The following is a 94,705-nucleotide window of genomic DNA, read 5'->3' as shown; positions in this document are numbered from 1 at the left end:
TGAGGGGTGGAGGTGACCGGTACTAATAGGCCGAGGGCTTGTCCATAGCTGCTTGCGTCCACTGTGCGGGTTCTGAAACAACAACCCGCCCACACGATCTGTACCGGTCTGGTACGGGGTGTGGGGGATAGTTTCATAGTGTTTCGGTGGTCATAGCGTTGGGGAAACGCCCGGTCTCATTCCGAACCCGGAAGCTAAGCCCGACCGCGCCGATGGTACTGCATGGGGGACCGTGTGGGAGAGTAGGTCACCGCCGAACAATTCTTGGATTCAACCCCTGGGCTGCCGCCCAGGGGTTGAGTCATTTCGGGGGTCCTTGCAGACTGGGACAATGGCCGAGGAGATAGCCGCGCTTCGTTGGGAAGAGCCGTCGGACGGCAGGGACGGCCCCGCCGTCGTCCTGCTGGATCAGACGCGACTGCCCGCCGACGAGGTGGAGTTGGTCTGTGCCGACGTGCCGGCGTTGGTGCGGGCGATTCAGACGCTTGCCGTGCGGGGTGCCCCCCTGCTGGGTATTGCCGGCGCGTACGGCGTTGCGTTGGCGGCTGCGCGGGGCGATGACGTCGACCAGGCCGCCGCGCTGCTGGCCGGGGCGCGGCCTACCGCCGTGAACCTGGCGTACGGCGTACGGAAGGCGCAGGACGCCCTTCGCGCCGCCCTGGAGGCCGGGGACGGTGGTGCCGGGGCGGCCGGGGCCGCGCTTGACGAGGCGCGGCGGCTGCATGCCGATGATGCGCGGGCCAGTGCGCGGATGGCCGAGCACGGGCTGCGGCTGCTCGGCGAGCTGGTGCCCCAGGGCGGTTATCGCGTGCTCACGCACTGCAACACCGGTGCGCTGGTGTCCGGTGGCGGGGGTACGGCCCTGGCGGTGGTGCTCGCGGCGCACCGGTCCGGGGAGCTGCGGCGGCTGTGGGTGGACGAGACCCGGCCCCTGCTCCAGGGGGCGCGGCTGACCGCGTACGAGGCGGAACGGGCAGGGATGCCGTACACGCTGCTGACGGACAACGCCGCCGGCTCGCTCTTCGCGGACGGGCAGGTGGACGCGGTGATCCTGGGCGCGGACCGGATCGCGGCGGACGGGTCGGTGGCCAACAAGGTCGGGACGTATCCGCTGGCGGTGCTCGCCCGCTACCATCGGGTTCCGTTCCTCGTCGTCGCGCCGACGACGACGGTGGACTTCAGTACGCCGGAAGGCTCGGCCATCGAGGTGGAGCAGCGGGCCGGGGGCGAGGTCACGGAGTTCTCCGTGCCGTACGCCGCCGGGCCGGGTCCGGGGCAGGCCGCGGTGACCTACGCGGTCGCACCTGCGGGTACGCAGGCGTACAACCCGGCGTTCGACGTCACCCCGCCGGAGCTGGTGACCGCTGTGGTCACGGAGCGTGGGGTGGCCGCGCCGGTGACGGGGGATTCGCTCGCGGAGCTGGTTGTGCGTTGACCGTGGGTGATTTTCAGGGGAAGAGGTGCGGTCCGGCGGTAGCCGGGGCGTGACCTGGGACACGGGATTCTCTGTATGGGATGTGTAAATGGGATGATGTCGTCATGAAGGGACGCGTTCTCGTCGTCGACGACGACACCGCACTGGCCGAGATGCTCGGCATCGTGCTGCGCGGGGAAGGCTTCGAGCCGTCATTTGTCTCGGACGGTGACAGGGCTCTTGCCGCGTTTCGCGAGTCGAAGCCCGACCTGGTGCTTCTTGACCTCATGCTGCCCGGCCGGGACGGTATCGAGGTCTGCCGCCTGATCAGGGCGGAGTCTGGTGTGCCGATCGTCATGCTGACGGCGAAGAGCGACACCGTGGACGTTGTCGTGGGCCTGGAATCCGGGGCCGACGACTACATCGTCAAGCCGTTCAAGCCCAAGGAGCTGGTGGCCCGTATCCGGGCCCGGCTGCGCCGGTCGGAGGAGCCGGTGCCGGAGCAGTTGGCGATCGGCGATCTCGTGATCGACGTCGCCGGGCATTCGGTGAAGCGCGGCGGGGAGCCGATCGCGCTGACGCCGCTGGAATTCGACCTGCTGGTGGCGCTGGCACGCAAGCCGTGGCAGGTCTTCACACGCGAGGTGCTGCTGGAGCAGGTCTGGGGCTATCGGCACGCCGCCGACACGCGCCTCGTGAACGTCCACGTGCAGCGGCTGCGCTCGAAGGTGGAGAAGGACCCGGAGAAGCCGGAGATCGTGGTGACCGTCCGCGGCGTCGGCTACAAGGCGGGACCGAGCTGACGTGTTCCGCGTGCTGCCGCGGGAAGGCGTGCCCGGTGGGCCGGTGCAGCCGTTCGTCCGGTTGTGCGTGCGCTGGGTGCGCCGCCCGTTGCACATCGCGACGAAGCTGTACCGGCGGAACATCCAGTTGCGGGTGGTCGCGACCACCCTGCTGATGTCGCTGGGCGTCGTCGTGCTGCTCGGCATCGTCGTCATCGGGCAGGTCCGCAACGGCCTGCTGGAGGCGAAGCTCGGTGCCGCGCACGGGCAGGCGCAGAGCGGCTTCGCGCAGGCGGAGATACGGGGCGCGTCGGAGGAGCCCGGCAGCGGCAGCGAGGCCACGGCGCCCGTGAACTCCGCGGAGTGGCGGGCCGCCCTGGTGGAGCAGCTCATGGGCAGCGGGCAGGGCGTGGTGTCCGTCCTCGTGATGAGTTCCAGTGTGAACAACGAGGCCACCGGTTCGTCCGACAATCCGCGCGGCTCGCTCGTCTCGGACGACACGTCGGTGGACAGCATCCCGGCCGATCTGCGCGAGAAGGTCGACCGTGGCGGCGGGTCCGGGATCTACGAGCAGTACGCGCGCGTCTGGAAGCGCGGCTCGGCCGAGAGCGAGCCCTCGCTGATCATCGGCAAGCGGCTGAACGACCCGAACAACAACCCGTACCAGCTCTACTTCGTCTTCCCCTTCACCCAGGAGGAGAAGACGCTGAGCCTGGTGAAGGGGACGCTCGCGACGGCCGGTGTGTTCGTCGTGGTGCTGCTCGGGGCCATCGCCTGGCTCGTCGTACGGCAGGTGGTCACGCCCGTGCGGATGGCCGCCGGCATCGCCGAGCGGCTGGCGGCGGGGCGGCTCCAGGAGCGGATGAAGGTCAGCGGCGAGGACGACATCGCGCGGCTCGGCCAGTCGTTCAACAAGATGGCGCAGAACCTCCAGGTGAAGATCCAGCAGCTCGAAGAGCTGTCGCGGATGCAGCGCCGCTTCGTCTCCGACGTCTCGCACGAGCTGCGCACCCCGCTCACGACGGTGCGAATGGCCGCGGACGTCATCCATGAGGCGCGCGAGGACTTCGATCCGGTGACCTCGCGCTCCGCGGAGCTGCTGCTTGATCAGTTGGACAGGTTCGAGTCGCTCCTCTCCGATCTGCTGGAGATCAGCCGCTTCGACGCGGGCGCCGCAGCGCTGGACGCCGAGCCCGTCGACCTGCGGGAGATCGTGCGGCGCGTCGTGGGCGGGGCGCAGATGCTGGCGGACGCCAAGGGCGGGCGGCTGCTCGTCAAGGGCGACGAGCGGCCGGTGATCGCGGAGGTCGACGCGCGGCGCGTGGAGCGGGTGCTGCGCAATCTGGTCGTCAACGCCGTGGAGCACGGCGAGGGCCGCGATGTCGTCGTACGTCTTGGGGCCTCGGAGAGCGCGGTCGCGGTGGCGGTGCGCGACTACGGCGTGGGGCTGAAGCCCGGCGAGGCGACGCGGGTGTTCAACCGCTTCTGGCGCGCCGATCCGGCCCGTGCCCGCACCACGGGCGGGACCGGGCTCGGGCTGTCGATCTCGCTGGAGGACGCCCGGCTGCACGGCGGCTGGCTGCAGGCGTGGGGTGAGCCGGGCGGCGGGTCGCAGTTCCGGCTCACGCTGCCGCGGACGGGCGGGGAGCCGCTGCACGGCTCGCCGGTGTCCCTGGAGCCGGAGGACTCGCGGGCGCGGCGGGCGGCGCGGAAGGCGCAGGAGCCGGGCGCGGTGAGCGTGACGAAGGTCGGCGGGTCCGCGGGCGGTGAGCTGCTGGGGACCGTACCGGCGCAGGGCGGGCGGGGGACGGCCGCCGCCGCGCGGGCAGCGGCGCCGCGGCCCGCGGCGCGGGCGGAGGCGGACCCGACGGCGCTGCCGGGCAGCGGGCGGCGGGTGAGCGGCTACGCGGGGGCGGCCGACGAGGCACCGGCCGCCCGGGGCGAGGATGGGTCCGAGAACAGCTCTGAGGGCGCCCCTGAGGGGGGCGCAGACGGTGGTGAGGTCCCTAGTGAGGTCGGCGGCGAGGGGGAGCGCGGTGGTCGCGTCTAGGCGTACGGGAGGGGCCTTGGCGGTGCGCGGCCGGGGGCGCCGGACGGCGGCCCGTGCCGCGGGCGCGTACCGGCGCCGGCTGCCGGCCCGTACGCGCCGCTACGCCACCGTCGCGCTGCTCGGCGGCTCCCTGCTCCTCGCCGGCTGCGCGTCGATGCCGGACAGCGGGGGCGTGCACCAGGTGCCGCTGTCGGAGCAGCGCGAGGATCCACGCGCGCGTACGTACGCGGAGCGGCCGGAGCCCGGTGCCAGCCCCCAGCGCATCGTGTCCGACTTCCTGGAGGCCCTGCGCAGCGACGACTACGCCACCGTCGCCAAGGCGTATCTGACGAAGAAGGCGCGGACCTGGACTCCGGGCGAGACGACGGTGCTGGCCGAGGCGCCCAGGGTGTCGGAGCAGCCGACGCCCGGGCCGAAGCCCGTGAACGGCGACAGGATGACCACGGCGGTCGTCCAACTGAGCGGCGACAAGGTCGCGTGGCTCAACGACGCGGGCACGTACACGCCGGATGAGCGGGTGTACAACCTGAACATCGAGCTGTCGAAGGAGGGCGAGTCCGGGCAGTGGCGGATCGTGGATCCGCCACGGGGGCTGGTGATCAGCCGGGCGGACTTCGAGCGCACCTTCCAGTCGGCGTCGACGTACCACTTCACGGCACGCAGCAGGGACACGCTGGTGGCCGACCCCGTCTACGTACGGCGGCGGATCGACCCCGTGACGGACGCGGTGCGCACGCTGCTCGACGGGCCGGGCGGGCTGATCGGCTCGGTGACGGAGACGACGTTCCCGGAGCGCACCACGCTGGCGAGGAACCAGCGGCTGGCGGTCGACGAGGAGGGCACGCTGCGGGTGCGGCTCGCGCTGGAGACGAAGCCGGGGCTGCACACGTGCGAGCGGATGGCGGCGCAGGTGCTGCACACCGCGGAGAGCCAGGAGGGCGTGCGCGTCGACAATGTGGAGCTGCTGACGGCCAGGGACACCAAGCTGTGCGACCTGAGCGCGACGGCGGGCGAGCGGTATGCGCCGGACCGGCTGGCGCGGCATCCGTCCTCGCTGTACTTCATCGACGCCAAGAACCGGCTGGTGCGGACCTCGTCGGGGCCGGACGCGGGTGAGGCCGGGCCGGCGACGGTGATCAGCCCGCTCGGCGACGGCAAGCCGGCGATCGGTTCGGCGGCGGTGGCGCGTTCGGAGAAGAAGGCGGCCGGTGTGACGGCCACGGGGCGCGCGCTGTACGTGTCGTCGCTGGACGAGTCCTCGGCGCTGGGGGAGCCGCTGCTGACCAGCGGTGCCACCGAGGCGCAGGCCGAGCGGGGCGACGGGCTGACGGCGGCGAGCTGGGACGGGCTGGGCGACCTGTGGGTGGCCGACCGGGTCGGCGGGGAGTCGCGGCTGTACTGGATGGCGGGCGGGGCCGCGGATCCGGTGCGTATCGACGTCACGGGTCTCGAAGGGCGGATCGAGGCGCTGCGGATGTCGGCGGAGGGGGCGCGGATCGCGCTGGTCGTCAGCGAGGGGTCGGAGAGCCGGCTGGTGCTGGGGGCGGTGTCGGTGAAGGACGGCGTGCCGGTGGTGGCGCAGTTGCGCGACACGGGGGCGCTGGAGGAGGTGCGGGCCGTGTCCTGGGCGGGCGAGAGCCGGCTGCTCGTCGTGGGGCGGGAGAGCGAGGGCGTGCAGCAGATGCGGCTGGTGTCGACGGACGGGTCGGTGCCGCCGGCGGCGGAGCTGGGGCAGGGGCTGACCGGGGTGACGTCGGTGGCCGCGGCGGAGGACGGTACGAAGCCGCTGGTGGCGGCGGTGGAGGACGGGATCGTGCGGCTGCCGCAGAACGCGTACTGGAAGGCGGTGCCGGGCGGCGAGGGGGGCACGGCGCCGGTCTATCCGGGGTAGGCGGGCGCGGGTTCCGCCGCCGGGTTGTCCACAGTCGGGGCGGTTGTCCACAGGGGTCGCGGGGTGTCGGCGGCGGCGGGCAGTGTGGACGCATGCGGGGGACAGGGCGGGAACTGGCGGGGTTGATGCTGCCGGCCGGCTGCGCGGGATGCGGGGCGGGCCGGGGCGCGGGGTTGCTGTGCGCGGGGTGCGCGGCGGAGCTCACGGCGGGGGCGGTGCGGCGCGTGGTGCCGCGGCCCCGGCCGCGGGGCCTGCCTGCGGTGTATGCGGCGGTGGCGTATGCGGGCGCGGCGAGGTCCGCGCTGCTGGCCCACAAGGAGCGGGGCGCGCTGCGCCTGGCCCGCCCGCTGGGCACGGCCCTGGCGGCGGGGGTGCGGGTGTGCGGGGACGGCGGTGAGCGGGTGGTGCTCGTGCCGGTGCCGTCGGCGCGGGGAGCCGTGGTGCGGCGGGGGCACGATCCGGTGCGGCGGCTCGCGCTCGTGGCGGCGGAGCGGCTGCGGCGGGGCGGGATACGGGCGGAGCTGCTGCCGGTGCTGCGGCAGCGGCGGGCGGTGGCCGATCAGGCGGGGCTGAGCGCGGTGGCGCGGCAGCGGAACGTCTCGGGGGCGCTGGAGGTGGTGCGCTGTGGTGCGCTGCGGTTGCGCGCGCCCGGGTGCCGGGTGGTGCTCGTCGACGACGTGCTGACGACGGGAGCGTCCCTCGCGGAGGCGGCGCGGGCCGTGCGCGCGGCAGGCTGCCGTGGCGGGCTGGCGGCGGCCGTCGTGGCCGCGCCGCGCGACGCGTTCGAAGCCGGTCGCGCGTGTCCGCTCCCTTGACTGCAATCTTACGTTTCCGCAGGTAGAAAGGAGGTATAAGCACCTGATCGGACTACAGTCGTCTCAGGGGGTGCCGCAGCATCTCAGGCGAGCTATGTTCGATTGTGAGGAGGCTGTGAGAACAGTGGATGGGCCGAATCCGCTGGATCCGGTGGGGTGTCGATCTTGTCAGTGGGGGAGGAGGAGGTGAAAGCCGGCCCTCCGTGACCAGGGGGACCGGCGGCAGAGAACCCCGAGGCTCCGGCACGAACCGGGGCCCGAGCGCACCAAGGGACCGGCTTCGCCCGTCAGCTCAGCGGTACGCGGAGCCGTTCCAGAACGGAGTTCTGCGTGGACATCGTCGTCAAGGGCCGCAAGACCGAGGTTCCCGAGCGGTTTCGTCGGCATGTGGCCGAGAAGCTGAAGCTGGACAAGATCCAGAAGTTCGACGGCAAGGTGATCAGCCTTGATGTCGAGGTGTCCAAGGAGCACAACCCGCGGCTGGCCGACCGCTGCGACCGGGTGGAGATCACAGTTCATTCCCGGGGGCCCGTGGTGCGCGCCGAGGCGGCCGCGGCCGACCCGTACGCAGCCCTGGACCTGGCGACCGCCAAGCTGGAGGCGAGGCTGCGCAAGCAGCACGACAAGCGCAAGACCAGGCGGCCCGGGAAGGACCGCCGGACGGCCGCGGAGGTGGGCGAGGTCGTCGCGCACGCGGCGCAGCTCACCGACGACGGGGAGCTGATGACCCCGTCGATGGAGACGATCGCGGAGGGCGAGCCGCTGGAGAGCGGCTCCCGGCGCCACCGCCGCGGCCCGCTGGAGGTGGACGGCGACGGCCCGCTCGTGGTGCGGGAGAAGACCCACGCCGCCCCGCCGATGACGCTGGACCAGGCGCTCTACGAGATGGAACTCGTGGGGCACGACTTCTATCTCTTCGTCGACTCCGACAAGAAACTGCCCAGCGTTGTCTACCGCAGGCACGCATATGACTATGGCGTGATCCACCTCGACCCGTATCTGATCGAGGAGTCGCTGCCCGACGGTGCAGGGGGCGCTCTGGGCGGCTGAAAGGCGACGGTAGGCGGGCGGCGGGGGCGTCACCCCGCCGCCCGGTCGTGAAATCATGTGCGCGCACGGCAATGTCGGTGCCTGGGGGCAAGCGTGGCGGAGTTCGAGCTGAGCGGAGCTGGTGAGCCGAAGGCGACGGTCGGTCCCCGGGAGGAGCCGATCCGCGTCCTCGTCGTGGACGACCATGAGCTCTTCCGCCGCGGCTTGGAGATCGTCCTCGCGCAGGAGGAGGACATTCAGGTCGTCGGCGAGGCGGGTGACGGCGCCGAGGCCGTGGACAAGGCCGCCGATCTCCTTCCCGACATCGTGCTGATGGACATCCGGATGCCGCGGCGCAGCGGCATCGAGGCGTGCACGGCCATCAAGGAAGTCGCCCCCAGTGCGAAGATCATCATGCTGACGATCAGCGACGAGGAAGCCGACCTCTACGACGCGATCAAGGCGGGCGCGACCGGCTATCTGCTCAAGGAGATCTCCACCGACGAGGTCTCCACCGCGATCCGCGCCGTGGCGGACGGGCAGTCGCAGATCAGCCCGTCGATGGCGTCGAAGCTGCTGACCGAGTTCAAGTCGATGATCCAGCGCACCGACGAGCGGCGGCTCGTGCCGGCACCGCGGCTGACCGACCGCGAGCTGGAAGTGCTCAAGCTCGTGGCCACCGGGATGAACAACCGCGACATCGCCAAAGAGCTGTTCATCAGCGAGAACACGGTGAAGAACCACGTGCGCAACATCCTGGAGAAGCTGCAGTTGCACTCCCGGATGGAAGCCGTCGTCTACGCGATGCGCGAGAAGATCCTCGAAATCCGCTGACGCCCCACCGGCACCGAGGCGGCGCCCGGACCCCCGCACGCATGATGCCGCGGGGCCCGGCGGCCGGGGCTTCAGCCCGCGGCCACGGCCTTCTCCGCCGCCCGCGCGAGCGGTGTGTGCAGCTCAGGCGGGCTGACCCGCTCCACCCGCACCGACTGCGCGCCGACCCAGGTCGCCGCCTCCGCGAGCGCCGCCGCCGTGGGCTCCACGGCCTTCGCCGGCGTGACGCCGTTCGGCCGGTCCGCGCCGAGCGTCACCTGGCGCGCGACGAGCGTGTTCCCCTCGCGCCCCGGGTCGACCCGGCCGACGAGCCTGCCGCCGGCGAGCACCGGCATGGCGAAATACCCGTGTATCCGCTGGGGCTTCGGCACGTACGCCTCCAGCCGGTGCGTCAGTCCGAAGATCCGCTCCGTCCGCGGCCGGTCCCAGATCAGGGAGTCGAACGGGGAGAGCAGCGTCGTCCTGTGCCGCCCCCGCGGGGCGTCTGCCAGCGCCTCCGGGTCGGCCCACGCCGGCTTGCCCCACCCCTCGACCTCCACCTCGACCAGCTCCGTGTCCCCCAGGACGGCGGCGACCTGCTCGCCCTTGAGACGGTGATAATCAGCCAGGTCCGCGCGCGTGGCCACGCCGAGGGCCCGGCCCGCCTGGGCGACGAGCCGGCGCATGCACTCCTCGTCCGGCACATCGTCGTGGAACAGGGCGTCCGGGACGGCGCGTTCCGCCAGGTCGTACACCCGCTTCCAGCCCCGCCGGGCCGTGACGACGACCTCGCCGGCGTCGAGCAGCGTCTCCACCGCGATCTTCGTCTCCGACCAGTCCCACCACGGGCCGCCCTTCTTCGCCCCGCCCAGATCCGTGGAGGTCAGCGGCCCTTCGGCGCGCAGCCGGTCCACGACGGCGGCGCGGGAGCCCTCCGGGTCCTGCAGCCGGTGCCAGCGATAGCCGCGGGCGCGGCGGTCCCGGCGGCGGAAGGCGAACAGCGGCCACTCCTCGATGGGCAGGATGCAGGCCGCATGCGACCAGTACTCGAACGCGGTCGTCCCCGACCAGTACGCCGACTCCACGGCCTCGCGGCCGATGGCGCCCAGGCGTGCGTACGGCACCAGCTCGTGGGACCGGGCGAGCACCGAGATCGTGTCCAACTGCACCGCGCCCAGCCGCCGCAGGACCCCGCGGGCACCTGCGCGGCGGTCGGGCGCGCCGAGCAGCCCCTGGGCGCGCAGGGCGATACGGCGGGCGTCGTCGGCGGAGAGAGACACTTTCGTGGTCATGCCGGCGAGCCTAGAGGCTGCCACTGACAACCCCGTCCGGGAGCCCTGTCCGGCACCCCGGCCTGCGCCTCCTGCTGCCCCGGAGCCCGGCCCGCCCGCCTGCGGGTCAGTCCGCCGTCCGCGCCGGATAGGTCGCAGGTGCCCCGTACGGCACCTGCGGGGCCAGGCCCAGGTCCGACGGCAGCAGCGACGCCACCCAGGCGTCCCGCCGCACGCCCTGGTGGATGATCCGCGAGCGCAGCACGCCCTCCATCGTGAAGCCGGCCTTGCGCGCCACCGACCGCGACCCCTCGTTCCCCACCTGCGCCAGCCACTCCAGCCGGTCCGCGCCCAGCTCCGTGAACGCCCAGCGGGCCAGGGCCGCCACCGCCTCGCCCGCATACCCGTGCCCGCGGTGCCCGGGGGCGGTCCAGAAGCCGACCGAGCGGACCCGCTCCTCCGGCCCGGCCGTCCGCCCGACGCCCGCCGAGCCCACCAGCGCGCCGCTCTCCAGGTCGGTGAGAACCAGGTCGTACTGCCGGTCCTCGCGCCAGCCGGCGGGGATGATCTTCAGTACATACTCCTCCGCGTGCTCCCGCTCGTACGGCGACGGGACCGGCAGCCAGCGCTGGATGCCGGGGTCCTGGCAGGCGGCCAGGACGGCGTCGACGTCACCGGGCTCCGCGGGGCGGAGCAGCAGGCGCTCGGTGACCAGCGTGATCGGGTCCATGGGGAAGATTGTCCGCTTCCCGGGCGGGCCGCGCCAGCAGCACAGTTGGACACCCCGTGCGCTTTCGGGCACTCATGGCTACGGCTGCGGCCGCTACTGCGGCGACTGTTGCGGCTGTGCCGGCAGATACGGCAGCCGCGACTCCAGCCCCAGGTCCGAGGGGAGCAGCGACCCCACCCAGGCGTCGCGCCGCGTGCCGTGGTTGACGAACCACGAGCGCAGCGTGCCCTCCATCGTGAACCCCGCCCGGAGCGCCACCGCCCGCGACGGCTCGTTGCCCACCTCGGCGAACCACTCCACCCGGTCGATGCCGACCTCCGTGAACGCCCACCGCACCACGGCCGCCACCGCCTCCGCCGTGTACCCCCGCCGCCGCTGCTCCGGCGCCGTCCAGTACCCGAGCTCCGCGACCCGCTCCGCGTGCCGCGACGGCGTGAATCCGACGAGCCCCATCGAGCCCACCAGTGCCCCGCCGTCGCGGGTGAAGACGCCGAAGTTGTACATGGTGTCCTCGCGCCAGCCCGCCGGGCCGATCTTGAGGACGAAGTCCTCCGCGTGCCCGCGCCCGTACGGCGACGGTACGCGCGTCCAGCGCTGCACGTCCGGGTCCTGGCAGGCGGCCAGGACGGCGTCGACGTCGCCGGCTTCCATGGGCCGCAGCAGCAGCCGGTCGGTGTCCAGTGTGACGGGTTCCATTCACGGATTCTCCGCCCGTGCCCCCCGCCCCGCCACGGCTTTTCCGCCCCGCCACCCCCGCGTGCACCCGCCCGTCACTGCGGCCTCTCGCGGCCTTTGCGGCACTTTCCGCGGGGTTCGGGCGTTGACACGTACGGTGACGGCACCTAACGTCCCTGGGCTGGACCTCCCGGGGCGCCCGCGTCCTCGCATACGATGGCCGGTGCGGCCGTGGGCTCCGCGAGGCCCGAGAGGAGCCCCAGAGGACAGGGGCCGCACCAGCGCACCCGACCGTGCCAGGCCCGACCGGCAAGGAGCCAGCCCAAAGTGTCCGTCTTCGGAAAGATCATGCGCGCAGGCGAAGGAAAGATCCTGCGCAAGCTCAACCGCATCGCGGACCAGGTCAACTCCATCGAAGAGGACTTCACCAACCTCTCCGATGCCGAGCTGCGCGCACTGACCGAGGAATACAAGCAGCGCTACGAGGACGGCGAGTCCCTCGACGATCTCCTGCCCGAGGCGTTCGCCACCGTGCGCGAGGCGGCCCACCGCATCCTCGGCGAGCGGCACTACGACGTCCAGATCATGGGCGGCGCGGCGCTGCACGAGGGCTATGTGGCCGAGATGAAGACGGGCGAGGGCAAGACCCTGGTCGGCACCCTGCCCGCGTATCTGAACGCGATCTCGGGCAAGGGCGTGCACATCGTCACGGTCAACGACTACCTCGCCCAGCGTGACTCCGAGTGGATGGGCCGCGTCCACCGCTTCCTGGGTCTGTCGGTCGGCTGCATCCTCGCGAACATGCCGCCGGCGCAGCGCCGCGAGCAGTACAAGTGCGACATCACCTACGGGACGAACAACGAGTTCGGCTTCGACTACCTCCGCGACAACATGGCGTGGTCGAAGGACGAGCTGGTGCAGCGCGGCCACAACTTCGCGATCGTCGACGAGGTCGACTCCATCCTCATCGACGAGGCCCGTACGCCACTGATCATCTCCGGCCCCGCCGACCAGGCCACCAAGTGGTACGCCGACTTCGCCAAGCTCGTCACCCGGCTCTCCAAGGGCGAGCCGGGCGACCCGCGCCTGGGCAAGCAGGAGACCGGCGACTACGACGTGGACGAGAAGAAGCGGACCGTCGCCATCCATGAGGCGGGCGTCGCCAAGGTGGAGAACTACCTGGGCATCGACAACCTCTACGAGTCCGTGAACACGCCCCTGGTCGGCTATCTCAACAACGCCATCAAGGCCAAGGAGCTCTTCAAGAAAGACAAGGACTACGTCGTCATGAACGGCGAAGTCATGATCGTCGACGAGCACACGGGCCGTATCCTCGCCGGACGCCGCTACAACGAGGGCATGCACCAGGCGATCGAGGCCAAAGAGGGCGTCGACATCAAGGACGAGAACCAGACGCTCGCCACGATCACCCTGCAGAACTTCTTCCGCCTCTACAAGCGCCACGACCGCGACGGCAAGGAGCTGCCGGGCCTGGCCGGCATGACCGGTACGGCCATGACCGAGGCCGCCGAGTTCCAGCAGATCTACAAGCTCGGTGTGGTGCCCATCCCCACCAACCGGCCGCTGGCGCGCATGGACCAGTCCGACCTGATCTACCGGACCGAAGAGGCGAAGTTCAACGCCGTCGTCGACGACATCGAGGAGAAGTACAAGAAGGGCCAGCCGGTGCTGGTCGGCACGACCTCGGTGGAGAAGTCCGAGTACCTCTCACAGCAGCTCAGCAAGCGCGGCGTGCAGCACGAGGTGCTCAACGCCAAGCAGCACGACCGCGAGGCCATCATCGTCGCCCAGGCCGGCCGCCGGGGCGCGATCACCGTCGCCACGAACATGGCCGGCCGCGGCACCGACATCAAGCTCGGCGGCAACCCCGACGACCTCGCCGAGGCCGACCTGCGCCAGCAGGGCCTGGACCCGGTCGAGCACGCCGAGCAGTGGGCGGCGGCGCTGCCGGCCGCGCTGGAGAAGGCGGAGGCGGCGGTCAAGGCCGAGTACGAGGAGGTCAAGGATCTCGGCGGGCTGTACGTGCTGGGCACCGAGCGGCACGAGTCGCGGCGCATCGACAATCAGTTGCGCGGCCGCTCCGGCCGCCAGGGCGACCCCGGCGAGTCCCGCTTCTATCTCTCCCTCGGCGACGACCTGATGCGCCTCTTCAAGGCGCAGTTGGTGGAGCGCGTCATGTCGATGGCCAACGTGCCGGACGACGTGCCGATCGAGAACAAGATGGTCACCCGCGCCATCGCCTCCGCCCAGTCGCAGGTCGAGCAGCAGAACTTCGAGACGCGCAAGAACGTCCTGAAGTACGACGAGGTCATGAACCGCCAGCGCGAGGTCATCTACGGCGAGCGCAAGCGGGTGCTGGAGGGCGAGGACCTGCACGAGCAAGTGCGTCACTTCATGGACGACACCATCGACGCCTACATCCAGGCCGAGACCGTCGAGGGCTTCGCCGAGGAGTGGGACCTCGACCGGCTGTGGCGGGCCTTCAAGCAGCTCTACCCCGTCTCCGTGACGGTCGAGGAGCTGGAGGAGGCCGCGGGCGACCGGGCGGGCATCACGCCCGAGTTCATCGAGGACATGGTCAAGGAGGACGTCCGCGCGCAGTACGAGAAGCGCGAGGAGCAGCTCGGCTCGGAGATCATGCGCGAGCTGGAGCGCCGGGTCGTGCTGTCGGTGCTGGACCGCAAGTGGCGTGAGCACCTCTACGAGATGGACTACCTCCAGGAGGGCATCCAGCTCCGCGCGATGGCGCAGAAGGACCCGCTGGTGGAGTTCCAGCGCGAGGGCTTCGACATGTTCAACGCCATGATGGACGGCATCAAGGAGGAGTCCGTCGGCTACCTGTTCAACCTGGAGGTCCAGGTCGAGCAGCAGGTCGAGGAGGTCCCGGTGCAGGACGCGGCGCCCGCCGACGCCGCGCCGCAGGACGCGGCCCCGGCCCCGGCGATCCTCGCCAAGGGCCTCGACCAGCCGCAGCGCCCCGACCGGCTGCACTTCTCCGCCCCCACGGCGGAGGGCGGCGTCGAGGAGGGCGAGCTGGCCACCGACGGCGCCCAGTCCGCCACCTCCGGCGGCTCGGGCGACGGCCGCACCCGCGCGGAGCGCCGCCGGGCCCAGAAGGGCGGCTCGAAGGGCAAGCGGCGTAAGAAGTGATGCGGTAGTACGTCACCGCGCGGCGGGGCCGGTCCGCAAGGACCGGCCCCGCCGTCGTCATGCGCGGTCCCGCTCCGGGCTCGGGGCCATCTCGACCGCGGCGCAGCGCCAGCGGTGGTCGGGGCCCAGTTCCAGGCGGAAGGCCAGGGCGCGGAGCCGGTCGCCCACGGCGATGCGGGCGAAGCCCTCGATGGCGTCGGGTGCGGGGCGGCAGTAGCCGCAGGCCCGCAGCTCCGGGCGGGGGCCGTCGCGCAGGGGCAGGTCGTCGGCGAACGCGGCGAGTTGGTCGTAGGCGCGGCCGGTGGTGTGGCCGAGGAGCCAGTGCATCGGCCGCTGGCCGCTGAGCGCGAGCATCAGCCGTTCGGCGAACCACTCGTGCGGGCGCAGCTCCCCCGCCCGGTGGCGCGCGGGCGGGCGCCCGGGGCGGCGGGTGTCGCGCCGGCTCGGCGGTGCGGTACGGCCGCGGGGCCGCCGGGGTTTCGCCCGCGGCGGCCGGCGGGCGGGGCTCCGGCCGCGTGCCGCGTCGCATGCCGCGTCGTACGGCGACCCGGGCGCCGGTTCGTGTGATGGGCCGGCCGCGGTGCCCCCGCTTCGTTCGTCCCCGGTCGCCGTGCCGGCGGCCGGCTCGTTCCGCTCCGGCCCGCCTTCGGGCCGGGTGCGTGTGGTCGTCACGCTGTCACCCCCGTGATGCGTGTGGTTCGCGATGCCCGAAGGTCTACCGGCGCCGCTCGCCACTCCGCAACGTCCGCCGCCCCTCGCCGGGCTGCCGGAGGATTCACCGATCCAGGTGACCCGCCCGCTCCGGCGCCCGGCCGTGGCCCGTCCCGCCTGCGACGGGCGTCGCACACGGTGCCGTCGCCACGGGCCCGGGCAACCCACTCGGACGGGGGACCGCCGCCGTATAGTTCGCCCATGCGCGTGTACGTCCCCCTGACCCTGCCCGGCCTGGCGCGGGCGCACGAGGCCGGTGAGCTGGGCCCGGCGCCGCTGGTGGCCTACGCCGTGACCCCGGCGCTGCGCGAGTGGTACGTCTCGGACAACCTCGAAGAACTGGAGTACGCGGCCCTCACCCGCGCCGCCCAGGCGTCGCTGCGGCTGCTGGCGATCGCCCCCGCCCCCGGTGCCCCGCCGCGCCGGGTCGTGGTCGCGGTGGAGCTGCCCGAGAGCGCCGCGGCGGCCGACCCCGATCGGGGGATGGACCCGGCGGCGATCGGGGAGGTGCGGGTCGCGGCGGCCGTACCGCTGAAGCTGGCGGCGGCGGTGCACGTGGACGCGGACGACGCGGCGGCGGACGTCGCGGCGGCGGTGGCCGCGCTGGGCGCCGCGGACGCCGGGGACGACGACGCGCGGTTCACGGTCGACGGCGCGGAGGACCACGAGCTGCTCTGGTACGGCGTACAGGAGATCGGGAACCTCGTCGGCTGAGCCGCCGGACCGACCGGACCGACCGAACCGACCGGACGGCAGAGTCGGCCGGGACGGCAGGGGCCGCCAGCGCGGCTCTCCGGCCCGGTTGTCAGACCGGCCGGTTACCGTTCTGGGGTGCGAACACACCTCGTCTGGGACTGGAACGGCACTCTCTTCCACGACATCCACGCGGTGATAGAGGCGACGAACGCCTCCTTCACCGAGCTGGGCCTGCCGCCGATCACGCTCGAGCGCTATCGCGAGCTGTACTGCGTTCCGGTGCCGCGGTTCTACGAGCGGCTGATGGGCCGGCTGCCGACGGCCGAGGAGTGGGAGATCATGGACGAGACCTTCCACCGGCACTACTGGGTGCGCGCCGAGGAGGCCGCCCTCGCCGACGGCGCGGCGGAGCTGCTGGCGCAGCGGCGGGCCGCGGGGCAGACGCAGTCGCTGTGCTCCCTCGCGCCGCACGAGCAACTGCTGCCGATAGTGCGTTCGCACGGCATCGCGGACCACTTCGTCCGGATCGACGGCCGCACCGGCCCGTCCGACAGCGGGAAGGCGACGCACATGGTGCGCCACCTCGGCGCGCTCCAGGGCATAGACCCGGCCCGTACGGTCGTGATCGGGGACGCGGTGGACGACGCCGTGGCAGCGCGGCACGCGGGGGTACGGGCCGTGCTCTACACCGGCGGTTCGCACAGCCGCGCGAGCCTGGAGGCCGCGGGCGTCCCGGTGGTGGACAGCCTGGCGGAGGCGGTCGCGGCGGCGGACGAACTGGCGGCGTAACACGCCCCGGGCGGCCCGTCCGGCCCCTGGTTCCACCGCTCGTTCGTACGCTCCGGTGGTGACGTTCGCCACCTCCCGGCTCACCGGACCCCGCGGGGCGATACGGAAGGTTTTAGTCCAGGTGAAGGACGCTCCGCAGGCTGGAGAAGCTGTGCGGATCGTCAAAGAACGGGGGCTGCGTTTGTACACATTCGGCCGTGGACGGCGCCTGGCCCCCAGGGGATAGCCTGGTGGGCGTGATCAGCCCGATATCTCATGGGGGCGACGGAGGCGGGGCCCGCGGGGCCACCACCGCGCCCCTCCCGGCGTCGGTCGGCGCCGGGGACCCCGACCGGGGGACGGCTGATCGGCGAAACCGGTGCCGCCGCCCGATGATGGCCGGAAGCGGACCGGTGCGTTTCCCGTTCCGGCACGATGCCGCGCAGGGCCCGGAGGCATCCGGGCCGCGGTGCCGTGCCCGCTCGTCAGCAAGGGCCGGGGAACACTCCCGGCCCACAAGAACCGTCACGCAACGGCGCGCGACAGGAGCCTGAGGACCATGCAGATCAAGCTGGCTGAAGCCAAGAACGAGCTGCTCGCGCGCGCCGCGCGGGTGGACGGGACGGGTGAGGGGGGATTGCCTCCCGAGACCCTCGACGCGTACCTCCAGCGCTATTACCTGCATACCGCGCCCGAGGATCTGCTCGGCCGTGACCCCGTCGACGTTTTCGGCGCCGCCCTCTCCCACTACCGCCTGGCCCAGAACCGTCCGCAGGGCACCGCCAACGTGCGCGTGCACACGCCCACGGTCGAGGAGAACGGCTGGACGTCCAGTCACAGCGTCGTTGAGGTAGTAACGGACGATATGCCGTTTTTGGTGGACTCTGTCACCAATGAGCTGTCTCGCCAGGGACGCGGCATTCATCTGGTGATCCACCCGCAGATCGTCGTCCGCCGGAATGTCACCGGCAAGCTGCTGGAGGTCCTGGACGCCGGCCGCGACCCGAACGCCTCGCCGCCGTACGCCCGCGGCCTCGAAGACCTGCCGCACGACGCCGTCATCGAGTCCTGGATCCACGTCGAGATCGACCGCGAGTCCGACCGCGCGGACCTCAAGCAGATCACCGCCGATCTGATGCGCGTGCTCTCCGACGCCCGCGAGGCCGTCGAGGACTGGCAGAAGATGCGCGACTCCGCCCTGCGCATCGCCGACGACCTCGACGAGGAGCCGCTGCCGGACGACATGCCCACGCAGGAGGTAGAGGAGGCCAGGGAGCTGCTGCGCTGGCTCGCCGCCGACCACTTCACCTTCCTGGGCTACCGGGAGTACCGCCTGACGGTCAACAGCGACGGCGAGGAGCTGACCGCCGTCCCCGGTACCGGCCTCGGCATCCTCCGCGCCGACCCGTCGCACGCCGCGTTCGCCAAGGACGACGGCAAGCCGCAGCCCGCCTCCGAGTCCTTCCACCGGCTGCCCGCCGACGTCCGCGCCAAGGCCCGCGAGCACCGCATGCTGGTCCTCACCAAGGCCAACAGCCGCGCCACCGTGCACCGCCCGGCCTACCTCGACTACGTCGGCGTGAAGAAGTTCGACGCCGAAGGCAACGTCGTCGGCGAGCGGCGCTTCCTCGGCCTCTTCTCCTCCGCCGCGTACACCGAGTCCGTACGCCGCGTGCCCGTCGTCCGCCGCAAGGTCGCCGAGGTCCTCAGCCGGGCCGGCTTCACGCCCAACAGCCACGACGGCCGCGACCTGCTGCAGATCCTGGAGACGTACCCGCGCGACGAGCTGTTCCAGATCCCCGTCGCGGAGCTGCAGTCCATCGTCATCAGCGTGCTGTACCTCCAGGAGCGCCGCCGGCTGCGGCTGTTCCTCCGGCAGGAGGAGTACGGGCGCTACTATTCGGCGCTCGTCTACCTGCCGCGCGACCGCTACACCACCTCCGTGCGGCTGCGGCTCGTCGACATCCTCAAGGAGGAGCTGGGCGGCACCTCCGTCGACTTCACCGCCTGGAACACCGAGTCGGTCCTGTCCCGGCTGCACTTCGTCGTCCGCGTCGACCCCGGCACCGGGCTGCGCGAGCTGACCGAGACCGACGTCCACCGCATCGAGAACCGCCTCGCGGACGCCTCCCGCTCCTGGAACGACGGCTTCACCGAGGCGCTGGTCGCCGAGTTCGGCGAGGAGCGCGCCGCCGAGCTGGCGCACCGCTACGCCGGCGCCTTCCCCGAGGGCTACAAGGAGGACTTCGCGCCCCGCGCCGCCGTCTCCGACCTCCAGCACTTCGAGAAGCTCAGCTCGCGCGGCGGCACCGCCGAGTTCGCCCTCAGCCTCTACGAGCCGGTGGGCGCCGCGCCCAACGAGCGCCGGCTGAAGGTGTACGGGGCGGGCGCGCCCTTCTCGCTCACCCGCGTGCTGCCCGTGCTGCACAACCTCGGCGTCGAGGTCACCGAGGAGCGGCCGTACGTGCTGCGCTGCGGCGGCGGGCTCACCGACGCGTGGGTCTCGGACTTCGGCCTGCAGTTCCCGCCGTCGCAGAACGGCGGTGGCCTGGAGGTCGGCGAGGACGCGCGCGAGCGCTTCCAGGAGACGTTCGCCGCGGTGTGGAACGGCGAGGCGGAGGACGACGGGCTCAACTCCCTCGTGCCCGTCGCCGGGCTGACGTGGCGGCAGGCGATGGTGCTGCGCGCGTACGCCCGCTATCTCCGCCAGGCCGGCTCGAAGTTCAGCCCGGCGTACATGGAGGACACCCTCCGGACCAACGTGCACACCACCCGGCTGCTGGTGAGCCTCTTCGAGGCGCGCATGGCGCCGGAGCGGCAGCACGCCGGGCGGGAGTTGACGGACGGCATCCTGGAGGAGCTGAACGGCGCGCTGGACCAGGTGGCCTCGCTCGACGAGGACCGCATCCTGCGCTCGTTCCTCACCGCCATCCAGGCCACGCTGCGGACCAACTACTTCCAGCACGACGGCGACGGGAAGTCCTGGCACTCGTACCTGTCGCTGAAGCTCGACCCGCAGGCCATCCCCGGCCTCCCCGAGCCGCGCCCCGAGTACGAGATCTGGGTGTACTCACCGCGCGTCGAGGGCGTGCACCTGCGCTTCGGCAAGGTCGCGCGCGGCGGGCTGCGCTGGTCCGACCGGCGCGAGGACTTCCGCACCGAGATCCTGGGCCTGGTCAAGGCGCAGGAGGTGAAGAACACCGTCATCGTCCCGGCCGGCGCCAAGGGCGGCTTCGTCGGCAAGCGGCTGCCGGACCCGTCGGCGGACCGGGACGCCTGGCTGGCCGAAGGCATCGCCTGCTACAAGACGTTCATCTACGGCATGCTCGACATCACCGACAACCTCGTCGGCGGCGAGGTCGTGCACCCCAAGAACGTCGTCCGGCACGACGAGGACGACACGTACCTGGTCGTCGCCGCCGACAAGGGCACCGCGACCTTCTCCGACATCGCCAACGAGGTCGCCGTCTCGTACGACTTCTGGCTCGGCGACGCGTTCGCCTCCGGCGGCTCCGCGGGCTACGACCACAAGGGCATGGGCATCACCGCCCGCGGCGCCTGGGAGTCGGTGAAGCGGCACTTCCGCGAGCTGGGCGTGGACTGCCAGACGGAGGACTTCACCGCCGTCGGCATCGGCGACATGTCGGGTGACGTCTTCGGCAACGGGATGCTGCTCAGCGAGCACACCCGGCTGATCGCCGCGTTCGACCACCGGCACATCATCATCGACCCCGACCCGGACCCGGCCGTCTCCTACGCCGAGCGCCGCCGGCTCTTCGAGCTGCCGCGCTCCTCCTGGGAGGACTACGACACCCGCAAACTCTCCGACGGCGGCGGGGTGTTCTCCCGCAAGGCCAAGGCGATCCCGGTGAACGCGAAGATGCGCCGGGCGCTCGGCATCCGCGACGGCGCCGCGAAGATGACGCCCGCCGAGCTGATGAAGGCGATCCTCCAGGCACCGGTCGACCTGCTGTGGAACGGCGGCATCGGCACGTACGTGAAGTCCTCGGCGGAGGCCCAGGCCGACGCGGGCGACCGGGCGAACGACGCGATCCGGGTGGACGGCGTCGACGTACGGGCGCGGATCGTCGGCGAGGGCGGCAACCTCGGGCTGACGCAGCTCGGCCGGATCGAGTTCGCGCGGTTCGGCGGCCCGGACGGCAGGGGCGGCAAGATCAACACCGACGCGATCGACAACAGCGCGGGTGTGGACACGTCCGACCACGAAGTGAACATCAAGATCCTGCTCAACCAGGTCATCGGCGACGGCGACATGACCGTCAAGCAGCGCAACAAGCTGCTGGGGGAGATGACCGACGAGGTCGCCGCGCTGGTGCTGCGCAACAACTACGCGCAGAACACCGCCCTGGCCAACGCCGTCGCGCAGGCCCCCAGCCTGCTCCAGGCCCACCACCGGTACATGCGCAAGCTGGGCAAGGAGGGCGCGCTCGACCGCGACCTGGAGTTCCTGCCCGGCGAGAAGCAGGTGCGCGAGCGCCTCACCGCGGGTCTGGGCCTCACCCAGCCCGAGCTTGCGGTGCTGCTGGGCTACACGAAGATCACCGCGGCGGAGGACCTGGTCGCCACCGGGCTGCCCGACGACCCGTACCTGGAGCGGCTGCTGTTCGCGTACTTCCCGCAGCCGCTGCGCGACCGCTTCCCCGACCAGATCCGCGCGCACGCGCTGCGCCGCGAGATCGTCACCACCGTACTGGTCAACGACACGGTCAACACCGGCGGTACGACGTTCGTGCACCGGCTGAAGGAGGAGACGGGCGCGTCGACCGAGGAGATCGTACGGGCGCACACCGCGGCCCGCGCGATCTTCCACCTCGGCGACTTCTGGGACGAGGTCGAGACCCTCGACAACGTCATCGCCGCCGACGTCCAGACCCGTATCCGGCTGCACTCCCGCCGGCTGGTCGAGCGCGCCACCCGCTGGCTGCTCAACAACCGGCCGCAGCCGCTGCAACTGAGCGAGACGATCGACTTCTTCAGCGAGCGCATCGGGCAGGTCTGGGCGGCGCTGCCGAAGCTGCTGCGCGGCACGGACCTGGAGTGGTACGAGCGCAACCAGAACGAGCTGACCGACAACGGCGTCCCGGCCGAGCTGGCGCAGCGGGTCGCCACGTTCTCGGCGGCGTTCCCGGCGATGGACATCGTGGCCGTCGCCGACCGCGCTCGACACGAGCCCCTAGGTGTCGCGGAGGTCTACTACGACCTCGGCGACCGCCTGCACATCAGCAACCTGATGGACCGCATCGTGGAGCTGCCGCGGGCCGACCGGTGGCAGTCCATGGCCCGCGCGGCGATCCGCGAGGACCTGTACGCGGCGCACGCGCTGCTCACCGCGGCGGTGCTGTCGGCGGAGCCGGAGGCGGAGGTCGAGGCGATCACGCCGGAGCTGCGGTTCAAGACCTGGGAGGCGAAGAACGCGGCGATCCTGGGGCGGGCGCGCAGCACGCTGGAGGAGATCCAGGGATCGGAGTCGTTCGACCTGGCGAACCTGTCGGTGGCGATGCGGACCATGCGCACGCTGCTGCGGACGAACCGGTAGGAGGACGGCGGCGCGGGGCGTTGCTCGAAGTCCGGGGCGGGTGAATGGCGTAGTTTGTCCCGCATGGGGCAGACAGTCACGGATCAGCGACCGCCGCGCGTCGGCCCCGGCACGGCGTCCGTCGTCGCCGCGTACCGCCGCGCGCTTCCCCGCGCCGTCCGCCGCCACCTCGCCGTTCTCACCGCACCGCACCACGCCGACCGGCTCCGCGCCGCCCTCAAGGCCCGCCGCGAGCAGGCCGCGTCCGAGGCCCCGGGCCGCGTCGTCCTCACCGTCGACGGCCGGCCGCGCATCGCGCAACTGCAGCGCGCGCTCTCCCCGGTGCAGGCCCGCCGCGCCGGGGTGCTCGGGGTCACCCGGGCGCTGCGGACCGCCGGCGTCCCGTACTTCGCAGTGCGGGGCCGGGCGTGCGGGCCCTCGGTCGTCGCCGTGCCCGCCGACCAGCGCCGCCGGGCGTGCCGGGCGCTGGCCCGGCTCTGCCGGGTGCAGCCGGCGTACGTGACGGTGGTGGCGGGCGCGGGCGCGGGGCCCGGCGTGAGGTCCGGCGCGGGGCACGGGGCCGGTCCCGGGCCGCGGGGGGCGGGCCCCGCCAGGGACGGCGCGGCCGGTGCGTACCCGCGCCTCGTGCCCGGCTATGAGCCGGGCGTCTGGCAGCAGTTGGAGAAGGCCGACGTGCTGCGCCTCACGTGGTATCGCACCGAGCCCGGCCTGCGGCTCGTCATCGGCGGCGACTCCGGCTGCGAGGTCGAGTTCTGGCACGAGGACGCCACCGGCGACCGGCTGCTCGCGCCCTGCCCCGGCCGCGTCGCGGACAGCGTCCCGGCCGGCGCCACCACCGTGAAGATGACCGACCGCGGCTCCTGGGGCTGCGGCCGGCTCACGCTGCGCACCCGCGAGGAGTTCGCGCACCCGCTGCCCGAGGACGTCACGTACGCGGTCGACGCGGTCTTCACCTGGACCGACCCCGAACTGCGCTACGCGCTGCGCTCCCTCGCCACCTACGCACCCTGGCTCCGCCGCATCCACCTGCTCACCGACGACGGCGAGCCGTCGTGGCTGGACACCGCGCACCCGGGGCTGAAGGTCGTCGCGCACCGCGAGGTCTTCGCCGACCCGACCATGCTGCCGACGTCCAACCCGCGCGCCGTCGAGAGCCAACTGCACCACATCGAGGGCCTCGCCGAGCACTTCCTCTACTTCGGCGACCGCCTCTTCCTCGGTACCGAGACGGTCCCCGAGCAGTTCTTCCTCGCCAACGGCCTCACGCGGTTCTTCGTCTCGCCGGTCCAGGAGCCGCTGCGGCACGCGCCGCACCCGCTGCGGCGCAGCGTGCTGTGCGAGATCGAGCGCGAGTTCGGCGACCGGCACGTGGCGACCGCCTCCCACCGCGAGCCGCGCCGCGACGACCTCGCGATCGCGTCGTCCCTGTACCACCACTACGCCGCCCACACCGGCCGCGCGGCGGCCGCGACGCTGCGCCACGCGGACGTGGACCTGGCGGCGCCCGGCGCGGACACCGTGCTGCGGGGGCTGCTGGCGGCGCGGAACCGGACGGTGATCCGGGCCAGGGGCACGGGGGCGCCGGGGCAGCTGGGGGCGTTCCTGGAGGCGTACTTCCCGGTGCCGAGCGCGTACGAGCTGCCGGGGTGAGGGCGGCGGGCTGTCTGGACGCCGAGCACCTGACGGTGCTGGACGGGCGGACGCTGAACGTGTGCGTACGGCTGCCGGAGGACGGGGCGGGCCGGTCGGGGGCGTGGCTGCGGGCGGGGGGCAGGGCGCTGCCGCTGGAGGTGGCGGGGGAGCGGGCCTTCGGGACGTACCTGGTGGAACCGGAGGTCCCGGACGGGGCCGGCATGAGGCGGCGGCGGGCCGCGGGGGCGGGGCACGGGCTGGACGTGATCGCGGTGCGGGAGGGGGAGGCGCGGGCACTGGGCGTGGAGCTGGCGGTGGCGGGCCGGCGGCGCCGGGGGTACGGGCTGAGGGCACCGGGGGGCGGGGTGCCGGCGGCGGGCCCGACACGTCTTGATCCGCCGCATCCCGGCGGGTGGCGGATCACCGTCGCGGCGCCGGGGGACGGGTGCGCCGTCGAGCTGAGGGCGGTGCGGTTGCCGCCGCATGCGGAGGTGGAGCGGGTGGAGGCGGGCTGGACCGAACTGGCGGTGCACGGGCGCGTGGTGGGGCCCGCGGATGCGCCCCCGGCCGGGCGGTGGCCCGTCCGGCTGCCCCCGAGCCGGGGCGCGGAGGGTGCGCGGCGCGGGCCGGCCGGCCCGGCTCCCGGCGGGGAGTTCGCGTGCGCACTCGTGGAGCGCGGGGAGGCCGGGGGCGTGTGCGCGCTGCCGGTGGACGGCTGCGGAGGCGGGCGGTTCGTGGCCCGGGCCGGTGGTGCCGCGTTGACGCGGGTGGCCGGGCGGGGCGGCGAGCGGACCTGGGACGTACGGGTACGGGCCGCCGGGTGCGCGGCCGCCCTTCCGGTCGGGCGGCTGCTCGGCGACGTCGTCGGCCCCGATCGCGTCTACCGGCTGCCGAACCGCTTGCTCATCGCCGACTCCGGCGACGTCGTGCGGGTCGCCCCGCGGTACACCGCCGCCGGCCTGCTGGTCGTCGTCACCGAGGTCGTGGGGCACGCGGGGGAGACCCGATGAGGATCACGTTCCTCGCGGACCCCGCCGCCACGGTGGAGGACGGCGTCGTACGGGGCCTCGCGGCGCGCCACGACGTGGAGTTCGCCGCCGATGCCGGCCCCGCCGCGCTGCGTACGCTCGACGCCGACGTGCTCGTCATCGCCGCCCCCGGCCTCGTACCCGCCGCCGTCGCCCTCGCCCCCGCCCGCACCCTCACCGTCCACCGCGCCCCCCGCCCCGGCCACCCGCCGCCGCCCGGTGCGCCGGAGCTGGACGCGCTGGTCGTACCTGCGGAGGCCGACCGGGCGGCGTACGAGGCGGAGTTGGGCCCGGCGGCGCCGCGCCTCGCGGCCATTCCCGACGACGCGCACGCCGCCGACCGCTGGCAGGCGCTCCTCACCGAACTGGCCGCGATCCGCGACGACGAACCCCGCCGCCAGCGCGACCGCGCCGACCGCGCCGCCTTCCACCGCGCCGCGACCGCCCCCGCCCGGCCGCCCCGCCCCCTGCTGCCGCACCCCGCGCCGACCGCGGCGGAGCTGCGACGGTGGGAGGAGACGGTACGGACCTCGGGCGGCGGAGGCGGCGGGCGACTCGTGCGGGCGGCGGGGCAGTGGGCCGAGGTACGGGACGACCTCCTCGCCGCCGACGCGTACGCCGCCAACCTCCGCCTCGCCGCGGACGCGCTGGAGGCCGCGGACGTCCCGTACCTCCTGCTGCGCGACCCCGACGACCCCGACGACCCGGACGGGCCCGACGGGCCCGACGGGACCGACGACCCGGACGGGCCCGCCCCCCGCCACCGCCTCGCCGTCGACGCGGGCCTGCGCTCGCGCGCGTGCCGCGCGCTGGCCGGCGCCTACCCCGGCCAGGCCGTCTACGCCGTGTCCCCCCGGAACCCCGACGTCCCCGTCCCCGCCGAACTGCTCACCGCCGCAGGCGAACCGCCCGCGCTGCGCCTCTACCGCCCGTACCTCACCTCGGGCCGCACCCTCCGCTACGGCCCCGGCCACGGCTGCGACATCGAGTTCTGGCAGCGCCGCCACCGCGGCGGCGCGTACACCACCCCGCGCGCCCCCACCGCGCTCGGCACCACCCTGCCCTCGCTGACGCCGACCGCCGTGCTGTACGTGGCCGACCGCGCGTTCCCCACGCTCCGCGAGTTCGTCACCGAACCCCGCCCGCCCGTCGACGCCGTCTACACCACCACGGGCCCCGCGCTGCGCTACTCCCTCCGCTCCCTCGCGATGTACGCGCCCTGGGTCCGGCACACCTACCTCGTCGCGGAAGCCCCGCCGCCCTGGCTCGACACCGCCCGCCCCGGCCTCACCGTCGTCGACCGCCGCCACCCCCTCGACGCCCTCGCCACGCACGTACTGCCCCTCGCCGACGACGTGTTCCTCGGCCGCGCCCTCCCCGCCGGACGCCGCACGGGGCCGCCCCGCGTCGAGAGCGCGGGCGGCCACGGGCCGCGGCGGCTCGACAGGCTGTTCGTCCGCCGCGACACCGACGTCTTCTGCCTCCGGCTCCACGGCACACTCCCCCGAGGGGTGCAGGCGTTCCTGGAGGGGTACTTCCCGGTGCCGTCCCCCTACGAGCGCGCGGGGGCGCGCGGGGAGGGCGTACGGGTGTGAGGATCGTCTTCCTGCTCTCCCGCGCCGACGAGCCGGGCGACGTGCCGCGTGCCGTCCTCACCCGGGCGAGCCACCTCGCCGCCCGCCACGACGTCGAGGTCGTCAGCGTCTTCCGCACCCGCGACCGGCCGCACACCGCGCCCGGCCCCGGTGTCGCGCTGCGCCACCTCGTGGACCGCACCGGCCCCGTCCCCGTACCCCTGCGGCCCACCGCCCTCACCGACCGCGCCCGGCAGCAGCTCGCCGTCGTGCCCAGCGCGCTCGTCGACCCCGCCCTGGAGCCGGAGTCCGACGCGCTCACCGACACCGAACTCGCCCTCGCCCTGCGCACCCTCGACACCGACGTCCTCGTCACGGCCTCGCCCGCGCTGCTGCGCGCCGCGGCGGACCACGCCCCGGCGGGGGCGGTGCGGATCCACGAGTCGCCGTGGGCGGGGGAGGGGGAGCCGCCGCCGGGGACGGGGGAGTGCGACGCGGTGGTGGTACGGACGGAGGGTGCGCGGCGGCGGCTGGCGGCGGCGCTCGGCGCGGCGGCGCGGGGGCCTTCGGCGCCGACGACGGCGGCGATCCCGTACCCGGCGCCCCGCGGCTTCCGGCCGCGGTCGTCGCGTACGGCGCGGACGGCGGTGCTGGCGGGCCCGCCGGCCCGGGCGGACCACGCCCTCGCGGCGTTCGCGGCGGCGGCGCCCTCGCCGGCCGGTTCCGGCTGGCGGCTGCGGGTGTTGGGGGACGGCCCTGAGCCGCCGCGGCTGCGCCGGCGGGTGGCGGAGCTGGGGCTGTACGAGCGGGTGGAACTGCTGGGCCCGAGCCCGCACATGGCGGCGGAGTGGGCCAAGGCGAGCTTCGCGGTGCTGCCTTCGGGGAGCGCCGGGGTGCTGGAGGCGTACGCCGCGGGGGTGCCCGCGGTCGCGTACGACGAGGGCGGCGGGGCGGCGGACGTCGTACGGGACGGGGTGGACGGGCTGCTGGTGCCGCCGGACGACGTGGACGCGCTGGCGGGCGCGATGGCGCGGCTGATGGCGGCGGACGCGGAGCTGCTGCACCGGCTCGGTGCCCACGCCCTCGCGGGGGCGGCGCGGTTCGCGCCGGAGGGGGTGACGCGGGCGTGGGAGAAGCTGTGTGCGGAGCTGGTTGCGGCGCGCGCCCCCGCCCGCCAAGCCGCGGAGCCGGGGCGGCGGCGCGCGGCCGGGGCCGCGCGCGTGGGCGTGCCGCCGCGCTGACGCGGAGGGCGTACGAAACACGGGACCGGGGGCGGCCCCGGTGCGTACGGGAGGCGCTACGGGGCCGGGGCACCCGCCGTGCCGCGGGGCGCCGGCGTCCGGGGCCGCGGTGCGGGCGCCGGACCCGGGCGGTCGCCGGACAGCGCCGCGGAGAGCGGCAACTGCTCGTGCAGCCCCGCGCAGAGCAGGGCTACGGGCGTGAGCGCCAGCAGACCGTAGAGCAGGCGGTCACCCGGCGCCGCCGCCGCGGAACCGGCCAGCGTCGCCAGCGCCCCGGCCGCCGCCCCGATGCCGCAGTGCACCGCGTGCGCCCGCAGCGCCTCCCGTGCCCGCACCAGCCCGCACCGCCCCCACCGCACCAACTGCAGGGCGTGCCCCGCGGCGGGCCCGGCGGCCGCGGCGCAGGCCAGCAGCGGCAGGGCGGAGCCGGAGCCGCGCCACGGGAGGACGACGGCGAGGGCGGCGGCGGTGGCGAGGAGCACGACCAAGTGCGTACCGAGGAGTTCACGGCGGCGGCCGCGGGCGAGGTCGAGGGAGCAGCCCGCGGAGTAGACGAGGTGCAGCGCCCCCGCGGCGCAGAGCCACGGCACGAGCGCCGTCGCGGACTCCCAGCCGGGGCCGAGGAGCAGCGCGAGCGCGGCGGGCCCCGCCCCGGCGACGATGCCGAACCCGGCGAAGCCGGCGGCCGAGGCGGCGGTGACGGCGAGGCGCGCGGTGGGCACGTCGACGCGGCGTACGGGGCGGGACGCCCGGTGGCGATCGGCCTCCCGGCTCCCGCCCGCCGTCCGGCTCGCCACCCGGCCGTACACCGTCACCGGCACCTCGCACAGCCCCGCGGCGCGCGCGTACACGCCCGCCGCGCCGGGACCCAGCAGCCCGCAGACCGCCCACAGCGGCGCGCCCGCCGCGACCAGCCGCAGCAGCCCGAACCCGGCCTCGAACCACGGGACGCGGATGAGCGACGCGGCCTGCACCGGGGGTCCTTCCGGCAGCGGCGTACGGGACAGCAGCAGCGCCGCCGCGCCGAGCGCGACCGCGGCCGAGACCGGCAGCACGGCGGCCAGGCCGAGGGGGTTGACGCCACCGGCGAGCAGGAGGATGCCGGTCGCGGCGCCGGCCGCCTGGCCGCCGGCGTCCGTCAGCACGGCGTCGCGCGGGCGGCCGGCGCGGCGGAGCGCGGCGCTTGCGGCGTCGGCGGCGGGCCGGCAGAGGAAGGCGCAGGCGAGGAGGCGGAGCAGGGGGGTGGTGCCGGGGGTGTGCAGGAGCAGGGCGGGCAGCGGGGCGGCGAGTTGCGCGACGGCGAAGCCGGTGAACCCGGTGATCCCGGCGAGCCGCAGCGCGGCGTGGGCGGCGGGCCGGGTCGGCGGCCCCGCGCGGTCCAGGGAGGCGGCGATGGCGCCGCCCGCGAGGTGGGCGAGGAGGTGGACGGCGGTGAGGGCCACGGCGTACGCGCCGAGGGCGGCCGGGGAGACGTGGCGGGCGGCATAGGCGACACAGCAGAGCTGGAGCAGCAGTCCGAACACGGCGCCACCCCACCGCCAGCCGCCCGCGGCGTCTTCCGCGTGCACCGTACGGTCCGCGGCCCCGTTCACCGTCCCACCGCTCGCGGCGCCTTCCGTATGCCCCCTGCGAGCCGGATACCCGCTCACCGTCCCACCGCCTGCCGCCACATCCGCGGCAGCCGCGCCTCCAGCCCGCGCCGCGGCCGGGGCGGCGCCCCCGGCGCACCGTGCGGCGCGTTCCAGTCCCGCGGGAACGGCTCGCCCGGCGGCACCAGCACGTTCTCCTCCTTGCCGCACGCCAGCACCGCCCGCAGCCACGCCCGCTGCGCCGCGTAGAACTCGTCCGTCAGCGGCTCGGGCGCGAACAGCCAGTCGCGGCACTCTCCCTGGACGTGCGGCGCGTAGCTCGTCGCGTCGTGCGCGGGCCACGGCGTCCCGGGGTGGATGAGGTGCAGGCCGTACCCCAGCTCCGTCAGGTGCGACAGGGCCGCCGCCATCGCCGCCGGGTCCGTGCTCGGCAGCACCTCGCAGACGATCCACGGGCGGTGCTCGCGCAGCACCCCGGCCGCGCCCGCGAGGACTTCGGGCTCGTGGGTCTCGACGTCGATCTTGAGGAGGTACGGCGCGTGCCCGTGCCGCTCCGCGTAGCCGTCGACCGTGCCGACCGGCACCCGTACCGCCTCCGTGTGCGCGCGGTGGGCGGGGTTGAGAGAGTTGGAGCTCTCGGCCTTCAGGGACAGGTACAGCTCCGCCGTGCGGCTCCGGTCCGACAGCGCCATCTGCCGTACGTCGAAGGCCAGTCCGTTGCCGTCGCGCAGGCGGCGGCAGAGCTTCGCCGTGCGCGGCGTCGGCTCGAAGGCGACGGTCTGCAGCCGCTTGGCGCCGTGGACGAGGTCGACGAGGGCCGCGTACAGCCCGATGTGTGCGCCGATGTCGTACACCGCCGCGTGCGGCGGCGCGAACTGCGCGACGGTCAGCAGCGTCGCCTGCGTCAGCGGCTCGTACCCCGCGAGGCCCGCGCGGCGCAGTTGGCGCTGGACCGCGGTCTCCTTCCGGCTGAGCACGTTCAGCGCGCGGGGGTACGCGCCGGTGCCGGGCGGCGCGGCCGGGTTCACCGGCGTGCGGACGGCCAGGGGCATGGCCTGCTCACCTCTCCAGGGGGCTCGGGCCCGGGCGCGGGCCCGTGAACGGGATCTCGAACGGGCTGGGGCCGGGGAAGTACGCCTCCAGGAAGGGGCGGATGAGCTCCACCTGCCGGTCCAGGTCGCCCGCGCCGGAGAGCGTGTCGTTGAGGCAGAAGACGTTCCGGTCGCGGCGGCGCAGCAGCCGCCGGAGGCGGGCGGCGAGGTCCGGGTGGGCGAGGTCGAAGTAGTCGTACGGGATCTGCCCGGGCACCGCGCGGCCGGTGAACGCCGCGTAGTAGTGGTGGAACGCGGACGGGATGCTGAGGTCCGTGGCGCTGCGGAAGCGGCTCGCCGCGGTCTGCCGGTGCCGTTCGGGGAAGCACTCCTCGATCTCGGCGAGGGTGCTGCGCCGCAGGGCGTGCGGCGTGTGCTTCATCTTCTGCGTGATGTAGGTGCCGAACCTCTGCTGGAGGAGCGCCCTGTTGTTCTTCCCCGCGACCGACACGGGCACGTCGCCCGTGTCCGGCGGCCCGGAGGGCAGCAGCGCGCGGGAGGGGAAGTAGCGGGTGATGCCGCTGGGGAGGAAGAACCGGTCGGGCAGGAGCGGGGCGCCGAGGAAGACGTCGTCGTTGAAGTAGAGGAAGTGCTCCGCCAGGCCGTCGATGTGGTGCAACTGGCTCTCGATGGCGTGCGAGTTGAACGTCGGCAGGACGCCGGGGTCGGTGAAGATGGCGCGGTGGTCGACGACCGTGAGGTGGGGGTGGGCGGTGTCGAGCCAGTCGGGGGCCTGGTCGTCGGTGACGAGGTAGACGTGCCGGATCCAGGGGGCGTACAGGTGCAGTGAACGGAGCGAGTAGCGCAGCTCGTCGCGGTTGAGGTAGCGGGCGTCGTTCGCGGCCTCGGCGTGGTACGGGACGCCGCCCGCCTCGGCGCGGCGGCGGCGCCAGGCGGGGTCGTCCCCGTCGACCCAGGTGTAGACGGCGTCGATGGGGAAGCGGAGGTCGTCGGGGAGCGGGACCGTCATCTCGGGGCGGGTGCGGACGTCGGGGACGGTGCCGAGGGAGCCGGGGAGCACGAAGCGGGTGAAGAGGTGACCGGGCGCGGTGACATGGGTGCCGTCGTGCGGTACGGACTCGACGACGCGGTTGAAGCGGGGCGCCACCAGCCGCCCGCAGCCCGGTGACCCGCCGCCCGGATCGCTCTCCTCGTACGGTTCCTCCGCCCAGAACTCCACGTCGCAGCCGTAGCCGGCGCCCAGCAGCGTGTGCCCGCCGCGGTCGGCGTAGTAGCAGGCGAACCGGACGACGGCCGCCCCGGCGAGCGCCTCCCACGAGGCGGGGTCGCCGGCGGGACGCACCCGGCGCTCGGGGCGCTTGCGGCGGTCGGGGAGGCAGACGTAGCCGGGGTGTGCGGTGCACAGGGCGGTGAGCGCGGCGACGGCGCGGGCGCGGGCGGAGGCGGGGACGGCGACGGCGGTGGAGACGCTGCCGTAGCCGCGGACGGCGAAGTGCTCGATGCCGGCGGCGTCGAGGGCGCCGGTGACCAGGCGCAGGTTCTCGTTGCGGGCGTGCAGCGGCGTGGGGGAGTCGGCGACGACCGCGAGCCGGGTCTGGCCGCGGTAGTGGACGACCCGGCGGCCGGGGCGGCCGAGTTGGCCGGTGGCGCGCAGGGCGCGCAGCACCGAGCGCTGCCCCGGCTCGGGGACGCGCCGGGAGACGGCCCCGAGCGCGCGCTGCACCCGGTGCCGGGTGGCGGGGCTGGCGACGGCGACGACGAGCCGGCGCACGCGCCGCGGGACCGCGCGCCGGTAGCGGCGCACGAGCCACGGCTGCCCGGGTTTCGCGCCGTTGGCGTCCGCGGCGTAGGCGGGACGGGGGCCGGGCCGCGCGGGACCGGGGCGGGGGCGGCCGACTCCGGTGGCGGGGGGCGCCGTCGACGGGGCGGCGGGGCGCTCGCTGCGGGTCTGGGTCATCCGTACCTCCGGCTTCCGTGCGTCGGGACTGCGTGCGTCGGGCGTGCGTGCGTCCGGCCCTCGTGGCTGCGGTGCGGTTGGCCACGGTGTGCGTACGACCCGTGGCCGCACCGCCGTCACTCGCTGCGCACCACCGCGCTCCCCGCCGGCCGCGGCAGCACCCCGGGAACGCCCCGCGCCACACCCCCGGGCCCCGGCACCGGCGGGTGCCCCGCCTCGCCGAGGAACACGTGCCGGACCACCCGCTCCGCGGCGTGCCCGTCGTCGTACGGGCAGAACCGGCGCCGGAACGCGGCGAGCCGCGCCGCGGCGGCGGGGGCCGCGTGGGCGCCGGTGGCGAAGGTGTCGGCGATCTCGTCGGCGGTGCGGCAGACGCGGCCGGGCGGCTCGGCGGTGAGGTCGAAGTACGTGCCGCGCGCCAGGGTGCGGTGGCAGGCGAGCGAGCCGGGGCGCAGCACCCGTACGCCCGGCGGCACGGTGTGCGCGTACGCGGGGCGGGCGATCCAGGCGGTGGCGAGGCCGGGGACCAGCTCGCGGGCCCTGGCTTCGAGGGCGGCGGGGTTGCACGAGTAGCCGCGATACCAGTACGCGGCGAAGACCGCCAGGTGCGGGTCGAGGGGCAGGCGGAGCTGGAGACGGTAGTAGAGCAGGCCGCAGCCGGCGCGGGCGCGGCGGGCGGCGCGGGCGGCGAGGTCGCGGGTACGGGAGAGGAGCCGGCCGGCGGCGCCGAGCAGTTGGAACGTGCGCCGGGTGCCGAGCCGCACGAGGAGATGCCGCGTCCGGGCCCGTGGTCCGCGCCCGGCCCGTAGGGCACCGCCGGCGGCACCCCGGGCCCGTACGCCGCCCTCGGCCACTGGGGCAGGACCCGTCCCATACCGCACGTACAGCGCCCGCGCCCGCCGGAAGAACTCCGCCCGCTTGTGCCGCGGCACCCGCTCGCTCCTGTTGAAGATCGTCGTCAGGTGGTCCACCATCCGCACGAAGAGCACCGGCCGCCACCGCTCCAGCCGCCGCGCGGCGAGGAACGCGAACACCCGCTCGTACTGCTCGAAGACGTCGAGGTGCTGCTCCCCGGGCGTGCCGAGGATGTTGCCCGACCGCCGCTGCCGGTAGTGCACGCACACCCGGTCCAGCACCGCGATCCGCTCCGCCGACAGCAGCGCGGGGTACGTCCACGGGGTGTCCTCGTAGTAGCCGGGCGGGAAGCTGAGGCCCTGCGCGGCGACGAAGTTCCGCCGGTACGCCTTGTTCCACACCACCATCAGCAGCCGCAGCAGCTCCGGCCGGTCCGCCAGCCGGAAGACCTGCGGGTCGCGCTCGGCGAGCAGGCCGGCGCGGACGTTGCGGGCGTGCTGGCCGTCCCAGTAGGTGCGCGCATAGTCGTAGACGAGGACGTCGGGGTCCGCGGTGGCGGTGAGCCGGTCGGCGAGTGCCTGGAGCGCGCCGGGGGCGAGGGTGTCGTCGCCGTCGAGGAAGAGGACGTAGTCGCCGGTAGCGCGCTCCAGTCCGGCGTTGCGGGCGCGGCCGAGGCCGACGTTCGCGCTCAGGTGGACGGCGGTCAGCCGCGGATCGCGGGCCGCCGCGGCGTCGATGATCTCGCCGCAGAAGTCGGGGGAGCGGTCGTCGACCGCGATGACCTCCACGTCCGTGAAGGACTGGGTGAGCACGGACTCCAGGCACTCGTCGAGATACGCCTGGACCCTGTACGCGGGAACGATGACGCTGAACCGGGGCACGGACACATCCCTGGGCGGGCGGCGGCGGAAGGACAGTCCGCTGGTCGGAATGTCCTTATTTCTGGTATCCGCCACCGTAACGGCGGCCCCGCGCACGCGGCCGTACGACAGTACGGCCGCCCGGGTGATCCACCCGGACGGCCGTATCGTCTCGCCGCGCTCGCCTCAGCGCGTACGCGCCTACTTCACCGCGCCCGCCATCACGCCGGACACGAACTGCCGCTGGAAGGCGAAGAAGACGACCAGCGGGATGATCATCGAGATGAACGCGCCGGACGCGATCAGCTCGATGTTGCTGTCGAACTGCCGCGTCTGCTGCTGCACCGCCACCGTCAGCGGCGGCTTGCCCGGGTCGGCGAAGACCAGGGCCACCAGCATGTCGTTCCACACCCACAGGAACTGGAAGATGCTCAGCGCCGCGATCGCGGGGCCGCCCAGCGGCATCACGACGCGGAAGAACAGCCGCAGCTCGCTCGCCCCGTCGATCCGCGCCGCCTCCAGCAGCTCCCGGGGGATCTCCGCGAAGAAGTTCCGCAACAGGAAGATGGCGAACGGCAGCCCGAACGCGGTATGGAAGAGCACCACGCCCGTGATCGTGTGGAACAGGTTCAGATCCCGGTACAGCGACGCGATCGGGATGAGCGCCACCTGCACCGGCACCACCAGCAGGCCCACCACCGCGAGGAACACCCAGTCCCGGCCGGGGAACTCCATCCACGCGAAGGCGTAGCCCGCCAGCGCGCCGATGACCACGACCAGCAGCGTGGACGGCACGGTGATCCAGATCGTGGTGGGCAGCGCGCCCATCACGTCTTCGTTGCCGAAGAGCGTGTCGTACGTCTCCGTGGTGAGCTGCCCCGGATCGCCGAAGACCTTCCACCAGCCGGTCGTCGCGATGTCCGCGGGATCCCGGAACGACGAGATGAGCAGCCCCACCGTCGGGGTCAGCCACAGGAACGCCACGATCACCAGGAACGCCCGGACCGCGCCGCCGCCCGCGTACCGGCCGATGCGGGCGGCGAGGGACTCCTTGACCGGCGCCTCGGCCTCCGCCTTCTGCGGTTCCGGCTTGGGTGCGGTCTCCGCCGCTGCTGCGGTGGTCATCGGCCGGACTCCTTTCGCAGGCGGCGGATATTGAAGATCATCACGGGGATGACGAGAAGCAGCAGCACGACGGAGATCGCGCTGCCCACGCCCAGGTCGGGCTCGGTGCCCGCGAACGCCTGCTGGAACAGCTCGACGGCCAGCACGTTGCCGTCCTCCAGCCGGGCGCTGGGCACAATGATGTAGACGAGGTCGAAGATCTTCAGCACGTTGATCATCAGCGTCACGAGCACCACGGCGAGCACCGGCGCCAGCACCGGCACCGTGATCCGCCGGAACACCTGCCACTCGTTCGCGCCGTCGACCCGCGCCGCCTCCATCAGTTCCCGCGGCACGGACGCCAGCCCCGCGGCGATCAGCACCATCGCGAACCCGGCCCACATCCACACGTACGCCGCGATCACCGCTGGCGTCACCAGCGACGGGCCGAGCCAGTCGACGCCGCCGTACGCCTCCGCGAAGTTCGAGGAGGGCAGCCGCAACTGGGCGCCGTCGGCCGCGGCCGGCAGTGTGAACGTACCGTCGGACGCCGTCGTGGCCGAGGCGACGACCTTGCCGTCCTTGACCGCCTCGACCTTGATGTCCTTCAGCGCCTTCTCGCCGCTGTCGACGACGTCGGGCTCGCCGCCGCCGGGCTTGAAGTCCAGCCACACCGTGCCGCTCACGCCGTCGCCCGCGGGCTGCGGCTTCGCCGCCGGCTCCTCGCCGGCCGCGTCCTGCGGCTTCACGGCGACCAGCGGCAGCAGCGCCGTCTCCCCGGCGCTGACGGTCGCGTCGCTGGTGAAGGGGCCCTTGTCGGGGCCCTTCAGATCGGCGTTGGGGCGCGGCCGGGCGCCCGGCCAGGGTGCGGGGTCGCTGAACGTGTCGTGGATCGTCGTCCACGCCGCGTTCGCGGCGCCGCGCTCCGGCTCGTTCTGGTAGACGAGGCTGAAGATGACGCCCGCCGCCAGCATCGAGATCGCCATCGGCATGAAGACGACCATCTTGAACGCCGTGCCCCACCGCACCTTCTCGGTGAGGACGGCGAAGATCAGCCCCAGCGCGGTGCAGACCGCGGGCGCGACGAGCACCCAGATCAGGTTGTTGCGCAGCGCGGTGCGGATGCGGTCGTCGCTGAAGAGTTCGGTGTAGTTGTCCAGGCCGATGAACTCGTCGCCGGAGACGTCGAAGAGGCTGCGGTAGACCGAGTACCCGATCGGATACAGCACCAGGGTGCCGAGCAGGACCACGGCGGGCAGCAGGAACGCCACCGTGATCCAGCTCTTGGTCCGTACCACCGACCTCGGCGGCTTGCTCAGCTTCTGCTCTTCCGGCTCTTGCGACGTGCTGCCCGGCGGTGCGAGGGGGGTGGGTGCGGCGGACTCCGCCGCACCCCCCGCCGACGAGGTCGACATCAGGGTCTCCCTGCTCCGTCCGTCAGCTCTTGTAGGCCGCGGCGGCGGCCTTCTCGAGGTCCTGCTGCGCGCCCTCGACGTCCTTCGGATCGGCCAGGAAGTCCTGCAGCGCCTTCCATTCGCCCTTGCCCGCGGTGCCGCCGAAGTCGGCGGGCGCCTGGTCGGACATGTCGAAGCGGAAGTCGTCCCCGGCGTCGACGAGCGCCTGCGCGATCTCCCGCTGCACGTCGTTCGGGTACGCGCCCATGTCCATGTTCTTGTTCGGCGAGACGAAGCCGCCGGGCGCCGCCCACGCCTCCGCCGCCTCGGTGGACGACAGGTACGTGAGCAGGGCCTGCGCGCCCTTGGAGCCGGTCAGCGTCACGGCCGCGTCGCCGCCGGTGACGACCGGCTTGTCCGGGCCGACCGCCGGGAACGGGAAGATCTTCGCGTCCTCGCCGACCTTCGCGTCGGTCTCGTTGACGAAGGCGCCGACGAAGTCGGCCTCGAAGACCATCGCGGCCTTCGGGTTCTCCAGGTCCGCGAACGGGGCGATCGCCGAGTCCGGGAACGCCATCTTCGTCGCCTTCTTCTGGCCGCCCGCGATCAGCGTGTCGTCGCCGAAGAGCTCGCCGAGGGTGGTGAGCGCGTCCTTCACGGACGGGTCGGTCCACGGGATCTCGTGCGCCGCGAGCTGGTCGTACTTCTCCGGGCCGGCCTGGGAGAGGTAGATGTTCTCGAACCAGTCGGTGAGCGTCCAGCCGTCCGCGCCGCCGATCGCCACCGGCGGCACGCCGGAGTCGGAGACGAGCTGCGCGGTGTCCATGAAGCCCTGCCAGTCCTCCGGCTCCTGGGCGCCCGCGTTCTCGAAGGCCGTGGTGTTGTACCAGACCAGCGACTTGTTGGCCGCCTTGCAGTACACGCCGTACTGCTCGCCGTCCACCGCACCCAGGTCCTGCCAGCCCTGCGAGAAGTTCTTGCCCAGCTCCTTCTTCGCTGCGGCGTCCAGCGGCTTCGCCCAGCCCTCCTTGACGAACTCCTGCAACACGCCCACCTGCGGCGCGAACACGACGTCCGGCGGCTTGCCGCCCGCGACCTGGGTCCGTACGAAGGACGCGACGTTGTCGCCGGTGGGCACGTACTCCACCGTGGCGCCGGTCTGCTCCTCGAAGCCGTCGATGACCTTCTCGAAGTTCTTCTGCTCAGGGCCCGTCCAGACGGCGCCGACGCGCAGGGACTCGCCGTCCAGCTTCGGGAGCGTGACGCCGGCGCCGGACTTGTCCGCCTTGCCGCCGTCGCCGCCGTTGTCGTCGCCGTCGTCGCCGCACCCGGCGGCTGTCACGGCGAGGGCACCCGCGGCGATGATCGCCACCGCGGCCCGCACGACTCGTACCTGCTGCAGTGTATGCAGCGAACTGCGCATCCCAGCCTCCCCAGGAACGCGGGGCAGTTGGGGTTGTCCCGTACCGGCACAAACCTGCCCCGCGAGGTCCGTGCCGTTTTACCGGTGCGAAATGCTGTGGGGTATGTCCTACGCCCGGACCGGCGGGCCCGCAATAGCGACTTCTGCGCAATCCCCGTAAGCGGCCGTTTCGTGATCCGTCCGTGACAGGGCAGCGTTCGGGAGGTGAAGGCGGGCCCGGGCGGGCCGGAGGCGGGGAGAGGCGCAGAAACCGCTGGTGGAGGGCTACTTGAAGAGAAACGGCTGCGGTCGTGGGGCGTGACGGGAGAGTTCGGCCATTGGAAGGAGGCCGGTTGCGGTGGGTTGACGGCGGGGACTTCTGGGGTGGCAGATTGTTGCTGGGGGGGACGGGTGGGGCGGATGGTGCGAGTGGGGCGTTGAGGGCAGGAGCGTGCGCGGACGGGCGCGCACGAAGCGTGCGAGAGGCGTACGTGCCCGCCGCGCGGCCGCCGCGTGCAGACGCGGGCCGGCCGGGGCGGGGGCCGCGGGTCCTACGGAGACGGGGTGCGGGTGTCGTGCTGGGCGGCCGGGGTGCCCGCGGCGCGCTGGAGGGCGCTGGCGAGCAGGGCCAGGTCCGTGGGCCCGTTGCCGAGTTCACGCAGGGGGCGGCTCGTCGGGGGTGAGCCCATGCGGGCCCACTCCAGCGGCACGACGGTGGGCCGTGCGGTCGCCGTACGGGGGATCCGGCCGGTGACCCGCGCCGCCTGGAACGGCACCGGCTCCGCCCCGGCGGCGCACCACAGCCCGCGCCCGGGCGGCACGTCCTCGCCGCCGAGCACGACGTGGTGCGCCGCGCCGGAGACGGCGGCGGTGGCGGCGGTGGCCTCCGGCTGTGCGGAGGCGGTGACGAGGTGCATGCCGAGAGGGCCGCCGTCGCGGGCGATGGCCTCGACGACGCGGACGACGGACCCGGCGGCGGGCCGCGCGGGGCTGCCGAGGGCAGGGGCCACGAGGGCGTCGTAGTCGTCGACGACCAGCACGACGGCGGGCGGCGCGCCCCGCCGCCCGGCGGGCGCGGTGGCGGACGCGGGGGCCGCGGTGCCGTGCGGCGGCGTGGCGCCCGGGCGTTGCTGCGGTGCGGGCGTCCGGGTGCCGTGGGGCGGGGTCGTACCCCGGCCGCCGGCGGCGCGGGCCACCGGATCGGCGGCGCCTTCCGTACCCGCGCCCGCTCCGGTCCCGGTCCGTGCCCCTGCCCCCGCGCCCGCGCCCGCCGCCGGCATCGTGCCGGACTCGGCCCGTGCTCCGGCCACCGGCGTCTCCTCCGGGGCCGGTCTGGGGCGCAGCCGCAGCGTGTTGCTCTGCGCGGCCTGTATGTCCGCCGCGCCGCCCGGGCGCGGGTCGCCCGCCGCGCGAGGGCCGGGGATCGCCGGGCCCTGCGGCGCCGGTTCGCCCCCCGGGGCGTGCTGCGCGGCCCTGCGCTTGAACTCCGCCCACAGCTCCTGCGCGAACTCCCGCATCCGCACCGGGTCGGACGCCACCAGATACCCCGACACGTGCGGCAGGTCCGCCGCCGCGCCGAGCGCGTCGCCCCGCTCCCGGCCCGCGCCGTCGACGAGCACCAACTGAAGCCGCTCCGGCGGCTCCCCGGCCGCCAGCGCGGCGGCGAACGAGCGCAGCAGCTCCGACTTGCCGCCCCGCGCGGCGCCTTCGACCGCCAGCGGCCCGGCGGCGAGGTCGGCCATGAGCCGCCCGGTGGGCCCCGCGCCGAGCACCGCGCCCACGCGCGGGGCGCCCGAACGGGACTCCAGCCAGCGGGCGGTGAGCGCGGTGGGGGTGGCGCGGGCGAGGTCCAGCTCGTCCAGGAGGCGTACGGCACCGGGGAGCGCACCGCGGCGGGCGGGGTGGATGCCGTCCGCGTCGTCGCGCTCGCCGTACGGGGCCAGCGCGCGGGCCAGCCGCTCCGCCCACGCGGCGGACACGGCGTCGACCGTCCCGGCCGGTCCCGCGGCGGCGGGCCCTGAGGCGGCGGCCTCGAACCAGCCGCCGGCCGCGGCGGGTTCCGCGGGTGCCGCGGAGCCGTCGCCGCCGAGGCGGGCGCGGCCGGTGCCGTAGGAGGTCGAGGGGGAGGAGCCGGCGGCGTCGTCGTGCGCGGTGGCGTACGGACCGGGTGCGGGCGGCTCCGCGGGCCCCATCGGCGCCGCCGCGGCCCGGGGGGCGCCCGGCTCCGCGGCGTCACCCTCCGGTGCCGCCGCCGCGGGGCGCTGGAGGAGCCGCAGGCTGGTGGCCACGTCGCCGCTGAGCAGCCCGACCGCGCCGCAGGCGGCGAAGCCGGGCGCCGCGCCGCTCGCCGCGGCGTACGTCGCCGTCAACGGCGAGGCAGGGGTGGCGGGTGCGGTCTCGGCGAGGCAGACGAGGTGCACGCCCGCGGCGGGCCCGCGCTCGGCGAGCAGGGCGACGGCGTCGCGGACGGCGGCCGTCCCCGGATCACCGTCGACGACGACCACGCTGCGCGTCCCCGGCACCGGCTGCTCCAGCCGCCGCTGCAACTCGCCCACGCGCGCGGCGGCCTGCTCCCGGTCGTACGCGAGCAGCAGCCGGCAGTCCTGGCCCTGCCGTGGCCGCACGTGGGGGAGCCAGCCGGCCCACGACCAGTCCTCGACGCGCGACTCGTGCGGCCGGGTCGGATCGGCGGCGATCAGCACCAGCTCCAGGACGTCGGGCCCGTGCAGCGCGGCGAGTTGGGCCACGACCGAGCGCGCGAGCCCGGCGAGCCGCCCGCGTGGCCCGGCGAGCGCGAGCGACCCGGCCCGCCGCAGGTCGACGGTGAGCGGGACGGTGCCGCCCCCGGGGCGGAACTCGGTCCCCAGCCGCACGACGAGCGCGTCGGCGTGCGCACTCCCGCGCCGGAACACGAGCCCCCGCGGGGCGGTGCCGCCCGCGCGCGTGGTGGTGCCCGCGGCGGCGCCCGGCTGTACGGGGACGCCCGCGGCGGCGTCGGCGGCACCGGGGAGGCCGGGAGCGCCCGCGTCCGGGCCGGGGCGCGGGAGTCCGCCCGCGCCTGCGGGGTGCGCGGGGTGGTGCGCGGGGGTGTCGTCCGGGGCGTAGAGGAAGCCGGGCCGGTACGCCGCCTCGCCGGCCAGGGCCGCGAGCAGGACGGTGGCGGCGTCCGGGTAGCGCTCGTGCAGGTCGGTGGTCTCGCCGGGCCCGGAGGCGGTACGGGCCGTGGCCGGGGCGCCGGCCGCCGGCTCCGCGGCCTCCTCCCGGCCGCCGAGCCGCCGCGCCCACGCCCGGATCCCGCGCCGCGGCGGCTGCGGTACGGCAGCCGCTCCCGCCGCCCCGCCGCGGGACCGCAGCTCCGGCGGCACGACCGTGCCCCGCGTCGGCGTACCGCTCCTGCGCGGGGCGGCCGCGCCCGGTGCACGCGCCCCTTCGGCGGCGGTGCGCCCGCGGGCCCGCCCGGCACCGGACTCCGCGGCACCGTGCCCCGCGGCGCCCTCCCGGGGATCTGCTTCCGCCGCATGTCCGACCCGCTCGGCGGCGAGGTCCCCGCCGCCGTACCCCGGTTCCGCGCCCGCGGCGGGCCCGCTCCCGTCGGCGGCGACGCGTGCCCCGCCGTACCCGGAGTCCGCCGCGGCGGAGCCGTGGACGCGCGCGCCGTCCTCGTCACCGCGCGCCGGGCCCGGGTATCCGCCGCCGTCCGTCCGGCCGCCGTGCGCGCGGTCCGCTCCCGTGCCCGATCCGCTCCCGCCGGGGGTCTCGTCTCCCTCGCCGCACGCGGAGCCGCGCGCGGCCCGCGCCTCACCGGCCGCGTCTCCGTCCCCGCGGACCGCGTCGGGGTCCGTCCGGCCGTGTATCCCGTGCGCACCGGCGTGCGTACGGTCCGCTCCCGCGGCCGTGCCACCTCCGCGCCGCCCCGGGCGCCCGCCGCCGGACTCGCCGCCGCGGGCGGGGCCCGCGCCTCTCGGCGCCTTGCCGGACCGGGCGCCGCCGGCACCCGGACGTCCGCCGTGCTCGGGGTCCACGTCCGCGCCGCCCCGGGCCGCGTCCCACCCACCGCCGTCCCCGTACTCCGGGCCGCCGCCCGCCGGCCAGCCGCTGCCCAGGCCCGCCGCCGTCGTGCCCTGATCCTCCGGCCGGCGCTGCTCCGGGACCCGGCTGTGCTCCGCCGCCCCGGCCCCCGGTCCACCCCCGTGCTCCGCCCTGCCCGCGCCCGCGGGCCCGGACCCGGAACCCGGCCCCGCCGTGATCCGCAGCGCCGACTCCCCGACCCGCAGCACCGCGTCCGCGCGCAGCGGCACCGGGGTCGTGCCCACCGCCACCCCGTCGATCGTCGTGCCGTTCGTGGAGCCCAGGTCCGCCACCGTGACGCTGCCGTCCGGGGCGACCGTCAGCGCGCAGTGGAGCCGCGAGACGTCAGGGTCGTCCAGCGGGACGTCGGCGTCGGCCGATCTGCCGATCCGGATCTGGCCGCCGTGCAGCAGGTGGACACCGCCCGCGTCGGGGCCCGCCACCACCCGCAGGCTGGTGACCGCCGCCGTGTCGGCCGCCGGGGGCTGGCCGTGGCCCGGGTCCGCGGGGCCGCCGAGGCTCAGGACCGCGCCGTCGACCAGCGGGGGTTCGCCGAGGAGGACGCGGTCAGGGTCGAGCAGCCGCTGTCCCGCGTAGACCGCGACGCCCGCGCCGCCGCCCGTGCCGCCCGCGGTGCCCCCGCCGCCGCTCGCGGCGGCCGCGGCGGCGTCCAGGAGACCGCCCGCCACGGCGCCCAGGGTCGTGCCGGCAGGTGCGGTGACGATCACATCGCGACCGCGGGCGGCGGCGCCGCGCGCCGCCTGGACGGTCAGCCGGATCTGCATGCCGGTCACCGCTCCCTTCCCTGGGCAGGCCGATTCGAGGGCCGCCGTCATATTCCCATCTCCCACCGACAGCCCGCTGCGAGACCGGTGTTGGCGGATCTTGTATGGCCGCTTCCTGCCCCGACTCCGACTTAAAAGTCGCCGTTACGGACCATTGTTGACGTCTTCATCAGCCCTACGGGGCAACCAACGACCGGCGGCTGACGTCCTTCCTTCGCACAGGCGTCACGGAACGACCGCGGGCGGGCGATAGGGCGGTACGGCACGGGTGGGACGGCGCCGTGCGCGGATGCCGTGCGCGGATACGGCGTCCGCAGGGGCACCGGGACGAGCGCGGCGATGCGGGTACCCGGCGGGCGAGGGAACGGCACAAAACAGGAGGCGCCTTCCGGAAAACCGGTGGCCAGGGGCGGACCGGGACGCCGGACCCCGGGTCCCGCCTCACCCCGGCGGGCGCCGCGGTGACGCCACTAGAGTGGTGCAGATGGCGCACGGACCGACCGGTCCGCGGGCCGCCAGGAACGATCAGACCAGGGAGCGCATGACGTGCGGCCGGTAGGCAGCAAGTACCTCCTCGAAGAGCCGCTCGGGCGCGGCGCCACGGGCACCGTGTGGCGCGGCCGCCAGCGCGAGACGGCGGGGGCGGAAGCCGCCGTGGCGGGCAGCCCGGGCGAGGTAGTCGCCATCAAGGTCCTCAAGGAGGAGCTGGCAGGCGACCCCGACGTGGTGATGCGGTTCCTGCGGGAGCGCTCCGCGCTCCTCCGCCTCACCCACCCGAACATCGTCCGCACCCGCGACCTGGTCGTCGAGGGCGATCTGCTGGCCCTGGTCATGGACCTCGTCGACGGTCCCGACCTGCACCGCTACCTGCGCGACAACGGCCCCTTCACGCCCGTGGGCGCCGCCCTGCTCACCGCCCAGATCGCGGACGCGCTGGCCGCCAGCCACGCCGACGGCATCGTCCACCGCGACCTCAAGCCCGCCAACGTGCTGCTCGCCGGCGGCACCGGGCCCGACGGGACCGGCCGGATGCAGCCGATGCTCACCGACTTCGGCATCGCCCGGCTCGCGGACTCCCCGGGCCTGACCCGGGCCCACGAGTTCGTCGGCACGCCCGCGTACGTGGCGCCCGAGTCCGCCGAGGGCCGCCCCCAGACCTCCGCCGTGGACGTCTACGGCGCCGGCATCCTGCTGTACGAGCTGCTCACCGGCCGGCCGCCCTTCGGCGGCAGCTCCGCCCTGGAGGTGCTCCACCAGCACCTCAACCAGGAGGCGCAGCGCCCGCCCGGCCTGCCGGACCCGATGTGGACCGTCGTCCAGTCCTGCCTGCGCAAGAACCCCGACGAACGCCCCAGCGCCGAGAACCTGGCCCGCGGCCTGCGCACCGTGGCCGCCGGCATCGGCGCCGGCGCCGCTCCCGAGCAGGCGACCGCCGCCCTCGGCGTCGCCGCGCTGCTCGCCGCCGACCCGCACCCCGCGCAGGTCCCGGGCACCGGCGCCGGCGCGTCCGACCCCACGCAGATCCTCCCGGGGGGCAGCGGCAGCGCCGCCGGGCAGCAGGGCGCGTACGACCCGAACGCCGCCACCAGCGTCCTGCCCGCCGGCGCCGCGGGAGCCGCGGCCGGTGCCGGCGCGGGCGCCGCCGCGCACGCCCAGCAGGGGCCCGGCGCCCCCGGGTCCGAGGACGGCACCCGTGTGATGCCCGTCACCGAGGGGCCGCCGCAGCCGGAGGGCCCGCACCCCTGGGAGACCCAGATGCGCGCCGCCCGCGACCGCGGCGAGCAGACCCAGCAGATCGGCTACCTCGACCCCAGCGAGGACCCGCTGCGCCGCCGCCCGCCGCGGCGCGTCCAGCGCCGGCAACCGCCGCCCGAGGCGTACGCCGCCCCGCCGCAGCGCCGCGAGCCGCCGCCCCAGCGCTACGAGCCCCGCCCGCAGCCCCCCGCGCCCCCGCCGCAGCCCCCGCGCGAGCGGCGGCGCAGCGCGAACCCGATGCGCATCCCGGGACTCGGCTGCCTGAAGGGCTGCCTCTTCACCGTCCTCATCCTGGTCGTCGGCTCGTGGCTGATCTGGGAGCTCACCCCCGTCCAGGACTGGATCGCGGACGGCAAGGGCTTCTGGGACCAGATGACCGACTGGGCCACCGACCTCAAGAACTGGATCTCGGAGTTCAACGACGCCGCCGACGACGCCCAGAAGACGAAGGACGACATCGACTCGGGTGTCAACGACGTCGAGAAGGGCATCGACGGCCTGAAGAACGGCGGCCAGTAACCGGAACGCCCATGACCGACGGGCCGGCTTCCGTGGACCGGTGACCGCGGTGGAGCGGTGACAGAAAGGGCTCCCCGGGCCCCGAACCGCCCCCTGGCCTGTGAGCATGCCGACAAGTCGACACCCACGGGGGGTTTCCGCGCCGGTCCGGCACCCAACGCCCGTGGCGCCGCGTAGCTTTGTGTCATGGCACGCAGAATCGGCAGCCGGTACGCCGCCCATCAGGTGATCGGACGCGGCAGCGCGGGCACGGTGTGGCTCGGCGAGGGCCCGGACGGGCCGGTCGCCATCAAGCTGCTCCGCGAGGACCTGGCCGAGGACCGGGAGCTGGTCGAGCGCTTCCTGGGGGAGCGCGCCGCGCTGATGAGCCTGGACCACTCGCGCGTCGTCGGCGTCCGCGACCTCGTCGTCGACGGCCGCGACCTGGCGCTCGTCATGGACCTCGTCCGCGGTACGGACCTGCGCACCCGGCTGGAGCGCGACCGCCGGCTGCTCCCGCAGGCCGCCGTCGCCATCGCCGCCGACATCGCCGAGGCCCTCGCCGCCGCGCACGCCGTGGGCCTCGTCCACCGGGACGTCAAGCCCGAGAACGTCCTGCTGGACTCCGACGCCCCCGCGGGCGCGGGCGGCGCGCCGCCCGCGCTGCTCACCGACTTCGGCGTCGCCAAGCTCATCGACGCCCCCAGCCGCGCCCCCCAGCCCCCGCCCGCCCCCCGCGGGCGGGGCGGCACGGCGGCGGGCACCCGGGTGCCGACCCAGCGCCGCGTCATCGGCACCCCCGACTACGTCGCCCCGGAGATCGTCGAGGGCCTGCCCGCGCGCGCGGCCGTCGACATCTACGCCCTGGCCACCGTGCTGTACGAGCTGCTGGCCGGCTTCACCCCCTTCGGCGGCGGCCACCCGGGCGCCGTGCTGCGCCGGCACGTGACGGAGACCGTCGCGCCGCTGCCCGGCATCCCCGACGAACTCTGGGAGCTGCTGCTGCAGTGCCTCGCGAAGGCGCCCGCGTCACGGCTGCGGGCGGTGGAGCTGGCCGCCCGGCTGCGGGAGATACTGCCGGACCTGGACGGGCTGCCGCCGCTGGACGTGGAGGAGTCGGCGGACGGCGCGGACGAGGCGGGTGGCCGGTCGCCGCACACGATGCGGCTCGGCGGCGACCGCGAGACGGCCCCGGCCGGAGCCCTCGCCACCGCGGGCGAGCCGGGCGTGACCGGGGCCGGCGGCCGGCCGCTGCGCGGCTCGGTCCCGCTGGTACGGTCCGCGGCCCCGGACTCCAACCGGGACACCCACACGAGCATGCGGATGCCCAGCGCCGACGAGCTGGCCGGCGGCGCCCGCGGCACCGCGCGCGTACCGCGGCTGGCCGGCCAGCCGCGGCCCGGCTCGGCCCGCGCCGCCCGCGCGACCGCGACCCGGGCGAAGCGGCTGAAGCTCACGGTCGCCGCGGTCGTCATCGCCCTCGCGGGCGTCGGCGGCTGGCTGGTCGCGTCGGGCGGCGACGACGGCGGGGGCGGGAGCGGCGGCGGCGACCGCTCCACCACCTCGGAACCCTGACTCCGTCCCGGTCCGCGGATACGCGCCACCTGCGGTCGGAGCGCGCAGCGGTACTCTGGTGGGGTGGCAGCACCTGATGTATCCGAATCGCTCAAGGCCCTCGGCTCCACCATGGAGTCCATCGAGGCCGTGCTCGACCTCGACAGGCTGAGGACCGACATCGCCGCGCTCGAAGAGGAGGCGGCGGCCCCCGCCCTCTGGGACGACCCGGAGAACGCGCAGCGGGTCACCAGCCGGCTCTCCCTCCTCCAGGGCCAGTTGCGCAAGATCGAAGAGCTGCGCGGGCGGATCGACGACCTTGAGGTCCTCTTCGAACTCGCCGAGAGCGAGGGCGACGCCGACACGCAGCGCGAGGCCGAGGGCGAGCTGTCCGACGTCCGGCGCGCGGTCGAGGAGCTGGAAGTGCGCACGCTGCTGTCCGGCGAGTACGACCAGCGCGAGGCGATGGTCAACATCCGCGCCGAGGCGGGCGGCGTGGACGCCGCGGACTTCGCCGAGCAGTTGCAGCGCATGTATCTGCGCTGGGCGGAGCACAAGGGCTATCCGACGGAGGTGCTGGACACCTCGTATGCGGAGGAGGCCGGCATCAAGTCGACGACCTTCGCCGTCAAGGCCCCGTACGCGTACGGCACTCTCTCCGTCGAGCAGGGGACGCACCGCATGGTGCGCATCTCCCCGTACGACAACCAGGGGCGCCGCCAGACGTCGTTCGCCGGCGTCGAGGTGCTGCCCGTCGTGGAGCAGACCGACCACATCGAGATCCCGGAGAACGAGATCCGGATCGATGTCTTCCGCTCCTCAGGACCCGGCGGCCAGTCCGTCAACACCACGGACTCCGCGATCCGCATCACGCACCTGCCGACCGGCATCGTCGTCTCCTGCCAGAACGAGAAGTCGCAGATCCAGAACCGCGCCGCCGCCATGCGCGTGCTCCAGGCCCGCCTGCTCGCCAAGCGCAAGGAGGAGGAGCAGGCGAAGATGAACGCGCTCAAGGGCGACAGCGCCGGCTCGTGGGGCAACCAGATGCGGTCGTACGTGCTGCAGCCCTACCAGATGGTCAAGGACCTGCGTACGACGCACGAGGTGGGCAACCCGCAGGCGGTCCTCGACGGTGAGATCGACGGCTTCCTGGAGGCGGGCATCCGCTGGCGCAAGCAGCAGGAGCAGGCGGCCGCCGAGGGCTGATATCCGCCGGTCGCGGGAGCGCGTCCGCGGCCCGGTCCTTCCGCTGCAATTCCACGGCTGACCGCGGGCGTTGCGGGTCCCGGCGCGAGTGTCACAGTCGTGCACCACTTACCCCGGACATTGGCTGGGAAAAGGTACAACCCCGTCTCAACTCGCTTGACGCTCCAGCGAATACCCGAGAGGCTTGCCGCCGAGCTTTCTGCAGGTGTGTGGGGTTCGTGTGACTCAGGGGGGTAAGCCCGCCGCGAACAGGCCCCGTACCGACGCCAGCCCACTGACGAGTACGGCTACTGGGGGTAGCGAGCAATGACGAACAAGGTGCGTGTACGGGTGGCGCGAATCGCCGCCAGCGCGCTGATCGCCGGCGGAGCCTCGCTCGCCGCCGCGGGGGCCGCGCAGGCCACCGGCGACGACGGCGGCGACAACGGTCGCCAGGGCAACGGACTTGAGGTCAGCGCGATCGCGGGTGTGGCCGGCATCGGCGACACCGACAGCGGCGGCGACGTCGCCGGCCCCGGTGGCGTCGACGACGGCGGCACGACCGATGACGGTGGTACGACCGATGACGGCGGGACCACCGATGACGGTGGCACCACGGACGACGGCGGCACGACCGACGACGGTGGCACCACGGACGACGGCGGGACCACCGACGACGGTGGCACCACGGACGACGGCGGGACCACCGACGACGGTGGCACCACGGACGACGGCGGGACCACCGACGACGGTGGCACGACCGACGACGGCGGCACCACGGACGACGGTGGCACCACCGACGGCGGTGCCGATGACGGCGGCTCCGGCGACGACGGTGGTCAGCAGACCACCGGCGGCCAGCAGACCACCGGCGGTACCGGCGGCGGCGACACCGACTGCGAGCTGGACGGCGACAGCGTGATCTGCGAGGCCGAGTCGACCTCCGGCGGCAGCGAGCCCTCGCCGGCCGGCGACAGCGAGCCGCAGGAGCAGCTCGCCGACACCGGTTCCAGCGGCACCACGTACCTGCTCGTGGGTGCGGCCAGCATCATTGCCGGCGGCGTCGGCTTCCGGCTGCTGCCGCGGCTGATGACCCGCAACGAGTCGGCTGCCTGACCCGCAGCCCCGCCGCACAGGCGACACGAGGGCCCGGAGCGAATCGCTCCGGGCCCTTCCGCGTCTTCCGTAGCGCTGTGTGGCGGTTTCCGGCATTCCGCTACGCACCGTCGATCAAGCGATGTGACGTAGATCACGTGTGTGGGTTTCCCGGGCGCCGTACGCCCCGCGCCCCCGCGGACTCCGCCGCGCTACGCCGTCCGCTGCTGCAGGAACAGCACCGCCGCCACGGCCGCCAGCAGCGCCAGCAGTATCCACACCGTCGTCGGCGTCACACTGTGCCAGCCGTTCTCCTGGCGCATGCGCTCCCTGCTCGCCCGGCAGACGGGACAGCGGCCCTCGCTCACGGGCCCCGCACAGCTCGCGCAGACCAGCCAGTCGCGTGTCATGTGCTTCCTCCTCCCGCTTCGCTCTCCGTGCACTGCCGGTTCCGTTTCTCCCTCTACCACTGTGCCAGGTCCGGACCGAATCGGCGCGTGTCAACGGATTCCCCGCCGGCACCCGGGGCGGTTTGTCCGTGACGAAACGCACCAACCGCCCACGGCGACTGCGCGCCCCCGCCGCATTCGCGTAAGGTCACCTGCGACCGCGACAGGGAGCCCAGCGTGATCCGATTCGACAACGTCACCAAGATGTACCCCAAGCAGAACCGTCCAGCGCTCCAGGACGTCTCGCTGGAGATCGAGCGCGGCGAGTTCGTGTTCCTCGTGGGGTCCTCCGGCTCCGGCAAGTCCACGTTCCTGCGGCTCATCCTCCGCGAGGAGCGGACCACGCACGGCCAGGTGTACGTGCTCGGCAAGGATCTCGCCCGGCTGTCCAACTGGAAGGTGCCGCAGATGCGGCGCCAGTTGGGCACGGTCTTCCAGGACTTCCGGCTGCTGCCGAACAAGACCGTCGCGGAGAACGTCGCGTTCGCCCTCGAAGTGATCGGCAAGCCCCGCGGGCAGATCCGCAAGACCGTTCCCGAGGTGCTCGACCTCGTGGGCCTCTCCGGCAAGGGCGACCGGATGCCCGGCGAGCTGTCCGGCGGTGAGCAGCAGCGGGTCGCCGTCGCGCGGGCGTTCGTCAACCGGCCGATGCTCCTCATCGCGGACGAGCCGACGGGCAACCTCGACCCGCAGACCTCGGTCGGCATCATGAAGCTGCTCGACCGCATCAACAGGACCGGTACCACAGTGATCATGGCCACGCATGATCAGCAGATCGTCGACCAGATGCGCCGGCGCGTCATCGAACTCGAGTTGGGGCGGCTGGTCCGCGACCAGTCGCGCGGTGTCTACGGATACCAGCACTGAGCTGCTGCCCCCGGAGCTGAAAGGACGGGCATGCGCGCCCAGTTCGTCTTCTCGGAGATCGGTGTAGGTCTCCGCCGCAACCTGACGATGACCTTCGCGGTGATCGTCTCCGTGGCCCTGTCGCTGGCCCTGTTCGGGGCCTCCTGGCTCATGGGCAAGCAGGTCGACACCATGAAGGGCTACTGGTACGACAAGGTCAACGTCTCCATCTTCTTCTGCAACGAAGTGGACGCCGAGACCTCGCCCAACTGCGAGCGGGGTGCGGTGACGGCCGAGCAGAAGAAGGAGATCCAGGACGACCTGAAGGCCCTCGACGTCGTCGAGAGCGTGCACTACGAGTCCAGCGAAGAAGCGTACAAGCACTACAAGGAGCAGTTCGGCGACTCGCCGCTGGCGTCCTCCCTCACGCCGGACCAGATGCAGGAGTCCTTCCGCGTCAAGCTGACGGATCCCGAGCGGTACGAGGTCATCACCAGCGCCTTCGCCGACAGACCCGGCGTCCAGGAGGTGCAGGACCAGCGCAATGTGCTGGAGAGCCTCTTCAACCTGCTCAACGGCATGACGTACGCGGCCATCGGTGTGATGGCGCTGATGCTCGTCGTGGCGATCATGCTGATCGTCAACACGGTACGGGTGTCGGCGTTCAGCCGGAGGCGGGAAACCGGCATCATGCGGCTGGTGGGCGCGTCCAGCGTCTACATCCAGTTGCCGTTCATCGTCGAGGCCGCCGTCGCCGGGCTGATCGGCGCGAGCTTCGCGGCCGTACTGCTGGTCGGCGGCAAGCACTTCCTGATCGACAACTGGCTGGCCGACAAGATCCTGTTGATCAACTTCATCGGCTGGGACGAAGTGATCCGGGTGCTGCCCCTCGTCGTCGCGATCGGGCTGCTCATGCCGGGTATCGCGGCCTTCTTCGCGCTGCGGAAGTACCTCAAGGTCTGACAATCGGGGCGGGTGTGGCGTAGGCCACGTGCGTGCAGTGGCGGGGCCAACTCCCCCTGCCGCACCCGCCGCTGTCCTACACTCAGCGACATGTCGGGCCCGACTGACAGCGCCAGGCCCCGCAGCGCTTTCCGCCGCGGGGCCTCTCTGACGTTGGTCTTCGTCAGCGTCCTGGCCACCGGCGCCGCCACCGGGTCCTGGCCGGGTGAGGCGGAGCGCCCGCCCAAGGTGCTCACGGGGCACGTCGCCGACGAGCAGGACTACGAGCCGCGGGCCGGCGGGGGCGGCACCGCCGGCTCGGCGGGCGAACTGGTCAGCCGCAGCGGAGACCGCTGGTCGACGGCGTACAGCGCGCGCGAGTACGAGTCGCTCCAGCAGATGCTGGCGGGCAAGTACGTCGGCGTCGGGCTGTGGATCAAGACCGACGGGGCCGGCCGGATGGAGATCGCCCAGGTGGGCGAGGACAGCCCGGCCGCCGAGGCCGGCATCCGCGCCGGCGACACGCTGCGCGCCGTCGACGGCACCCCGGTCGCCGGCCGCCCGGTCACCGAGGTCGTCGCGCTGCTGCGCGGCGAGGAGCTGGGCGAGGGGGCGCGCGGAAGCACGGTGGTGCTTGCGCTCCAGCGCGGCGAGCGGCGCTGGACGCGGCCCGTGCGCCGGGTGGAGCTGACGACCGAGCCCGTGACCGTACGGCATGACAGGCCCGGGGGCGAGGGCGCCGCGACCCCCGTGATCCGGGTGGAGAGCTTCACCCGCGGCAGCGGCGCGGAGGTGCGCAGGGCCGCGGCGGAGGCGCGCGGCAGCGACGGCCTCATCCTCGACCTGCGGGGGAACTCCGGGGGCCTGGTCGTGGAGGCCGTCGAGGCGGCGTCGGGCTTCCTCGACGACGGGGTGGTGGCGACGTACGACATGGAGGGCAGCCAGCAGGTGCTGTACGCGAAGCCGGGCGGGAACACCCGGACGCCGATGGTCGTCCTCGTCGACGGCGGCACCATGAGCAGCGCCGAGCTGCTGGCCGGGGCGCTCCAGGACCGCGGCCGCGCCGTCGTCGTCGGCAGCCGCACCTTCGGGAAGGGCTCCGTGCAGATGCCGAAGGCGCTGCCGGACGGCTCGGTCGCCGAGCTGACGGTCGGCGAGTACCGCACCCCGGCCGGGCGCAGCCTGGAGGGCGTCGGCGTCACCCCGGACCTGGACCTGGCCGTCGCCGGCGGCCGGAGCGCCGAGGAGGAGGCCCGGACGGTTTTGAGTGGCCTCGGGAGCGGCGTCTAGGCGACAATGGCCCGGCTATGGGTAAAGACACGGGTCGCAAGCTGATCGCGCAGAACAAGAAGGCGCGGCACGACTACCTCATCCTCGACACGTACGAGGCGGGGCTCGTGCTGACCGGTACCGAGGTCAAGTCGCTCCGCCAGGGCCGGGCCTCGCTCGCCGACGGCTTCGCGCACCTCGACGGCGGCGAGATCTGGCTGCACAACGTGCACATCCCGGAGTACTCGCAGGGTACGTGGACGAACCACACCGCGCGCCGCAAGCGCAAGCTGCTGCTGCACCGGGCCGAGATCGACAAGCTGATCGGCAAGACGCAGGAGACCGGGCTGACGATCGTGCCGCTGGCGCTGTACTTCAAGGACGGCCGGGCGAAGGTCGAGATCGCGCTGGCCCGCGGCAAGCGAGAGTACGACAAGCGGCAGGCGCTGCGCGAGAAGCAGGACAACCGCGAGGCGCAGAAGGCGATCTCCGCGGCCCGCCGCAGGTTCCGCGGCTGACCTGCGCGGACGGCGCGCCGCGGGGTGGAATACGGTGGCACGGCGCGGCGTTGCTCCGGTAGGATGTCCGCAGCGGCTCCCAGTGGGCTGCGCACCTTGAAAACACCACATGGGGATGATCGGTTTCGACAGCGGCTGTCGGAACAGGAGAAGCGAGCCGAGGAAGCGGCCATGATCTCGTTAACCACAGGCCGAAACAAATAATCGCCAACACCAAGCGCGATTCCTTCGCCCTCGCTGCCTAAGTAGCGACTTGCGAAGTGTCAGCCCGGGGCCGTTCCCGACCCGGATCCTGGCATCAGCTAGGGAACTCCACTGCTAGACCCGGTCACGGGGTGTAGCAGGACAAACCACAGTGACTGAGCCCGTCGGAGACTTGTCCGCGTGATCTCCGGGGCCGAGAAAAACGTAGCGGACTGCGCTCGGAGAAGTCCTGTCCCTGCACCGTTGGACGCGGGTTCGATTCCCGCCATCTCCACGAATGCGAGAGGCGACGTGTGCCCGCGGTAAGCGTGGGCCGCGTCGCCTTCGTCGTTTCTGCGCGGCTCCGCCCCCCAGCCCTCTTGCGTCATTGTCTTCCCACGTGGTCCATCAGGCGGGTCAGCAGGGTCTCGGTCACCGGCGTGCGGCGGTAGAGGAGTACCGGTGGGGTCGTGAACCCGCCCAGTGCGTGGGCGCCGGGGCGTAGCTTCGGGGACGTCCTCGTCAGCGTGACGCAGAAACCCGCGTTCGCCACCCGGCTCTCGTGGAAGTCCGCCGCGGACACCGCGTAGAAGCGGCCGGGTCCCAGCAGCCGGTCCTCCACGACCTCCAACTCCGCGACCTCCTCCGTCCGCTTGAGCACGGACAGCCGGCCCCCTCCCTCCGCCCGGTACAGCGGCCCGCGCACCCCGCCCGGTGCCCCGCCGAACCGCCGGTTGCGCAACTCCCCGTCGATCACCAGGCTTTCCAGCGCGTACGCGTGCCGGTGCACGGTCAGCGTCCGTGCCGCCGGGTGCCGTTCGCCGCGCGGCCAGCAGTGCAGCGCGTACCGCCGGCGTGATGCGTCCCCGGCCAGGTCGAGGCGGAAGCAGCCCAGCGGGTGCCACAGGGCCGGGCGCCGGCCGGGGGCCGGCGTGTCGAGCAGTTCGCCGAGTGCGGCAAGGGCCTTGCCGGCGTCCCGGTCGTCGAAGGCCGCGGCGAGCGCGGGCACGACGGACTCGTCGCCGGACATCGAGGTCTCCGCGGGCATGTGGGAGGTGGACCGTCGGTCTGCGGTGCGTTCAATATGCAAGCAACGCCGCGCCACGGGCAATGGCGCATGGTCGCGGACCGATGGCTTTCGGACGGGCGGGCCCCCCGCCCGGTCAGAGCGGTGGTGGGGTGCTCGGCAGGCGCTCGATGACCACCAGCGCCGCGTCGTCGGCCAACTGCCGGCCGGCGTGCCGCAGCAGGTCCCTGCGCAGGGCCGTGACGAGGTCGGCCAGCGCGCCTTCGGCGTGGCGGGCGACGCTGGCGGCGAGCGGGAAGTAGACGCCGTTCTCGTTGCGGGCCTCGATGAACCCGTCCGTGTAGAGCAGCAGCCGCTCGCCGGGGCGGAAGGCGATGGTCTGCGGCACCGGCAGGGTGCCGACCAGGCCGCCGAGCCCGATCGGGAGGCCCGGCCGGTCGGGCATGTGGCTGGTGACGGTGGCGCCGTCGATGAGCAGCGGCTCGGGGTGGCCCAGGTGCACGATGCGGGCGACGGGCTCGTCCGGCGGGATCTCCACCAGCAGGGCGGTGGTGAAGCGCTCGCTGTACGCCTCCGACGGGTCGTCCCGGGCGATCTCCCGCAGGGCGGTCTCCTCCAGCCGCCCGGCGACCTCGCCGATCGTCGGCTCCCGGTACGCGGCCTCGCGGAAGCACCCGGTCAGCACGGCGGAGACGCCGACGGCGGGCAGCCCCTTGCCGCGTACGTCGCCGATGAGGACCCGGGCGCCGTACGGGGTCGGCAGCGCCTCGTACAGATCCCCGCCGATCTGGGCCTCCGCCTCGGCGGCGAGATAGACGCTGTGCAGGGCGAGCCGGTCGATCCGCGGCGGCAGCGGCCGCAGCAGCGCCCGCTGCGCGGCCCCGGCCACCGATCTGACCTGCCGCAGTTCGGTCTCCCGCTGCTGCCGGATGGCGGCGCCGACGATGCTGGCGATGCCCACCGCGCACGCGGACGCGAGGGTCATGTCGGAGCTGAGCTGGCCCCAGACGTCGTGGTACACGTTCAGGGCCACGGTCAGCCCGATCACGACGGCGGAGAACGCGGCGGTGGTCCGTACCGAGAGGGTCGCCGCGGCCACCACGGGGGCGGCGACCAGCAGGGGGGCGACCTGCGCCGTGCTGGGCGTCGCGATGTCGATGACGATGGTGATGGCGATGATCAGCAGGGGGAACAGGACGCGCGGCATCGTGGACGCGCCGGGTGCGGCGGGGTCCTCGGCGCCTCCGACGTCGCGGCGGTGGCCGCCGCGGAGCGGGAGTCGCATGGTGGTGGCGTCCTTCGGTTGATTTGCTCCTTATGTTCCGATTGTTGAGGATAAGTCATGGTAGGGGCGGCGACGCGGTCGTGCGACCCGTTCGGGGTCGGGGGCGGTCGCCGCGGGCTGGGGCCGCTCGGATACGGGTCGGGAGGGCCGTCTTCGTACCGGGGCGTACGGCGGGCGCGGCTGCGCCTCCCCGTTTCGCCGCCGTGGGTCAGCGGGTGCCGGGCGTGGCGCGTAGCGCCAGGGTCTCGGGCGCGATGATCTCGATTTCACCGTGCGCGTACGTCAGCACGCCGTCCCGGCGGAGTCCGGACAGCGCGCGGTTGAGGGTGACGCGGGTGACCCCGAGGTGGTCGGCCAGGGCCTGCTGGCCGCCGGGGAGGGGCACCCGGCGGGAGCGGCGGCGGGCGGCTTCGTCGAGCAGCCAGGCCGCGAGCCGGGCGGGCGCGGGAAGGGTCGCCGCCGCGGTGAAGCGGGCCTGCTGGTCGCGGGCCTGGGCGGCGAGGGTGCGCAGGACGTGAGCGCGGACGGCGGCGGCGTCGTCCACGAGCGCGAGGAAGTCCGCGCGGGGCAGGCTGCGCACGGTGCAGGGGGTGAGGGCGGTGTACGTCGCGGTGTGCCCGCGGCCGTCGACGACCGCGACCTTGTCCAGCGCACACGGCCCCGCCCACGCCCCGACCCGTACCACCCGCCCGCCCGCGGAGACGACGGTGGCCGCCACCCGGCCGTCGAGGAGCAGGAGCAGGTGCCCGGCGGGATCCCCGGCGGTGCGCAGGACGCCCCCGGCGGCGAACCGCCGCGGGACGGAGGCGCGCCACAGGGCGCGGAGGCGGTCCTGGGGGAGGCCGCGGAGCAGCGGTACGCCCCGGAGCGCGGCGCACGCACCGGGCTCCGCGTCCGGCGCCGGTGTATCGGGTGATACAGATCCCCTCACGCCCCCGACCGTACCGTCGCCCCCATGCTCGTACTCGAACTGTCCTTCAGCCCCACCCCCGACCGCCTCGCCGCCAGGACCGCCCACCGCGAGCGGCTCGCCCGGCTGCACCGCGACAAGGTCCTCCTCGCCGCCGGGCCCTGGGCCGACGACTCCGGGGCCCTGCTCGTCTTCGACACGACCCGCGACCGGCTCGACGCGCTCATGGCCGACGACCCGTACTACCGCACCCCCGGCGTCCGGGTCGTCGGCGTCCGCGAGTGGAGCCCCGTCGTCGCCCCTTGACCTCGACCTTGGTTCAACCATCACGCTGGCGGCGTGACCCGCCCCCGCGTGCCGCGCGCCTACCGCCCCGTGCTCGCGCACCCCCGGCTGCGCCGGCTGCTGCCCGCCTTCGTCGCCTCGGACTTCGGCGGCGGCATGAGCATGGTCGCGGTGGCCTGGCTGGCCCTCCTCATCGCCCCGGACGGCCGCGAGGGCCTGCTCGTCGGGGCCGCGCTCGCCGCGTACGCGCTGCCGGGGGCGGCGGGTGTGCTGCTGCTCGGGCGGTGGCTGCGGAAGCTGCCCCCGCGCCGGCTGCTCATCGCCAACTGCGCGCTGCGCGGCACCCTGCTGGGCTGCGTGCCGCTCGCCTGGGGCCTCGGCGTCCTGGACCCCGTGACGTACGTCGTGCTGCTCGGCAGCTCGTCGGTGCTGACCGCCTGGGGCAGCGCGGGGAAGTTCACGCTCGTCGGCGAACTGCTGCCGGAGCGGCACCGGCTGGCCGCCAACGCCCTGCTCGGCGCCAGCATGTCCACGAGCATCGTCGCGGGACCCGCGGCGGCCGGGTTCCTCGCCACGGCCGTCAGCCCGGCGTGGATCATCGGCCTGGACGCGCTGACGTACGCGATTCTCGCCGTGCAGACCGCGCGGCTGGGGCCCGGCGGCGAGGAGCGTCCGAACGCGGCGGCCGGGCCCGCGGGGCGCGGGCTGCGGCTCCTCGCCGGAGAGCGCGAACTGCTCGCGATCCTCGCCCTCACCTGGCTGTTCTTCGCCCTCTACGGCCCCGTCGAGGTCGCCCTCCCGCTCTACGTCACCGGTGCGCTCGACGGCGACGCCGGGCTCCTCGGCCTCTTCTGGACCGCCTTCGGCGTCGGCGCGGTCGCCGGCGGGCTCACGGTCGGCGCGCTGCGGCGGCTGCCGCTGTGGCCGGTGACGCTCGGGATCGTCGCCGGCTGGGGCGCGACACTGCTGCTGCCGTACGGGCTCGGGGCCGGGACCGCCGCGGCGATGGCCTGCTTCGCGCTGGGCGGCGCCGTGTACGGCCCGTATCCGGCGCTGTCCTTCACCCTCTTCCAGAACCGCACGCCGCAGGGCCGGCTGACCACGGTGCTCGCGGCGCGGGGCGCGGTGCTGCTCACGTCGACGCCGGTCGGGGCGGCGCTCGGCGGGCCGCTGGTCACGGCGTTCGGGGCGCGGGCGGTGCTGGCGGGGTCCGGCGCGGCGACGGTGGGGGTGGCGGCGGTGGGGACGGGGGTGTGGCTGGCGACGCGGGGGGCGCGGCCCATAGCGGAGGGGGACGGCGGGCCGGACGACGACGGGGCGCGCGGGGACGGGGCGCGGGCCCCGGCCTGACCCGCGCGCCCCCCGGCGGTTCGCTCCTCAGCCCGCCGCCAGCACCTCCCGCAGCCGTCCGTACGTCGGCGCCAGCCTGCGCAGCACCGCCGCCAGCGCGGCCCCGTCACCCCGCACCAGCGGATACTGCACCGCCCCCACCAGCCGCGCCTGCTCCTGAAGCACCGCCGCGGCCCGGTCGAGCCCCGCCCGCCGCACGTACGCCGAGGCGTCGGCGAGCCGGCGCGCCCCGACCCGTACCGCGAAGTCCGCCAGCAGCTCCCGCACCCCCGCGTCGAGCCCCGCCGCGGCCCGGTCCGCCAGCCTCTCCAGCGCCTCCGCCCCGCCCACCGTCCCCGGCGGCACCGGCAGGTCGGTGCGGACCGCGAGCCACGCGACGGCGCCGGGGAGCGCGGCCCGTACCGCCTCCTCCGCCGTCACCGTGCGGACCCGCTCGAAGCCCGCCCGCATCACATACGGCTCCGCCGTGTACTCCACCGCCTCCGCCCGCCAGGACGCCAGGAACTCGCCGGCCGGCAGGGTGGCGTAGGGGTGGCCGTGCGGGTCGTGGAGGAGGACCGTGTCACCGTCGGCGGCCAGCGCGACCACGTAGTGGTCGTTGCCGCCTGCCGAGGGGCTCCACGGGGTGCCGGGGTGGTAGAGCAGCAGGCCCATGTCGACCGGCCCGACCAGCACGGGACCGCGTGCGCACGCCGTCCGCAGCCGCGCCATCGCCTCGTCGGCGGACCCGCCGGAGGTGCGGTCGCAGCGGAAGCCGAGCAGGGCGACGGCGTCGTCGAGGCCGATCTCGGGGTCCCAGCCGTACGGGTCGAAGAGCGGGACGGTGCCGCCGAGGAGCTGGACGCCGAAGGGGGAGCCGGTGAGGGTCTCCACGAGAGCGGGGGAGGGGGCGGGGCCCGCGACCGCGTCGGGAAGGGACATGACGAGGGAGTTGGCGTAGCAGTAGGGGCCTGAGCCCGTGTAGTCGGTCATGCGGCCAGGCAACGCCCTGACACCGGGGGAGGGTCCAGCCGGACTTCTAGGAGACGGCGGAGGTCCGCGGCACCCGGCCGAGCAGCGTCACCGCGACCGCGCCCAGCGCCAGCGCGCCGCCGAACCACAGCACCGACCGGGTACCGAACCCGTCCACCATCCGGCCGCCCGTGAACGCCCCCAGGGCGATGGCCCCGTTGAACACCGCCACGAACAGCGACGTCGCACCTTCCCGGGCCCGCGGCGCGGCCAGGCCCAGCCACGTCTGCGTACTCACCGACACCCCTCCGTACGCCAGCCCCCACACGACCAGCAGCACCGCCGCCCCCGCCACCGACAGCCCGAGCAGCGGCACGAGCAGCAGCGAGGCGGTCAGGACGGCGCCGATCACCAGCACCGTGCCGCGCAGCCGCCGGCCCACCCGGGCGCCGGCCGCGAAGTTGCCGGCGATACCGGCGATTCCGTACGCGAGCAGGAGGGTCCCGATCATCGGCGCCCCGGCGCCCGCGAGGTCCTCCAGGACGGGACGCACATACGTGTACGCGGCGAAGTGCCCCGTCACCAGCAGGGACACCACCGCGAGCCCGGTGGCCACCCGGCTGTCGCCGACCAGCCGCAGCACCCCGCCGAGGGCGACCGCCTCCGCGGCGGGCAGCGGCGGCAGCAGGACGGCCATCGCGGCGCTCACGAGCAGCGCGAGGCCGCCGACGGCGAGGAACGCGGCGCGCCAGCCGGCGAGGTCACCGAGGTACGCGCCCGCCGGCACGCCCACGACCGACGCGACGGCGACGCCGCTGAAGATCAGGGAGGTCGCCGCCCCGACGGCCGCCGCCGGCACCAGCCGCACCCCGAGCCCGCCGGCGAGCGACCAGACGCCGCCGAGCCCGACGCCGACGAGGACACGGGCCGCGATCATGACGGCGAACCCCGGCGACCAGGCGGCGAGCACGTTGGCCGCGGCCAGGAGCACCATCAGGGAGCAGAGGACGAGCCGCCGGTCGAGCCGGCCGACCGCGGCGGTGACGAGCGGGGCGGAGAGGGCGGCGACCAGGCCGGTGACGGTGAGGGTGAGCCCGGCGGTGCCCTCGCTCACGTCCAGCGCACCGCTGATGGGGGTGAGGAGACCGACCGGCAGCATCTCGGAGGTGACCACGGTGAAGGTCCCGGCGGCCACGGTCGCCACGGCGGGCCAGCCGCCTTCGGCGGCGGCTTCTGCGGGCGGGGCTGCGGACAGCTCGTCGACTTTTGCCATGGCCTCAGCCAAGCCCGGCGGGCGGGAGGGGAACAAGCGCGAAGTGCTCATGCTTCCATGAGGTGGGCTTATCGACGGGCGGCGTGCGGCGGCGCCGGGCAGAAGGGCGGCGGCGGATGGCGAGCGCAGGTCAGAAGGCCGGGAACGGGAATCCGGCGGCCGTGGGCGGGGTGGAGATCCGCGAGCTGGAGTGCTTCCTGGTCCTGGCGGAGGAGCTGCACTTCGGACGTACCGGCGAACGGCTGTATGTATCGCAGAGCCGGGTGAGTCAGCTCGTCCGCGCGCTGGAGCACCGCATCGGCGCCCGCCTCGTGGACCGCACCAGCCGCCGGGTCCGGCTCACCGCGGCGGGCGAGGACTTCCTCGCCGCGCTCCGCCCCGCGTACGCGGCGCTGCGCGCGGCCGTCGACGACGCCAGGGCGGCGGCGCTGGGGGTGGGCGGGCCGCTGCGGATCGGGTTCCAGGGGGTGGTGGGGTACGGATTCACGGACGCGGTCGGGGAGTTCGAGGACCGGCACCCGGGGTGCGCCACGCGTCTCACCGAACTCCCGCTGTCGGACCCCTTCGGGGCGCTGCACCGCGACGAGGTGGACGCGGCCGTGGTGCTGCTGCCGGTGGCGGAACCGGGACTGGCGCTGGGGCCGGTCTTCTCGGTGCAGCCCCAGTACGCGGCGGTCTCGCGGCGGCACGCCTTCGCCGGGCTCGTGGAGGTGGACGCCGAGGATCTGGCCGCGACCCCGCTGATCGGCGTCACTGCTCCGGCCCCGGCGTACTGGCGCGAGGCCCAGGCCCCGACGCGTACCCCGGCGGGGGCGCCGGTCCCGCGGGGGCCGGAGGTGGGGACGCTGCAGGAGGGGTTGTCGCTGGTGGCGGCGAACCGGGGGGTGATGCTGCTGTGCCGCCCGACGACGGAGCACCATCCGCGGGGGGATGTGGCGTACGTACGGGTGAGAGGGCTGGGGGAGTCGGCGCTGGGGCTGGTGTGGCGGGAGGGCAGGGAGAGCGCCGCGGTACGGGCGTTGGCGGAGGCCGTGGGGGAGGCGATGAGGGGGGTGGGGTGAGGCGGGGTGGAGGGGATGGGCGCGGAGGGTACGAAGTCGCCGCAACGGCGCCCGCAAACCCGGGCAAAGCGCCCTGGTCGTTGCGGGACATGAGGTGGTTGACGCCCGAGGTCTTCGCTTCGTCGTAGCGATGAGTGCCGGAAGATCGCGGTGCTTCTGGGCGTTGCCTCCGGGTGTGAAGATCAGCGAAGCTTCCAGAGTCAGCGGTGTGAGCGCGAGATCCCTGCGGCACTACGAGGACGAGGGCTTGATCGTCCCCGGCCGACTCGGCAATGGGTTCCGCGACTACTGCCAGTCCACTGTCGACCGGGTGCTCGTCATCCGCTCGCTGCTGGAGTCCGGGCTGCCCGTGCGGTTGATCAGGGAGTTTCTGCCCAGCCTCACCGACGAATCTGATGCCGGCACGGATGCGGTGTGCGCGGAGTTCCTGCACGAGGTGCAGAGCCATCGAGATCGGCTCGCTGCACGTATCGCGATTCTCAGCGATCAGCAGGCGGCACTCGACGCCTACCTTCGCCAGGCCCGCCGTACTGATCTCTGACCACCACTTGACCTTGACACAAGTGTCAGGCTCCTACGTTCCGTGCATGGACACCGACGAGCAGCAGCACACCGCCGAGCAGACCGGAAGAGCACTGGTCCAGCGGTCGCACCGGGGACCGGAGGATCTGATCCTCACGACCGACCACCGCCACCCCACCCCGGGCCCCGGCGAGTACCTGATCCGCGTGGGCGCCGCCGGCGTCAACTTCGCTGACGTCATGCAGACCCGTGGAACGTACGGAGGCGGGCCGCAGGCGCCCTACGTGGCGGGCTTCGAGGCCGCCGGCGAGATCGTGGGCGTCGGCCCGGACGTCGAGAGCCCGCTGCAGCTCGGCACCCACGTCGTCGGAGCCGGCCCGGGTGCCTTCGCGCAATACATGACGATGCCGGCCGCGGGTGTCCTTCCCGTGCCTTCCGGCTGGAGCGACCCCGAAGCTCTCGGTCTCGTGCTGAACTGGGCCACCGCCCTGGCAGCGCTGAAGCCGTTGGGCGAGATCAAGACGGGTGACGTGGTGCTCGTTCATGCCGCGGCCGGAGGTGTGGGGCAGGCCGCCGTGCGCCTTGCCCGCCACTACGGTGCGCGCGTTGTCGCGACGGCGTCACCGGCGAAGCATGACACCGTCAGAGCGCTCGGCGCCGACGAGGTCCTGGACAGCCGACGCCCTGAGCTGGCTGCGGAGATCACCCGCCTGACCGGCGGGGTCGACCTGGTCCTGGAATCGGTGGGCAAGGCCACGTTCAAGACCAGCTTGTCGGTCGCCAAACCCTTCACCGGACGCGTTGTCGTGTTCGGTGCCGCTTCCGGCGATGCCGCAGTGACCACACACGATCTGGTCTTCACCCACCAGGTCCAGGTCAAGGGTCTGCACATCGGTGCGCTGGCGGTCGCGACCCCGTCCGTCTACCAGTCGTTGCTCGTCGAGATCGAGGCGCTCATCGCCCGCGGCGTGTACCCGCCCGGTACCCCTCACGTCCATCCCCTGGCAGAGGGGCCCGCAGTGCTGCACCGACTCGCAGCGGGCCAGACCCGGGGCAAACTCGCCCTCGATCCCTGGCGCTAGGCGCGCTTGCGCGCTGTGGGGGAGCCCGCCCAGAGGGCGGACGGCGCTATGTGTCAGACAGGGCCTAGGAACGCCTGTCCTTCACCGCAATGCTCCGCCGTCCCCGAGGGACGGCTGCCACTCGTGCAGCGTTGCCGTTGCCCTGGACGGCGGACGGAGACCCGCAGACTCAGGAGGTGGGCGGCCCGGTGGGTCACCGGGGCTGCGCCCGGCGCCTCCGGGGCTGCGCCCGGGTACCCCGCCAGGGCCTGCGTCCCCGTGCCCCCGCGGAGTCGGGCCCCGGATCCCGCGGGACTGCCGCGCCCGGGGCGAGGCTGCGCTCCCGCACCCCCCGCCGGGGGCTGTGCCCCGAACCACCCGGGGCTGTGCCCCGAACCTCCTTGGCGCTCCGCTCCCGCACCTCCGCGGCGCCGCCGGTAGCCCCGCCGCTGACCGCCCCCGCCGCTGACCGGCCCCCGGCGGCCGGTCACCGACCGCGCGTCCCTACCTGATGTTCCTCGTGTCCGCCTCCACCTCCGCCAGGTACTCCTCCATCGTCACGGGCCTCCCCCGTACCCCCGGGCGCCGCTCCCACGGCCTCGGGCCCTCCGGCCGCCGGTACTCCACTCCCAGCGCCTCCAGCCGGCCCAGGTGGTGCGCCAGCCGCTCCGCGAAGGCCGTCCCGTCCCGGGTCGCGTCGCACCACACCGTCTCCGCGAACGCGCTCATCCGCGGGAACGCCTGGTAGTCCAGCGCCCGGGCGTTGTCGATCGCCTCCGTCCACAGGCCGCACTGCGCGCCGATGACCAGGTCCGCCGCCGGGGTGCCGCGGAGTTCCTCCGGGACCGGTTCGAAGGCGTAGACCTCCTCGACCGGCAGGACCGTGCCCACCGGGACCGGTTCGTCCGGGGAGTCCGAGGCGCGGTAGTCGAGGTAGACCTGGCGGGCCGGGCTGGTGATGACCTGGTGGCCCTCGCGGGCCGCCCGCACCGCGCCGTGGTTGTCGCGCCACGACACGATCGTCGCGGCCGGCGGCAGGCCGCCCTCCAGGATCTCGTCCCAGCCCAGCAACTGCCGTCCCCGCGCCTCCAGATGGTCCGAGACCTGCCGGATGAACCAGCTCTGCAGTTCGTCCTCGTTGCGCAGCCCCAGCTCCGCCATCCGCGCCTGCGCCGCCGGGCTCGCCTTCCACTGGTCCTTCGGGCACTCGTCGCCGCCGACGCAGATGATCGGGCTGGGGAAGAGCTCGATCACCTCGTCGAAGACGTTCCGTACGAAGTCCAGCGTCCCGTCGGAGACGCTGAGGATGTTCGACTTCACGCCCCAGCCGGTCTCCACCGCCAACTGCGCCCCCGTGTTGCCCAGTTCCGGGTACGCCGTGATCGCGGCCTGCGTGTGTCCCGGCACGTCGACCTCCGGCACCACGAGGATGTGCCTGGCCGCCGCGTACGCGACGATCTCGCGGATGTCGTCCTGGGTGTAGTAGCCGCCGTGCGGCCGGCCGTCGCCCGTCTCGTTCCAGCCCGGCTTCGACTCCGTGCGCCAGGAGCCGACCTCCGTCAGCCGCGGGTAGCGCTTCACCTCCAGGCGCCAGCCCTGGTCGTCGGTGAGGTGGAAGTGGAGCACGTTCAGCTTGTGCAGCGCCATCTGGTCGAGCACGCGCAGCACGTCGCGCTTGGTGAAGAAGTGCCTGGCCACGTCGAGCAGGACGCCCCGCCACGCGAACCGCGGCCGGTCCTCGATCTCGACGCCGGCCAGGTCCCACGGGCCCTCGTCGAGCGCGCTGTGGCGCAGGGTGTGCGGCGGCAGGAGCTGGCGCAGCGTCTGCACGCCGTAGAAGGCGCCGGCCGGGCCGCCCGCGGCGATGCGGATGCCGTCGGGGCCGATCGTCAGGCGGTACGACTCCGGGCCCGCACCCGGGTCGGCGGCCAGCTCCCCGGAGAGGGCCAGCTCGATCCCGCCCCGCCCCGGCGGCAGCGTGCAGCCCGTGCCGGGCAGGAGCTGTTCGCGCAGGACGCGGGCGACGGGGGCGAGCGCCGGATCGGCGACGTGCAGCGGGGTGTCCGGGCCCAGGGCGTACGAACCGGGGCGGGGGGAGCTGCGCGACGGCGTGGGGATGATCAAGGTCGGTCTCCGTTCGACGGGTTGACGCTGGCGTTCTCCACTCCATATAAAGGGCTCCATCGTAAATATGTAAAGGAGTCCATCGTTACTCCGTCGTGGGTGGGGTTCTTCACGGCAGGCGGTGGGCGCGGGAGGGGCGTGACTCATGGCATCGGCAGCGGAGCTGGGCGGGGACCTGTCCCGGCTGCGGCATCTGAACTCGCTGGCGGTCGTGGACGTCCTGCGCGGCGCCGAGCCGCTCACCCTCACCGCCGTCGCCGAGCGGGCAGGGCTGTCCCGGCCGTCCACCAAGGACGTCGTCGGCCAGCTCGTGGAGCTGGGCTGGGTCCAGGAACTCGGGCCCGCGCAGGGCACCGTCGGGCGGCCCGCGCGGCGGTACCGGTTCCGGGCCGACGCCGGGCACGTCGCCGGCATCGACATCGGCGTCCACAGCGTGCGCGCCGCCGTCGCCGACCTCGACGGCACCGTCCACGCCCAGACGCACCGCACCGTCGGCCCCGCCACCCCCGTCGACGACCGCATCGCCGCCGCCGACCTGGCCGTCGCCGACTGCCTGACCGCCGTCGGGCTGCGGCGCGAGGACCTGTGGGCCGTCGGCGCGGGCACCACCGGCATCGTGGACCGCGCCGGCACCGTGCAGTTCTGTGCCGGCGTCGCCAACTGGACCGGCGTCGACCTCGCCGCCCGCATCGGCGCCCTCTTCCCCTGCGCCGTGCAGATCGACAACGACTCCCGCCTCGCCGCCCTCGCCGAGCGCCAGTGGGGTGTGGCCAAGGGCGTCGACGACACCGTCTTCCTCCACGCCGGCCGGCGCACCGGCGCCGCGCTGGTCGTCGGGGGGCAGGTGCACCGCGGGTTCGGCGGCGTCGCCGGCGAGGTCGGCATGCACCCCGTGACGCACTGGGTCACCGCCGCCTCGTACCTCCACGACTGCCCCGCCGTCCCCCCGGACGTGCCGAAGAGCGACGCCGCGCGGCACACCTTCGCCGCCGCCCGCGGCGGCGACCCCCTCGCCGTGGCGGCCGTCGAGCGTTACTGCGACGACCTGGCCCTCGGCACCTCGGCGATGGTCATGACCCTCGACCCCGAACTCGTCGTCCTAGGCGGGGCCTTCTCGCGCGCCGCCGACGTGCTGCTGCCGCGGCTGCGGCGGCGGCTGGAGGACGTGTGCCTGCGGGTGCCGGAGCTGCGCGCGTCCGCGCTCGACGAGGAGTGCGTCGCGGTCGGCGCGATCGGGCGGGCCGTGGCGTATCTGGACGGCGAGCTGTTCGGCGGTGCCGCCGGGCAGATCGTCCCGCTGCACGACCTCGCCGCCGGCGACGGGAAGGCGGCGGAGTCCCCAGGCCACCCGGGCGATCAGCGCCACCCGGGCGTGCGGGCCCAGCGGCGCGATCCGGGCGATCAGGGCGCCCCGGGACCTGACCGAGCAGCAGGAGGTGCCCGTTGACGACGACGCCCCGCACCGAGGCGGCCGCCGATCCCGTACGGAACGAGGGCGGCGCCCCGCCGACGTCCCCAGGACCCCGGGCCGGCGCCGCGCCGCCCCCGGTGAGCCCGCTCCGCGCCCTGTGGCGGCGGACCGTCCCCGCCCGCTGGCTGGCGCCCGGCACCCTGCTCATCGCGGCCGTGATCGTCTTCCCGGCGATCTACATGGTCGGGATGTCCTTCGTCGAGATCAACCGCATCGGCCTCACCGACGGCTTCGCCGGGCTGGAGAACTACCGCAGCCTCTTCGCCGAGGACGAACTCCCCGGCGTCGTCGGCAACACCCTTCTGTGGGTCGTGGTCGTCGTCGGCCTCACGGTCCTCGCCTCCCTCGCCCTCGCGCAGTTCCTCGCCAAGGACTTCGTCGGCCGCCGCTTCGTCCGGCTCGCGCTGATCGTGCCGTGGGCGACGTCCCTGGTGATGACCGCGACCGTCTGGCGCTTCCTCTACGAGGGCGGGAACGGCCTGCTCAACCGGCTGCTGATGGATCTGAGGATCCTCGACTCGCCGGTGGACTGGTACAAGGACCCGGACATCGCCTTCTTCTCGCTGATGGCGGTCGGGGTCATCACCTCGATCCCCTTCACGGCGTACGTCCTGCTCTCCGGGCTGCAGACCATCCCCGGCGAGGTGTGGGAGGCCGCGAAGATCGACGGCGCCGGGCCGTGGACCACCTGGCGCCGGGTGACGCTGCCGATGCTGCGGCCCTCGCTGACCGTCGCGCTCGTGCTCAACATGCTGCACGTCTTCAACGCCTTCGCCCTGATCTGGGTGATCATGGGCAAGACGGCCGGCAACCACGCCGACACCTCCGTCACCTTCATGTACAAGATCGCCTTCACCGGTCGGCTCGACACCGGCGAGGCCGCCGCCCTCGGCGTGCTCAACGTGATCGCGATCAGCCTCCTCATCGCCGTCCTCATCCGGCTCCTCAAGGGCCGCGCGCCCGCCGCGTACGGCAAGGAGCGCGCGGGCAGCGGGGCCGCCGAGGCCCTCGGCCGCCGCACCCGGCTGGCCTCGGCCGCCCTCGCCCGCGCCCTGCGCCCCGTGACCGGACCGCTGGCCGCCGGGTGGCGGCGGGTGCGGCACATCGGGCTCCCGCTCGCGGGGCTCGGCGTCGCGCTCTTCTTCCTCGCGCCGTACGTCGCGATGTTCCTCGGCTCGCTGAAGACCGACGCCGAGCTGTTCCAGGTGCCCGCCGACTACCTGCCCGACGAGTGGGCCTGGTCCAACTACGCCGACGTGTGGGACAAGATCCCGCTGGCCGACTACTTCAGGGTCAGCCTGATCGTCGCTCTGGTCTCCACCGCCGTGGTGCTGCTGATCGCCGCGCCCGCCGCGTTCATCCTGGCGCGGACGGACTTCCGCGGCCGGGGCGCGTTCCTCGGGCTCGTGCTGGTCTCCCAGATGTTCCCCGCGGTGGCGCTGCTCATCGGCCTGTACCGGGAGGCGGTGTTCACCGGCGGCATCCACAGCTACTGGTTCATCATCGCGGTCAACTGCGCCTTCAACATCGCCTTCGCGATCTGGATCCTGCACACCCAGTTCAGCTCCATACCCGTGGAGATCGACGAGGCGGCGATGCTCGACGGGCTCGGCCGCTTCCGGACCTTGGTGCGGATGGCGTTGCCGCTCGCGGCCCCCGCGCTCATCACCGTCACCATCTTCACGTTCATCCAGGTCTGGAACGAGTTCGTCATCTCGCTGACCGTCTTCAACGAGCCGACCGAGAACCGGGTGCCGCTCACCGTCGGCGTGCAGCAGTTCGTGGGCCTGTACGAGACGAACTACCAGTACCTCTTCGCCGCCTCCCTGATGGCGATCGTGCCCGCGGTGATCCTGTTCGCGCTCATCGAGCGGTTCCTGGTGAGCGGCCTGACGAAGGGCAGCACCACATGAGCCACCCCATGCCCGGCAGCGGGCCCGGCAGAAGGGCCGTCCTCCGTGCCGGCGGCGCGCTCGCCTCCGCGCCCGCGCTCGGCGCGCTGGCGGCGGCCTGCGGCCGGCCCATCGCGGCCGGCGACCCGGACTCCATCAAGGTCGTCATCGCGCAGTACACCGACGGCACGCAGCCGTACTGGCGCAGGCTCGTCGCGAAGTTCGAGGACAAGCACCCCGGCAAGAGCGTCAAGCTGCAGATCATCGACTGGGGCAACCTGCAGACCCAGATCAACACGATGGTGCAGACGGGCCAGTTGCCCGACATAGCCAACCTCAACCTCTTCGCCGACTACGCCGACGCCGACCTGCTGCATCCCGCGGAGGACGTCCTCACCCCCGAGGTCTACGGCGACTTCATGCCCGCCTTCGCGGACAACGCCTCCTTCGAGGGCCGGCAGTACGCGCTGCCGTTCCTCGCCACCGTCAACGGCATGTACTACAACAAGGCGATCCTGCGCGAAGCCGGCTTCGACGGGCCGCCGGAGACCCGCGACCAGTTCCTCGACGCCGTCGACCGGATCAAGGCGCTGCCCGGGAAGTACGTCCCGTACGGGCTGGCCCTCGGCATCGAGTCCGGGCACTACGAGTTCGGCACCTGGGCCCGCGCCAACGGCGGCGGCTGGACCGTGAACGGCAAGTGGGCCATCGACAGCGACCGCAATGCCGAAACGCTCGGCTTCCTCCAGGACCTCAGCAAACGCGGCTACACCCAGCCCAACCCCGGCCAGACCAACCGCCCCGACGGCACCTGGCCGCTCTTCGCGCAGGGCAAGGCCGCGATGGTCTACGGCGCCTTCGGTGCGCGGGCGTTCCTGGACCTGATCGAGAAGGGCGACGTCGACTACGGGCTCGCCGTCCACCCCGTCAGCCACGGCGCCGCGCCCGTCGCGCACGGGATCCAGGACTACCTGATGGCGTTCAAGAAGTCCGGCAACCGGGAGCTGATCCGCGACTTCCTCGGCTTCTTCTACCGGCCCGAGAACTATGTGCCGTATCTGAAGACCGAGGGCCTGCTGCCCACCACGCAGTCGGCGGTCGACGTGCTCAAGGACGACCGGCGGGTCGGGCGGTACGTGGGGATGACCGGGCGGGCCCGGTTCGACCCCACCACGCGGCCGGTCTGGGCCGAGCTGCTCGGGGTGATGGGCAACGACCTGGGCAAGGCCGTGAGCCAGAACTCGGCGCCGGAGAAGGTGCTCCGCGAGTTCCAGTCGATCGCGGTCTCGGCGGACTGAGGGCTCCCTCCCGGGTACGTACCGGGATCCCGCGAGCCCCGTGAGCCCCGGCACCGCCGGCCGCCGTGCCCTCGGCCCGGCGGTGCCGGAACCGGCGTCCGCGGCGGGCGGCCGTCCTCCCGCCCGCCGCGGACCACCAACCCGCGGTTCAGCTCAGGGAGAAGTCCGCGATGCGCACCCCTTCGCCCGGCACCAGATACACGTCGCGCCGCCCGGTCGCGCCCCGCAGCGTTGCCGTAACCTCCTCGTACGCGTACTGCGACCCCGTGCTGCGCACCGCCGCCTCACCCGCCAGCGGGCCGTCCGGCGCGTCCAGCCGCACCTCCAGCGTGACCGCGCCCGGCGACTCCTTCGCCACCCGCGCCACCAGCCGCCGCGCCCCGCGCCGCAGGTCGGCGTCGGCGAAGAGCAGCCACGCGCCCGCCGACTCCGCGGCCACCGCCGTGCCTCGCGGCTTCGACTCGTCGACCAGCCGCACGCCCGCGTAGTCGTCGAAGTTCTCCGCCCGCGTCGTGCGCCGCAGATCCCGCGGCGGCACCGTCTCGCCGTCGACGTCCAGCTCCGCCCGCGCCCGGATGTCCCCGGACGAGGCGCCGACGAGCACGTCGTACGTGCTGCGCTCCACCACCCAGCGCTCGCGGGTGACGTCCCAGTGCGCCAGCGCCGCGCGCGGCAGCGGCAGCGTCACCGTGCGCGTCTCGCCGGGCCGCAGGGTCACCTTCGCGAACGCCTGGAGCTTCTTCAGCGGCTGCTTCACGCGCGAGTCGCGCTGCCGCGTGTAGAGCTGCACGACCTCCGCGCCCGCGCGGCTGCCGGTGTTGGTGACCGGCACGGCGACGGCGTCGCGCAGCAGCCGCGGGCGGCCGTAGCGGAAGGTGGTGTACGACAGGCCGTGGCCGAAGGGGTAGAGCACGTCGCCGGTGAAGTACTGGTACGTGCGCTCGTACTTGATGTTGTCGTACTCCAGGATCGACGGCAGGCCGGCGGCCGAGCGGTACCAGGTCTGGGTGAGCCGGCCCGCCGGGTTCACGTCGCCGAAGAGCACGTCCGCGAGCGCGCGGCCCGTCTCCTGGCCCGCGTGCGTCGTCCACACCAGGGCCGGGACGTGCTCCTGCTCCCAGATCAGCGTGGTGGGGTAGCTGTTCTCGACCACGACGACGGTCTTGGGATTGGCGGCGAGCACGGCCCGCACCAGCGCCGACTGGGTGCCGGCCAGGCCCATGTCCTCCCGGTCGTCGGTCTCGCGGGCGTTGATGAACGGCATCGAGCCGACGACGACGATCGCGGTGTCCGCGGCCCGTGCCGCCGCCACGGCCTCGTCGATGCCGTCGCGCAGTGTCTCCAGCGTGTAGCGGGAGGCTTGGGCGGCGGTGCCGAGGACGAGCACGCCGTCCTCGCGCGCGCGGAGGTAGACGGCGTCGCCGAACCAGTCCTCGTAGCCCGCGTACCGCAGCACCACCGTGCCGTCGTCCTGCTCCTCCGGCCGGAACAACTGGGAGACGAACCAGCCGTTGGGCTGGTCCTGGTCGTTGAAGAACTGGCCGTCGCGCAGGCCGACGACCTTGCCGTTGGCGAGGGCCCGCAGCGTGACGATGCCCTCGCCCCAGCCGAAGACGTCGAACTGCTCGGTCTCGCCCGCCTCCGTCGCGCTCTCCGTCAGCGCCGCCCCCTCCGCGCCGCTGCCCGCGCTGACGTAGCGGCCGGTCGCGGCGTTCTTCAGCGCGATACGGTCGACGCCCTCGCTCGTGGTCACCTCGGCGCCCGCGCCGAGGTGGTCGGTGATGCCCTTCAGCGGCGTGATCGCGTAGGGCAGTTCGCCCGAGTACCAGTCGGTGTAGAGGGTGTCCGCCAGCGGGCCGACGACCGCGACCTTGCGCAGCGCTTCGGCGTCGAGCGGCAGCGCGCCGTCGTTCTTCAGCAGCACGATCGCCTCGGCGGCGGTGCGGCGGGCGAGCTTGCGGTGCGCGGGGCTGTCGATGACGGACTTGTCGAGGTGCCCGTACGGGCCGCCGTCCTCGGCGAAGTCACCGAGGCGGGCGCGGATGTCGAGGATGTGCCGTACGGCGGTGTCGATGTCCGCCTCGGTGAGCATGCCCTTGGCCAGCGCCTCCTTCACGGCGTCGGCGGTCGGCTTGCCGTTGGTGTCGTCGGTGGTGAAGCTGTCGACGCCGGCCTTGAGGATGGCGGCGTCGGCCTCGGCGAGGGTGTCGAAGTACTTCTGCGAGCCGGTGGCCGGGAGGTTGTTGGGTGCCCAGGCGTCGGTGACGTTGAGCAGGGCGCGGTCGGTCCAGGTGCGTACCGAGGCGTTGAGGTCGGTGACCGTGCAGGGGCGGCCGTTGACGAGGTTGTACGCGGTCATGACGCCGCACGCCGCGTCGGCGGATATCGCCGCCCGGTACGCCGGCTCCTCGTACTCCTTCAGCACCCGCGGGCGCAGGTCGGAGGAGGTCTCGCTGCGCCGGACCTCGTTGTTGTTGGCCAGGTAGTGCTTGACGAGCGGCGCCGTCTTGAGGTTGTCGGGGTCGCCGCCGGACATCCCGCCCGCGTATGCGGTGGAGATGACGCCGGTCAGGTACGGATCCTCGGAGTAGCCCTCCTCGTTGCGGCCCCAGCGCGGGTCGCGCAGCAGGTTGACCGTCGGCGCCCACACGTTCAGGCCCCAGCCGGCGGGGCGCTCGTGCTGGAGGCCGCGTACCTCGTCGCCGACGGCTTCGCCGACCTCGCGGATCAGGTCCGGGTTCCAGGTGGAGGCGAGGCCGATGGCCTGCGGGAAGACCGTGGCGGGGCCGAGCCAGGCGAGGCCGTGCAGGGCCTCGGTGCCGGTGCGGAACGCCTTCATCCCCAGCCGGGGAATGGCGGGCTGCCACTGGTGGAGCAGGGAGATCTTCTCGTCCAGGGTGAGCTTGCCCAGCAGCTCGCGGACCTTGCGGGCGGCTGCCGCGGCTCCCGGGGCGTGCGGCGTGGCCGCGGCGGCGGTGCCGGCGAGGGCCGTGGCGAGCGGACCGGACAGCGGGACGGCCAACGAGGCGGCGAGAACTGTTCTTCGGTGCATGTGCGCGACTCCTTTGGATCTTGTCGAATCGCTTCGATGACGATTCGACTACGAGAATGAGTTGCTCCGTTCCGTAACGCGGGACGCGCGGACGCGCCCGGCACGCCGGCGTGCGGGGGACCCGTGGCCGCGAGCCCCGCGGCCGGCCGCTCGGCGCCCGCCGCTCAGCCGGCCCGCGGCGCCGTCGTCGCCCGCCGGGTCAGCCGCGGCGGCAGCAGCGTGGACTCCGGCACGTCCGGTTGGTCGAGCTTGCGCATCAGCAGCTCCACCGCCCGCGTGCCGATCTCCGCCGACGGCACGGCGACCGACGAGATCGGCACCGGCGCCTGCTCCGCCAGCTCGTCCGGGCAGATCGCCACCACCGACAGGTCCTCCGGCACCCGCAGCCCGAGCCGCCGGAACGCCTCGATCAGCGGCTGCACCACCGGCTCGTTGTGCACCACGACCCCGGTCAGCTCGGGGTGCTCGCGCAGCAGTTGCTCCGCCATCGCCTGCGCCGCCGCCGGGGTCGCCTCGCAGGGGTGCACCGTCGACGTCAGCCCCCGCTCGTCGGCCGCCGCGGTGAAGCCCTGCGTGACGCGCTGCGCGAAGCCCGTCTGGCGCAGGTAGACCTCCGGCGGCGAGCCGACGAGCGCCACGCACCGGTGGCCCAGCTCCGCCAGATGCGTCACGCACGCCCCGCCGGCCGCCGCGAAGTCCAGGTCGATGCAGGTCAGTCCCGCGGCGTCGGCGGGGAAGCCGATGAGGACCGAGGGCCGGTCCAGGGCCCGCAGCAGCGGCAGCCGGGCGTCGTGCAACTGCACGTCCATCACGATGAGCGCGTCGACCAGCGCCGTGTCCGCCACCCGCCGCAGCCCCTCCTCGCCCTCCTCCTGGGTGAGCAGCAGCACGTCGTGGTCGTGCTGGCGGGCCGTGGTCACCACGGACACCGCGAACTGCATGACGACCGGCACATGGATCCCGCTGCGGAACGGGACGACCAGCGCCAGCACGTTGGATCTGCTGCTGGCCAGCGCGCGGGCGCCGGCGTGCGGGCGGTAGCCCAGCTCGCGGATGCTGGACTCGATGCGCTGACGGGTCTCCTCGGAGATCGGGCGCTTGCCGCTGAGCGCGTACGAGACGGTGCTCGGCGACACCCCGGCGTGCCGGGCCACATCGGTGATCTTGACCATCAACTCCCCCTGCTCGACCCGCCGTCCGGCATGCCTGCGTGCCGGACCCTAGCCCAGCTCCGCGACGACGACGCCGCGGCCCGCCTCCGCGCGCACCGTGGGGCCGCCCACGACCTCCAGCGCCCACGGTTTCCCAGCGCCGGCCGGGTCGCCGCCCGCCGATGCCCGCACCGTGTCGCCCTCGCAGACCACCGTGAACGTCGTCCCCCCGACCGGCACCGCCACGCGCTGCCCGGGCCGCAGCCCGTACGCCCGCAGCGTCACCCCGTCCGCGTAGTCGTAGTCCGGCCGGTCGTCGACCGAGCCCACCGGCAGCACCGCGCCCGGCCGCACCAGCACCGGCGCGCTCGCGAACCCGTGGCGCTCGCGCACCCACCGCGGCCCGTGCACTTCCTCGCCGCTGAGCAGATGCGTCCACGCGCCCTCCGGCACGTAGTACGACACCTCGCCCTCGTCGTTGAACACCGGCGCCACCAGCAGGTCGGGGCCGAGCATGTACTGCCGCTCCAGATGCGTGCACGCCGGGTCGTCCGGGAACTCCAGCGCCATCGGGCGCATCATCGGCACGCCCTGCTCGTGCGCCTCGCGCGCCACCGCGTCCAGATACGGCATGAGCCGCAGCTTCAGCTTCGTGAACACCCGCAGCACGTCCACGGCCTCCTCGTCGAAGAGCCACGGCACCCGGTACGACGACGAGCCGTGCAGCCGGCTGTGGGACGACAGCAGACCGAAGGCGATCCACCGCTTGAACAGCGCCGGCGACGGTGTTCCCTCGAAGCCGCCGATGTCGTGGCTCCAGTAGCCGAAGCCCGACATCCCGAGCGACAGACCGCCGCGCAGCGACTCGGCCATCGCCTCGTACGTCGACTCGCAGTCCCCGCCCCAGTGCACCGGGAACTGCTGGCTGCCGGCCGTCGCCGAGCGCGCGAAGACCACCGCCTCGCCCTCGCCGCGGTGCTTCTTCAGCACGTCGAAGACCGTCTCGTTGTAGAGGTACGTGTAGTAGTTGTGCATCCGCTCCGGGTCGGAGCCGTCGAAGTACGCGACGTCGGTGGGCACCCGCTCGCCGAAGTCGGTCTTGAAGCAGTCCACGCCCATGTCGAGCAGCGCCGCGAGCTTGCCCGCGTACCAGGCGCGCGCGTCGGGGTTGGTGAAGTCCACCAGCGCCATCCCCGGCTGCCACAGGTCCCACTGCCACACCCCGCCGTCCGGCCTGCGCAGCAGGTAGCCGGCGTCGCGGCCCTCGGCGAAGAGCGGGGAGCGCTGCGCGATGTACGGGTTGATCCACACGCAGATCTTCAGGCCCCGCTCCTTCAGCCGGCGCAGCATGCCCGCCGGGTCGGGGAAGACCCGCGGGTCCCACTCGAAGTCGCACCAGTGGAACTCGCGCATCCAGAAGCAGTCGAAGTGGAAGACGGACAGCGGCAGGTCGCGCTCGGCCATCCCGTCGATGAAGGAGGTGACGGTCTCTTCGTCGTACGAGGTGGTGAACGACGTCGACAGCCACAGCCCGAACGACCAGGCGGGCGGCAGCGCGGGCCGGCCGGTCAGTGCCGTGTACTTGCGCAGGATCTCCTTCGGCGTCGGGCCGTGGATGACGTAGTACGTCAGCTCCTGTCCCTCGACGCTGAACTGCACCCGCGACACCGCCTCGGACCCCACCTCCAGCGACACCCGGCCCGGGTGGTCGACGAAGACGCCGTAGCCGGCGTCGGTGAGGTAGAACGGAACGTTCTTGTACGCCTGCTCGGTGGCCGTGCCGCCGTCGGCGTTCCAGATGTCCACGACCTGGCCGTTCTTCACCAGCGGCCCGAAGCGCTCGCCGAGCCCGTAGACGTGCGTGCCGACGCCGAGCCCGAGCTGCTCGCGCAGATAGTGCCGGGCCGGGCCGCCGCCGGGGGCGTCGGTCTCCATGATGGCCATGCCCTTGGGCCCCGAGGAGGTGAGCGGCTTCAGCCCGTCGGCGGTGAGGAAGTCCAGTTGCCACGGCCCGCCGCGCGCCACCCGCAGGGCGAGGCTGCCGGCGGTGAGCAGGGCGTGCTCGTCGTCGTACGAGACCTGCGCGTGCGACTCCGCCCCGGCGATGTGGAAGCGGGGTCCGGCGTCGGTGCCGCCGTCGAAGTGGGTGAGCGTCACGCCGATCACGTCGGGCAGGGGGGAGTGCACGGAGACCGTCATGACCGGGCCCTTCAGCAGATCGCCGCGGTGCCGGATGGGCTGGGTAGGCGCGTGAACGTCCAGCGTGCCGTCCCCGGCGGTGACGTCGAGCACCTCCACGGGGTACGCCGCGCGGACACCCGAGCGCAGCATCCAGTAGCCGTCGGTGAACTTCATTCGTTGCCTCTCGGGGTCAGTTGGAGATCACTTGACCGCGCCCACGGCGATGCCGCGGGTCAGGGTCCGCTGGAAGATGAGGAAGAACGCGATCGCCGGCAGCACGCCCAGCAGGGCGGCGGCGTTCGTCATCGTGGCGTCCATGTCCCGCTGCCCCTGGAGCACGCCGAGGGCGACGGACACGGTCTGGTTGTCGTCCGAGACGAGCATGACCAGCGGCAGCAGGAACTCGTTCCACGTCCAGATGAAGAACAGCACCATCAGCACACCGATCGTCGGCCGGCTCACGGGCACCACCACCCGCCACAGCACCTGCCACTTGGTCGCCCCGTCGATCCGCGCCGCCTCGATCACCTCGCGCGGGAAGCCGCCGAGTACCGAGGACAGCAGGTACGTGCCGAAGGCGGACTGCACGACGGTGAAGACGATCACGACGCTCAGCCGGGTGTCGTAGAGGCCGAACTCCTTCGACAGGTAGTAGATGGGGTAGACCAGCGCCTCCTGCGGCAGCATGTTCGCCAGCACGAAGAACGCGAGCACGTACGGCCGCCCCCGGATCCGGCCGATGCCGATGGCGTACGCGCTCAGCACCGACAGCACCACCGCGAGCAGCGCCACCGAGCCGGAGATCAGCACCGAGTTCCACAGCTTCTGGCCGAAGTCGACGCGCTCCCAGAAATCCGCGAGGCCGTCGAGGTACACGCCGTCGGGCATGCTGAGCGGCCCGTCGCTGGAGTACTCCTCCGGCGTCTTGACCGCGTTCATCAGCACGATGAAGAACGGCAGCACCATGAACGCCGCGCCCAGCACCAGCGCCACGAGCACGGGATACTTCTTGACCGGGCTCATCTGTTCTCGTCCTCCGCCCGCGTCTGCAGTTTCAGGGCGACGACCGCCAGCACCAGGATCAGCGCGGTGAGGACGGTGGAGATCGCGGCGCCGTAGCCGGCCTGGAAGTTCTCGAAGAAGTTCTGGTACGCGAAGTACGACGGGACGTTCGTCGCCCCGCCCGGGCCGCCGCCGGTGAGGACGTACACCATGCCGAAGACCTTCAGCGCCGCGATCGTGCACCACAGCAGCACCACCGCGATCTCCGGCCGCAGTTGCGGCAGCGTCACGTGCCAGAACCGCCGCCACCAGCCCGCGCCGTCCAGCTCCGCCGCCTCGTGCAGCGCCGGGTCGACGCGCTGGAGCCCGGACATGAAGATCACCAGCGGGAAGCCGATCTGCACCCACACCATCACGGTCATCACGCTGTACAGCGCCCAGTCCGGGTCGCCGAGCCAGTCCTGCTGGAGCGCGTCGAGCCCGACGGCGCCCAGGAGTTCGTTCAGCGAACCGCTCTCCGGCGCCAGGATCCAGCTCCACACGATGCCGGCGACCGCGATCGGCAACACCTGGGGCAGGTAGAAGCAGGCGCGCACGGCCGCCACCCAGCGGCTGCCCGCGTGCTTGCCGACGAAGTCGAAGAGCGCCGAGGCCAGCACCAGCCCGATCGCGGTCGGCACCAACGCCATCGCCGCGACCATCGCCAGGCTGTGCCGGAACGACTCCCAGAAGTCGTCGTCGCCGAGGAGCCGGTCGTAGTTCTCCAGCCCGGTGAACTCGGGTGTGCCGACACCGCTCCAGTCGGTGAAGCTGATCCCGGTGTTCATCACGAACGGCACGATGATGACGATCAGGAACGCCAGCCCGCCGGGCAGCAGATAGAGCGCGTACGAGCCCTCGGTGGACGTCCGGTGCGTACGGCCGCGGCGTGTGCGCCACCGCCGGCGGGAGGGGGTTCCGCTCCCGCCGGCGGGGCGAGCCGCGTCCTTGGAGACGACGGCCGTCATTCCTGGAGCACGTTCTCGTCGTACTCGGCCTGGAGCGACTCCAGCACGTCGCCCGGCTCCGCGCTGCCGGTGAGGAGCTTCTGCGTCTCGGAGGTCATCGAGTCGTAGAAGCCGTTGGCCGGCCAGTCGGGGTAGTAGGCGAGGCCGTCGTTCCCGGCGAGGGTCGTGTAGTCCTCGATGAGGGCCTTGGACTGCGGGTCGGTGATCGCGGCGGCGTCGGCCGCGATGGGGACGCCGCCGTTGTCGCCCAGGATGTTCTGGATGCCCTTCTTCATCGTGATGTCGATGAAGTCGTACGCCAGCTCCTTGTTCTCGGCGCCCTCGGGGACCACCCACAGGTTGCCGCCGGAGCCGAGGGTCAGGTCGCTGCCGGGCCACAGGAAGGTGTCCCAGTCGAACTTCTTGATCTCCGCCTGGAAGCGGCCGAACCACCAGCTTCCGGAGAAGAGCATCGGGTGCTTGCCCTGGATGAACGAGACGCCGGCGTCCTCGGCCTTGGTGCCGGAGGAGTTCTCGGCGATGTAGCCCTTGTCGACCCAGTCGGCGAAGGTCTCGGCGGCGTACGTCCAGGCCGCGTCCGAGAAGTCGGTTTCGCCCTCCATCTGGAAGGAGTCGACCCAGGTCTTGTCCGCCTGGCTGAGCGCGAGCTGGTAGAGGTACTGATGCGCCATGTACTCGGCGCCGGCGTTGGCGAACGGGGTGATGCCGGCGTCCTTGAACGTCGCGAGCGCGTCCTCCAGCTCCGCGAACGTGGTCGGGACCTCGACGCCGTGCTCCGCGAAGAGGTCCTTGTTGAAGTAGACCATCGTGTACTCGGCGTAGTTGGGGATGCCGTACCAGGCGCCGGAGCCCATCACCCCGTTCTCGTCGTACCGGCTGGTGGTGGCGACGGTCGGCGGGACCGCGTCGGTCCAGCCGCGCTTCTCCGCCTCCGCGGTGAGGTCGGTCAGCAGGCCCTGGCGGGAGAGCTGGCCGGTGGTGGCGTTGCCCTTGTTGTACTCCAGGAGGTCGGGCGCCTTGTTGGAGTTGAGGACCTGGGGGGCGGTCTTCTGGATCTGCTCGAAGCCCTTCTCCTCGAACTCGACCTTCACCCCCGGGTGGCTGTCCTCGAATTCCTTGATGGCCTCGGCCCACGCCTGGCCCATGGCGCTGTCGGGGCCCTCGTAGTGCCAGAGCCTGAGGGTCTTGCCGTCGCCGGAACCGCCGTCGTCGGAGCCGCCGCACGCGGCGAGCGTGCTCAGCGACAGGGCTCCCGCCAGGGCGGCAGCCAGCAGGCGCGCCCTTCTCCGTGCCTTCAACATCCACTGCCTCCGGGAGAGTCGTTCTCGTCGAATCGTTTCGATTCGAGGTGTCGAAGCGCTTCGACGGAGGAACGTAGGGAGGACCCGGCAGTATGTCAATGGCGTTGACAAAAGGTTTCGGCGAACGGCATCGGCGGACGGTGCCTGTGTACAGCGTCGGCGGAATGAGCGGCGAGGGGGCGGGTGCCCGCCGGCACCCGCCCCCTTCCGCCGCCGCGTCGATGCGCCGCGCGTCACTCCCGCTGTATGCCGGCCGTCACTTCGGCAGGACGCCCCCGAAGGCCACGCACGCCGGGCTCGGGGCGGCGGCGGTGGCGCCGGTGCGGCGCAGGGCGCCGGAGCGGGTGACGCGGAACGACACCACGTCGTCGCTGTTCTGGTTCGCCACCAGCAGCACGTCGCCGGCCGGGGACAGGGCGAAGTGCCGCGGCCAGGCGCCGCCGGTCGAGGTGGTCTCGCGCAGGTCGAGCCGCCCGTCGGCGCTGACCGCGAACCGGGCGATGCTGTCGTGCCCGCGGTTGGAGACGTAGACCGTCCTGCCGTCCGGGTGCACGGCGACCTCCGCGCAGTAGCTCTCGCCGGTGAAGCCGCGCGGCAGCGTGCCGAGGGTCTGCAGCCAGCGGAACGTGCCGCGGGCCGCGTCGTACGTGAACGCGGTCACCGACGACGTCAGCTCGCCCGCGACGTAGACGAACCGCCCGCTCGGGTGGAACGCCAGGTGGCGCGTGCCCGAGCCGGAGGCGACCTGCATGAACGGCAGCGGGTTCGGCGTCAGCTTCCCGGCCTCGGCGTCCAGCCGCCAGGCCCAGACGCGGTCGGTGCCCAGGTCGGCGCCGAAGACGTACCCGTACGCCGGGTCGAAGGCGACCTGGTGCGGGTGCGGGCCGGTCTGGCGCTCGGGGTCGGGTCCGGTACCGGTGACGGTGACGGTGTCCGAGACCGGCCGGGGCGTGCCGTCCGCGCCGAGCGGGACGACGGCGAAGGTGGCGCCGCCGTAGTTGGCGACGATCAGATGGCCGCCGCGCTCGTCGAGCGCCCCGTGCGCGGGGACGCCGGGCACGGGCTGGTCGCCGGTGCGGGTCAGTTCGCCGGTGGCGGTGTCGATGGCGTACGAGACGACGCCGCCCCCCTTCTGCCCGTTCCAGGTGCTCACCTCGCAGACGGCGTAGAGCACGGGCAGCCGCGGATGCACCGCCAGCCACGAGGGGTTGGGGACGCCGGGCACCTCCTGGACCGGAGTGAGGCGGCCGTCGCCCGCCATGCGGAACGCGGCGAGCCCGGCGGGGGCGCCGGGACCGCCGGCGTAGCCGCCGACGTAGACGGCGCGGGGGCCGCGGGCCGCCGCCGCGGCGGAGGCGGGCGCCGCGGCAGCGGGTGCGGCCGACGCGGGCGAGGCGGAGCCCAGCGCGGGAACGACGCCCGCCAGCGCCGCGGCGCCGAAGACCGGCAGCATCTGGCGCCGGCTCGGTCCTGTGGGACTTGCGGCGGCGGGTCCTGAATCGGGTGCGGGGGGCGGGGCGGAGGCGTGCAAGGCGGTGCTCCTCTCGTGGCGGGGACGGTCACCGGTGGAGCGGGAGGGACGGGGATCGGTGGGCGGTGCGGGGGTGGCGCGGGACGGGAAGCGATTCGATACGGGGCTGCTCGCAGTATGCGGCCCGGTCGCGGCGAGCGGACCGGCCGGGGCACGTGAACCGGCCGGGGCAGGCGAACCGGCCGTGCTGCGCGAGCCCTTCGCGGTACGCGAACCGATTCGACCCGGCACCGATCGCAGGGCGCGGGCCGAGCCGGTCCGTGCGCCCCTCGCCGGTCCCGCCCCTTCGCCGTACGCCACCGGCCAGCGCACCCCGGCCCGTCGAACCCGACCCCGGCACACGTCGAACGGCGCGCGCATCGCCCGGCCCGGGGTCCCCTGCGCCCGGGCCGGGCGCCGCCGCGGCCGCCTACTCGGGCAGCCGGACGGACTGGGCGTGGCGGAACACGTTCCCCGGGTCGTACGCGGCCTTGACCCGCTGCAGCCGCACGTACGCCTGCTTGTAGTACAGGTCGTGCCAGGGAGTGTCCGAGGTGTTCCACTGCGGGTCACCGAGGTCGATGTCCGGGTAGTTGATGTAGCACCCGTCGTTCACCTCGTTGGGGACGGGGACGCCGCCGGTGTCCGCGTACACGTCGCGGTACATGTTCCGGATCCAGCCGAGCTTCGCCGCCTCCTCGGACTGCTCGCTCCAGTACGCCTGGTACTGGAGCTTGATGATCGAGTCCCGCTGCGGCGCCGCGGTCGCGTCCGTACCGACCGCGTTGACCTGCGCACCGTACGAGTCGATCGACACGAGCGCGCTGCGCTGGTCGGTCTCGGTGAGGTTCTGGTACATCGCGGATATCTGCTCGTCCGGGAACGCCCGCCGCAGGTACGCCGACTTGTAGTCGCCCCGCCCGCCCCAGCCGGAGCCGCCGAGCTGGCGGGTGGCGACCAGCCACGGCCGCGCCTGCGGCGCGAAGAGGCCGGGCATCGCCCGCATCTCGTTCGTCGACAGCGTCGTCGGCTGGGCGTCGCCCATGTGCCCGCCGATCTCGGCGAGGAAGTCGTCCAGCTTGCGCGCCGCATCCGGCTGGGTGGCGTCGATCTGGGTGGTCATCGAGATCGAGCCGCTGGCCTTCGTGCTGCACACGAGCATGCTGAACATGCCGGCGTACGGGTTGCGGGGGGCGCTGTACTCCTCGTAGAAGCCGCTGTAGTTGCGCAGCAGCGTGCGGAAGCGGTCCTCGTCGATGTTGCTCCAGGGCCATGACTGCTGGTGCACGTACACCTCGCCGGGCGGCTGCGGCAACTGCTTCTCCGGCGCCAGCCGCTCGGTGCCGGGGGCGCGCAGGAAGTAGCGGGTGACGATGCCGAAGTTGCCGCCGCCCCCGCCGGTGTGCGCCCACCACAGGTCGTGGTGCGGGTCGTTCTCGTCGCTGCTGGCCACGATCGCGCGGGCCTTGCCCGAGGCGTCCACCACGACGACCTCGACCGCGTGGATGTAGTCGACCGTCAGCCCGAACGCCCGGGACAGCAGCCCGAAGCCGCCGCCCTGGATATGGCCGCCGGCGCCGACGGAGGAGCAGGAACCGCCCGGGATCGTCACTCCCCAGACGCGATAGAGCTCCATATAGACCTCCATCAGCGTGCAGCCGGGCCCGATGACGAAGGCGCGTCTCTTTTGGTCGTACGAGATGTCGTTCATCGCGGACAGATCGATGACGACCTGGGCGTCCGAGTGGTAGACGAATGCCTCGTAGCAGTGCCCGCCGCTGCGTACGGAGACGCGCTTTCCGGACCGTACGGCCTCCTCCACCGCGGCCACCACCTGCTCGGTGGCCGTGGCCACCCGGATCGCCTCGGGATCGGCGCGCCAGCGGCCGTTGCTGCCGGAGACGAAGTCGGGATAGCGCGCGTCGGCGGGGGTGATGGTCGAGGCGGGCACGCCGGCGGCGGCTCCTGCCGGGGTCGCGGCGGCGAGCCGGCCGCCGCCGAGGGCGGCGGCACTGCCCACGGCCGCGCCCGAAAGAAGCACTTTCCGGCGTGAGACGTTGTCCATGAGAAAACTCCCGTCGGCGCAGAGGGAAAGGGGCAGCGCAAAGTCAGGCGGCACGCATGTGCGGAAACAGAAGAATTTCGTCGGGGCAGCGCTCGATGCGGGAAGATGCTAATCCGGGGTGGCCGGGACGTAAATCCCGGTTTGGGAATGCCCGTATCCAATTACCTGATACTCGGCGGGAGTCGATCCGCCGGGAAGGTGCTGCGGTGGGGCGTTGCGCGGAGCGCAGCCAACGGAATGTAACAGACCGCCCGGGAAATCGCCGGGGCCTGGAATCTGCTTCAGGCCGGTCGGCGAGGAGTTCGGCGCCGAGCGCCGGCATGACGGCCAGGACTTCGCGTTCGCCGGGCTTGGGGTCGGCCAGGACCCTGGCCTGCTAGAGGCTCGCGCGTCGGCGGGCGATGACGGCGGCGACGTCATCGTCGAGTTCGCCGTCGCTGTAGGCGACGAGGTCGCGGTGGAGATGTTTCAGGAGGTGGCGGGGCGTCTCGCCGCTCCACGGGCGGATGCGCTCGGCGAGGGGGTAGAAGGCGCCGGAGCGGTCGCGGGTCTCAGTGACCCCGTCGGTGTACAGCAGGAGCTGGTCTCCTGGGTGGAAGGGGGTGAGATCGACGTGGAACTCATCGTTCACAAGCATGCCCAGGTTGAGCGGCGGCGAGGGAGCGTCCGCTTGCAGTTCCCGGACCTCGCCGCGGTGCAGCAGAAGGGGAGGCGGGTGACCGCAGGTGAGGGTCCGGACGACCAGTTCGTGGTCCGGGATCTCGGCGAGTAGAGCGGTGATGAAACGCTCAGCGATCTCCGAGCCCAGGACTCCCGGGTGCTGGGAGGCATAGCGGCTGATGCTCGTCTCCAGGCGGCGCGCGAGATGGGGCAGGTCAGGCGCGTCGTGGGCGGATTCGCGGAAGGCGCCGAGCAGAGTCGCGGCAGCCTGGATCGCGGGCAGGCCCTTGCCGCGTACGTCGCCGATGAGCAGCCGCACGCCGTGCGGCGTACGGACTGCCCCGTACAGGTCCCCGCCGATCCGGGCTTCCGCCGCGGCGGCCAGATACATGCTCTCGAGGGTGACGTGCCCGAGGTGGTGTGGAAGCGGATGCAGCACTGCCAGCTGGGCGGTCTCGGCCACTGACCGGACCTGAACCAGTTGACGGGCGCGTCGGGCGAGCAGACGGTTGAGGAAGACGGCGAATACCGCAATCGCCGCGACAGTGGCCAGCTCAGAGTACGCGGTCACATCCCGTAGCGCATTGAAGTGCACCATCAGGACGAAAAAGATGGCGCACGCGCCCACTCCCGTGAGCACGGTCTCCCACAGGGGCAGCAGCGCGGCAGCAGAAACCATGGCCGTGGCGAGGAAGGCGATCGGCCGGACATCGCTGGGCGTGAAGAGGCCGATGAGTAGCCCGGTGAACAGGAGTAGAGGAGGCAGTACAGGCAGCCACTTCTCCTGTGCACCAGTCCCGCGCGGGATTCCGCCTTCCTCAGGAGGCCTCGCCACCGTCCGCTCCCCATGGTCGCAGCAGCCCTGGCCCGGAAGCCGGGCAACCGATTTGGTGGATTTTACCATCGTTAGCACGAAATGCCGCGAGCGGGCCGGTGGTGACGCGCGGGTGTCACCAGGTCACCCTGCCGCAGCCGTGGGGCGGCGCGGCGCATTGAGGGCAGCGGCCGTGAGTGCGGCGGCGGTGGCGGCGGCGAGGGGGACGGCGTACGCGGCGGCGGGCGTACCGGCGGCCGGGCCGCCCGCGGCCCAGCCGCCGGTGGCGGACCCGGCGGCGATGCCGGCGAGGAGGGCGGTGACGGCGAGGGTCATGCCCTCGTTGAGGCGGCCGGCGGGGGTGCGGGCCTGGACGAGGGACATGCCGGTGATCATCGTCGGGGCGGTGGCCATGCCGGCGAGGAGGAGGGCGGGGGCGAGGAGAGCGAGACGGCCGGTGGCGGCGGCGAGGAGGGGGAGGAGCATGAGGGCGGCCATGGCGAGGACGCAGCGGAGGAAGAGGGATTCGGGGGCGAGCGTGTCCCCGGCCGCCTCCGACGTCTCCGTGACAGGCGTCTTTGCGACGGACGTCTCCGTGACTTGCTTCTCCGCGACGGATGCCTCCGTGCCCGGCGTCTCCGCGACGGACGCCTCCGTGCCCGGCCCCTCCGCGACGGGCGCCTCCGCGGCTTGCTCCTCCGTGACCGGCGTCTTCGCCACCGGCGCCTCCGCGACGTCCGAACCCCCCGGGCCCGCGGGGGAATCCCCGTGGGCCGGCCGCCGCGCCCCGTAGACGAGGCCCGCCAGGCAGGAGCCCGCGGCCAGCAGCGCGAGGATGCCGCCCGCAGCCGCCGGCCTGCCGAGGCGGTCCGCGTACGCGATCGTGACGACCTCCATCGACCCGAACACCGCACCCGCGCAGCAGAACACCGCCAGCAGCGGCGGAAACCCGGGCCGCCGCAGCGGCGACCGCGCCCGCTCGCCCGGCGCGCGCGGCCGGGGCGGTGGCTCGGTGGCGCGCTGGGAGGCGAAGAGAATGATGCCGCCCATCAGCAGGACGGCGCCGGTGACCGTGCCCGCCTCGGGGACGACGGTGGTGCACAGGAGCGCGGCGAGGACGGGCCCTGTCATGAAGCAGAGTTCGTCGGCGGCCTGTTCGAAGGAGTTGGCGGTGTGCAGGGCGGCGGCGTTGCCGGGCCCGGGGCCGCGGAAGGCGTGAGCCCAGCGGGCGCGGGACATGCCGCCGGTGTTGGGGGTGGTGGCGGTGAGGACGTAGGCGGCGAAGAGCGTCCACGCCGGGGCGCGGAGGTGGACGCAGAGCGCGAGCACCAGCGAGCCGAGCGCGGCGATCGCCGCCGCGGGCACGGCGATACGGGCCTGGCCGCGCCGGTCGACGAGCCGCGCGGTGAGCGGCCCGACGACGGCGGTGGCGGCGAGCCCGGCGGCGGGGACGGCGCCGGCGAGGGCGTACGAGCCGTAGCGCTCGGCGATCATGATGACGGCGCTGACGGAGAACATGCCCATGGGCAGCCGGGCGACGAGGTTGCCCGCGGTGAAGGCGCGGGCGCCGGGGACGGCGAAGAGCCGCCGGTAGGGGCCGAGGAGATGCCGCGGCGAGCGTAGGGGGGACATGCGGGAAAGGCTCGCCGCAGCCGACCGCGGGGGTCCAACACCTGATCGCTGGCCATTCACGCACGTGCGTTGTGAAATGGCAGGATGCCGACCGCACCCGGGGACGTCGAACCGCGACTGCTGCGCGCCTTCGCGGCGGTCGCCGAGACCCTGCATTTCACCCGCGCCGCGGGTCGCCTGTATGTCGCCCAGCAGGCGCTGAGCCGCGACATCCGCCGGCTCGAACGCGAGCTGGGCGCGGAGCTGTTCTCCCGCACCACCCGCCAGGTGCGGCTGACCGCGGAGGGCGAGCGGCTGCTGCCGTACGCCCGCAGGGTACTCGCCGCGTACGACGCCCTGGCCGCCGCCGCGGACCCGCGGACCCGCCCGCTGCTCGTGGACGTCGGCGCCCGCTACAGCACGGGCCAGCGGGTCCTGGACGCGGCCCGCGCGGCGGCGCCGGAGCTGGAGCTGGTCGCGCGGTTCCACAGCGGGCTGACGGGCGCGGCGGCGGAGATCGCGGCGGGGCGGCTGGACGTGTCGTTCGGCCGGGTGGCGGGGCTGGCGCCGCCGACGCGGGCGGGCCTGCGGCACGAGCTGGTACGGCTGGAGCCGATGGCGGTGCTGCTGCCGTCGGCTCACCCGCTGGCGGCCGGGCCCGAGGTGCCGCTGGCGGCGCTGGCGGGGGAGACCCTGTACGCGGCCGACGGGAACGCGGCGACGGCGGAGTGGACGGACCTGGCCCGCGAACTCTTCGCCGCCCACGACATCCGCCTCGCGGCACCGTTCCCGGAGATCGACGGCGAGGCGGAGTTCGTGCGGCTCGTCCACAGACACGGCTGGTCGGTCCTGGCCACCACGGAATTCGCCCCGATCCCCGCCATGACCCTCCGCCCCCTCACGACCCCGGTCCCCCTGTCCCCGGTCAGCCTCGCCTGGCGCAGCGGCCTGACCCACCCGGGCCTGACGGCGCTACGCACGGCTGCGAGAACCCTGGCCCGGGAGCACGACTGGCTCCACCATCCCCCGGACGCCTGGCTGGCCACCGCAGACCAGGCCCTGCACGCCCCCTGAGCGATCAGGCGCCCTCGGGCCCCTATGTCCGTGGTCCAGGGAAACGGGGCTGCGTTCCACCAGGGTGCCGGGCACCCTGGTGGGGTGGCCGGCCTGCTGTGGGATGAGGTGAGGTGTTTCTTCGACGCGGACGTGATGGGGTCGTTGCCTGCCCGGGAAGCCATGCCGGCCCCGACCGCTTGCTGTTCAAGCCGTCCGCTGGTCGTCCGCGAGAGCCGGCCGCGAGCTGTGCTCTGTTCACGCCCCGTACGTGGCCACCATTCGGTGAGCGGGTCCGCGTCGTCCGGTGGGAGGAGCGGCGTCTCGCCGCGTACCAGGGCTACGCCCTCGCCGTGAAGTCCGCCGTCAGCCTCCTGTTCCGCGTCGGTGCCCACCTCGGCAACGACGGCAACCCCCATCTCCTCCCGCCGCAGGAAGCCGCGCCCCGGCTGGGCGATGCCTCCCAGACCCGGGATCTCGCCTGGGAGGAGATGCTGTTGCTCGGCTCGCCCGAGGTGGTGGAGGCGGGCCGGGCGTGGGCAGGGGCGGTCGCGGCGATGGAGCGGTTCGTACGGGACGGGACTCGCGATCCGGGTGCGTGGCCGGCCGGGGCGGACGCGTCCTCGCGACTGCAACAGGGCCCCACCCGGCGCACCTGCGATCACGGCGACAGCATCAGGTGAGCAGGCCGAACTCGGCGGTCACCACGGCCGAGAGGCGTTGCGCGGTGGCGAAGTCGGGGGTGAGGCGGTTCTTGGTGACCGCGAACGACGTCTCCGTGGCGGGGTCGGCGTAGGCGTAGCTGCCCCCTCCGCCGGGCCAGCCGAAGGTGGTCGGTGCCTCGTCCGCCGGGGCGCCGAGGCGACCGAGCGGGTAGCCCAGGGCCAGCCGCGCGGGGTTGCCGAAAACCTGGTCGGTGCCCTCGAAGGCGACCGCCGTCAGCTCCTCCAGTTGCTCCGCGGCGATCAGCCGGCCGTCGAGGACCGCCGCGTAGACGGTCGCGATCCCCCGTGCGGTGAAGGTGCCCACGGACGGGACGTCGGCCTGGAGGAAGCCGGGGTCGTTGCCCATCGACGCGCGGGGTTGCCGTTCCCACGGGGCGAGGAGGCCGTCGTGCTCGGCCGGTTCCGCGGGCTGCGGCTCGGCGTCCTCCAGCCGGGCGAGCCGGGCGAACTCGGCCGGGGGCACGCCGAAGTACAGCTCACCGGCGATCCCGAGGGGCGAGGCGATCCAGTCGTGCAACAGCCGCCGCACCGGCTGCCCGGTGACCCGGCGCGCGATCTCGCCGACCAGGAAGCCGAAGGTGAAGGAGTGGTAGCCGGTCCGGGTGCCGGGCCGCCACCGCGGTTCCGCGCCGGCGAGGGCCGCGCAGATGCGTGGCCAGTCGGCGAGGTCGGCGGGGCCGATGCCGCCGGGCATCGCCGGCACTCCCACCGTGTGCGTCAGCACCTGCCGCAGGGTCGCGGTCTCCTTGCCGTGTGTCCCGAACTCCGGCCACACCTCCGCCACCGGCGTGTCGTAGCCGATCAGGCCGTCCCTGACCAGCAGGTGGGCGAGCAACGCGGTCACGCCCTTGGCTGTGGAGAAGCTGAAGAACAAGGTCTCCGGGGTCACCGGCCGTCCGGTCGTGCCGTCGGCCACGCCGGCGACGGCGTCGACGACCCGACGGCCCCGATGGTGGACGGCGACCTGCACGCCGGTCTCGGCCCCACCGGCGACCAGTTCGTCCAGGACGTCCTGGACCCGTTGCCGGAGGGTCATCACAGCTCGCCGCGCGGCACGGTGTGGCCGACGGCTGCGGAGGCGGCCAACCGGTGGCCGGACGCCCGGGTGCGGGTCTCCGGCGACTCGTGGGTCCGCCCGCCGCCGTCTACCGTCATCGCCCCGCCACCTGACGGCCGAGGGCGTCCAGCCAGTCGCCGGTGCCCTGCTCGCGCCACTCGGGCTGTTCCCGATCGTCGAGGAACGTGCCCTGTTCGGTGAGGACCAGGCTGGTCCCGTCGCCGTCACGGGTGAACCGCACGGTGGTCAGCGACACGGTCGACAGGACCTCGCCGGTGAACAGGGCCGTGGTGTAGACGATCCGCTCGTCAGGCACGATGTCGTGGTACTCGCTCCGCGCGACGAGGCCGGTCCCGTCGTCCCCGTGTACGGCCTCGGTGCCGCCGACCCGGAAGTCCAGCGTGTAGCGGTCGTCCTGGGCCGCGAACCACTTCGCCTTCGTGTCGCGGTCGGACCAGGCCGCGAAGACCGCGGCGGGGGAAGCGGCGTACGTCCGCTCCAGGGTGAACGTGCTGTGCTTCACCGGGTGGTCGGTCATGATCCTCACTCCTTCGTCTGATCGTCGAGGACCGCGCCGAGGCGGTCCAGGCGGTGCTCCCACGCCGTGCGCCGGCGCTGCAGCCACGCCTCGGCGCTCCGGAGGCCGGCCGGATCGAGTTGGCAGGTACGGACCCGCCCGGCCTTCTCCGACCGCACCAGCTCGCTGTCCTGCAGCACCCGCAGGTGCTGGACGGTCGCGGCGACGGTCACCCGGAGGTGGGCCGCCAGTTCGCTCACGGTGGCCGGGCCGTGGGTCAGGCGCTCGATCACCGCCCGCCGGTTCGCGTCCGCGAGCGCGTGGAACACCCGGTCCGCCGCCTCCGCCTCATACTTAAGCATGTACTTAACTTTACTCGTTCGAGCCGCGAAGTCGAGGAGGGTGCGAGTTTCCGGTCCCGGGGGCAACGCACCGGTCGCGCTGGACCGGGGAGGAGTGCACCGCCTTTCGTGCGCGGGGGGTTGACGGTCCCCGCGGGTGTCTCTAGCTTGCGAAATCGATTTCAGATCGTGGAGTCGAGGGATGCGGAGGGCCGCCATGACCGTCGACCGCGCCGGACGAGCCGGCGATCACGACTGCCGCCCCGGCACCGGCTGTTGCCCGCCGCACGGCTCCGCGGTGCCGGACGGGCTCAACCGGCGCGGGTTCGTCGCGCTCGGCGCCGCCGCCGCCGTGGCGCTGGGACTGCCGCCGCGCAGTGCCGTCGCGGTGCCCGCGGACAAAGGGCTGGGCGACGGGTGGTTCAAGGAGCTGCGGCGGCGGGGGGAGGCCACCGCGTACCGGGGGGACGCCCTGGAGAACGTCGGCATGCCCGTCGGCGGGATCGCGGCCGGGCAGGTGTACCTCGCCGGGGACGGGCGGTTGTGGCTGTGGGAGGTGGACAACCCCGACAGCTTCCCGTACGGCGGCGCCGACTGGCAGGGGATCCACTACGCGGAACCGCTGCCGGTGACCGCGCCGTTCGCCACCGGGTTCGCCCTGCGGTGGGCGTCGGCCGCGAGCGGCGGGACCGCCTCCCTCGACGGCGACGGCTTCGCCGACGTCGTCTTCCGCGGGCGCTACCCCCTCGGCACCGTCACCTACGCCGACCCGGGCGTCCCGCTCGCCGTCACCCTCGACGCGTACTCCCCCTTCATCCCCACCTCCGTCGACGACTCCTCGCTCCCCGTCACCGTCCTCGACTACACCCTCCGCAACACCGCGAACCGCCCGCTCACGGCCGAACTCCTCGGCTTCGCCGAGAACCCCGTGTGCCTGCGCAGCCGCACCGCCCAGCCGGTCACCCTCACCGCCGCCCCCTTCGAAGGCGCCGCCACCGGCGTGCAGTTCGGCGCCCGTGCGGGCACGAGTCCCGAGCCGCCGCGCGGGGAAATCGTTTTCGAGGACTGGGAGCGTACGGACTACTCCCGCTGGACCGCCACCGGCACCGCCTTCGGGCCCGGTCCCGTCACCGAGGCCGAGTGCCCCGACTACTTCAAGCGCTTCGGCGACCTCGGCGTCTCCGGCACCCGCTTCGTCACCTCCCACCACTTCCGCGCCGGCGGCGACGCCGCCGCGGCCGACGGGCACACGGGCAAGCTCGTGAGCGAGCCGTTCATCATCGAGCGCCGCTACATCGCCGTCGCCGTCGGCGGCGGCAGCCAGGCCGGCACGGCGTGCGTCAACGTCGTCGTCGACGGCGAGACCGTCGCCTCCTTCACCGGCCGCAACGCCGAGCCGATGAGCCCGCGCGCGTACGACGTCAGCGCCCACGAGGGCAAGCGGGCGACCATCGAGATCGTGGACGAGTCGACCGGCGGCTGGGGCCACGTCAACGTCGACCGGATCCGCTTCACCGACACCCCCGTCGCCGAACAGCCCCTCGGCGAGCTGACCGACCACGGCACCTTCGCGCTCGCCGCCGCCCACCCCGCCGCCCGCGTCCGGCCCTCCGTCGCCGACTGGTCCACCCCCGACGCGCTCTTCGACTCCGCCGACGCCCCCGCCGAGACGGACGGCGGCCGGGCCCGCCCCACCGGGGGCCAGGCCGGGACCGTCACCGTCCCCGTACGCCTCGCGCCCGGCGAGACCGCGCGCATCCGCTTCACCCTCGCCTGGCACTTCGACCGCGTCGACCGGCAGCTCTTCGGCTACCTCACCGGCGCCGGCTCGCTGCGCCGCCACTACGGCACCCGCTTCGCCGACGCCCGCGCCGCCGCCGCCCACACCGCGGCCCGCGGCGACGAACTCGCCGCGGCGACCCGGGAGTTCGTCCGCACCTGGTACGAGGACGCCACCCTCCCGCACTGGTTCCTCGAACGGACCCTGGCCCCCGCCTCCACCCTCGCCACCTCCACGGTCCACCGCTTCCAGGACGGCCGCTTCTACGCCTGGGAGGGCCTGTACTGCTGCGACGGCACCTGCACCCACGTGTGGAACTACGCCCAGTCCGCCGCCCGGCTCTTCCCCGCCCTGGAGCGCGACACCCGCGAGCGCGTCGACCTCGGGCTCGCCTTCCACGAGGACACCGGCGCCGTCGACTACCGCGGCGAGGCCGCCCGGCACGTCGCCCACGACGGCCAGTGCGGCAACGTGCTGCGCACGTACCGCGAACATCTCATGGCCCCCGACAGCGCCTTCCTCACCCGCGTCTGGCCGCGCGTGAAGAAGGCCACCGCGTACCTGATACGCGCCGACGCGCTCGACGGCCGGCCGGCGGACGGCGTCCTCGAAGGCGAGCAGTACCACACCCTCGACGCCTCCTGGTACGGCGAGATCCCCTGGATCTCCGGCCTCTACGTCGCCGCCCTGCACGCCGCCGCGGCCATGGCCGACGAGATGGCCGACGCCGCCTTCGCCGCCGAGTGCCGCGAGCTGGCCGCGCGCGGCACGAAGGAGCTGGAGGCGCGGATGTGGAACGAGCGCTACGGCTACTTCGAGCACCTCGTCGACCCGGCCCACGCCGACGCCATCAACTCGAACCGCGGCTGCCACATCGACCAGATGTACGGCGAGACGTACGCCTTCCAGCTCGGCCTGCCGCGCGTCTTCCCCGGGGACAAGGCGCGCACCGCGCTCGCGAACCTCTACCGGCACAACTTCCTGCCCGACGCGCAGTCCTACAAGGACGTCTCCGGCATCCCCGGCGGCCGGATCTACTCCACCGAGGGCGAGGCGGGCACCGTCATGTGCACCTGGCCGTTCGGCGGCAGCGACACCGCGCCCGGCGGCGGCGAGCCGTTCGCGATCGGGTACTTCAACGAGGTGTGGACCGGGCAGGAGTACCAGTTCGCCGCCCACCTCATGCACGAGGGCATGACAGACGAGGCCCTGGCCGTCACCCGCGCCGTGCACGACCGGCACAGCGCGGAGAAGCGGAACCCGTACAACGAGATCGAGTGCTCCGACCACTACGCGCGCGCCATGATGAGCCACGCCGTCTACCTCGCCGCGACCGGCTTCGACTACCACGGGCCGCACGGCCGGCTCGGCTTCGCGCCGCGGCTCGAAGAGGGCCAGGACTTCGCCGCGGCGTTCGTCACCGCGGAGGGCTGGGGGCTGTACCGCCAGCGGCGCCGGGGCCACACGCTGACCGCGCGCGCGGAGCTGCGCTACGGGACGCTGCGGCTCACCTCGCTTGCCGCGCCCGCCCGCGCCGGGGCGCGGGCGACGGCGGAGGCGATCGGGCGGGACGGGCGCCGGCGGCGGGTCGCGGTGCGGGGGGCGTCGGCCGGGAAGGGGCGGGTGGCGGCGGAGTTCGCCGAGGCGGTCACGCTACAGGCGGGGGAGACGCTGGAGGTGACGTACCGATGACGCGGCCGCGAACGCCGGACGCCCCGGGAACCTCCGCCGTTCCCGGCGCCGCCCCGGGCGGACCGGTGACCGCCCCCGTGAGCTTCGCCGTCGTCGGCGGGTTCCTCGGTGCCGGCAAGACGACCACCCTCGCCGCCCTCACCCGCGAACTGCGCGCCCGCGGGCGGCGGGTGGCGCTGGTCGCCAACGACCAGGGTGACGACCTCGTCGACACCCGCCTCGCCGAGGCCGCCGCCGGCTGGGCGGGGGAGGTCACCGGCGGCTGCTTCTGCTGCCGCTTCGAGGACCTGCTGGACGTCGTCACGCGGGCTGTCGAGGAGTACGGCGCGGACACGGTCCTCGCCGAGGCGGTCGGCAGTTGCACGGACCTCCAGGCCACGGTCGTACGGCCGTTGCGCCAGCGGTACGGGACGCGGTTCCGCGTCGCGCCGCTGCTGACGGTGGTGGATCCGGCCCGGTTCGCGGCCCTCGGCCGGGCCGGGGAGGCGGACCTCGCGTACCTCTTCGACCGGCAGCTCGCCGACGCGGACGTGATCGCGCTCAACAAGGCGGACGCCGTGGACCCGGCGCTGTCGGCCGCGGTACGGACCGCGCTGGCGTCCCTGCACCCGGGCAGACCGCTGCTGACGTACTCGGCCCGTACCGGCACGGGCCTGCCGGCCCTCGCCGAGACCCTGACGGGGCCCGCGGACGCCGTCCGCCACCCCGCTCCCGCGGACCCGACCGCCCCCGCCGGCCCGGCCGTCCACGCGGACTCCGCCGCTCCCGCGACGCCCCGCGTCACCGCCGCACCCGGCGCAAGCGCCGGCCGCGACCGCGACCTCGTCATCGACTACGACCGCTACGCCGCCGCCGAGGCCCGCCTCGCCTGGCTCAACCACACCGCCGAGGTCCGCGCCCCGCACTCCGCCGCCGGCTTCCCCTCCGCCCGCTGGGCCGCGACCCTGCTCGCCGAACTGACCGCCGGCGCCGCCCTCGTCGGTCACGCCAAGGTCCACCTCACCGCGCCCGACGGCCGGACGACGAAGGCGTCCGCGGTCGGCGACGGCCGGGCGCCGGCGGTGGACGCCGACGGCGGCGCGATGCGGTCGGCGCAGGCGGTGGTCAACGCGCGCCTCGCCTGCCCCGCGGCCGAGCTGGACGCCGCCCTGGCCGCCGCGGTGCGCGCCGCCGACGCCGTGGCGGGCGCGGCGACGACGGCGGCGGCGCCCCCCGCCGCGTTCCACCCCGCCTGCCCCCGCCCCGTCCATCGCCTTCCGGCCACCGCCCCGCCCCCTGTTACATCCAGGTGAATCCCGGTAAACGCCCTGGTCCAGCCCCTGAAGCAGGCCCGTCCACCCGCCTTGAGCACCGTTTCCTCACCTGTCAAGTCCCCCTTGAGTGAGGGCAAGGTTGCGCGTGCGTCACTTGTCAACACAGGGTGGAAACCCACCGTCCCTACGGTCACCCTGAACCAGATCCGCCGCCC

Annotated in this window: 67 protein-coding genes, 1 rRNA gene and 1 other RNA gene; 37 read left to right on the top strand and 32 right to left on the bottom strand. The window is 73.6% G+C overall.

The genetic code is table 11. From position 1 onward, the window contains the following. Positions 1–142 precede the first annotated feature (142 nt). The 8 genes from rrf (at position 143) to FB457_RS14690 (ending at position 8,815) form a co-directional block, all read left to right on the top strand. Positions 143–259, top strand: a 5S ribosomal RNA gene (gene rrf / locus FB457_RS14725). Between the two features lie 72 nt (positions 260–331). Beyond that, entirely contained in the window at positions 332–1,435 is a 1,104-nt protein-coding gene (mtnA, locus tag FB457_RS14720; RefSeq protein ID WP_145782150.1) for an S-methyl-5-thioribose-1-phosphate isomerase, read from the top strand. Between the two features lie 104 nt (positions 1,436–1,539). Next, a complete protein-coding gene (gene mtrA / locus FB457_RS14715) occupies positions 1,540–2,217 on the top strand; it encodes a two-component system response regulator MtrA (protein WP_047016058.1) in 678 nt (225 codons plus the stop codon). A gap of 1 nt (position 2,218) precedes the next feature. After that, entirely contained in the window at positions 2,219–4,246 is a 2,028-nt protein-coding gene (gene mtrB / locus FB457_RS14710; RefSeq protein ID WP_047016057.1) for an MtrAB system histidine kinase MtrB, read from the top strand. Between the two features lie 22 nt (positions 4,247–4,268). Then, the gene (locus FB457_RS14705) at positions 4,269–6,137 is read left to right on the top strand and encodes an LpqB family beta-propeller domain-containing protein (protein ID WP_486589034.1); all 1,869 of its coding nucleotides are present in this window, start codon (positions 4,269–4,271) and stop codon (positions 6,135–6,137) included. A gap of 215 nt (positions 6,138–6,352) precedes the next feature. Beyond that, complete coding sequence (locus tag FB457_RS14700; RefSeq protein WP_145782167.1) at positions 6,353–6,952, top strand: type I phosphoribosyltransferase; 600 nt, start codon at positions 6,353–6,355, stop codon at positions 6,950–6,952. A gap of 330 nt (positions 6,953–7,282) precedes the next feature. Continuing rightward, on the top strand, positions 7,283–8,002 hold the full coding sequence (gene hpf, locus FB457_RS14695) for a ribosome hibernation-promoting factor, HPF/YfiA family (RefSeq protein WP_047016054.1): 720 nt from the start codon (positions 7,283–7,285) through the stop codon (positions 8,000–8,002). A gap of 93 nt (positions 8,003–8,095) precedes the next feature. Then, complete coding sequence (locus FB457_RS14690) at positions 8,096–8,815, top strand: response regulator (RefSeq protein WP_027773850.1); 720 nt, start codon at positions 8,096–8,098, stop codon at positions 8,813–8,815. 71 nt (positions 8,816–8,886) lie between these two features. Here the strand turns inward: FB457_RS14690 and FB457_RS14685 are convergent, their stop codons facing one another. The 3 genes from FB457_RS14685 to FB457_RS14675 all read right to left on the bottom strand — a co-directional run bounded on the left by FB457_RS14685 (position 8,887) and on the right by FB457_RS14675 (position 11,491). Continuing rightward, the gene (locus tag FB457_RS14685) at positions 8,887–10,086 is read right to left on the bottom strand and encodes a winged helix-turn-helix domain-containing protein (protein WP_047016053.1); all 1,200 of its coding nucleotides are present in this window, start codon (positions 10,084–10,086) and stop codon (positions 8,887–8,889) included. 106 nt (positions 10,087–10,192) lie between these two features. Beyond that, complete coding sequence (locus tag FB457_RS14680) at positions 10,193–10,795, bottom strand: GNAT family N-acetyltransferase (RefSeq protein WP_047016052.1); 603 nt, start codon at positions 10,793–10,795, stop codon at positions 10,193–10,195. Between the two features lie 93 nt (positions 10,796–10,888). Beyond that, positions 10,889–11,491: a GNAT family N-acetyltransferase gene (locus tag FB457_RS14675; RefSeq protein ID WP_047016051.1), complete on the bottom strand. Its 603-nt coding sequence runs from the start codon at positions 11,489–11,491 to the stop codon at positions 10,889–10,891. 306 nt (positions 11,492–11,797) lie between these two features. Here FB457_RS14675 and secA point away from each other — a divergent pair, with 306 nt between their 5' ends. Beyond that, the gene (gene secA, locus FB457_RS14670) at positions 11,798–14,641 is read left to right on the top strand and encodes a preprotein translocase subunit SecA (protein WP_047016050.1); all 2,844 of its coding nucleotides are present in this window, start codon (positions 11,798–11,800) and stop codon (positions 14,639–14,641) included. A gap of 57 nt (positions 14,642–14,698) precedes the next feature. Here secA and FB457_RS14665 read toward each other — a convergent pair whose 3' ends face one another. Further along, positions 14,699–15,313, bottom strand: a complete 615-nt coding sequence (locus FB457_RS14665; protein ID WP_145782148.1) for an Rv3235 family protein — start codon at positions 15,311–15,313, stop codon at positions 14,699–14,701. A gap of 240 nt (positions 15,314–15,553) precedes the next feature. On the opposite strand from FB457_RS14665, the gene FB457_RS14660 reads away from it, so the two are divergent. The 7 genes from FB457_RS14660 to FB457_RS14630 all read left to right on the top strand — a co-directional run bounded on the left by FB457_RS14660 (position 15,554) and on the right by FB457_RS14630 (position 27,848). Continuing rightward, the gene (locus FB457_RS14660; RefSeq protein WP_047016048.1) at positions 15,554–16,066 is read left to right on the top strand and encodes a DUF6912 family protein; all 513 of its coding nucleotides are present in this window, start codon (positions 15,554–15,556) and stop codon (positions 16,064–16,066) included. A 117-nt stretch (positions 16,067–16,183) separates the two neighbouring features. Beyond that, positions 16,184–16,837, top strand: coding sequence for an HAD family hydrolase (locus FB457_RS14655; protein ID WP_125935072.1), 654 nt, complete (start codon positions 16,184–16,186; stop codon positions 16,835–16,837). Between the two features lie 538 nt (positions 16,838–17,375). Further along, positions 17,376–22,373: an NAD-glutamate dehydrogenase gene (locus FB457_RS14650; RefSeq protein WP_186461981.1), complete on the top strand. Its 4,998-nt coding sequence runs from the start codon at positions 17,376–17,378 to the stop codon at positions 22,371–22,373. A gap of 63 nt (positions 22,374–22,436) precedes the next feature. Further along, positions 22,437–24,023 carry a stealth conserved region 3 domain-containing protein gene (locus FB457_RS14645; RefSeq protein WP_145782146.1) on the top strand — a complete coding sequence of 529 codons (1,587 nt, stop codon included), beginning with the start codon at positions 22,437–22,439 and terminating at the stop codon, positions 24,021–24,023. Continuing rightward, complete coding sequence (locus FB457_RS14640) at positions 24,020–25,015, top strand: hypothetical protein (protein ID WP_047016045.1); 996 nt, start codon at positions 24,020–24,022, stop codon at positions 25,013–25,015. The genes FB457_RS14645 and FB457_RS14640 overlap by 4 nt, the downstream gene beginning before the upstream one ends. After that, a complete protein-coding gene (locus FB457_RS14635; protein WP_145782145.1) occupies positions 25,012–26,628 on the top strand; it encodes a hypothetical protein in 1,617 nt (538 codons plus the stop codon). Before FB457_RS14640 ends, FB457_RS14635 begins: the two co-directional genes overlap by 4 nt. Next, the gene (locus FB457_RS14630) at positions 26,625–27,848 is read left to right on the top strand and encodes a glycosyltransferase (protein ID WP_145782144.1); all 1,224 of its coding nucleotides are present in this window, start codon (positions 26,625–26,627) and stop codon (positions 27,846–27,848) included. Before FB457_RS14635 ends, FB457_RS14630 begins: the two co-directional genes overlap by 4 nt. Positions 27,849–27,904: 56 nt before the next feature. Here FB457_RS14630 and FB457_RS14625 read toward each other — a convergent pair whose 3' ends face one another. The 8 genes from FB457_RS14625 to FB457_RS14590 all read right to left on the bottom strand — a co-directional run bounded on the left by FB457_RS14625 (position 27,905) and on the right by FB457_RS14590 (position 42,914). Then, positions 27,905–29,416, bottom strand: a complete 1,512-nt coding sequence (locus FB457_RS14625; RefSeq protein WP_486589030.1) for an oligosaccharide flippase family protein — start codon at positions 29,414–29,416, stop codon at positions 27,905–27,907. Positions 29,417–29,493: 77 nt separating this feature from the next. Then, positions 29,494–30,489 (bottom strand): FkbM family methyltransferase, encoded by a 996-nt coding sequence (locus FB457_RS14620; RefSeq protein ID WP_145782141.1) that lies wholly within the window; start codon positions 30,487–30,489, stop codon positions 29,494–29,496. Between the two features lie 7 nt (positions 30,490–30,496). Beyond that, entirely contained in the window at positions 30,497–32,446 is a 1,950-nt protein-coding gene (locus FB457_RS14615; RefSeq protein ID WP_145782140.1) for a stealth family protein, read from the bottom strand. A gap of 116 nt (positions 32,447–32,562) precedes the next feature. Continuing rightward, the gene (locus tag FB457_RS14610; RefSeq protein WP_052770303.1) at positions 32,563–34,188 is read right to left on the bottom strand and encodes a bifunctional glycosyltransferase/CDP-glycerol:glycerophosphate glycerophosphotransferase; all 1,626 of its coding nucleotides are present in this window, start codon (positions 34,186–34,188) and stop codon (positions 32,563–32,565) included. Positions 34,189–34,362: 174 nt separating this feature from the next. Beyond that, positions 34,363–35,286, bottom strand: a complete 924-nt coding sequence (locus tag FB457_RS14605) for a carbohydrate ABC transporter permease (RefSeq protein ID WP_047016041.1) — start codon at positions 35,284–35,286, stop codon at positions 34,363–34,365. Further along, entirely contained in the window at positions 35,283–36,680 is a 1,398-nt protein-coding gene (locus FB457_RS14600) for a carbohydrate ABC transporter permease (protein WP_047016040.1), read from the bottom strand. The genes FB457_RS14605 and FB457_RS14600 overlap by 4 nt, the downstream gene beginning before the upstream one ends. A gap of 22 nt (positions 36,681–36,702) precedes the next feature. After that, positions 36,703–38,082: an ABC transporter substrate-binding protein gene (locus tag FB457_RS14595; RefSeq protein WP_047016039.1), complete on the bottom strand. Its 1,380-nt coding sequence runs from the start codon at positions 38,080–38,082 to the stop codon at positions 36,703–36,705. 530 nt (positions 38,083–38,612) lie between these two features. Continuing rightward, positions 38,613–42,914 carry an FHA domain-containing protein gene (locus FB457_RS14590; RefSeq protein WP_145782164.1) on the bottom strand — a complete coding sequence of 1,434 codons (4,302 nt, stop codon included), beginning with the start codon at positions 42,912–42,914 and terminating at the stop codon, positions 38,613–38,615. A 546-nt stretch (positions 42,915–43,460) separates the two neighbouring features. Between FB457_RS14590 and FB457_RS14585 the strand changes: the two genes are divergently transcribed. The 4 genes from FB457_RS14585 (at position 43,461) to FB457_RS14570 (ending at position 49,022) form a co-directional block, all read left to right on the top strand. Next, a complete protein-coding gene (locus tag FB457_RS14585; protein ID WP_047016038.1) occupies positions 43,461–45,188 on the top strand; it encodes a serine/threonine-protein kinase in 1,728 nt (575 codons plus the stop codon). A 186-nt stretch (positions 45,189–45,374) separates the two neighbouring features. Continuing rightward, a complete protein-coding gene (locus tag FB457_RS14580; protein WP_186461980.1) occupies positions 45,375–46,742 on the top strand; it encodes a serine/threonine-protein kinase in 1,368 nt (455 codons plus the stop codon). A 63-nt stretch (positions 46,743–46,805) separates the two neighbouring features. Then, entirely contained in the window at positions 46,806–47,927 is a 1,122-nt protein-coding gene (gene prfB / locus FB457_RS14575; RefSeq protein ID WP_052770300.1) for a peptide chain release factor 2, read from the top strand. Between the two features lie 330 nt (positions 47,928–48,257). After that, complete coding sequence (locus tag FB457_RS14570; protein WP_145782137.1) at positions 48,258–49,022, top strand: hypothetical protein; 765 nt, start codon at positions 48,258–48,260, stop codon at positions 49,020–49,022. A gap of 191 nt (positions 49,023–49,213) precedes the next feature. On the opposite strand, the gene FB457_RS14565 is transcribed toward FB457_RS14570, so the two are convergent. Next, positions 49,214–49,411 carry a hypothetical protein gene (locus FB457_RS14565; RefSeq protein ID WP_078898242.1) on the bottom strand — a complete coding sequence of 66 codons (198 nt, stop codon included), beginning with the start codon at positions 49,409–49,411 and terminating at the stop codon, positions 49,214–49,216. Positions 49,412–49,627: 216 nt separating this feature from the next. On the opposite strand from FB457_RS14565, the gene ftsE reads away from it, so the two are divergent. From ftsE to ssrA, 5 genes are all read left to right on the top strand, one after another. Next, positions 49,628–50,317, top strand: coding sequence for a cell division ATP-binding protein FtsE (gene ftsE, locus FB457_RS14560; protein WP_047016035.1), 690 nt, complete (start codon positions 49,628–49,630; stop codon positions 50,315–50,317). A 30-nt stretch (positions 50,318–50,347) separates the two neighbouring features. Then, positions 50,348–51,259, top strand: coding sequence for a permease-like cell division protein FtsX (gene ftsX / locus FB457_RS14555; protein WP_047016034.1), 912 nt, complete (start codon positions 50,348–50,350; stop codon positions 51,257–51,259). Positions 51,260–51,412: 153 nt separating this feature from the next. Next, on the top strand, positions 51,413–52,528 hold the full coding sequence (locus FB457_RS14550; protein WP_047016033.1) for a S41 family peptidase: 1,116 nt from the start codon (positions 51,413–51,415) through the stop codon (positions 52,526–52,528). Between the two features lie 17 nt (positions 52,529–52,545). Beyond that, the gene (smpB, locus tag FB457_RS14545) at positions 52,546–53,025 is read left to right on the top strand and encodes an SsrA-binding protein SmpB (RefSeq protein ID WP_047016032.1); all 480 of its coding nucleotides are present in this window, start codon (positions 52,546–52,548) and stop codon (positions 53,023–53,025) included. 111 nt (positions 53,026–53,136) lie between these two features. Next, positions 53,137–53,506: a transfer-messenger RNA gene (ssrA, locus tag FB457_RS14540) on the top strand. A gap of 87 nt (positions 53,507–53,593) precedes the next feature. Here ssrA and FB457_RS14535 read toward each other — a convergent pair. The 3 genes from FB457_RS14535 to FB457_RS14525 form a co-directional block, all read right to left on the bottom strand. Further along, positions 53,594–54,256, bottom strand: coding sequence for a hypothetical protein (locus tag FB457_RS14535; protein WP_047016031.1), 663 nt, complete (start codon positions 54,254–54,256; stop codon positions 53,594–53,596). A 115-nt stretch (positions 54,257–54,371) separates the two neighbouring features. Next, complete coding sequence (locus FB457_RS14530; RefSeq protein WP_145782135.1) at positions 54,372–55,520, bottom strand: SpoIIE family protein phosphatase; 1,149 nt, start codon at positions 55,518–55,520, stop codon at positions 54,372–54,374. Between the two features lie 208 nt (positions 55,521–55,728). Next, positions 55,729–56,451, bottom strand: coding sequence for a Crp/Fnr family transcriptional regulator (locus FB457_RS14525; protein WP_107086106.1), 723 nt, complete (start codon positions 56,449–56,451; stop codon positions 55,729–55,731). 24 nt (positions 56,452–56,475) lie between these two features. On the opposite strand from FB457_RS14525, the gene FB457_RS14520 reads away from it, so the two are divergent. Both FB457_RS14520 and FB457_RS14515 read left to right on the top strand, forming a co-directional pair. Next, complete coding sequence (locus tag FB457_RS14520) at positions 56,476–56,736, top strand: YciI family protein (RefSeq protein ID WP_047016029.1); 261 nt, start codon at positions 56,476–56,478, stop codon at positions 56,734–56,736. Between the two features lie 33 nt (positions 56,737–56,769). After that, complete coding sequence (locus FB457_RS14515; protein WP_145782133.1) at positions 56,770–58,065, top strand: MFS transporter; 1,296 nt, start codon at positions 56,770–56,772, stop codon at positions 58,063–58,065. Between the two features lie 27 nt (positions 58,066–58,092). Here the strand turns inward: FB457_RS14515 and FB457_RS14510 are convergent, their stop codons facing one another. Continuing rightward, complete coding sequence (locus FB457_RS14510) at positions 58,093–59,037, bottom strand: cysteine peptidase family C39 domain-containing protein (protein ID WP_047016027.1); 945 nt, start codon at positions 59,035–59,037, stop codon at positions 58,093–58,095. Between the two features lie 46 nt (positions 59,038–59,083). Continuing rightward, complete coding sequence (locus FB457_RS14505; protein ID WP_047016026.1) at positions 59,084–60,289, bottom strand: MFS transporter; 1,206 nt, start codon at positions 60,287–60,289, stop codon at positions 59,084–59,086. Between the two features lie 161 nt (positions 60,290–60,450). Here FB457_RS14505 and FB457_RS14500 point away from each other — a divergent pair, with 161 nt between their 5' ends. From FB457_RS14500 to FB457_RS14490, 3 genes are all read left to right on the top strand, one after another. Continuing rightward, complete coding sequence (locus FB457_RS14500) at positions 60,451–61,350, top strand: LysR family transcriptional regulator (RefSeq protein WP_145782162.1); 900 nt, start codon at positions 60,451–60,453, stop codon at positions 61,348–61,350. A 175-nt stretch (positions 61,351–61,525) separates the two neighbouring features. Beyond that, positions 61,526–61,891: a MerR family transcriptional regulator gene (locus FB457_RS14495; protein ID WP_047016025.1), complete on the top strand. Its 366-nt coding sequence runs from the start codon at positions 61,526–61,528 to the stop codon at positions 61,889–61,891. 46 nt (positions 61,892–61,937) lie between these two features. Further along, positions 61,938–62,954 (top strand): NADPH:quinone oxidoreductase family protein, encoded by a 1,017-nt coding sequence (locus FB457_RS14490; protein WP_047016024.1) that lies wholly within the window; start codon positions 61,938–61,940, stop codon positions 62,952–62,954. A gap of 483 nt (positions 62,955–63,437) precedes the next feature. On the opposite strand, the gene FB457_RS14485 is transcribed toward FB457_RS14490, so the two are convergent. Next, positions 63,438–65,057, bottom strand: a complete 1,620-nt coding sequence (locus FB457_RS14485; protein ID WP_078898240.1) for a beta-N-acetylhexosaminidase — start codon at positions 65,055–65,057, stop codon at positions 63,438–63,440. Between the two features lie 145 nt (positions 65,058–65,202). Here FB457_RS14485 and FB457_RS14480 point away from each other — a divergent pair, with 145 nt between their 5' ends. Genes FB457_RS14480 through FB457_RS14470 form a run of 3 tightly spaced genes read left to right on the top strand, consistent with a single transcriptional unit; the run spans position 65,203 to position 69,718 of the window. Beyond that, positions 65,203–66,504, top strand: a complete 1,302-nt coding sequence (locus FB457_RS14480) for an ROK family transcriptional regulator (RefSeq protein ID WP_047016022.1) — start codon at positions 65,203–65,205, stop codon at positions 66,502–66,504. Beyond that, on the top strand, positions 66,501–68,441 hold the full coding sequence (locus FB457_RS14475) for an ABC transporter permease (protein ID WP_047016021.1): 1,941 nt from the start codon (positions 66,501–66,503) through the stop codon (positions 68,439–68,441). The genes FB457_RS14480 and FB457_RS14475 overlap by 4 nt, the downstream gene beginning before the upstream one ends. Beyond that, positions 68,438–69,718, top strand: coding sequence for an extracellular solute-binding protein (locus tag FB457_RS14470; protein ID WP_047016020.1), 1,281 nt, complete (start codon positions 68,438–68,440; stop codon positions 69,716–69,718). Before FB457_RS14475 ends, FB457_RS14470 begins: the two co-directional genes overlap by 4 nt. A gap of 148 nt (positions 69,719–69,866) precedes the next feature. On the opposite strand, the gene FB457_RS14465 is transcribed toward FB457_RS14470, so the two are convergent. The 10 genes from FB457_RS14465 to FB457_RS14420 all read right to left on the bottom strand — a co-directional run bounded on the left by FB457_RS14465 (position 69,867) and on the right by FB457_RS14420 (position 86,093). After that, positions 69,867–72,770, bottom strand: a complete 2,904-nt coding sequence (locus FB457_RS14465; protein ID WP_047016019.1) for a glycoside hydrolase family 3 protein — start codon at positions 72,768–72,770, stop codon at positions 69,867–69,869. Between the two features lie 164 nt (positions 72,771–72,934). After that, positions 72,935–73,942, bottom strand: a complete 1,008-nt coding sequence (locus FB457_RS14460; protein ID WP_145782131.1) for a LacI family DNA-binding transcriptional regulator — start codon at positions 73,940–73,942, stop codon at positions 72,935–72,937. Between the two features lie 48 nt (positions 73,943–73,990). Continuing rightward, the gene (yicI, locus tag FB457_RS14455; protein ID WP_047016017.1) at positions 73,991–76,276 is read right to left on the bottom strand and encodes an alpha-xylosidase; all 2,286 of its coding nucleotides are present in this window, start codon (positions 76,274–76,276) and stop codon (positions 73,991–73,993) included. 27 nt (positions 76,277–76,303) lie between these two features. Then, positions 76,304–77,125 (bottom strand): carbohydrate ABC transporter permease, encoded by an 822-nt coding sequence (locus FB457_RS14450; protein WP_047016016.1) that lies wholly within the window; start codon positions 77,123–77,125, stop codon positions 76,304–76,306. Further along, the gene (locus tag FB457_RS14445; protein WP_047016015.1) at positions 77,122–78,111 is read right to left on the bottom strand and encodes a carbohydrate ABC transporter permease; all 990 of its coding nucleotides are present in this window, start codon (positions 78,109–78,111) and stop codon (positions 77,122–77,124) included. Before FB457_RS14445 ends, FB457_RS14450 begins: the two co-directional genes overlap by 4 nt. Beyond that, complete coding sequence (locus tag FB457_RS14440) at positions 78,108–79,412, bottom strand: ABC transporter substrate-binding protein (protein WP_047016014.1); 1,305 nt, start codon at positions 79,410–79,412, stop codon at positions 78,108–78,110. Before FB457_RS14440 ends, FB457_RS14445 begins: the two co-directional genes overlap by 4 nt. A gap of 256 nt (positions 79,413–79,668) precedes the next feature. Further along, positions 79,669–80,865, bottom strand: a complete 1,197-nt coding sequence (locus tag FB457_RS14435) for a lactonase family protein (protein WP_047016013.1) — start codon at positions 80,863–80,865, stop codon at positions 79,669–79,671. Positions 80,866–81,352: 487 nt separating this feature from the next. Next, on the bottom strand, positions 81,353–82,987 hold the full coding sequence (locus FB457_RS14430; RefSeq protein ID WP_145782129.1) for an FAD-binding protein: 1,635 nt from the start codon (positions 82,985–82,987) through the stop codon (positions 81,353–81,355). Between the two features lie 376 nt (positions 82,988–83,363). Beyond that, positions 83,364–84,551, bottom strand: coding sequence for a PP2C family protein-serine/threonine phosphatase (locus FB457_RS14425; RefSeq protein WP_145782127.1), 1,188 nt, complete (start codon positions 84,549–84,551; stop codon positions 83,364–83,366). Positions 84,552–84,605: 54 nt separating this feature from the next. Further along, complete coding sequence (locus FB457_RS14420) at positions 84,606–86,093, bottom strand: MFS transporter (protein WP_145782125.1); 1,488 nt, start codon at positions 86,091–86,093, stop codon at positions 84,606–84,608. 84 nt (positions 86,094–86,177) lie between these two features. Here FB457_RS14420 and FB457_RS14415 point away from each other — a divergent pair, with 84 nt between their 5' ends. Then, positions 86,178–87,146 carry a LysR family transcriptional regulator gene (locus FB457_RS14415; protein WP_145782123.1) on the top strand — a complete coding sequence of 323 codons (969 nt, stop codon included), beginning with the start codon at positions 86,178–86,180 and terminating at the stop codon, positions 87,144–87,146. Between the two features lie 332 nt (positions 87,147–87,478). After that, positions 87,479–87,808: a hypothetical protein gene (locus tag FB457_RS14410; RefSeq protein ID WP_145782121.1), complete on the top strand. Its 330-nt coding sequence runs from the start codon at positions 87,479–87,481 to the stop codon at positions 87,806–87,808. On the opposite strand, the gene FB457_RS14405 is transcribed toward FB457_RS14410, so the two are convergent. From FB457_RS14405 to FB457_RS14395, 3 genes are all read right to left on the bottom strand, one after another. Further along, positions 87,801–88,886, bottom strand: a complete 1,086-nt coding sequence (locus FB457_RS14405; protein ID WP_047016008.1) for a serine hydrolase domain-containing protein — start codon at positions 88,884–88,886, stop codon at positions 87,801–87,803. The two genes, FB457_RS14410 and FB457_RS14405, sit on opposite strands and share 8 nt — an antisense overlap. A 115-nt stretch (positions 88,887–89,001) precedes the next feature. Beyond that, positions 89,002–89,445: an SRPBCC domain-containing protein gene (locus FB457_RS14400; protein WP_047016007.1), complete on the bottom strand. Its 444-nt coding sequence runs from the start codon at positions 89,443–89,445 to the stop codon at positions 89,002–89,004. A 5-nt stretch (positions 89,446–89,450) separates the two neighbouring features. After that, positions 89,451–89,786, bottom strand: a complete 336-nt coding sequence (locus FB457_RS14395; protein ID WP_047016006.1) for an ArsR/SmtB family transcription factor — start codon at positions 89,784–89,786, stop codon at positions 89,451–89,453. Between the two features lie 196 nt (positions 89,787–89,982). Here FB457_RS14395 and FB457_RS14390 point away from each other — a divergent pair, with 196 nt between their 5' ends. Beyond that, on the top strand, positions 89,983–93,237 hold the full coding sequence (locus tag FB457_RS14390) for a GH116 family glycosyl hydrolase (RefSeq protein ID WP_047016005.1): 3,255 nt from the start codon (positions 89,983–89,985) through the stop codon (positions 93,235–93,237). Between the two features lie 65 nt (positions 93,238–93,302). After that, positions 93,303–94,529 (top strand): GTP-binding protein, encoded by a 1,227-nt coding sequence (locus tag FB457_RS14385; RefSeq protein WP_347612368.1) that lies wholly within the window; start codon positions 93,303–93,305, stop codon positions 94,527–94,529. The last annotated feature ends 176 nt before the right edge of the window (positions 94,530–94,705 follow it).

The sequence above is a fragment of the Streptomyces sp. CNZ287 genome (assembly GCF_007827615.1).
Note: the sequence above shows the minus strand (reverse complement) of the source record. Positions and strands in the feature narration are given on the sequence as shown.

Coding starts and splice junctions, on each gene's coding strand:
- smpB (WP_047016032.1), top strand. CDS start 52,546: ATGGGTAAAGACACGGGTCGCAAGCTGATCGCGCAGAACAAGAAGGCG.
- FB457_RS14450 (WP_047016016.1), bottom strand. CDS start 77,125: ATGAGCCCGGTCAAGAAGTATCCCGTGCTCGTGGCGCTGGTGCTGGGC.
- FB457_RS14595 (WP_047016039.1), bottom strand. CDS start 38,082: ATGCGCAGTTCGCTGCATACACTGCAGCAGGTACGAGTCGTGCGGGCC.
- FB457_RS14490 (WP_047016024.1), top strand. CDS start 61,938: ATGGACACCGACGAGCAGCAGCACACCGCCGAGCAGACCGGAAGAGCA.
- FB457_RS14470 (WP_047016020.1), top strand. CDS start 68,438: ATGAGCCACCCCATGCCCGGCAGCGGGCCCGGCAGAAGGGCCGTCCTC.
- FB457_RS14590 (WP_145782164.1), bottom strand. CDS start 42,914: ATGCAGATCCGGCTGACCGTCCAGGCGGCGCGCGGCGCCGCCGCCCGC.
- FB457_RS14685 (WP_047016053.1), bottom strand. CDS start 10,086: ATGACCACGAAAGTGTCTCTCTCCGCCGACGACGCCCGCCGTATCGCC.
- FB457_RS14465 (WP_047016019.1), bottom strand. CDS start 72,770: ATGCACCGAAGAACAGTTCTCGCCGCCTCGTTGGCCGTCCCGCTGTCC.
- FB457_RS14675 (WP_047016051.1), bottom strand. CDS start 11,491: ATGGAACCCGTCACACTGGACACCGACCGGCTGCTGCTGCGGCCCATG.
- mtnA (WP_145782150.1), top strand. CDS start 332: ATGGCCGAGGAGATAGCCGCGCTTCGTTGGGAAGAGCCGTCGGACGGC.
- FB457_RS14615 (WP_145782140.1), bottom strand. CDS start 32,446: ATGACCCAGACCCGCAGCGAGCGCCCCGCCGCCCCGTCGACGGCGCCC.
- FB457_RS14460 (WP_145782131.1), bottom strand. CDS start 73,942: ATGGTCAAGATCACCGATGTGGCCCGGCACGCCGGGGTGTCGCCGAGC.
- FB457_RS14520 (WP_047016029.1), top strand. CDS start 56,476: ATGCTCGTACTCGAACTGTCCTTCAGCCCCACCCCCGACCGCCTCGCC.
- FB457_RS14645 (WP_145782146.1), top strand. CDS start 22,437: ATGGGGCAGACAGTCACGGATCAGCGACCGCCGCGCGTCGGCCCCGGC.
- yicI (WP_047016017.1), bottom strand. CDS start 76,276: ATGAAGTTCACCGACGGCTACTGGATGCTGCGCTCGGGTGTCCGCGCG.
- FB457_RS14420 (WP_145782125.1), bottom strand. CDS start 86,093: ATGTCCCCCCTACGCTCGCCGCGGCATCTCCTCGGCCCCTACCGGCGG.
- FB457_RS14425 (WP_145782127.1), bottom strand. CDS start 84,551: ATGGTAAAATCCACCAAATCGGTTGCCCGGCTTCCGGGCCAGGGCTGC.
- FB457_RS14600 (WP_047016040.1), bottom strand. CDS start 36,680: ATGTCGACCTCGTCGGCGGGGGGTGCGGCGGAGTCCGCCGCACCCACC.
- FB457_RS14480 (WP_047016022.1), top strand. CDS start 65,203: ATGGCATCGGCAGCGGAGCTGGGCGGGGACCTGTCCCGGCTGCGGCAT.
- FB457_RS14395 (WP_047016006.1), bottom strand. CDS start 89,786: ATGCTTAAGTATGAGGCGGAGGCGGCGGACCGGGTGTTCCACGCGCTC.
- FB457_RS14660 (WP_047016048.1), top strand. CDS start 15,554: ATGCGCGTGTACGTCCCCCTGACCCTGCCCGGCCTGGCGCGGGCGCAC.
- FB457_RS14400 (WP_047016007.1), bottom strand. CDS start 89,445: ATGACCGACCACCCGGTGAAGCACAGCACGTTCACCCTGGAGCGGACG.
- ftsX (WP_047016034.1), top strand. CDS start 50,348: ATGCGCGCCCAGTTCGTCTTCTCGGAGATCGGTGTAGGTCTCCGCCGC.
- FB457_RS14605 (WP_047016041.1), bottom strand. CDS start 35,286: ATGACCACCGCAGCAGCGGCGGAGACCGCACCCAAGCCGGAACCGCAG.
- FB457_RS14505 (WP_047016026.1), bottom strand. CDS start 60,289: ATGGCAAAAGTCGACGAGCTGTCCGCAGCCCCGCCCGCAGAAGCCGCC.
- FB457_RS14435 (WP_047016013.1), bottom strand. CDS start 80,865: ATGCTGCCGGTCTTCGGCGCCGCGGCGCTGGCGGGCGTCGTTCCCGCG.
- FB457_RS14635 (WP_145782145.1), top strand. CDS start 25,012: ATGAGGATCACGTTCCTCGCGGACCCCGCCGCCACGGTGGAGGACGGC.
- mtrA (WP_047016058.1), top strand. CDS start 1,540: ATGAAGGGACGCGTTCTCGTCGTCGACGACGACACCGCACTGGCCGAG.
- FB457_RS14430 (WP_145782129.1), bottom strand. CDS start 82,987: ATGGACAACGTCTCACGCCGGAAAGTGCTTCTTTCGGGCGCGGCCGTG.
- FB457_RS14565 (WP_078898242.1), bottom strand. CDS start 49,411: ATGACACGCGACTGGCTGGTCTGCGCGAGCTGTGCGGGGCCCGTGAGC.
- FB457_RS14390 (WP_047016005.1), top strand. CDS start 89,983: ATGACCGTCGACCGCGCCGGACGAGCCGGCGATCACGACTGCCGCCCC.
- FB457_RS14620 (WP_145782141.1), bottom strand. CDS start 30,489: ATGCCCCTGGCCGTCCGCACGCCGGTGAACCCGGCCGCGCCGCCCGGC.
- FB457_RS14415 (WP_145782123.1), top strand. CDS start 86,178: ATGCCGACCGCACCCGGGGACGTCGAACCGCGACTGCTGCGCGCCTTC.
- FB457_RS14650 (WP_186461981.1), top strand. CDS start 17,376: ATGCAGATCAAGCTGGCTGAAGCCAAGAACGAGCTGCTCGCGCGCGCC.
- FB457_RS14680 (WP_047016052.1), bottom strand. CDS start 10,795: ATGGACCCGATCACGCTGGTCACCGAGCGCCTGCTGCTCCGCCCCGCG.
- FB457_RS14405 (WP_047016008.1), bottom strand. CDS start 88,886: ATGACCCTCCGGCAACGGGTCCAGGACGTCCTGGACGAACTGGTCGCC.
- FB457_RS14535 (WP_047016031.1), bottom strand. CDS start 54,256: ATGCCCGCGGAGACCTCGATGTCCGGCGACGAGTCCGTCGTGCCCGCG.
- FB457_RS14440 (WP_047016014.1), bottom strand. CDS start 79,412: ATGTTGAAGGCACGGAGAAGGGCGCGCCTGCTGGCTGCCGCCCTGGCG.
- FB457_RS14445 (WP_047016015.1), bottom strand. CDS start 78,111: ATGACGGCCGTCGTCTCCAAGGACGCGGCTCGCCCCGCCGGCGGGAGC.
- FB457_RS14510 (WP_047016027.1), bottom strand. CDS start 59,037: ATGACCGACTACACGGGCTCAGGCCCCTACTGCTACGCCAACTCCCTC.
- FB457_RS14530 (WP_145782135.1), bottom strand. CDS start 55,520: ATGCGACTCCCGCTCCGCGGCGGCCACCGCCGCGACGTCGGAGGCGCC.
- FB457_RS14580 (WP_186461980.1), top strand. CDS start 45,375: ATGGCACGCAGAATCGGCAGCCGGTACGCCGCCCATCAGGTGATCGGA.